Below are 115,343 nucleotides of genomic sequence, written 5' to 3' on the forward strand. Positions count from 1 at the left end.
CCACACACCACCCACGAAGATCAGCAGCAGGGTGATGATCTTGCCCCAGCGGCCGCCACCCGCCCACACAGGGTGCGAAATTGAGCAACAGAGTCGTTCAGGTGTGGGGGTGTGGATGTCGCTTGCGCGAGCGCTCGAAGGCCCGACGCAGTCCGCAGCTGGAATGCCAGGAACGCGATCAGTTGGGACAGCCGGACGATGTCGTCGGCGCTCCATCCGGCATCGACCAGAGCCTGCAGATCGGCCGGGCCCGACTCGCGGGGGCGATAGACCAGCAGGTGGGTGTGGGCCAGTGCTGCGGCGACCCGGCGACCGAGCGCCGCGGCGACGCGGCCATCGGGGCCCCAGGCCGGGCCGGGCACGCTTTCGTCGGCAAGGCCAGGCTCGCGGTAGCGACCGTACGGCCCGGTGCCCCGCGCGTCCGCGGCGGCCGCCGCCACGACATCGGCCAGCTCCGTCGCCTCGTCGGCGAGCAGATCGCGATAGAACGAGGTGGCCGGACCGAAGTCGTGCAGGTCGGCCTCGAACGCCGCGATGGCGTACCGCTCTTGCAGCGGGAAACTCCCAGGATCGGCAGGCTCGAACAGTGCGGTGAAGCTGCGTTGGGCTTGCTCCCGGGTTTGGGACCGCTGCTGTCTCAGCGTTGCCAGTGGACTGCTTGGGTCGATGCCCGACAACAGGTCAATGATGTCGGCCTGGTCAGTCATGCGTCTCCTTCGTCGGCGTTGTTCTCATGGCGATGGGCACGGTGCAGACTGCGCGAAGCCGCCGCACCGGTGATCCAGCCGAGCCGGGGCGCGACCTCGGTGGCCAACAGTTCGAGCGACCGCAGCGTCAGCTCGTGCGGTGCGTCGATGGAATGCACCTGGAAGGAGATGTCGGTCGCCCGATCCAAGGTCTTGTCGGCGGCCAGTGATGCGACCACCTCCTCGACCGTGCCGACGTGGGTGTCGGTGACCCGGATCAGGGTGTCGATGTCGAGCCCGGCCGCGTCGGTGCCGAGGAACGTTCCGGCGAGCCGGCGCAGCCCGTCCTCGGCCAGTTCGTAGGCCAGGTCCCGATTCTGCGGGTCGACGACGAGAGCTGTCCGGGACGCCAGCACCCGGACGGGAGCACCTGCTGGCAGCGCTGCCTGGTAAGCGTCGATGATGGGCAACTGCAGCGCGTCCAGCGACAGCTCGGGTGCGTCGGCTGGGCGCGGCTGGGTGCGGGACAGCATCAGACCGTCACCGCGTTCGCCGACACGACGACCGCCGTCGGCGGAGAAGGTCGCCTGCCAGATCCGCTGCGCCAGGTCGGTAGCCGATGGGTAGATCCGGGACTGGGTGCCCCGGACACCCCGGCCGGACAGGGCGTCGAGGAAGACCGCGAAGTGATCGGCGAACAACTCCCGCCGGTGATCGGAGTCCCGGCCGAACGGGGCGAAGGAGGACGGTGTGCCCCCGGCGGCAACGCCGAGCTGGACCCGGCCACCGCTGAGCGCGTCCAGCACGCTGGCATCCTCGGCTGCGCGCAGGGGGTCGTCGATCGGCAGCGTGACGACTCCCGTGGACAGCGCGATCTCCGAGGTCAGCTCCGCGGCCGCGGCGAGCAGCACGAACGGGGAAGGCAGTCCGCCCTCGTCCTCGTCGAAGTGATGCTGGGCGACCCAGGCCGAAGCGAAACCGAACCGTTCGGCGTGGCAGATCTGCTCCAGCGCATATCGATAGCGCTCGGCCGGAGCAGCTCGTTCGAGGAGCCGGGTGAAGAAGCCGATTCTGGGCGGCATGGGGGCCTTTCTCCGCGGTGTTCAGGTGGTCAGGTGTTGCCTACCCGGCACGGGCTCCGAGCCTTGCTCCCGGTATCGCCGCGATCAGCTGTTGGGTATAGGGATCCTCGGCGTTGTTGAAGACCTGATCGGTCGCGCCGTACTCGACCTGGCGGCCGTGTTGCAGCACCGAAACGGTGTCGGCGATCTGCCGTACCACCGAGAGGTCGTGGGAGATGAAGATGTAGGTCAGGGACAGCTCGGCCTGCAACGTGGCCAGCAGACGGAGGATCTGGGCCTGGACCGTGACATCGAGGGCGGACACCGCCTCGTCGAGAACGACCAACTCGGGTTCGATGATCAACGCCCGGGCGATGGCGATCCGCTGCCGTTGTCCACCGGAGAGTTCGTGGGGTCGGCGCTTGCCGATGTCGGGGGAGAGCGAGACCGTTTCGAGCTGGTGGGCAACCCGTTCGTTCTGCTCGCTCTTGTCGCCGATCTGGAAGTTGCGCAACGGCTCGGCGATGATGCTGGCCACCGGCTGTCGCGGGTCGAGTGACCCGAACGGGTTTTGATACACCAGCTGCGCGATCCGGCGGAACGATCGCTGCGAGCGCTGCGCGATCACGTCGGTGTCGCCGATCCGGATGCTGCCGGCCGTCGGCCGGTTGAACCCGGCGATGCTGCGGCCGGTCGTCGTCTTGCCCGAGCCCGATTCGCCGACCAAGGCATGGGTGGTGCCGCGGGCAACGGTGAAGGACACGTCGTCGACCGCGACCAGCGGCGGTCGGCCCGCCCGTCGAAACTCCTGCCGCAGGCCGGTGACTTCGACCAGTGGAACATCCCCATCGCGGACCGGCGGCTGGGGGCGTTCGACGATCTTGGTCAGCGACGGCGCATCGGTGAGCAGCGTCCGGGTGTAGTCGTCCGATGGGTTCGTCAGCACTTCTGTCGACGGCCCGGATTCCCGGACGGTGCCGTCGCGCATCACCACGATTGAGTCCGCCCGGTCTGCGGCGACCGCGAGATCGTGGGTGATGAGCAGAACGCCGGTGCCGGTTTCGGCGCGTAGTCGATCAAGTAGGTCGAGCACGCGACTCTGCACCGTCACGTCCAGCGCGCTGGTGGGTTCGTCGGCGATCACCAGCTGCGGCTCCAGCGCCAATGCCGCCGCGATCAGCACCCGTTGTCGCATGCCGCCGGACAGTTCGTGCGGATACTGCCGGGCTCGGGCTTCCGGATCATCGAGGTCGACCTGTTCGAGAAGTTCGATCACCCGTGCTCGAATCTTCCGCCGATCCCGCCAACCGTGGATTCGCAGAGCCTCGCCGACACTCGCTCCGATGGTGGCGACCGGGTTGAGCGAACTGCCCGGGTCCTGCGGGACGAGTCCGATCCTCGAGCCTCGGATGCTGCGCCACTGTCGATCGGACAGACCCATCAGATCGGTTCCCTGCAAGGTGATTCGGCCGCCGGTGACACGGCCGTTGGCCGGGAGCAGTCCGATGATCGACTGGGCCATGCTGGACTTTCCGGAACCGGACTCACCGACCAGGGCGGTTATCTGGCCAGCTTGGACGTCCAACGACACACCGTTCACCGCGGTCACCGAGCCGTCCGTCGTGCGGTACTGCACAGCAAGGTCACGAATCTCCAGCAGCGCTGGCGCCACCTGCACCGTGGTCATCGGGACTCCTCTCGCTGGATCGCTTGACTGAGCAGGTTGGTCGCCAGAACCACCAGGACGACAACCACACCCGGCAGCGCGGTCAGCCACCACGCGGTCGCCACGTAATTGCGGCCTTCGGCGACCAGCAGACCCCACTCCGGCGTCGGCGGCGGTGCCCCGTAGCCGAGGAACCCCAGCGTGGAGATCTGCAGGATGGCTGACCCGAACTGCAACGCGGCCAACGCGATTACCGGAGTGATCGAATTCGGCAGAATGTGCCGCCACAACACGCCGAAGAAGCTTCCACCTGAGCCGTAGCCGGCCTCGACGTACTCGGTCACTCGCACGCTGACCACGCTGGACCGGGCGAGCCGGGCGAACACGGCGACTGACGTCACGCCGACGGCGATCGCGGTATTGGTGGTGCCGAAGCCGAGCAGGATGACGACGCTGAGGGACAACAGCAACGTCGGTACGGCGAGAAGGACGTCGACGAGCCGCATCAGCACGTCGTCGACGATGCGGCCGACCGCGCCGGCAGTGACGCCGACGGCCGTGCCGATGGTCAGTCCGACCAGGACGGCGATCAGCGCGCCGCTGATCGAGTGCGAGGCGCCGTGCACCACGCGGGCGAACACGTCGCGACCGGTCGCATCGGTGCCGAACCAATGCTCGGCACTCGGCGGCCGCAGGGCTGGTGCCACTGTCTCGGTCGGGCTGACCCAGGTGAACAGTGACGGGACGATTGCCCACAGCAGCGCGATCGTCATCACCACGCACGAGATCACCGTGCCGAGCCGAAGCCGCGACCGTTGGGGCGCGCTCGGGCGAGACAACGCAGCAGTACTCATCAGTCTGTTCGCCTCCGCAGTCGCGGGTCGAGCACCGGATACAGCAGATCAACGCCCAGGTTGATGATCACGAATGCCGTGGTCGACAACACTACGACCGCCAGCAGCACCGGGGTGTCCCGGTTGGCGACGGCCTGAGCCGTGAGCTGACCGACCCCGCTTCGTCCGAAGACGGCTTCGGTGACCACCGCACCGCCGACGAGCTCGCCGAACAGCAACCCGGCCATGGTGAGCGTCGGCAGCAGGGCGTTGCGCGCCACCGTCCGCCAGAGCAGCCAGGCCGTGCTCGCGCCCCGGGCGCGGACGACCGCGACGAACGGCATCATCTTCACCTCGTCGATGCTGCGGATCAGCATCTGGGCCAGCGGTGCCGCGATCGGGACCGCGAGCGTCATGACCGGCAAGATCATCGACTGCGCGGGTCCGGCGCCTATCAGGGGCACCAGGCCGAGTTCGAAGGAGACGATCTGGATCAGGATGATCCCGATCCAGAACACCGGCAGCGACACGAACAAGGCCGGGATGTTGGTGAACGCCCCGCGCAGCCACCTTCCCCGGCCGTATGTCGCGGTGAAGGCGATAGCGACCGCGAGGACGATCGCCAGCGCCAGACCGAGGAAGGCCAGGACCAGCGTTGCCGGCAGCGCCGTGCTGATCAAGGTCGAGACCGCGGCACCGCTCTGCACGGAGAACCCGAAATCGCCCTGCAGGAAGGAAAACCCCGACTCCAAGTAGCGCTGGATCAGCGGCTTGTCCGCGCCGTAAGACGCACGGATTTCCTGCAACTGCTGGGCCGAGAGCCCCAGCTCCGGGCTACCGTACCGGGCCAGCACGGCATCGCCCGGTAGGGCGGCCAGCAGGAGGTAGGCCGCGGTGTAGGCGAGTACCAGGACGATGATCGCCTGGCCGGCACGTTGCAGCACATATCCCATCTCGACGACCTCCCCGCCCCCGCCTGCTCAGGCGTTCAGCCAGGTCGCGTAGAATGACGGCCGACCGACCGATTCCGTCACGAATCCCTGGACCTCGGCGCGCAGGCCGAACACCTGCGGCTCCTCGAAGATCGGCAAGATGTAGGCCTGGTCCGCGAGCCAATGCTGAGCCGCTGCCGAAGCCTCCTCCCGCTCCGCGGCGGTGGGCCGGGAGGCGATGGCGCTGAGCCGCGACTCGAGCTCGCCGTCGCCGATGCTGCCGTCGCCGGTGTCGAGGTTGAGCAGGGCGTTGCGGTTCTTGGAAAAGTATTGGGATTTGAGGACGTCGAAGTCGGCCCGGCCGACCATTGAGTGGTACACCTGGATCTGGTCAGGATCCAGCGCTGCCGCGGTCTGCGCCGTCTGGTCGCCGGGGAAGAGCTTGACCTCGATGCCGATCTTGGAGAGCTGCGCTTGGATCAAGGTCACCACTTCCTTCGAACGCGGCTGTGGCAACGCCTCGTTGAAGGTCAAGGTGAGCCGCTGACCGTCCTTCACCCGGATCTTGTCCGGTCCTGCTGCCCAGCCGGCTTGGTCGAGCAGGGTGGCCGCCTTCGCGGCGTCGTGGACGTAGTTCGTCGAAGTGTCGACGTAGCCGAGCGCGGTCCTCGCCAATGCGCCGGTCGCCAGCGGATAGCTCTTCGTGAACAACGTGTCGACGATGGCCTGCCGGTCGATGCCGGCGATGACCGCCTGCCGAACCCGGATGTCGGACAGCTGCGGGGTGCGGAACCGGAAACTCAGCCCGTTGTTGACGCCATTGGTCGCCGCCACGTGCAACGCAAGCCCTTCGGTGCTGAACTGGGGCTCGTCGGGAGCCTCGATCTGCCGGGCGACGTCGGCCTGACCAGCGACGACCGTCCCGACCCGAACGCTGTCCTCGCCAGCGACGACAACGGTGATCTCGTCGAGGAGAGGCCGGCCCTGATGCGGTGATGAGGGCGGTGCCCAGCCGTAGTCCTTCCGCGCGGCCAGCCGGAGCTCGGTTCCCACCTTCTCCTCCGTGATCACGAACGGGCCGCTGCCGATGATCGACTTCGCGTTGCCCGGCCCGAACCCCTTGTTCGACTTGGCCAGCGTGGCATTCGACAGCAGACCGGAGTTGATCGTCGACGTCGCCTGCGCAAAACCGGGCGCCGGAGCGCTGAAGTGGAACCGGACAGTGTGCTCGCCGACGACCTCGCCGCGGTCGTAGTTGTTGATCGCCTCCGACACGGTCAGCGCCTTGCCGGCATCGCCTCTGCCGTACAGATCGAAGTTCTTCACCACGTTGGCCGCATCGAGCGGCGTGCCGTCGGAGTACGTGACACCGCTGCGAAGCTTGAAGGTGTACTCGGTCGCGTCCTCGTTCACCGACGGCAGCTCGGCGGCGATCCACGGCTCGAGCGCGAGCGTCTTCGGATCCTGGTAGAGCAACCGGTCGGTGATGTTGTTGACGATGCCGCCGTTGGCGTAGAAGCCGGCCGACGGCGGGTACAGCGAGGTCCAAGTCTGCGGCTCGAGGTAGGTCAGCGTGCCGCCGATCTTCGGCTCGCCGAGCTGGTTGGCGTTGCCGGCCGCCCTGCTCGAGCATCCACCCGCCAGCGCCGCAACGGCGATCGACGTGGAAGCAGCCAGAAATGCGCGCCGTGAATGTGCCATGACTAGAACCTCTCGATGTGGGAACCCGGGGTCATCACCCAACCGGGTCTCGCCGATCACCGCGAAGGCTAGCAACCTCCACAGCCGCACCGAATCGCTCTCACAGCCTGAGAAACAACCTGCGCGAGAGATGGGAATTGGCTGATGTGAGCAGCGATCTCACGTTCACGCACCGGTTCTCGGTGCTGCGCAGACTGTCGTTAGAGGACAGTGCGAGGCATGCCATCTGTCCTTTTTGGACTTCATAACGAGGGTTTCCAGCTGCGCTGGAGTGGGGTGCGCATCGCAGGACTCCGCGATTTCTCGGTTATTTTCGCAGGATGTAACATTTCCCGCTTGGGATGGGGTCGTTGCGGCGTTTGTTCCCATCGATTGAGACGTTGTTCCGTTGCGCGGGCTTTCCGCCCTATTCTTGGCGCGTGGTCTCACCCAACACGTTCGTCGAACGACGCGCCGTTGATCTGATGCGCGTCACGTGTTGCGCGTGTCGTTGATCTGACGACGTTCTTGCCCGGCGGCCGGTTGGCCGCGCCATGACCTCAGCTCCGATTTTCGGTCACCCGGCCCGCGTCCGCGCTGGGGACCGTTGTCCTGCATCGAAGAAGTGCCGAAAAGTGGGTAACAGATGTCTTCGTGGACCCCTGCTGGGCGGACCCGCCCGGTACGACACCGCAAATCTCTCGTCAGGGCCATCGCGTCTTTCGCCGCCCTGCTCGCGCTCGCGGGCTGTGCCTCCGGCGGCGGCTCGGGTGGGCTGGCGGCGAACGCGCCGCTTCCCACCGAAATACCGCCGGGAACCAAACTCGTGGTAGCCGACCAGCAGGAACGACTGCAAACCCTGTTCCACGCCTCCGGCGAGTTCGACCAGATCCCGGTCAAACCGGAGTTCGCCAACTTCACCGGCGGTCCCGAGGTGCTGGAGGCGTTCCGCGCTGAGGCCGCCGATGTCGCGATCGTCGGCGATACCCCGCCCATCCACGCCCAGGCGTCCGGGGAAGACGTCCCGATCATCGCGGCCTTTCGCGTCGACCCCAATTCGATGAGCCTTGCGGTCACCCCGGGCGTGACCGTGCGTACGCTGCCGGAACTGCGGGGCAAGAAGATCGCCTACGCGGAAGGCACCGCACAGCAGTCGAGTGTGCTGCGGGCGTTGGAGAAGGCCGGGCTGACGACGAATGACGTGGAGCTCGTCCGATTGCAGCTGGCCGAGTTCAACGACGCGGTGCGCACCGGCGCGGTGGACGTCGCGCCGCTCAACGAGCCCCGGCTGACCCGTTTCCTCAGCCAGACCGGTGGGCAGGGCACCACCGTTCCGCTGGCCGAGAGCAACGGCATCAGCACCGGGCTGAGCTACCTCTACACGCGCCGGGCGGTGCTGGAAGATCCCGCCAAGGCGGCCGCGGTCAGGGCTTTCGTGGATCACTTCGTCGCGGCCAGGCAGTGGGCGGCGACCCATCCGAACGAGTGGATCGATGCCTACTACGTCAAGAACCAGGGAGTGAGCCGCGCTGATGGCGAGAAGATCCTGGCGTCCGAAGGCAATGTGACGTTTCCCCGGCTCGACTCGCTCATCGCCACGCAGCAGCACACGATCGACCTGCTCGCAGCCAGTGGCGGTCTGCCGAAGCCGTTGAACGCGAACGAGCACTTCGACCTGCGGTTCGACGCGGTGGTCGAGGAATCGGCACGCAGGGTCGGTGCGCCCAGGACGGTGGACCCCCATGGTGGCTGAGGTGAGACGGCTGGGACCAGGCCGGTCGATCCCGTTCCTCCGGCTCCTCGGCCCCATCGTGCTGCTGCTGGCGTGGCAGCTGACCTCGAGCGCGGGCCTGCTTTCCGAGCACACGCTCACGCCACCAGCGCAGGTGGCGTCGACGGCAGGGGAGTTGGTCGCCGATGGCCGACTCCAGTCGCACCTGCTCACGTCGTTGTGGCGGGCATCGGTGTCGCTGCTGCTGGGCGTGCTGATCGGCTTGGCGCTGGCGCTGGCGGCCGGGCTCAGCCGCATCGGGGAGGCGCTGCTGGACGGGCCGGTGCAGATCAAGCGGGCGATCCCCACGCTCGCGCTGATCCCGCTGGCGATCATCTGGCTGGGCATCGGCGAGGGCATGAAGATCACCGTGGTGACGTTGGCCGTGCTGGTGCCGATCTACATCAACACCCACGCGGCCCTTCGCAGCGTCGACGGGCGATTCGTCGAGCTGGCCGAAACCGTGCGCCTGACGCGGTGGCAGTTCGTGCGGCGGGTGGCGATTCCCGGATCGCTTCCCGGATTCTTCACCGGCCTGCGCCTGGCGGTCACCGTCTCCTGGCTGGCGCTGGTCGTGGTGGAGCAGATCAACGCCACCAGCGGAATCGGCTCGTTGATGACGCAGGCCCGCAACTACGCGCAGACCGACATCATCGTGGTGGGACTGGTCATCTACGCGTTGTTCGGGCTGTTGTCGGACGGTGTCGTGCGATTCGTAGAAGGGCGGGTGCTGTCATGGCGCCGAACACTGGCCAGCTGACCGAACGGCCCGTGGAGGCCGGCGGTCGTACCGGCGCTGCGGTCCGGGTGCGCGAGCTCGTCCGCCGATACGGCGATCGGATCGTGCTCGATGGAATCGATCTCGACATCCGGGTAGGCGAGTTCGTGGCCCTCCTCGGCCGCAGCGGCTCCGGCAAGAGCACGTTGTTGCGCGCGCTGGCCGGACTCGATCACGACGTGACCGGGGACGGGAGGGTGGTGGTTCCGGACAACCGTGCGGTCGTGTTCCAGGACTCCCGGCTGCTGCCGTGGTCCAGGGTGCTCGACAACGTCACGCTCGGCCTGACCGGCGCGGATGCGGCGGAGCGAGGACGCACCGTTCTGCGGGAAGTGGGGCTTGCCGGGCGCGAACGTGCTTGGCCGAACGCGTTGTCCGGAGGTGAACAGCAGCGCGCGGCTCTCGCGCGCTCGCTGGTGCGCGAACCCGAACTCCTGCTGGCCGACGAACCGTTCGGCGCTCTCGATGCCCTGACCCGGATCAAGATGCATCGCCTGCTGCAGGAACTGTGCTCCCGGCACCGGCCAGCGGTGCTGCTGGTGACGCATGACGTGGACGAGGCGATCACGCTGGCCGACCGGGTTCTGGTGCTGGACGGCGGAAGCATCGCGGTCAACCGGGAAGTTGACCTGCCCGCACCGCGATCGCACCGCGATCGGCGATTCATCGACCACCGGGACGCGTTGCTCTCGGCCCTCGGGGTGACCGAAGACGAGGAGGAACTCCAGTGAGCGACCGGAAACTTCACCTCAACGCGTTCCTGATGAACGTCGGTCACCACGAGGCGGCATGGCGGCTCCCTGGAAGCGACCCGGCCGCAGGCATCAGCGTGGACCACTACGCGAACCTGGCGCGGATCGCCGAGCGCGGCACGTTCGACTCCGTGTTCCTCGCCGACACCCCGGCCCTGCGAGCCGAAGTGGGCCAGCGCCCGGCGACGGTGCTGGAACCGACCGTGCTGCTGACCGCGCTGGCCACCGCCACTGAGCGGATCGGGCTGATCGCGACCGCCTCGACCACCTACAACGAGCCCTACAACTTGGCCCGCCGGTTCGCGTCGCTGGACCACGTCAGCGGCGGCCGGGCGGGCTGGAACATCGTCACCAACGCGGTCGTGGAGGCGGCGCACAATTTCAACCTGGACGAGCTGCCACCCCACAACTCCCGCTACCGGCGGGCCGAGGAGTTCGTCGAGGTGTCCCAAAAGCTCTGGGACAGCTGGGAAGACGACGCCGAGGTGCACGACAAGTCCGGGATCTGGGCGGACGAGCGCAAGGTGCACGCGATCGACCACCGGGGCGAGCACTTCTCGGTCCGCGGACCGCTGAACGTGCCGCGCTCGCCGCAGGGCTACCCGCTGCTGGTGCAGGCCGGGTCGTCGGAGGACGGCAAGGCGCTGGCCGGGCGGTCCGCCGAGGCCGTGTTCACCGCGCAGCAGACGCTGGAGGAGGGAAAGGCGTTCTACGCCGACCTGAAGGAACGCGCGCAGCAGTTCGGCCGTGCCCCGGAGGCGATCAAGATCCTGCCGGGCATCGTGCCGGTCATCGGATCCACCGAAGCCGACGCGCGCAGGCTGGAGTCGGACCTGCAGGACCACATCGTGCACAGCTACGCGCTGCACCGGCTGGCCACCCTGCTGGGCATCGCGCTGACCGAGGACGACCTCGACCGGCGGCTGCCGGACGAACTGCCCGGCGAGGACCGGATCGAAACGGCCAAGAGCCGCTACACGCTGGTGGTCGACCTGGCCAGGCGGGAGAAGCTGACGGTCCGGGAGATCATCCACCGGCTGGGCGGTGGTCGCGGCCACCGCACGTTCACCGGCACGCCCGAGCAGATCGCCGACACCATCGAGCACTGGTTCACCAGCGGCGCGGCCGACGGGTTCAACGTGATGCCGCCGGTGCTCCCGTCCGGGCTGGAGTCCTTCGTGGACCACGTGGTGCCGATCCTGCGCCGCCGCGGCCTGTTCCGCACCGAGTACACCGGCCGAACTCTCCGCGACCACTACGGCCTACCGCGCCCGACCAACCAGTTCGCCCAGCGACGGCACGTCACGACGTGATCGCGATCCCTTTCAAGATTCGCAGAGCGATTTTCGCCGTACTGGCGACGCTGGAGACCGCGGTCGACTCAGTGGGCCGAGCCCAGCAGGCCGCGCGGACGAGGCCGATGTGTCCAAAGCCAAGTTCGCCATCTCCGATGTGGTGCTGCGTGCCGTGACAGATTTCTTCGACGTGGGTGGGGCATCGGTCGTCAGCCAGGAAAGGCTGCTCGACAGACACAGGCGCAACGCGAGGACACTCACCGTCCACAACGCTGATCTACAGCCTCCCGATCTTGCCGGGGACCCCGGACCACCCAGCACGCGCAGAGCGTGATCCGGGATCGTGAGTGCGTAAGCGGGCTCTAGCCCGGTTGGGGACTCACGACCCCGCACGTCTCAGGTTCCAGGTGTTGGGACAGCAGGCGGTGGACGTTGACGTTCGAGATCTCGCTTGGCAATGCTTGGAAGACCGGATCTGCCGCGCAATCGGGTGCACGACCGGCGGATTCTAGTCCTATGAGGATTCTTTAGTCGATTCATCCCGAGTCTGGGATTTTAGGGGGGAAAGTTGATCGATCAGCGGGAAAGTGCGGCACTGCTCGACGGGCGTCCGGGCGAGCTTGGGTCGATCGACCTGGCGGTGGGCGAGATCGCATCCGGCCGGGCGGTGATCGTGCATGGTTGTGCAACAGGCGACGGCGGTGTCGTGTTCGCTGCTTCGCGGGCGAATGTCGAACTGACGGCTTTCGCGGTCCGCCACTCTTCCGGTTTCCTGTGCGTCGCGCTTCCGCGGGTGCGCTGCGATGAGCTCGTGCTGCCACCCATGTCGCCCCGGCTGCAGGAGCACCGCGGTGCGACGGTGTGCGTCACCGTGGACGCCAGTGCGGGCGTCAGCACTGGCATTTCCGCTTCGGACCGCGCCAGGACGGCTCGCGCGCTCGCCGACCCCGACGCCGTTCCCGCGGACTTCACCCGTCCCGGTCATGTCGTGCCGATCGCCGTCGACGGGGCGGGTGCGCTCGGTCACGCTGGCCTCGCCGAGTCGGCCTTCGACCTGGTCAGGCTCGCTGGGGTGGCGCCGGTCGCGGTGTTCGCCCACCTGGTCAGCCCGGCGGACCCGACTCGGATGGCCAGCGACGACGAACTGCGTGGGTTCGCGGCGGGCCAGCGCATAGCCGCCGTGTCGGTGGCCGCGATCGCGGCTCGCCGGTCCGTTGAGACGCGAGCTATCGGTTGACACCCCCCGCGGAGCGCTTTGCTGCGACTGATCTGTGATGGTCGCAGCGTTGTTCACAATGCGTCGCCGCGCGGGTTTCCACTGCGTGGCGACGCAGGCGTGTCGTTCCTGACCTCGTTCCCGGCCCGGACGAAACGGGGCGGCTCTTTCGACGGCGATGCGGCGCTTCCGCTGCGGTAATTGATCTTTCCGTCGATGGTGTCCATCCTGGTCCCGGTGTGATGGCGGGATAGGGAAGGATGGTTGTGGCTCGACCACCGGGAGTGTTTGTGCGGCCGTTGTCGATGGCTGAGGGGCAGCGGTTGCGGCGGATCAATCGCACTGCCAAGGACCGGGTGCGGTTGCGGCGGGCGATGATCGTGCTTGCCTCGGCACAGGGCTGGCCGGTACCCGACGTCGCTGACCTGGCACAGGTGTCGCAGCGCTATGTGCGGCAGGTCATCCATGACTTCAACAGACGGGGTTCGACGCGCTGGACCCAAAATGGAGCGGGGGCGCACCCAAGACGATCGATGACACCACGCGGACTAGGATCTGCGCGATCGCCGGGTGCGACCCCCATGCCCTGGGGCAACCCTTCTCGACCTGGTCGCTGACCAAGCTCTGTGACTACCTGATTGACCAGGAGATCGTCGCAGCGGTCAGCCGTGAGACGTTGCGCGGCATCCTGCACGACGGCGGTGTCTCCTGGCAGACCACCAAGACCTGGAAAGCCAGCTATGATCCGGAGTTCCTGCCCAAGATGCGGCGGGTACTCGACCTCTACGACAACCCACCCGAGGATGGCCGGGTCGTCTGCGTTGACGAGTTCGGACCGCTGAACCTGATGCCTCGCAGGGGAAAAGCATGGCGACCGGTGGGCAGACCCGTGCGGCAACGCGCGACCTACACTCGCACGCAGGGTTGTGCGGCACATGTTCGCCGCCCTGGATTTGGCCTGTGGGGTTCCAGAAGTCGGTCACGGAGGTTGACCAGCAACTTTACGCAACGCGCTCGTACTCGTTGATCAAGCTACCCAGCACAGGTCGAGTCTTGATCAGCTCATGGCTGAGGTTCGCGACGGGGTGGCTTGGTCGTGGTGGGCGGAGTTCGCGGGCGCGGTGCGGCCGGCGGCCGTTGTAGTGCCGGATGTACTCCGTAAGCACCGTACGCAGGTGCCGTTCACCGAAGATCAACAGGCGGTCGGTGAGTTCGGCTCGGACAGTGCGCACGAACCGTTCGGCGAAACAGTTCGCCCGCGGGCAGCGCGGGGGAGTCTTGACTACTCGGATGTCCACATCGGCGAGGACCGCATCGAACGACGCGGTGAACTGGCCGGCCCGGTCCCGTATGAGGAATCGGAATTGGGTGACGCGATCGCCGAGGTCCATCAGCAGGTTGCGGGCCTGCTGAGTGGTCCACGCCCCGTCCGGGTTCGTGGTCGTGCCCAGCAAGTGTACGCACCTGCTGCCGACTTCCAGTACGAAGAATACGTAGACCCGTTTGAGTGTGACTGCGCAGTCCACGTGGAAGAAGTCGCATGCCAGCATGGTCGAGGCTTGCATGTGTAGGAACTGCCGCCAGGTCGTATCCGTGCACCGGAGTGGCGCCGGTGGGATGCGCAATCGTTTGAGAACGCGGCGGATCGTCGAGGCGCCCACTCGGTAGTCGAGCTTGAGCAGTTCACCTTGGATCCGCTGATATCCCCACGTTGGGTTCTCATTGGCCATGCGCTCGATCAACACGGCGATAGCATCATCGACTGGCGGGCGCCCGGTGCGGTTCGGGTACGTCCACTTCTTGGTCACCAGGCGACGATGCCAGCGCAGGACCGTGCCTGGGGTGATCAATCGGTGCGCCTGCAGGGCCTTCGGCAGCAACCGGATCAGCGCGGCGAAGACGGCGCGGTCGGCCCAGTTTATTCGGGGTCTTGGGTTGGTTCTGCGCAGTACGGCCACCTCGTGACGCAGCACCAGGAGTTCGACGTCCTTGGACGCCGACGAACGGCCGAGCAGCCACAGCCAGCCCACAATGCGCACGAAGATCAGATACAGCAGACGTAGCGACACGGTTCGCGATCATGCCCTGTCTGCCGGGGACACCGAAAGATGCAGGTCGCAGTACATCGGCCGACTTGTGGAACCCCGCAGGGTCGGGCTGCAGCACGACCGCTCCCGAGATCACCCGGATGGTCAGGCTCTGACCCGGTTGCCACTCCAGGGCGTGCAAGACCGGTCTGGCCGAGACCCGGCCGGACGAGTCCATCCGGACCATGCCGTAGATCACCGGCAGTTCACGGTGACGGGTGATGACCGGCAGAGGCAGGCCACGACACTGCCCGCTCCCCACCTCGGCCGGAGAGCCATGGTCAGTGACCACGGGCGGCACCAAGCCCGTGACGATCTGCTCACTCATGGCCACCATCCCGGTGACCAGCGCACATCAGGGGAGAACGCCCCTGCAGACGCCGAAGATCGCGACGGCCGAAGGGCCGCCGCGATACGGTGTTCAAGCGTTCGCTGCGATGGGGAAATTTCACGCGATTTTGTGTCCGAGGGGGGACTTGAACCCCTGCCAGTGGGAGGAATCCCCGAACCGGGGATTCGTCTCCATGGCGGCGACGCTACTCCTCGGGTTGTCGAAAGATCCAGTGAGCTTCCTCAGAGCTCAGCCCGATCAGGTGCAGTTGCCGTGCCCGTTCGTGCTCCGGGGCTGGCTCGTACAGGATGCACACCGATTCCCGATCCGCTCGAACTCAGCGAATGACCTTGGGTGTGCTGGCGAACCGCTGGTCGTCGAGGCGATGGTGCCGTTGGTGATGGAACGTCGCGCGAAGCGGCCGGGGAGGTGAATCCCTGTCGTCGCAGGTCCGGGCAGTCCTCTCCAGAGCACTCCGCCAAAGGCCCTGGCTCTGACCGACGATCTTCTTCCGTGCGGCCGGTGATCGTCGATAGCTGCCGTCGATCAGAGTCCGGTAGGGGTCCTGGTGGACCCGTCTCGCGAGGCCGTTGAGCGATCGGTAACCGTGATCATGGGGACGGTCATCGCACTGACCTTCTTGTTCGGGTTTGGCAACGTACTGAGCCTCGCGTTGTGGTTGGGGTGCCGATGTATGTGGCGCCCTTGGTGGCTCCGGCAGTCGATCTTTCGGTACTCGGGCTACTTCTGGGCACTCGGTACCTCACCTTGCATGGTGCGCCGCCGGAACAGCTGAGGCAGGCCCGACGGTTGCTCCTGTTCGATGCGGTGGGGCCATTGCTGCTGATCCGGATGGTCAGAGGTGGGGCCTGGACTGCTGCAGGCGATCTTTGTAGCCGGTTCCCAGTGGTGTCGACGCTTCGGCTGCAGAAACGGCCAACGACGTTTCGCGAACCTGCCAGCGTTGAGCACCGCTGCGGACAACGCTCCTGGTCAGAGGTGTGATCAGAGCCAAGTGGTCGAGGGTAGGGCGGACGACGTGCTTTTGGCTCGTGCCGCCGAACTCGATGCTGACCATTGGCGGCTGCATCGTCGTCCCATCTCGGCCGAGACGCTTCGCTGAGAATTTCGGCTGGGCTCTGCGCGTGCCCGCGAGTTGGTAAGGCAGATCCGTATCCGAGTCACGCCTCCGTTGCTGAGCTACTCGTGGAATCCGCGTAGCGCCTGGCGGAATGGCTCTTACAGATGTTGGTACGCGGTCCGCTCGGTGACCTCTGCGTAAGAGCTGCATCGCGCTGCGGGAGCCAGCTTCGGGCGGTTAGCAGTGGCGCGCAGTCGACCGCTTCGTTGGCTTCGGTTGTGTTTGTGGTCGGGTTGGTGGCGTGTTCCTTGGGTGTGCAGCAGGCGGCGACGCCGCAACCGGACTGCGTCGGCTCTTCTGCGGTAGTTGACCCCTGTGGGGATCGGGGTGATCTCGATTTCGGCGAACGCGGCTGCCTCAAGGTCGGTGTGGTATTCGGCAATGGCGAGTGCACCGTGATGCAGTCGATGTAGGTGCGGAAGGTTGCGGCGAAGACGGCGGATTTGTCCGCGGAGAGGTTGATGACGCAGGGGGAGATCGCGACGTCGATGGTGCTCGGTCATGTCCAGGCCGTAGGCGTTGCCGGTGGGGCTGATTCGGAGGTCGAGCACTCGTTCGCCTTCGCGGTGCCTGGCGACTGCGGTGGGGTTGCCGGAGTCGCCGGAGCCGGCGATCGCTTCGGCCGGCAATTGAGCGCGGTCGGAGGCGGTGTAGAGGCTGGTACCGAAGTTGTCCTCGACTGCCCTGGCCAACGAGAAGATCAAGTGGCTGACCAACACAGGCAGTCACCGAGGTCGTCGGCGGCTACGGGCCTGGCTCGGCGCGCTAACAGGAGCGGGTGGGGTGCAGCCCTTGCCGATGAGGACGGTTCCCGGTCCGCTTGGTCTTCATCAGCGGAGTGGGCAGGCGATGCTGTTTCGCGTAGGGGGCGTGGGCCCGGCTTCCCGGGGGCGGGCCCACGTTTCTGGGTATTGTTAGCCTGCCTCCGATCCCGGTTTGGGTTTGCGTTTGGCCATTCCCAGGCGTCCGGCGACTCGGGGGCTGATCATTGCGTCTTCGGTGATCAGTCCGAGAAGGCTTATGGACAGCGCCTGATCGGTGCGCATCGCCTCGATGTCTTCGTTGGGAAGTTGGCCGCGAAATTGCTCGGAGTGCGCCACGCGTGAAATGATCGCTTCTTGGTATACGTTGATCACCTCGGTTCCGACTCTTTCTGCCGCGACGTCTGGGTAGAGGTCTTGCCAGTGTTTGACCTGTTGCATGATCACGGGATGGCTGATGAGCAGTGTGATGAGTCCATAGGGGTGCCCAGGGGCGTTCCCGGTCCAGGACGCCAGCCAGTAGTCGGTGTCGGCTGGTTCGCTCGTACAAATGCAGTCGGGCAGGGAAACCGCCCCCTTCGCTGATTCTGCTTCGTCGTGCCCTGGTGGCTTTCCGAGCGGTACCAACCTCTTGATCGGCTTGTGCTCTGCTGTTCCTTCGCCGCCTTGGCTCTGCGGGTTCGGGACCGGGATCGACAGCTTGTCGGTTGACACCTTGGTCGCCCGTTGCGCGCCGTCGTCCACGATCCTCAAGCGGACTTGCTTCCAGCGGTCGCCGAATCGTTCCGCGAGCTGGCGAAGCCGGGCCGTATCGGTGGTCACCGAACGATCCGCTCGAGCCGCGTTGATGGCGTCAACGATTTCCTGGGGCATGGTCTCCACGAACTCGGTTGCCCAGCGACCGGTGGGAAGACGTTGGGCGCCGCCCTCTCCGAGCCACTTCAGGTCAACGCGGCCCGTGGTCGGCGCGGTCCCAGGCCGTTGACTCTCCTCGGAGTACCAGGGGGGTTCGAAGATCAGCCAAAGACGGCTTCTGACGGCCGCTTCGGCGATGCCGAACTGGCGGTATCGGTACGAGGAGGAGTCCACATCGTAGAGCTCATTTCGGTAGAGAGTGGCGATGTAGCCGACGGTCGACCCGGCAGACGAGCCGCCTTCCCGGGGTGTGCTCCGAAGGAACCAGTGCAGAACCGTGCCGTCACGAAGCGTCTGGTCGCCATGCGCGTCAAGGGCGTCGGTGGAGCTGCCCGCCCGGACGATGAAATGCCGGGCGCCGCGAACCGACTCACGGAGCAGCAGCGGCCCCGACCCCGTGCGCTCAGCAGCCAAGCGGTGCCAGTGCCGGTGATCTTCTGGAAGCCGGGCTACCTGGACCTGCACCTCGGACGGTACTTCCCAGATGCGTGTGTTGAGATAGCGGAGAAGCTCATGGCCGATGGTGTTTTCTCCGCGTGCGGTGTCGCCTTGGACAGTGTTCTCCTTGGGGTCGCTTCCTAGCAGCACTACTGCAGTGCCATGGCCGGCCTTGTGCACCCAGTGAGGGAGAACGTGGCCCCAGTCGCAGCCATGTTGTTCGTCGCTGAACGGCGGATACACCGAGTCGAGCAGTTCCGGTTCCCCCTGTTGGTTGACCAGCTGGATGCGCCGGAGCCCGTAGTCATGATCCGATCGGCAGATCCAGATCATCGACAGCTCGCCGTCTTTCAGGCTGACGACGACCAGGCCGTAGCTGTTCCATGGGAGCAACGAGATCTTGGCGCCTGCGCCATAGTTCTCGTGTACCCCGCCGATGTTTTTCGCCCCCGCCCCTAAGGTCTGGAAAAAGGTTTGCAGCTCTGGCCGGCTCATGCCAGCGCCGTTGTCGATGACGGCCCTGCGGAATACTCTGGACCTCTGAGCTGCCTGCCATTCAACATCGAACCAGATGCGCGTCGCGCCCGCTTCCAGTGCATTCACTAGCAGCTCGCGGGACCACTGGCTCGCTGTCAGGTTACGGTATTCTCGTTCAAGCCAGGCGTCAGCCCGGGCCATTCTTAGAACATCAATGAGTGATCTCTCGAAGATCTGTCTTCCGGGCATTGTTTCCTCTTGTGATCATAGGTCCGCTAGACCATGGCCCGTTGTGCAACCAGGATCGGTCGCGGGTCGGCGGGGCCCCGGGAACGCCCGCCGGTTTAAAGAGATTCGTCCGCGCATCTGCGAGACGTCACGTTGATAGCAGCCAACCTGGCTCATGTCGAGTCGCTCGATCGGGGACATAACCTGGCTTACCTGGACGCGCTGCGTTACCTGAGCCGTCATCGTGCTTGAGGATTGCTGCGCGATCGTCATGGAAGATCGATTTTCGCGCAGACGTCGGATGGCCGTTGCCATGTCAAGGGCACGGCCGAGGTCTACTGTGGATCGTTGATAGAAAGTGAGACCCCTACGGTGACCGTCGCGTCCCTGCGGAACTCGGATAATCCGACGAGGCCAGGACTTCCTCGACGTGTGACAGCATGCGGGGCGGCGGCCCGTTGACCTGAGTGCGGAATGGCTCCGGCCGCACCTCGGTGACAGTAGCGGATCGACAGCGATACCGCGTTCCCTCCGGGCTGGTGCTGATGTCGATCGGCGGAGCTGCGCCGATTCGCAGGAAACTACGATCTGCCGAAGCCTCTGCCGCCCGTGGTGGAGCAGTTCGTCAACTGCGAGAACCGGGGAACCCCACTACGTCATACCAGGCGGCTGAGGCAGGTCGGAGAGGCCGGGGAGGAGGACGGACGGCCCGCTGGGCCGGCTGAGACCGGCTCGAGGAGCCGGCGACAGTCGACCTCGGCGACGGCATGCGCCTCGTCCACGAGGATGCAGGAAGGGAGACCGGCTCTGCGAGCCGGTGGCACCGAAAACCCCGAGCTGTACCAGGAGCTGCAGGAAGCGATGCCGCAATGGAGACCGGGTGCGCGAGCCGGTGGCAGCCGCCGGACCAGCCGGAGCACTCGACGCCGCGATACTGCTGGCCGCAATGGAGACCGGCTGCGCGAGCCGGTGGCAGTGACGACATCGGCGTGGCCATGAACAACGTCCTCGACGCCGCAATGGAGACCGGCTGCGCGAGCCGGTGGCAGGTAAGACGACGCTGGCCAAACATGCCGGCTGGCAGGTGCCGCAATGGAGACCGGCTGCGCGAGCCGGTGGCAGTGTACAAGGTCGCCCGAAGGCTCATCGCGCGGAACCCGCCGCAATGGAGACCGGCTGCGCGAGCCGGTGGCAGCCGAACCGGCCGCCCAGCCCGAGCAGGACCCCACCCCCGCCGCAATGGAGACCGGCTGCGTGAGCCGGTGGCAGACTCCGGCGTCCGGATCGGCCAGGAAGCGATCACGGCGCCGCAATGGAGACCGGCTGCGTGAGCCGGTGGCAGGGCTGATTGTAGTTGGTGCTGGCGACCTGGGGTTTTGGAGATCAAGGCGAGCGGCGCCCCGTTGTGGATCAGTCGTGATCTTTGTGATGCTCCTGGACATCGGCATATGGCTTCTGGCCTGCTGTTTTGCTCTGCGAGTGGTCGTGGGTGGCGGTGTCCGCATTGGGCCGTTCGCGTTTAAACGATCTGCGGGCCGGTGTGGGGGAGTCGACGGCGGAGGCCGATCTGGTGGATCGGTGCGGGCGCGTGGCAGGGGCCGAGGTCGATGCGGATGATGCTGTCTTCGGTGTGGTCGATGACGTCTGAGACTCGGTATTCGAGCAGGGCGAGCTCCGCGCCGGTGAGGTCGCAGAGGAATACGGAGTACTGGAGTCGGGTTCCGTGACCTTCGAAGAGGTCGCAGGTTCGTCGCAGCCGGTATGGGTTGGCTACGTCGTATGCGAAAAGGTAACGCCTACGTGCCATGACGTGCTACCTGGTGGTCATGGGGTGGTACTGGGGGAGCTCGCCGGTGAGGGTGGCGGCGAGAACGCGGGCCTGGACGTCGAGAGTGCGCCGATAGCTGATTTGGTAGCCGAAGAGCGGGTGGGTGACTTTGGTGTCGAGGCGGCGTTCATAGGCGTGTAGGACGCAGCGACGCGCATCCGGGTTGAGTGCGACTCCACTGGCTCTGGTGGTGAAGTCCTTCGTCGTGATCTCGCGGTTGTTGAGGACGGTGAGGACGGTGAGGACGGTGAGGACGACCGAGTCTGCGATCAGTGGCCGGAACTCTTCGGCGAGGTCGAGTGCCAATGCCGGTCGATTGTGTCGGGTCCGGTGGTACAGCCCGAGGAAGGGGTCGAGTCCAACGCCTAGCACGGTGGCTGCGAGGTCTTTTGTGAGGAGCGCGTAAGCGAGGGAGAGCAGTGCGTTGACCGGGTCGCGAGGTGGTCGGCGGTTTCGCCCGGCTGCTGCGAAAGTTGCGGCCAACTCCGCTTGGTCGAGCAGTAGCGGGAAGGCGTCGAAATACAGGCGTGCTGCGGTGCCCTCCAACCCGAGCAGAGTCGAAAATGATGTGCAGGACTGGGCTCTGCGGCCCAAGTTCCGCAGGGTGTCTTTCGGCTCAGTCAGGTCGGGCCGAGCACGGCGTAGCAGAGTCCGGCAGTTGCGGATCTTTCCTGCGATCATCTCCGCAGCGATACCGAGTCCACCTTGCGCGTGCGCCAACGTCTGGCGTCGGCGAAGCTCGGCGTAGGAGGTCGGTGGCGAATACGCCCACCCCTTCAGCCAGCCGCCATACGTGAACCAGAAGATCGGCACGTTGCGGTCGAATAGCTCGTGCAACGCGTGGACGGAGATCTGGACGCGTCCGAAGACCGCAAGTTGGGAGACGTCGATCAGGCGGAAATCTGCCAGTGTTTCCTTGCTTCGGCGAACAACAAGCTCCCCGTGGTCGATCCCGACGCTACTGCCGGCTTGGGTTACGTACACGGGGCGGGTGTCGGGATCTCGCGGGAGAATCCGCCGCGGACGCTCTAGGTGCCGACCGGTGAGGAAGTTGGTCTCGTCTGGCAGGCAGATGCCGGCGAGCGAACACCGGGTGCACTTGGGGCTGTCGATCAGAGATGGAGGTGGTTGAACCTGATCACTCGTTTGCCTCGCATCCTGGATGACGGTGTGGGCCCAGGAGATGGCTTCATCGGTCAAAGGAACTGGAACCCGTCGCCGCGGTGTCGCGTAGTACACCTCCGCGTGGTCACACGGGTAGCCGTGTTCCCGGAGCAGCAGTGCTTGGATGATCGATTGGATGCGGTCCGACGGCCAGGGCTGGCCATCGGGCTGCGGTGCACCTTTCTTGACGTCCAATGGGACAACAGCGTCATCCTGCCCTTCAAGGACGTCGATGCGTGCGGTTATCCCAAGCCGTTCGGAACTCAACCACACCGACCGCGCATTTCTGAGATCCTCCACGCCGTCCGGTGGTGGTGCGCGGCCGTGTGCTTCATCAACGGTACGATGCGTTGCGCGGCCAATGACAGTGTCGTCGGAGTCCTCGAACCGGCCCTGGACCCACTCCAGATAGAACAGCCGAGGCAGTACACGAATTCATTGAGCATCCGCGCAGGCATGAGGTCCGGTTCCATGGCCTTCTCCTCCGGCCGAACCTGGCCCGCAGGGGCGTTACGTCTCTCAGGCGCCACAAGCGGAGCGCCCGGAATCGTCCGAGAAGCAAGTACCCAAACGGGTGTTGAGTCAGTGCGGTGCGCACGATGCGTAGTTGCCAGGAGGGCTGGAGCGCGTGCAATGGAGCCGAGCTCGGTGAAGCTCGGAGTGTCCGGCACTGCTGCGAAATGGTGTTGTCAAGGAACAAGGCCGACCGGCTGGCTTCTCCGTCGCCTACTGGCAACCCTGCAGCACCCGACGACGAGGAGGCTGATGTGCGGTTGTTGCCGTCAATGGAGGACCGGCGGGTGGGGCTGGTCGCGAGCGCATCGCCACTTCTGGGGGCAACAACGACGTCCAATCCGCAAGGAGCTTTGTCGAAGCTGTCAGGCCTCTGATCGTACAAGTCGATGCTGACTCGCTTACTGCCCAAGGGAGTTCCATGAGTGAAGCAAGCGCGATCTGGAACGTGAGGTTGGAGCCGGTGGTGGGAAGCCGATTCCAACCGACCGGCTTTCCCGATCTGCGAGCGGCCGAGTTCGATCCGCCCGACGGCGTGGGAGATGCGCAGTCTGCTGGATGCCCTGGTCGGCCTGCGCCTGCGGACGGGATGCGACCTCACGGCCGTCGACACGATCGACCTACCGGAACCGGACGAGCTGATCACCCGCATCGACAAGTTGATCGATGTCACCGCCGATGAACATGGTGGCGCTACCCTCGACGTCACCTGGAGCCCGAAGTCGGCCAAGAAACAGATGAAGAGGGACAAGAAGAAGTGACCGGCACGCCAACCCTTTCCGTCCGCTTCCCGATGGGGCGTTACCACGCCACTGCCTGGGACATTGCCAACGAAGGCCGGATCGAATGGCCGCCCTCACCGTGGCGGCTGCTGCAGGCACTGGTGGCGGTGTGGTCCCAGCGTGCTCCCGAAATCGACGCCGATGTGGTCTCGGGTCTACTGCAGATCCTTGCGAGCACGCCGCCGCGATATGCATTGCCGCACGCCCCTCAGAGGCACACCCGGCACTACATGCCCGGCGTCGACCTCGACGAGGGGGAACGGGAGAAGCGGTTTCTCGCGTCCGGCAACTTTCTGGCCTTGCCAAAGGAAACCCGCGCCGACGGTCCCGGGGCACTCCTGATCACCTGGGACGTAGATCTCGCCAATGACCAGACCAAGGCTCTGACGGCCCTCGCGCAGCGCATGCCGCATATCGGCCGCGCTGACTCGGTCTGTGTCGCCGAACTCCTCGACGCTCCGCCGGCGCGCGACACTTGGATCGTGCCAGACGAAGCGGGGCCACTGCGCGTCCTGGCACCCGCGCCGGACGTCACGCTCGCTCAGTTGGAGATCGACATCCGTGCCGTGAGCAAGGACCGCATGGTCACCCCGCCCGGTGCCCGTTGGATCGGCTACACCGCCCCAGCCGACCAGGCTGCGAGACCCGATCGGCCCGCGCGGCGCCGAGCTCGGCCGACCGCAGTGCGGTTCGCCCTCGACAGCCCCGTGCCCGTGCACAGCACCGACACCCTGCTGGTCACCGACACGGTCCGTCGTGCTTGTCTGAGCCAGTACGGGCGACGCAACCCCAATCCCGACGGCACTCGAGGGCAATGCGCGCCGCTGTCAGGCAAGGACGACAACGCCACCGTCAGCCACAACCAGCACCAACACGCCCACTACCTCGCCTTCGGCGGAGATCCCGAATCGCAGTACCTCGACACCGCGGTCATCTGGCTGCCTGCTGGTTTCGAGCCCGACGTCCTTCAAGCGGTCACCGCCTTGCGCCGCCTCTCAATCCATGCCGGCAGCAAGGCTGACATCAGGGTCGTGCTCGAGCATGTCGGCCATATCGACGATGCCGCACCCGAATGGGCCGCCACCGCGCAGAGCACCAGGTGGCGTACCTACACCCCGGTTTGCTTCCGTCGCCACCGCAAGAAGGAAACCATCGAAGAATTCGTCACCAGTGAACTCCGAAAAGAACTCGCCGCAGAGCTCCGCCTAGGAACCGACGATGTCATCACGCGAGTCGGCCCCATGACAGGTGGCGACGGTGCGACCTGGCCCGCTCAGCTCCCCGACACCTGGGCACGCCGATATCGGCGCCACCGACCAGGCCAAACCATGAACCAGCGCCTACCTGGTATCGGACTCACCCTCGACCTCGCACCGGAGGCATCGCAAAAGCTCGCCGAAATCCCGCGTCCGCTGGTCCTCGGTGCCCACCGCCACTTCGGCCTCGGCCTGTTCCAACCTGCGTGACAGAGACTGCTGAGAAGACGATGGTTCCGCGCCCGATCTGGCCGCCGCAATGGAGACCGACGCGGTGAGCCCTCACCGTCAAACTCCGGCAGATCATCGCCAGCGTCTGTGTGGCCGCAATGGGGACCGACGCGGTGAGTCGGTGGCACGGTGACCGAAGTCGAAAACGGTCGACGCAAGCTCAGGCCGCAATGGAGAGCTCGGTGGAGCCGGTGGCACGCCGACGACGGTCTGCCGTTGCCGTGGACACCGCAGTCGCAATGGAGACCGGCTCGGTGAGCCGGTAGCACGCCTGATCTGCTTCGTTGGCGCGTGCATCGCCGTGAAGCCGCAATGGAGACCGGCTCGGTGAGCCGGTAGCACGACGTGAAACTCTGACCCAGCGCCGCGCCCGCCTGCAGGCCGCAATGGAGACCGGCTCGGTGAGCCGGTAGCACCGGCTCGAACAAGGACGGGCTGTAGCAGCATAAGGACGCCGCAATGGAGACCGGCTCGGTGAGCCGGTAGCACCTGCCCGCAACGGGTAGCAAAAACGGGCGTTTTGTGGGTGCCGCAATGGGACCGGCTCGGTGAGCCGGTAGCACGCCCGGTAAAGACCGAATGTCTCGCATGGGCACTGGCCGCAATGGAGACCGGCTCGGTGAGCCGGTAGCACGACCATGACTGCTGAGCTGCGACAGGCGATCACCCTGGCCGCAATGGAGACCGGCTCGGTGAGCCGGTAACACCGGCGTCGCGCTGCGCATGAGCAAGCAGGCCGCCTGGGCCGCAATGGAGACCGGCTCGGTGAGCCGGTAGCACTCGAAGATGTCGCACTCGATGAGTGGCTCGCGATGATGCCGCAATGGAGACCGGCTCGGTGAGCCGGTAGCACGGCTGAGTGTAATCGGGAGCTGTGACGTGGGTTTTGTAGATCAAGGCGAGCGGTGCCCCGTTGTGGATCAATAGCGATCTCTCCGATGCTGTCAGATGCTGCTACAGGGCTCTGAACTGCGGTTTTGTGGCGCGAGCAGTTACACGTGGGAGTGCTCGCGCTGGACCGCTCGCAGTTGGATGGCCCAAGGGCCGGTGCGAGGAGGCGGCGTCGTTGCTTGATCCGATTGATATCGGCGTGTCTGGGGAACACGTGCGTCGGAGGCGGCGCCGCGAGCGGATCTGACGGGGATTTGGCTAGGTCGTGGCGAGTGAGCGGAGCTCGTCTGGAAGGGAGTCTGCTTTCCCGATGAATGGTGTCGTGGCGGATCGTTGAGGGAGTAGTTGGACGGTGTCGGTGGTTCCGAGGACGCTCTCGGAGCCGCGGTATTGGCCGATGCGGCCGCTCTTGGAAGGCCAGTGCAGTACGGGGAGAATGTCGACCTCTCCGATCGTCTGGGTGACCCACCTGTCGGCCGTTGTGAGTGGTTCGGTTGTGAGGAGGGCGGCCCACCAGTGCGGTGTGTCGAGGCGGGCGCGGAGCCATTGCCCGGTTGTCCATGCCCAGAGGTGTGTGGTGTTCGGGGGCTCGGTGGGCATGGTTTCGAGGTGGAAGCCGTTGTTGTCCGCCCAGGCAGCCGCCCAGCCTTCGGCGTGTTGGTAGAGCTGTGACCAAGCGTTGTTGTGGCGTTGGCGGCTGCCGTGCAGAGTCCAGTTGACGCTCATGCTGTTGCTTCCGTGACGAGGAGCCTGGCCAGGTTTTTGAGGTTCTCGGGGCGTTTCCAGCCAGAGCTCTTGACGCGGACAGTTCCGAGGCCGGCGGTTGAGCGGGCACCGATCCCGATGAGTCCGTCGTCGAGATCGGTGACGATTGCTTCGAGGAGGAGAAGCTCGGCGGGGCTGAGCTTCGACTTCGGTAGAAGTGGGTCGATGCGGAGCTGGAAGGACCCACTGGTGATGACTTCGTCGGTGTAGAGCAGCCCTTCCGCGTAGCCGCCGGTGAATCTGTCGAGGGCAACGTGTTGGCGCAGTTCGAGTACCGGGTCGATGATGGTGGCGTCGTGGATGGCGATCTTCGCGCGTTGCGCTGTGCGTTCCGTCCCGGTGTAACCGAACAGCTTGCATGGTGTGCACTCGCCGCAGGTTTGGTTCTTACAGGCTGGAGCCCCGACGGTGCGGCAGATGTATTCGGCTCGGGAGCGGAGGATGCCTTTGAGTGTCGAGCTGGGCACGACATAGTTGTCGCCGCTGCGTAGGACCATGTTGATGTCAGGACCCGAGGGGTCGATCTTGTCGGACTCGCCGGTGCCGATGTGGATGCCGTCGACGATTTCTAGGTCGACTTGCAGCAGTGTTTCGGGGCGCGGCGTCTGCTCTGTGGATTGTTCCGGTTCGGGGTAGTCGTCGGTGGAGGTGATTGCGAGCCAGGCGAGCAGGTCGTCTGGAGCGGCGAGGTCGTAGATCTGGTGACCGAGTCCGGTGACTGTGCAGAATCCGGCGCCGATGCTGCCGCCGCGGCCGAGTTGCGGGCGCCAGGCGCGTAGCGCTTCGATGAAAGCCCGGTAGCGTTCGTCGGGGTTGTCCCAGCGCAGGACGACGTCGAATTCTGTTCCTGCGGGCAGCATTTCGACCGTGTGGAGCTTGTGGTTGTCCGCGCTGCCGCGCTCCCGGTTGATGGCGGTCCGTCGGCGGAAGTCGGTGTGCCCGTCACCGCGGTAGATCGTGCCGAGCACCTGCACGGGGGAGGCCGTGCGCTGCTTCGATTTCAGCTGGCCTCCGAAGAGGCCGGGGCGCTGCTCGGTCGGTTTGAGGGCTTCATGCGTGGCAGAGTAGGCCCGGAGGCTTCCGGCGACGGTCGTTCCGGGAAGATGGGGTTTCCCGGCAGTGTCGGTGCGCAGCAGCAGGGTTTGCTCTGGTGTTTCCAACGCTTCGGGCGCGGTAACGCCGCCGGCGGTGTCCATGCGTAGCCGGAGCCTGATCAGTGCGCTCTTCATCCCTGCTCCAGGAAATCCAGGAGTTTCTCGTACAGGTCGGCGTCGGTGATGTCGAGCATCGTCCGGAACGCCTGAACGTAGTTGTCAGGCGCATCGTGCATGTTCTCCAACGCACGGTGGAAGACAGCATCGTCGACGTTGCCTCTGCGCAGGCCGTCGAGGCGCTTGCGGAATGCAGGCAGCAGTTGCGGGCGCTGTCGAAGCGGCGCAACGGCGCCAGTCCAGCTGCGGAACGCGCGGGGTGCTTCGGTGCGGAAGAGGGCGCCGAAGCCTTCCCGGCGCCGCAGCCCGATTCCGCGGGCCATCAGAGTGCGCAGAGCGGTTTCTGATGGTCGCTCAGCACAGCGCACTCGGTAGGTGGAGCCGGCGGACACCGCCCTCTCGGCTGATTTGGGCAGGCCGCTGGCAGCGTGCCAGCCGCCCACCTCGTCCCACCGGGCCCAAGGTGACTTGATTTCGATAGCTTCCACTCCGAGAACGTCGGAGAGCTCGGCGAGGTGCGGAACCCGGTTCGGCAAACCGAAGTCGTCGACGAACACCGCGGGTGAAACCAGCCGCAGGATGATGTCGTTGCCGATGCATTCAACAGGCTCCGGGACGGCTTCGTGATCGAGCTCAACCGTCGCGCTACCGCGCAGGCTTCGGCGCGAGCCCAGCAGGAGCGAGGTGATGAGCGTGTCGTTCAGTTTCAGTGCATCGGCGGCTTTACCGTAGAGCCATCCGTGCATGCGTTGGTCTTGACGCAGTGCCTTCTGGGTGAACAGACTGCCGTCCTTGGCCACTCCGTCGGCGGACAAGGCGGTCATGGTGCGCGTCGTGAAATCCACCGACCCGCGAGGCTGTCCTTTGCTGAATTCGAGCGGATACCCGCAATCAGGGCAGTCCTCGGCGATCTCGCCGAGTGCGGCGTCCCACCACAGCTTCCGGCAGTGCCGCGTCGGCTCGTACTTGTGGACCTGCACGGACAGCGGGATCGGTTGGCTTGCAAGGGTGTGCAGCGGACCGAAGCTGCCTTCGCCGTCGAAGATCCCCGCGAACTCCGGTGTGGTGGCGGTCTCGCTGCCCAGCTGCCGAATCCAGATCGCTGCGACAGCGCCGCGGAGGACGGAACCCGGGATGTGGTTGTGGATGTCCAGCCGGAAGTCTGACCGCGCGTTCTTGGTCGCTGCGACAGTCTCGGTCAAGGTGACGGTGACTCGCGCGTGTTGGTTCATGCTGACCTCAGTTTGAGGAACTCGTCGATGGCGGCGCGATCGAAGGAGACATTGGTGCAGGTGATGGTGACCCAGCCCAGCCCGCGACGCCGGTTCGCGCCCAGGGACCTGGTGGCTTGACCTGCAATGGCGAGCACCAGGCGATGTGTGCGCAGCGTGTCCTCGTCCAGCGGGTACCGCTGGGTGACCGTGAAGCTCGCGCGCGTGGCGCTGGTTTGCTCACTGATCCCCAGCATGTCCTGAGCTGCGGTGTGCGTGTCTGCGTCGATCGCCAGTCGTGCGGCAGGCTTTGGGGTGTGCCAACTGGATTCGTCGGGTGTGGCGTGGCCCCATCGCCACGGTGTCTCGTGTTTGCCTGAGCCGAAGACCTGCTTCACGACTGACGATTCCTCGCCGAGCAGCTGGGTGGCGGTGGCGCGCATGACACCCTTGAGGCTGGTGTTGGGCAGCGGGCTGTCCATGTCGATGGCTGAGTCAAGCCCCGCGCGGGCATAACCGGTGGACACCCGGAACGGTCCGTTGAACGTGATATCGAAATCCACTGTAGACATTGAGATCATGCTGTTCTCCACCAACGAACCATGCCCAGGGCATCGGTGAGCTTTAGAGGGCCGGATGTGACGCGCTGCACGATGTCGTCCACCTTCACCCGCGCGGCGTACTCGCGGAGCCGCTTGACATCACCCTCCCGTGCCAATCCGGCCAGGTTGGCGAGCCTGGACGCGCTGCACCCGGCCAGCGCTTTCAGTACAGGCCAGGAGGTCTGCAACGTGTCCAAGCGGAGGCTTTCGCGGTCACGCAACCGCTGGGGGCCGTCATGTGTGATGTCCTGCCAGGCCAACGCCGCTGCTTCTCCCCGGTAGTGCTTTTTGGCGGACTTGAGGAGCTCAGCGGCCAGGTCGGCTGCTTCCGACAGCGGGCTCTGCCGGTGGTGGAAGACCACCGCAGAGGAGATCGTCGGTGCTGCGATCTGCGGCAAGCCGGCGTCGGCAAGGCTCTGCGCCAAGTAGACGGTGAATTGGCTCTGCATGGTGCGCACGAACTCCCACGCGCGGTGTGCGGGAAGGCTGACGAGAACGTCGTCGCCTCCAACCAGGTGTGCGATGACGGGCAACGTCGCGGCGTCCGGATGGGTGATGGTGTCGAGGGTGTCGAGCAGCGCAGACCAGGTCGCGTGCTCGATGGCCGCGGGCAGGTTGAACCCGGCTCCCCGGCCTTTGGCCAGGGCCTTGCTGATGTTCTTCCGCAGGGTTCCGATTGCGTTGCCGTCGGCGTGAATGGTCGCCAGGTGGGTGTTGTCGTGCGCCTCACCGAGCTTGGAGAGGGCTTCGACAGTGTCCGGCACGGCCATCGGGCGCCCCGGATGCCTCTTTTCCCACTGCTCCAGCAGGTCACGCTCGGTACCAGGGGCGAGGTCCTCGCGGCTGCTGGTGGCGTATCCGGCGTGTTCCTCGCGAAGCTGACAGTCCAGGCAGAGCGACCGGAGCTTCCGATCATCACTCGCGCCGACGACCAGCTGCTTGCTGGCGGGCCAGTTGAGGCACCAGTCGCAGAGCTTGCCCGGCGGCCATTCGGAAACCATCGGCGGCCACTCGTGTTCGGCCTGGATCGGCCCGGTTTGGGCCCCGAGCCACGTTGCGCCGCTCCGGTGCGTTGTGCGCAGTGCTGCCGCGGGCAACCGCTGTCGAAGTCCGCGGATGACGTGCTCTTCGACCCGGCTGATGACGTCGGTGTCGTCGGTGTGCAGCCGCAGTGGGATCACACCGTCGATGTGTCCTGCCTCTGTGCAGCGTTCCGCAACTTCTTCCCAGCCGGCCAACAGGCGCGCGACCTCGTCCGGGTCGGTGGCTTTGCGGATCATCGCGGATGCACCGCGGCGCCCGCGCAGCTGCGGCGCCCGGGTCAGCCACGACTGGATGCGCACCACCGCAACGTCCAGATAGGTGGTCACGAACGCTTGCCCTTCTTGTTGTCGTCGAGCGGGTGCCGATGCTGCTGCGGCAGTGGCACGGCCTCGTCCTTCGGGACGATGTCCATCGACTGGTCGTCCTCGGACGGCTCCGGCAGCGGCGTCAGCGGGAAGCCCATACGCCGGTTGGACTTCTTGTCGCGGGCCATTTCCGTCCCGCTGGTCTGCTGCCAGAAGCTGTAGCCGTCGTCGAACTCCTTGCTGCCACGGTGCTTCCAACCCGCGCCCGGTGGATACCAGACCCTGTTCGGATCGACCGTGTTCGGGGAAAGGATTTTCGCCACCAGCGGCCACTGTTTCCTGACTGCCGGCAACTCGGTCTGAACCCAGGCCTGGAACGAGGCGATGTACCCGTCGATATCCAGCGGGACGAGGTCTCCACCTGCGCCGTAGCGGTCACCGGAACGCCAAATCGTGCTGTGCTCGGCGTCGACCGACACTGTGCATGAGCCATATCCGAGAGGTCGACCGCCACCAATGTGCTGCCACACGCGCTGGCCGAACAGGCTACCGGGCTGTAGCACCGCCAAGAGCCCACCGAGCTGGATCTCGTCGAGATCGGTGAAGGTGATGGTCGTGGTGAACTGGGTTCCGTGCGGAAATACGACGGCCTTGCTGGTCATCGCGCTTTCGAGCTGATGCTGCCGCGCTTGCCCACGCGCCGGTAGCGGGGCGGCGCCGAGTGGCGTGTGCCAGTAGTACTTGCGGCCCCGCAGCCGCCGAGGCTGACGGTCCTTGTCGGCGACCGAACCCCACTCCCGCAGCGGCCGAGAGCTGGCGTTCCCGCGCGTGTTCGAGTCATTGACGAGGTAGAACTGACCAGCACCGGGGCGGGGACGGCCCATCGGCGGCAAGGTCACGTCCCGGCCCGAAACGTCGATCGCCAGAGCGTCACCGAAGCGCACGTGCCCCCGATAGGAGTGCTGCTCGGCGTGGTCGCCGTCGCGGCCGCTGGTGTCGGCGGAGCCGAACACCTGGCAGCTCGGACACAGCTGCCGTTCGTCTTCGCACGGCAACAGCTCACGATCGATGCGTTCCTCGGCCAGGTAGTCACCGCTGTGCCGCCAGATCATCGCGTGCCAGAGTGCGATGATCTGATCGCCCTGCATGCGGACCCACACCGGTTGCCCCGGGTGCAGCCGGTTGCCCACCAGCCACCGACGCCCCACGGCCAGTGTGGTTTCCGGCTCGCCTTGGGGCTTGTAAGCGAAGGTGACAGAAGCGTAGCGCTCGGTTTCGTCGCGGTCCCTGACGCGCCTGGTCCGAAGGTCGTCGGCACCCTCCAGTGCGGTGACATACGACCGCCACACGTCGCCGGGCACTTCGACGGTCCTGGGTTCCGGCGGCAATCTTCGAATGTGCGCTCGGTAGGGACTTTTCGGCTCACGAGCGTTGGCGTCGGTGATGAAGACGACCCACTCGCCGTCCTCGCTGCGGGTCGCGCCGGTCGGCTTCCCTGATTCAGCATCAAAGCTCACCTTCAGCCGGTCACCCGAGGTGAGTGGATTGTCCTCGCTGTGCAGACGGAGGAGATCCTTCTGGTGCAGCCGCAGTTTCCGCGGCTCACCGTCCTCGCACAGCATCAACACTGGCGGCGAGGTCTCGTCATCATGGTGCTTGACGACGGCCATCCGAACGTTGCCGATGTCCGACGGCTTGGCCGAATCCCGATATCCCGGCACGAAGTCGTTGTTGAACACGCGCAGGCACCCACCCACCAGCGTCTCGTGCAACGACCGCAGGGCGCCCTTGAGTGAGGACCCCGGAATCATCGGTGTGCCATCCGGGCGGCGCGGGAGCTGCGGCGGTGTGCCGTCCCGCTGTGCCGTGATGCCTCGGATCAGCAACGGCGTCTCGGCATTGATAGTCACCGTCAGCCGTCCCGACAGCAGGTCACCACGCCCGAGATGCCCATGCGGGGCACTCCGGTGCGGCGCCGAATCGGGAAATGGCACGAACGTATAGGGGTTGACGAAGCTTTCGGCCACGCACTGCCTCCCAGATGGCCTTCAACGACTCCATGATCACCATAGCGGTGATCGGATGCGGTAGGTTACCGGATGCGCACAGATCGTGAGAGGGAGTTCTAGTGAAAACGTTGCGCCGCCTCGTGCCGAGCCGCGGCCAAATGCCCGTCGTCGTCGCAAATGCGCTAGTCGTGATCTTCGCAGCAATCATCACCGCTGCGCTGGCCCTGGTCGTTGAGGACCTGGTCCCGAAGCAGCCTGAGGACGGGCTGGTTGTTCCGTTGCGAGCGGTGCTGCTACTGGCGGCTGTGGTGACCATTCTGGTGGTGCTGGGCGGGAGGACGATCGTGCATAGCAAGAAAGGCACCTTGTTCTACGTGCAGATCCTCGACGAATCGATGGCGAATCTGCACGACGAACCCCTCCAGGCCGCCCGAGACCGACGTATGTCGATGCGTTCGGTGACCCGATGGGTCGACCTGGCCAGCCGACGGCGTGGCGGTGTGATCGACCTGGTCGAACCGTGCAACGAGGTCGGCCGTGCACTGGAAGAGGCCATCGACACCGACCGCGACGACACCGGCTACACCGTTGCCCCGAACATGCTCTGGCCAATGTCGCTGGCCGTCGGCGCACATCTGTCGCATCCCGACAGCCTCAAGCTGCTCGAATTCCCGCCGACAGAGCAGCGCACGCCGGGCTCCGAGACCACGGCAGACAAGGCGGCTTCCCCGCGGCAAACCACAAGCAGGCGGGATATGGAGATCGAGTTCCAGCTTGGCGGCGCTGCAGCGGCCAAGCTCCGCCAGGAGCATTGCGAGATTTCGCAGCCCCAGGGCGATCGGGTTGGCGTCTGGCTGGCGTTGTCCGAGGCCGCGAAGCACTGCTCGGTGGAGAAGTTCGCCGACTTCGGAGTGAGCACCGTGCATGTCATCACCTACGACGGCAAATTCCCCGGCCGTGACGGTTGGGAACCGAAGTTCAACACGGGAGACCTCGAGTCCTTCGGGCCTGAGGTGGCCCAGATGCTGAAGACGATCAAGACCGAGGCCGCAGGGCGGGAACTGGTGGTCATGGCGATGATTCCCAAGACGACTGCACTCGCAGTCGGCTGGCGCCTTTCTCGCATCGGGCGCTTCTCCTTCTTCGCCGGTACGCACCTGATGCACTATGACGATTCCGAGCGCCGCTACATCCCGATGCGGGTGCGCGAGTCCCAGCCAACCGCGCCACCCGCGGCCACCGCGCCGGTTATTAGCAGCAACGGGCACAAGAAGGAGGTGACCGGGGCCGGCGACGATCCGGATCACCCATGATCTCACCAGGCACCCCAGATCTACCCTGCACGACTGCACGGTGCCGCCTGCGCCCTGCTGGAAAACCGACAGCGACCACTACCAGCAATACAAACCGGCTTGAAGCAGCGCGACACGGTCACCGGCGAGGACTCCGAGCGTCGGGTTCGGCGGCGCCCTTCGCCTCCCCGGAGCCTCGGTCTGGGAGGCGCGGTTCCGGGGGCAGCCGAAGATGCGGCGGCTGTAGCGGTCTGGGCTGTGGGTCAGTTGCTGGTGCCGCGGAAGATGGTGGTGCGGTGCCAGGCGAAGTAGGGTTCGGATTCTGGTCGGTGGGCGGTGCAGTGTCGTCCTTCGAGGTGCAGGAGCTGGTTTCGGAACCTGCCCTCGGGTGCGGTGTTTGGCGGGGCGGTTTGTATGTGTCCGTTGGGGTTGACGGTGATCCAGCCGGATTCGTAGAGGGCGTCGCAGCCGAAGCTGCATGCCAGCATCGCTACGTGACGCAGGTCTCGGCGTTCGGCGTCGTTGCACACCGCTCGTTTTTTGATGTGTGCGGCGACGAGGAACGACATGAGGTATTGGTGTCCGCAGAGCGCGCATTCCGCTGCGTCACGGTCTCCTGCAAGCAAGCTGCGCAGTTGTGCCTGTTCTGTTCGGACCTTGACCTGGGCGATGGTGTCCAGGTCGCCGAAATGCAGATCCTTGGCTACTTGGGTGCGTGTCGGGGCGTGCAGTGTCACCGTGGTCGGATTCTGGGTGAACCGCGTACCGGGCAGCGTGGCTAGGACGGCGCCGATGAAGGAGCTGCGGTGGCCCAGTTCGTCGATGTGTACTCGAACTGATCGATGGGTGGCGAGCAGGTCGAGGCCGTTCTGGACTTCGCTGATCCCGACGGGTTGTCCGGATGGTGAACGGTCGGTGCGTACCAGTGCCGTGTCCTCGTGTACGGCGAGGACGGTGTTCGGTTTCCCGGTTGCGGTTCGGATCTGCTCTCCGATGAGCGCTTGCAGCAGGGTTCGTGCATCGGGCAAGGCGATATGTGTGCCGCCGAGCCCGACCTGGTTCAGGAGCGCCTGGTGGTCAGTGATGCCGGGCAGATGCTGTTCTAGCAGCAGGTTGACGACGTCTGCCCTGGTGGTGTCATCGCGTAGGAGTTCGGCGGCCTGGTGGGTCAGTCCGGCGACTGCGGTGACGTCGTCGGTGGTCGGGACATCGGTGAGTCCGTGTACTTCCCACAACTGTGGGCTGGTGCGGAGGTGCCAGAACGGGTACTGGGGAGTGGTTTTGGAGTGCTCGAGGCCGAACTCGCTGAGTAGGGCGCCGACCTCGTCCCGGAACTCGGGCCAGGGCGCCAGCCGGGTCCTGCCGTTGGCTATGCGGCCGATCGTCCACAGTAGTGCCAAGGGTTTGTGCGGGCTCGGCCGTCCCTCGTGCCGGTGCAGGCTGAACTTCTTCACCGCTGAAAGTAGTTCGCCGTGATCGAGGGGCTTGGCCGTCGGCAAGTCGTGGGCGTCTTGTCCTGGTGGGGCTGCGAGATCTGTAGCCAGTCGGGTCGCGTCACCGGGGCCGTAGCCGGGTACTGCGAGCCGGAGCTGGACCCGTTTGCGGTTGTTGCCCTCTTTCGTTGCGCCCTCGAGTAGTCCGACGCGTCCTTGGGCGCTGGTGAGGTCCAGTCGCAGGCGGTCGATGTCGTCGACCGTGCCGAGATCCAACGGCCCGTTCACGAGGGAACGTTCATTCTCGGGGAGGCCGGCCACCCGTTTGGAGGCGACCGCGGCGGAGAGCAGCACAGCGTGCCGATCGCGGAGCCTGGTCAACAGCAGTGCCAGCACGGGAACGTACTGATCATTGCGCGGCCGTCCGTTGCCCGCGGTTCTACCTCCCGCGCTCTCCAGCACCAAGTTAAGGTGGACCCCATCGGTTTCCACGTCGAACTCGGCGTTCAGCTCCACACCGTCGTCACCTCGCGCACGCACACCAGAAGAGTCGCACACGTCACCGACAGCTCTCGGGGCCTGCAAGGGGAACTGGGCCGCCTGTGGTGGCCCCGCTCTCGCGGATGGTTGCTTGGAGCGGGCATGGCCAATTGATCGCAGCCGGGCACGTGGCCTTGGCGGGTGCGTGGGGCGAACCTGTCAGGAGATCGAAATGGCAGTCGGCAGGGTGAAGTTGATCCTCAGCCTGGGCAGGACCTTCCAGGAGCATCGTCGGTATTCGCTCGTTGTCATGCGGCCATTCGGGTCATGTTGTGAGGTGCTGCGTCATCGGAGTTGAGTGGCTGCGTTCCACCTCCGACCGTGGGATGACCTTTGATATAGGGGTGCGGTGTGGCCGGAGTTGCTGAAGCGAATGTGATCGGCTCAGGCTTGATCAAGGAGATGGCCGAGCGGCGGAATGGTAGGCCGAGGTGCAGCGATGAACGTCGCAGTGGGCGGGGCTTGCGATTTGCGTTTTATGGGCGGATGTCGACGACGGAGTTTCAGGATTCTGGGACGTCGTCGGGGTGGCAGCGGGAGGTGGCGGAGGAGACGATCGGCGGACGTAGGGTGATCGTGGCGGAATATTTCGATGCGGGTTGTTCGCGCCGGTTGTCCTGGTGGAAGCGGCCTTGTGCAGAGGCGCTATTGGCCGCGGTGCGGAGTCCTGATCGCGCGTTCGATGCAGCGGTCGTGGGGGAATATGAGCGGGCGTTTTACGGGGATCAGTTCCAGACCGTGATGACGTTCCTTCGCGAACACGGGGTCGAGGTCTGGTTGCCGGAGGTGGGTGGTCCGGTTGATCTGGAGGATCCGGCGCATCGGGCGTTGATGGTGTTGTTGGGGTCGCAGTCGCGGCGGGAGGTGGTGCGGGCGCGGCATCGGGTGGTGGCGGCGATGCGGGCGCAGGTGTGTGTGGAGGGGCGATTTCTGGGTGGTCGGCCGCCGTACGGGTATCGGTTGGTGGATGCTGGGGCGCATCCGAATCGGGCGCATGCGCGGTGGGGCCGGAGGGTGCACAGGTTGGAGCCTGACCCGGCGACGGCGCCGTGGGTGCGGTGGATCTTTGAACAGCGCGCCGCGGGGCGCAGTGTGGCGGGGATCGCGCGCGAGTTGAACGGGAGTGGTGTGCCGTGCCCTGCTAGTGCCGATCGGGCGCGGAATCCACATCGCTCTGGGCAGGCGTGGATTATGCGGACGGTGGCAGGGATCTTGGAGAACCCGCGCTACACAGGCCGGCAGGTGTGGAACCGGCACAGCACCGTCCACGGAGCTGGGCGTGCTCGACGCGCCGGCGGTACGGGGCGGCGGGCGGATGTGCAGGAGTGGGCGGTGTCGGAGAAGCTTGCGCATCCCGCGTTGGTTGATGAAGCGACGTTTCTGGCGGTCCAGGGGATGAGGGCGGCGCGGAAGACTCGGGATGGTGGAACCCGGACCTATGTACTGGCGGGATTGGTCGTGTGCGGTGCGTGTGAGTGGCGGTTGGACTCGCACTGGGTGAACAACCGGCCGGGCTACCGGTGCCGGCATGGTCACACCAGCGCACACAACCGGCCACCGGAGTTCGTGAAGAACATCTACGTCAGGGAAGACCGCCTACTCAATGGCCTCCGAAGCCAGCTGGCCGATGTCGTCGGCGGTGCGGACACGGCCCTGGTTGACTACCTTCGGTCCAATGGGCTGGTGATCGTGTATGTCGGACCGGGCTGGTCGCTCGAGGAAGCTCTGCCAGCACCAGTCTCAAGAACGCTCGGGTTCGGCGGCACGCAGCTGTTGCTGCCGATAAGCTGATCGAGCTCGACTAGCTGGCCTCGCACGGGCCATGATCGATCCGAAGTCCATGACTTCATGGGGTAATTGAGTGTCCGAGACTTGAACCCCTGCCAGTGGGAGGAATCCCCGAACCGGGGATTCAACTCCATGACGGCGATGCTAGCGCGGTCGGAATCCCGCTGTCCAAAGATCCAGGTTGGTTTGCTGATATTTGGCCCGATCGGTTTCAGCCGCTGTGTGCGTTCGTGCTCCCCGGCGGGGACGTGAGTTTCCCAGTGTGGCGCGGTCGTGTCTCGGCGCGCTGCGGAACCGCGCGGCTTACGCTGTGCGGCTGTTCGGGTGGTGCTGGGGGTGTCCGGCGTCATCAGGGCGATGCCCCGGCGTTCCAGAACTGCTTTATCGGCGGTTTGGGATGCGGGGTGCGTGATGGTGGCCGGGACAGTGAGACGGGACCAAGCAGGGCCAGCTGAGCATGGCAGGTGCAGACGGCGGGCTCGGGGAAGCGCCGACTGCGGGTCGCTGGTGCGGTTCGCCTTCTACGGCCGGATGTCGACCACGGAGTTCCAGGATCGTGCAACATCACGGGGCTGGCAGCTGGAAGTCGCGGAGGAGACCATCGCCGACCACGGGGTGATCGTGGCCGAGTACTTCGACGAGGGCTGTTCACGTCGGTGGTCCTGGACCAAGCGGCCCTCGGCCGCGGCCCTGCTGGCTGCCGCTGAGCGTGCCGACCGTGGTTTTGATGCCGTGGTCATCGGCGAGTACGAGCGCGCCTTCTACGGGGATCAATTCCGGACGGTGATGACTGCTCTGGCCGAGGTGGGCGTGCAGGTGTGGTTGCCGGAGGCCGGCGGGCGGCTGGATCTCGAGGATCCGGCGCATCAGGCGTTGATGTTGTTGCTGGATTCGCAGTCGCGGCGGGAGGTGCTGCGGGCGCGGCACCGGGTGCTGGCGGCGATGCGCACGCAGGTCTGCACCCAGGGCCGGTTTCTGGGCGGCCGACCACCGTACGGGTACCGGCTGGTGGATGCCGGACCACACCCCAACGCTGTGCACGCCCGGTGGGGCCGCCGACTCCACCAACTGGAGCCGGACCCGGCGAAAGCCCGATGGGTGCGGTGGATCTTCCAGCAGCGCGCCGCGGGACGCAGCATCGCCGGCATCGCACGCGAACTCAACGAGCGCGGAGTGCCCTGCCCGTCCGGCGCCGACCCGGCACGCAACCTGCACCGCTCAGGACAGGAATGGATCACGCGAACGGTCGGGGAAATTCTGGAGAATCCGCGCTACACAGGGCATCAGGTGTGGAACCGGCACAGCACCTCCCGTAGCCACCGCGATGCTCGCCGCGCCGGCGGTGCCGGAGGCCGGGTGGATGAGCGGGAGTGGGCGGTGTCGAAGGCACCCGCACATCCCGCACTGGTCGACGAGGCGACGTTCCGAGCCGTGCAGGGCATGCGTGCCGCCCGCCGAAGCCAGGACGGAGACACCCGGACCTACGTGTTGTCGGGGCTGATCAGGTGCGGGGTATGCGACCGGCGCTTCGCCTCGCACTGGGTGCACAACCGCCCCGGCTACCGGTGCCGCCACGGCCACACCAGCGCCCGCACCCAGGTATCGGGCATGAAGAGCACTTACGTCCGGGAAGACCACCTACTCGACGCTCTCCGGGTGCGTCTGGCTGGAGTCACCGGCGACGACGCGGACATGGCCGATTACCTCCGCAGGAACGGGTTGGTGATCGTTTGTCTTGGCCGGGACTGGACCATCGACTGCAGTCCGGCCGCTTGACATTGATGGCGTACGGGGCTGTGTAACGATGTCGGTTGTAAACGGGATCAACAAGCATGAGTTCCGTTGAGCCCAACGAAGTACCGGTACGCGTTGCTGATGAGGATCTGGCCTTCGGCCCGGTGGTCAACGGCGTCGACTTCCTGGATAGTGCGATTGCCCACTTGCTGGTCTCGCATGATCCTCAGAGCCTTAAGTACGCGGTGCTTCATCTGCAGGCGGCCATCGAAATCTTGGTGAAGGTGCGGCTTCAACGGGAGGGCATCGAGCACATCTTTGAGGACCCGTACAGCGCGGACGAGAATAAACTCCGCCAGGGAAATTTCCGGAGTGTGACGCTCAATGCCGCGCTCCAACGCCTCGACGCAGTGGCCGACATACGCCTGAGTAAGCCCGATAAGCAGGCACTCGAATCGCTGAACACTGAACGCAACAAGCTCCAGCACTTCGGGCCAACCAGCAAGCATGAGATCGTCAACACCAAAGCGGCCCGGGCGCTCGAGATCCTGTCTCAGTTCATCCTTAAGTATCTGGTGCCGGATGCTCCGGAGCACGAAGTTAATGCTCTCAAGAAAGCGGAAGACCTCGCGCGCCGTGCTCTCAACGAAATCGCCGCGGTCACGCAGGCCCGCCTTGCGCGACTGGCGCCAGAGCTGGATGCTTGGGAAAGCATCGTCATCCACTGCCCAGAGTGCCGACAACTGGCCTGGACGTTCGAGCCTGGATACGAGTCGTCGCGGTGTCGGTTCTGCGGTCGTTACTGGAACCAGGTGTCCGGATGGGCCACGGCGGAGGAGTATGTCTCGGAGATACTCGGCGAATCGCGGCATCTGGCAGTCCAGGGCAAAAGCGGGTGGTCCATCGCCTTGTGTCCAGACTGTGACACGGAATCCTTTGTTGATGTCGCCACCCGCGAAGACCCCAACAGCTACCTCACGCAGATCTGTTTCGACTGCGGATTCATCACCACCGAGCGAACCGGGTCTTGCGGCTATTGCGGGCGAACAACCCCAACCCCTGATGACATGATCTGCGCGCACTGCCTCGCCTACCGTGCAGCGAAAGACGACTGACCAGTTGCGACTGTCGCCCTCGGTAAGTGCGCTGGCGGAGCGGCCGTTACCGCCTGCGGCGCCGAGTGCGACATCTGCTACTTGGGTGTTGAAGGGCGCATCAGGCCTATGCCCCTGTGTTCCAGGGCTGCTGATGGGCGGTTGTGATATGGGGTGGGCGATGGCAGAGAAAGGGGGAAGAGATCAGGCAGGGGCAGCCGGTCATGGCTGTTGCATGCCGAGGTGTCTGACTCCGCGGGCCACCTCGCACTGCACCAGTGTGAGGTGGCCAGGTCTTTCGCGGACACAACGCACTGGGTTTGGTGTTCGGGGTTAAAGATGTTTCCGCGGACCTCGGCGGCCAGGAGGTTGCTTACTGAGCTGCCTTCGCGGTGAGTTCGGCCAGCAGTGCGCGGACTCGACGGTCGATGTCGTCGCGGATCAGACGGAAGTCATCGACGGACTTGCCTGCTGGGTCGGTGAGTTTCCAGTCGAGGTAGCGCTTTCCGGGGAAGACGGGGCAGGCGTCCCCGCAACCCATGGTGATTACCACGTCGGCAGCTTCGACGGCGTCGGTGGTGAGCTTCTTCGGGAACTCCTGGGACAGATCGATGCCGAGTTCGTCCATGGCCTCGATGACGGCGGGGTTGATCGTGGCGGCGGGTGCTGATCCGGCCGAGCGGACGGTCACCCGCCCCTGAGCGTGGTGGTGCAGCAAGGCGGCGGCCATCTGCGAGCGGCCAGCGTTGTGCACGCAGACGAACAGGGCCTCGGGAGTGGAAGACACGGTGGCTCCTTGGTTCAGCGCGTCGATCTCAGCGTTGGTCGGCCGGTAATCCGCTGCGTCGCGGTGGCTAGCTGGTGGTGCGGACATGACTGGCCTCCGATGTGGAGGAGCTGGCGTACCAGCGGCGCGCGGCCAGCGAGACGTAGACCAAGCCGACCAGTACCGGGACCTCGTTGAGGGGGCTGACGACACCGGCTAGGGCTTGGCCGTTGGTGACGCCGAAGGGGGCGATGGCCACGGCGATGGCGAGTTCGAAGTTGTTGCCCGCGGCCGTGAACGACAGCGTCGCGGAGCGTTCGCAGTTCAGGCCGATGGCCTTGCCCAGTGCGAACGACCCGGCCCACATGACGGCGAAGTAGACCAGCAGCGGCAGCGCGATCACCACCGACACCGTGCCGCTGGCCACCCGCGCGAAAACCCAAGGCGCGGTGGACGTCGCCGTCGCGATCTCCGGGGCCGATGGCGGTATAGCCTCGGGTCTCGTCGTTGCAGCCAGCAGCTACGCCACCCTGTCCTTCCTCGGCGGAATCCTCGCTGGCGATCATCCCGGCCGTCGCCTGCACCGCTTGAGCCGGCCGCACGTCTTCGCGGATGCGTCCGTAGCCTCGCTTGCCCGGCGGCCTTGTCAACGCGGTTGTGCGACTGGAGTGCCGAGTCGTCCGAGGCGGGGCAGGAACCGGCCGGCTCGAGCGGCGTAGTCGACCGCGCTGACCAGCGGTTCGATCGACGTCACCGTCGCTCGGGTGGTGGGCGAGCTCGATCCGAGCATCAAGCACCTTCCCGTCTATCTCGGTCCCCTCCACATCCTCGTCGGCCGCGCACACCCCCTCGCCGACCGGCGCTAGGTGCGGTTGCCGCACCTCCGGGACTCGATCGCCTGGATGCCGACCAACGAACCCGGCAGCGAATGGGCCGACATCAGAGGACCGCTTCACCTTCAGTGGCGAACTGCTGCAGGTCCCGTGGCACCCGAAGATCATCCAGATCCCCATCGTCGATCCGACACCCGTCTACCTGCACTCCGTGCTGTGGAAGCGGGACAACCGCCACCCCGTGCTGCCCCGGCTGATCGACCACGTCACCTCGCGCCTCCGGCCGTTCGACCCCGAACGCCAGTGGCTGCCACCGGCGGACATTCGCGCGATCAACCTCGCGGCGGCAGCCGACGAGCGCCCTGACCCGAACCAGCCCGGCTGAAACCCGGACCGTCAGACGGAGCGGCCGACCAGTCGATTGGGATCTTCGAGCAGATGGCCGCCGTCATGGCTTCACACCTCGGGGCTCGATGGGAGTCAGCGTGCCGTGGGCGTTCTCGACGGCCTGTGCCGCGTCGAATACCGCTTCCTCTCGGAACATCGGCCCGATCAATTGCACTCCGACCGGGCGTCCGTCGACGAGCCCGGTGGGGACGGTTGACCAACTGAGGTTCTTCGGGAAGCCTCTGAGGCTTCCAGACATGGTCCGATGCAGGACCCGTTCGGGCCGAGGACGTTATTAATAATGCGTTCGTCCAGTGTGATGGTGGTCGCCTCGGGACCGAACGACTGGAAGTTCTCGAGGCGGAGTCAGCTGATCTTGATCTCTTGTTCTCGTTCTCAGGACTGCGGTTCTGATTTCTCTGGTCAGACGAGGTCGGCGTGCCAGCTCTCCGTGCGACTCAGGCGCTGGTATCCAACCCACTCCTGGGCGATGCGGCGCCCCTGTGCGAGCAGACGTGCTGCGACTTCGTGGTGCTCTTCGGGTAGCCAGCCGGACAGCTCGACCGCGCGGTCCTCGCTCACGGCCTTGTCGCCGGCTCGCCAACTTTGCCCGACGGTGAACAGCTCGGCGTAGAGATGCTTCGCGGGCCAGACCGGGGGGAGTCCGAACGCGCGAGCCGTGCGCTTGGCTGACGTCGGGATCCGCAGGCCGGAAAGATCGACGTCTCCGAAATAGCGGATCCGACGGATCTCGCGGTTCTCGGTGATCGATCGGATCGACGAGATGAAGCTCCCGCCCAGCCCCCAGGCGACGTGGCCGACATTGTGCTGTGCCGGTAGGGCTTTCACGATCGACCACCACGTCGCGCTGTTCTCGACCACCAGCAGCAGATCACCGTCGCCGACGCGCTTCAGGTGGTTCTCGGTCAGTTCTTCCAGCAGCTGCTTGCTGAGCAGCGGCGGGGGTGTCGCCGTGGCGTGAAGCAAGTCGAGCAACCGTTCCTGGTCGCCGAACAACGGCCCCTTGCGCACTTCGTCCAGCGCTTTCTCCGGCGAAGGGAAGGACTCCTCGTCACCGGAGGCGCTGAAGATCTCCAGAGCGCGCTCCCGCAACGGAACGAGAGTCGTGCGGTCGGGGTTGCTCAGCAGCCATGTGTTGATCGCTATATAGCAGGCGCGCTGTCTGGGCCCTGCTGCTAGCCACACGTCCTCCAGGTCGTACAGCAGCCGATGCCATCGCGGCATCGCGGGAACGGCTTTCGACGTCGGAGAGATGGTGGGGATCAGCTTGATCTTGCGGGGAAGCGCGATCGTTTCGTGATCGGTCGCTTTCACCGGGACGATCCGCTCATGCTCGATCAGCACGGCCAGACTGTCCCGGATCATGACCGTGATGCCGCTGTCTTCTTCCCTGCGCTGGTAGACAGCGTGGAAGCATCGGCGTACGTCGTCGATCGGTACGTCCCTGCGTGTGGTGCCTGCCCAGTCCCTGGTCGTGGCCCACGCCACGAGCTCCTGGTAAAGATCGTCCGCGAGCCGCTCAATCCGTTTCGTCACGCCGCCGCCTCGGGAGAACTGTCCTGATGGAGGTGAGAACGCCGGTGTCGTCCGGCGGAGCAAGGGAATCGAGCTCCGCAACGATCCGGTCGTGCACCGACAGGTACTTCCGGTCGGCGCGCACCGCGGCGTCGTTGCGCAGCCGGACGATGAGTGGGAAGCCGCCGAGCGCTTCTTCCTCGTACAGGCCTGTGGTGTAGACAAGCTGGACGCCGAGGGCTGCGGCGACGCCGAGTTGCAGGTCGAGCAGGTAGGTCGCCGAGGCCCTGCCGATGGGGTTGTCCAGGAACAGAACTCCCGAGTGGTGATGGCGTGTCTTGCCCTGATCGTTCGAGCGCAGCGCGGCGAGCGTGCAGTAGAGGATGATCGCTGCGGTGAGGTGCTGGCCGCCGGAGAACACGTCGCGTACCTCGGAGATCCCGACCCGCTCGGCCCGTAGCACTGCGTCCGGCTTCAGCATCGTTACCTTGAAGCCTTTGGGCACGGCTGCCCGCACAGCCCGCAGCACCACCGCCAGCCCATCGACTTTCCCTGACGAAGACTTGTACCGCTCGACCGCGTCGTCGAGAACCTGGCCCAGTTGGTGGACGAGCAGGTCTCCCTCGACGGGCTTGCCGCCGATGCGCAGGAACTCCTTGGCGGTCCAGTCACCGAGTCCGGCAGGCAGCTTGGACAGCCGCTGAGCCGCACGCAGCCTCAGGAACGCTCCGTCCACAATGGCCTTCATCCGTTCGAGGATGGCGTCTCGGTGACGGCCGATCTGTTCCAGGTCATCGATCAGCGACCTCAAACGCGGGCGCAGCTGATCGATCCATTCCTCGGCGTGGGCGCCCAGGGCGGAGGACGCCACCCCGCGAATCTGGACGCGGATCGGGATCACCAGTGTCTCGAACCTGCTGTCCGCGACACAGAGTTCGAGTTGTTCAGCGCGCGAGATCAGCAGACGCTGCGCGGCCTGCGCGGCTTTGGACATCCTTGCCTCGGTACGACGAAGTTCGCCGTACCGCTCACGCGCCGACTCGACGTCGCCACCGAACGGCTCGACATCGGCGAGGTGCACGCCGGGCTGATCGTCCACGGAGGCGTTGTGGGTCTCCGCGATCGTCTTGAAGGAGTCGGCCAGCACCGTGGCCGCCGCCAGCTCGCCGCGTGCCCGGTCGAGGTCGGCAAGATGAGCTTGATGCGCCGCAGCCGCTTCTTCGGCCGACGCGGCTGCTTCGGCGGACAGCTGTGCGCCGTGTGGCACGTCTCGTGGTTGCTGTGACAGGTCGAGGGAAACAGGCAGTTTCGGCAGTTGCTCCAGTCGAACCTTGCAGGTCGTGTGCTCCTCATTCGCGGTATGAAGCGCCTGCACGGCCGACCGGAGATGGGAGCTTGCCAAGGTGGACGCAGCTGCTCTGGAGGCGGCGTCCGCACCATCCGTGGAACTGAGCAGGTGCTGCGCGGCCTGACGGACCTCGGGCGCTTCCTGTTCCCACGCCAGACGGGTCTCACCGGCCTTGGCTTCGGCCTGACGCAGGTCTTTGAGCTGATCGTCACCGACGGCAGCCTGGTCGTAGACGCGCTGTGCTTGCTGAAGTACCTTGCGCAGCACGGCGACCGGTTGATCGGGCACCGGATCCTCACGATCGGCAGCCGCGCCTCCGGGAAGCTCGTCGATCTCCTCGCTCGTCCTCGCGGCCAACGCCCGCTGGGAATCAGCCCTTCGCTGACCGGCCGCGATGTCCTCACGCAGCTGGGTGAGGACAAGGGCGAACGTCTCGGCCCGGGCCTTCTCCTCGTCAGCGCGGCCTCTCGCTTGCCTGGCTTCTTGCCGCCAGGTCATGGCATCGCGGACCTTGCCCGCCAGTTCGGTAAGGCGGCGGGAGCGTTCTCTGGCAGTGTCGAGTGCTTGACGCATGTCCGCGAGCCGAAGCTTGAGTTCGTCTCGCCCCTTGATCGCATTGCCGAGCACGACCTGCCTATGGGCGACGGACTTGCCTGCTTCTCGCAATGCCGTCTCGGCCGTGGCGACCACGTCCGCGAGCGCGGCCAAGGTGCCCGCGGGGTACTCGGCGCGCCAGGCGACCAGCCTGGCCGCGAGATTTCGGTCGGTGCTGTAGACAGCGTCCAGTTTGGAGAGTTGGACCGCGCGTTCCGCGTGCTCTTCAGTGATGCGAGCGCACTCCGCTTTCGCCGCCTCGCGGTCGTACAGCGCCGGACTGGGCGGCGCGATGAAGCCCGCGGCCGAGGACAGGGAGAGATCGAAGTCCGCGTCCACGGCCACATCGAACGAGTGGGGTGTGGCTACTACGACGGTCCCCGTGGGACGGTACTCATGCTCGACGAGCACCTCACGGGCACGGTCCAGGTGCTCGGGTTTGTTGACCAGCACCCCACCCGCCAGGTGGGGCAGGTGCCGCACGAGTTCGGCGCGGACCTCGTTGTCGGACCGGTCCGAGAGGTAGTCCCATCCGGTTCCGCACGCGATTCCATCCGACTCCAGCAGGTTCCGGATGTGCGTGACCTCGTGGTGAGGGAGGAGAAGGGCGTCGGGATCGTCCGCCCACAGCAGCCGTGCCGGTTCGTCTGCGGCGTCCGCGACTCTCAGCGCGGTACGCCGACGGTCGATGTCGTCCTGTGCCTTCGCCAGCTGTTCGAGCAGCGTCTCGGCGTCGTACTCGAGCATGACGTCATCCGTGTCGAGCAGTTCGACCAGACGCGGCTCGCCGGCAAGCGCGGCGGCAGCGGCTTCTGCTCTTTGCAGCGACGTCTGTGCGGTCTCGTAGCAGCCGCGTGCGTCTGTCTCGATCTGCCTCGCCTCGACCAGCTCCATCCTGGCACTCTCCACCTCGGTGTCGAGGCCAGCCAGACGGTTGTCGGTCTCCTCGATCGCGGCCGAGTCCGCCCTCACCTGGTCCGCGAGTGCCGCCGCTTCCTGCGGGAGAGAGGCTGCTGATCTGACCAAACCCGCCTTCACGGCAGTCTGGACTTCATTGTCCACACCGGACGCGGACTCTTCTCGCTGTGCCGCGAGCGCGGTGGCCTGTGCACTGCTGTCGACGGCCGATCGCCAGGATTCCTCGGTGGTGTCCACGGACTGCCGCAACCCCACGAGAGCGGCGTCCTCCTGCCGGGCCTCGTCGAGTGCGGTGTCCACGGTGACGAGGAGCGCTCTCGCCACCGCGCGCGCTTTCTCGTTGCGCGCCTCCAGCGCGACCTGCGCGGCGTCTTGTCGCTGGGCGACCACCCTCCGCAGCGTGGCAGCGTTCTCGTCCGCAGCGTCGTGGTCGAGGAGCTTGCGCGTGGCGGCCCATCCCTGAACCACGCGTTGAGCGGCGGCTTCTACCTCAGCCGCGTTCTCCTGTGCCGCATGCGCGGCGGCCACTCGCAGCTCAGCCGTACGATATTCGAGCGCGGTGCGGACGTCCTTGGCACGGTTGAGGGTGCGTTCCGCGTCCGACGTCGCCTCGGCCATGGCACTGATGTGCCTCCGCCGCTGCTTCAGCAGTGCAGTTTCATGCCTCACCCTCGAGACCAGTCTCGCGACGAATCCGGATAGCTCGTCCGCCGCGGAGGTAGCCTCGCTTTGTGCTCGCGTCGTGGCCGCTCGTTGCTCATGAAGTGGGCCGAGGTGCCCGAGCACCTCTTCGACGAACGTGCGCTCCTTCTCCAGATCGCTGCGCTTAGCCAGCTTCTCGGCGTGCCCCGCGATGGACTCGGCGAGGTCTTCCTGGTCTCCGGCGGGGAGCACCGCCTTGAGCAGGAAGTCGACGAACGCCTCGTCGGTCGTGAACGTGAACGCGTCGGCCGCTTCTCCCTCTCCGGCGTTCATGGCTCGCTGGTAGCGGAACAGCTCGGAGTCCAGCCCGAGATCGCCGAGCCGCGCCGTCCACTTCCACTGCTTGTCCGCCCAGTCCAGCTCCAGCGTCGGGTCGGCCTCCGCGAGATCATCGAGTCGCGAGCGAAACTCCTTCGCGACCAGGTTGGTGCCGTCCTCCGCGAACGGCAGCGAGGCGATGCCGACGGTGCTGTTCGGGCGCAGGCTGTACCAGAGTTCGACGAGACTGCTCTCGCCGGACTGGGGACTGCGACCGCGCCAGTCCGATACCTTGCCCGTGAGCAGCAGACGTCCTGTCCTGGTGTGCATCCACTCCAGTACGACGTGCGCCACGTCGTCGCGGCCGACGAAGTTCTCCAAGACCTTCGTGCTGGACGTGCCGACCACCTGACGCTTGCCCGGCAGCATCACCGAGAAGATCAGCTTGATCAGCACGGACTTCCCGCCGCCGTTCTCCAGGAATAGGATCGAGGCAGGAGACGGGCGTCGCAGTTCCTGGCCGCCGAGCACCAGTTGCTGGTCGCGGACCGGCAGGCCCACGTCGGACAGATCGATCGTGACGTCCTCGTAGCGGGCACCCGTGGGCCCCACGGAGTACAGCCTGATCTTCGAGAGTTCATACATGTGGAACAAGTTCCTCGGCTCAGATCGTCGGTGCGGCGGGGGCGGTGGTTTCGCGGTCAACGGCGATCCGCGGCACCACGCCGAGATCGAGCAGCTCGCGGAATGCTGCCTGCGAGGCGAGCTGACGGACCTGGATCTGATAGCGGCTGGTGGGCCGGAAGGTCTCGTCGGACTCCTCGCCGACAGCCTGCACGAGCCCGCGCTCGGCGAGCCATCTGAGGGCTCGCCGCACCATGCCCCGCGTGCTGTCACTGTTGTTCCTGTTGTCCTTCGTGGACGCCACCTCGTGACGCTTGTCGTAGGCACGCCAGGCTTGTTCAAGCTCCGGAGCCTCGGCGGAAGGATCGGTGTTGCCCGTCTCGGCCATGGCCCGTTCCTTCAGCACGCGGCACGTCTCCCGAACGACGAGGTCCACTGACTCGACCGACACACGTCCCACGTACTGGTCGTTGGCCAGGTCGTCCGGGCGGGGGAAGGCCAGCGCCGCGATGGCGAGGTGTGCGATGCCGTGCAGGACCTTCTCGGTGTCCCTCCGCTCCCGCAGCTTCGCCTGGCGTGCGTAGTCGTCCATCTTGATCTCGAAGACCGATCCGGTCTGGGCTGCCAGCACGATCCCGCTGACAGCGGTCACGTCCAGCACGACGAGCCCCAGACCCGTAGCGATCGCGTCGACCGCCGCAGCGAACAGGTCGTCGCGCTGGTACCGGTCGACCAGACTTCGATAGGCGGCGTCCCTACTGGGGACCTGCCTGGTTCGCAACCCCAGCGAGACCAACTGCGCCGCCTGCTCGGCGTCGGTAATGTCGATCTTGTTCACGCGGACTCCTCGTGCACGGCGTTCTGGTCTTCTGCGGGCACCACGATCTCGGCGGTGGTGAGGAGCAGGTCGTCGCCCGCTGCCCTGTCTGGCGACTCGATGAGACGGCTCGCCGGAACCGCGACCAGCACGTGGGACTTGTTCTTGAGCATCGCGGTACTGATCGCGGGGTTGTACGCGTTGGTTGCGCGCAACGCGACGAGCACCGGAAGGTCGTCGTCGAGGTCCGCGGCCTCCTGCAGGAGCGTGCTGAGCGTACGGACCTGACTCGGCAGATCCAGCAGAGCGTCCGCCAGCTTCTTGTGCTTGTCCGTGAACCTCGTGTCATCCCGGGTCTCGTCCAGGTCCAGGACGACCACCGGACCGGCGGTCCGGTCTCGGTCGATGGCCGGGCGGAGCAGCATGGACACCAGGGAAGGCAAGGTCGGTACATCCGGGTTCTCCACGCCCGAGGCAGCGCGGAAAAACTGCTCCAGCGGGACCGCCGCGTCCATGACCGGCAGCGCGAGCGCCGGCTTGAGCAGCTGCCCGTGCAGGTCCAGCGCGGCACGCTGCGGTGAACCAGAGAAGCGCTGGCGGTCCTGCTCCTCGCGGAAGACGGCGCGCGCGGACTGGATGCGGCTCTGCAGCTGGGTGTGCCGCCGGATGCAGTCTGCCACGATGGTCACGAGCTCGGCGGCCCTGCGCTTGTGGTCCGGATCGTCGGACTCGTCGCGTGCTCGGGTGATGTGGTGCAGGATGGCGTGCTCGACCTTGAAGCGTTCCTCGATGTGACTGAGCGCCTTGTCCAGCATGTCCGGCAATTCGTGTTCCCAGTCCACGACGCGGAGGTCGCGGCGGGTGGCGTCGAGCTTGTACCGCAACATCTCCCCGTACTGAACTGTGCGGTAGCGGGCCTGCTCAGCGGCTACCCGAGCGTCCGCCAGATGACCGCGGATGATCAGGTTCTCCAGCTTCACCTCGGCGGCTACCTGCGCGGACTCGACGTCAGTGTCGAGCGCGCCCACGAGGACGTTGATTGCCTCGTCGGTCGTCCGCAGGTAGATCGCGCCACGCGCCCCCGGGACCTCGCGCACGAGCTTGAAATCGAAGGTGAGACGCCGGTAGTCGCCGTCGACGCCGATCTCACCGTAGACGTGGTGGAACACCCGGCCGACCGTGCCGACGTTGATCAGCTTCTCCAGCACCCAGCGGGCGACGCGGCGATGTTCCTCGACGCCCCGGTCGGGCGCCTGGGCGGTGACAAACGGGGTCACCCGCTCCTGCACTGCGTCGTGCGCTGCCCCGGTGTCGAAGTCCATCGCGATGGTGACCTGGTCGATTGTGTGCATCGCGATCTCTGCCATCTGGTAGACGGATGCGTCGACCCAGTCCAGCTTCGCCTTGTGGTAGTCGAGTTCGTGCAGGGGGACCGTGCAGGCGAGGGCCTTGAGCCTGCGTGTCAGACCGAGGTCGGCGCTGGCGGTCGTGCCACTAACCCGGCCTGGGATCCTCTCCGGTGCGGGTTCCGCCGGAACGGGCTCGGGTGCTGAGGGGAGCGGCCTTGCGACCGCAGGGGCGGGCAGGCCCAGTGCAGCGCGACACCGGGCAGCCAGGTCAACAGCCTCGTCGAACCCCTCGCTGGCGGCGAGCTCGCACCACTCCAAAGCCCTGACGTACTGCCTCGTACGGGTCAGCGCACCCGCCAGAAGGAGCAGGGAGTCACCGACCCCCTGCTCTGCGGCCACCATGAACTGCGCGATGGCTTCATCAATGTCTCCAGACTTCTCCGCCGCTCGTCCCGCGACCAACGCGCGTTCGGCGTTCATGAAGAGTTCGAGCTCCGCGCGAGCCATGGCTCCTACGTCGGGAACCTCGGACCTGCGCCGGTACCCGGATTCGATCTGGGCCATCCAACGCCGTACGGCGAGGTCGTCGTCGGGTGGCGGAGCTGTGGCGTCACGGTGGTCGGAGAAGATCTTCTCGAGATTCACCGTTCGTCCTCTTTTCGCGCGGCCGTCAACGTGGCCTTGAGCCGCTGGGTGGCCCGGGACAGGTTGCTGCGCACGGTCGACTCCTTGATGTTGAGCTCCCCCGCGATCTCATCGATCTCCAGGTCGAACTCGAACCGCATCGTGACGATCTCGCGCTGCCGGGGAGGGAGTTCGCTCACCGCGGCCCAGACCTCCGTTTTTTCCGCCAGCTTCTCCGCAGAGTCCCGGACCGCGCCGTCGGCAACGGGCGCCGGGTCTTCGCGCTGCCGACGCAGGCCGTAGAGCTTGTGTCTGGTCACCCTGACCACCCATCCCCACGGGCAATCCATGATCGACACCTCGGGCCACTGCTCGTACGCGTCGATCATGGCCTCCTGCAGCGCGTCCTCTCCTTGCTGGGGGTTGTCCGCGTTGCGGCGCGCGAAGCCAGCCAGCCGGTTCTCGTACCTGCGAAAGTACTGCTCGTAGTCGAGCGGTTGCGCAGCAGGACTTTCTGGAGTGACCTCGGGTTTCGGGTCATCGCTCGCTCCGGGCACGCTGCTGCCTTTCCATCGTCGCTGTCATTGATAGATGTGCTCAACGATGCCGATTTGCTGCACGCGTACGACAATCCGTCCAAGAATCACCCAGATGGGGCAACTACGGGCATGATGCCTTGTTTTCTCCCCAGCTCTCCGAATGTGCGTTCGTGCCCCCCGGACCCAAATCCCCACCTTGTTCGCGCCAGCCGTTCTGCATCTATTGATCCATAACTCAAATGTGGCGTGGTCGTTGGTTATGGTGTGAAGGTGGCGGTGGTTGGTGCTCGGTGGCTTTCCCCGTCGTCGCAGGAGGATCTGCGGCGGCGGGTGGTCGCTGCGGTCGAGGCTGGGCAGAGTCAGGCCGAGGTCGCGGAGATCTTCGGTGTGGGGTTGCGGTCGGTGTCGCCGACCTCGCGACCGGGCGCACGACGACCGTCCATGTGGGGAACGAGATCGCGGATTCCCTGGGGGCCCAGGGAATCGAGGCACTCACCTGGAGTGCGGACGAATGCGTGGTCTACGTCTTGGCGCATCTGCAGGGCGATCGGACCGCTTCCCTGCTGGAGATCGACGTCGCCACCGGGGCCCGCCGCGTCGTGCTGACGGAGACCGACGAAGAGGTCTACGAGCCGAATACCTTCCAGTACGGGCTGCCGTTGGTGCGGGTTCTGCCGGAATCCGGCGAAGTGATCTGGTTCTCCCAGCGCGACGGCTGGGGCCACCTGTACCGGTACGACCTCGCGACCGGATCCTGCAGGAACCGCATCACCAGCGGAAACCTCGTCGTGCGCGACATTCTCCGGATCGACCGCGGGGGACGGCAGGTGTACTTCACCGCCTGCTGCGGCGACGACGGTGACAACCCGTACTGGCGGAAGGTCTACCGGGCAGCCCTCGACGGCAGCGGGCGGACTCTGCTCACCCCGGAGCGCGCAGACCACAGGCTGGCGGCGGCCGCCCCACAGTTCGCCGCCGTGATCTTCGACGACCTCCGCGGGCCGGTGGACCCGTTCAGCCCGAGCGGCCGGGTCTTCGTGGATCACCAGTCGACTGCGACCCAGCCGCCGCACATCCTGCTTCGGGACAGCAGCGACGGCCGGACCCTGCACATCCTGGAACAGACCGATGTCGCCGGCTTGCTGGCCGCCGGGTACCGGATACCGGAGGTCTTCCAGGTCAAGGGCGCCGACGGCGAGACCGACATCTGGGGTGCGATCACGCTCCCGGAGCAGCCGGCCGACCCCGGCAGCGTCCCGGTCATCGACCTGATCTACGCCGGTTTCCAGGTGTGCCGGAACCCCAGCGCGTTCCTGGGCAGCGAGATCGTGGCCCGCCCGACCGGTCCCACCAGTGCGTATGCGGCACTCGGCTTCGCCACCGTGGTGCTGGACGGCCGCGGCACCCCGGGGCGCGCCAAGTCCTTTCGGCAGTGGACGCGGCGGGGCACCGACCCCCCGGCGTGGACTGGCCGATCACGTCGCTGCCATCACGGCGTTGAAGGTGCGGTACCCGCAGCTGGATCTCGACCGGGTGGGGATCACCGGGCACTCCTACGGTGGCTACTTCACCGCACGAGCATTGTCCAGGCGGTCGGTTAGCTCAGCGCGAGCGCGGACTTCAGCAGCGCCTTGGTCAGATGCTGAAGCAGCCCATGCTCCGGGCCAGGCCCACCCCGCCAGCCTTGGCAGGGAAGGTGAGCTCGGCGATCAGCTGCTTATCCACCGCAACGACGGCGTTCTCACCTATAACGGTCGACGGCTCACGGGTTGTCCATGATGGAAGTGGTCATGATAATCACTGCTCGCTCTTCCATGGTCAAGACATACGACGTCCTGCGGACAGTCCCCACCACCTGGCGTAGCTGCCTTGTCCACTGTGGTGTTCTCGCTCAGTCCGGGATCCGGCTCTTGCTCCTCATCGCTGCACGGACGCGGTCCTCGGCGAGCTGCCTTCCGGCCTGGTGCGGGGTGAGCTGCTGGGCCGCCGCTTCATCGAGCACGGTGCGCGTGTTGGCCCGCAGCTTGTCCGCGATGGTGGTGAAGACTTTCTCGGTGGCGGGCCGGAAACCGGAATGGCGGGCGTCCATCGCGAAAGCAGCTGCGATGACCCCGCCTGCGTTGGCGACGAAGTCTGGGATCACGGTGATGCCGCGTGCCGCGAGCACTGCCTGTGCCGCCCGTGAAGTCGGCAGGTTCGCGCCTTCGACGACGAGCCCGGCCTTGAGCCGTTCGGCGACGTGCTCGTCGATCACGTCCTGCAGCGCGGCGGGCACCAGCACGTCGCAGTCGAGCAGCAGTTCCTGTCCAGAGGGCAGGTGGGTGCCGCTGCCGAAGCGGGTGACGAACGCATCGCTGTGCTCGTCGCGGGCGCGGCTCAGGTTGGCGACGTCGAAGCCGGCCGGGTTGTACCGGGCACCATGGGCCGTCGACACCGCCACGACAGTGGCTCCGAGCGCGGCGAATCGTTCCGCCGCGGCACGCCCGACCGCGCCATAGCCCTGGATCACGACCCGCGAACCGGACAGCGGGCGCCCGACGGCTTGGGCTCCGGCGTCGGCTGCCTCGGCGACGCCGAACCCGGTGACGCCGAGCTGGTCGTAGGCGATGCCACCGAGCTGCGCCGGGGTGCCGACGGCGGCGCCCCGGTCGCCGAGCTCGTCCTGGATGATCGCGGCGTCGTTCTCGGTCAAGCCCATGTCGAGCCCGAACACGTACTCCCGCGGAACCTCGTTGTGCAGGGCGCGGGCAAACGCACGCAGGATCGCCTCCTTGTCCGGTGCGTTCGGGTCGGCCACGATACCGGCTTTGGCGCCGCCGTAGAACAGGTCCACCGCGGCCCACTTCCAGGTCATGTTGCGGGCCAGGCGAGCAACCTCGGTGACGGACACGCCGGGGGCCATCCGGGTGCCGCCCTTGCCGACGCCCCGGGCGGTGTTGTCGACGACCAGCACCCCTTTCATCCCGGTGCGGCGGTGGGAAACGACGACGATCTTCTCCGGGCCCCACTCGTCGACGAGGTCCAGTGCGTTGGTCATGTCAGCTCTTCCTTCGGGACAGGGGTGGGCAGGTGGGCGGCGAGTAGTTCGGCGAGGTGTACGGCGCGTCGTGGAGTGGCCTGGGCGATTTGTGTGCGGCAGCTGAAGCCGTCGGCGAGCACCACGGTGTCCGAGGGAGCCCCTCGGACCGCGGGCAGCAGCACGGCTTCGCCCGTGGCGCGGGAGGCCTCGTAATGGCCCCGCTCGAAGCCGAAGTTCCCGGCCAGCCCGCAGCACCCGGAGTCGAGGACTTGGTTGTCGGCCCCGCCGCCTCCAGCAGCGCCGAATCCGCGTCGACCCCGGCGGTGGCGTGCTGGTGGCAGTGGGTTTGCGAGATCGACGCTATGGTGATCCGCGGCGGTTTCCAGCTCGGCGAACGTGCTGGTCAGTTCGGAGAGGCCGCGGGCGATCGGGTCGGCATCGAGCAGCTCGGGCAGGTCGGCCCGCAACGCGGCGGTACAGCTGGGTTCGAGCCCGACCATGCGGGTGCCGCGCTTCACGTGCTCCCGCAGCGCACGGGTGGTGCGTGCGGCGACCCGGCGCGCGACCCCGAGCTGGCCGGTCGTGAGCCAGGTCAGCCCGCAGCACTGAGTTCCCTCGGGCACTTCGACCCGGTACCCGGCATCCTCCAGCACGTGGACACCCGCCCGGAGCACCTCAAGGCTGAAGTGGTTGTTGAACGTGTCGACCCACAGCAGGACCGGCCCGCGGGACCCGTCGCCGCTCGGGATGCGGTCGGCGAACCACCGACGGAACGTCTGTTCGGCGAATTGCGGAATGGCCCGCTCTTCCGCGATCCCGCCGACGCGCTTGAGCAGCGGGGCGATCCGGGAGGCCGTGACGGCGTTGACCAGCCGTGGCATCCGTGCGGCGACCCGGGACAGCACGGGCAGCCAGCCCATCGAATAGTGGGACGCGGGACGCAGCCGACCCCGGTAGTGGTGGTGCAGGAACTCGGATTTGTAGGCGGCGACGTCGACCCCGACCGGGCAGTCGGAGCTGCATCCCTTGCAGGACAGGCACAGGTCCAGCGCATCCCGGACCTCGGTGGAACGCCAGCCGTCCGTGATGATCTCGCCCTGCGTCATCTCGTACAGCAACCGCGAGTGGGGGAGACGCGCAGGTCGGAGTCGAGCGGCCGCGGGTGCACGATGATCCCGGGATTGAGGCCGTTGTCGGGGGCCCTCGATGGCGAGTGGCGCGGATGCCGCCAGCAATGTCCATGAGGTAGAGGTTGGGTACGTCGTGCGCGCGGCCCCACGGGTCCACCACGAAGGTCGCCGGGTCGGCGCCCATGGTGGCCGTGCCGAGCAGGTGCCAGCCGCAGTCCCGCATCAGCGGGGTGTCCTGCGTGGCGATCGCGCCTGCCGCCAGGTGCGCCTCGCGCAAGCGGTCCAGGTGGAAGTCGAGTAGCCGCCGGGTGTTCTCGGAGGTGCGGTACACGATCTTGGGCGCGGCGAAACCGTCCCGATCGGTCAGGTCATCGCTGAGGGTGACCCGGTTCGCGGCATCGGGAAGGTCTTCCGCGATCACGCCCCACTCGAAGGACTGCCCGAACCGCCGGGCGGTTTCGGTGTGGAAAGCCGTGCCCCACGGCGCGAGTGGATCGGTGTCGTCGCCGGCGTCGTCCGGCCGCCCGGTGTAGCCGGACCGGTGTCCCAGCGGCCCGCCGGCAGGCATCACCTGCCATTTCCCGCCGCGGACGAATCCGCGAGCCGGGTCGGTCTCGTAGAACTGCATCGACACGATCGACTGCCCGGCCGGTCCGAGCCAGCTTTCCAGTTCCTCGTCATAGGTGCCGTTGACCGCCGCGTAGGGATGGATCATCAGCCGTCTGCCGACGAGGCCAGAGGAGTTGGCCAGCCCGCCCGGGAACCGGGCGGACGTGGACATTTCCAGCAGCCGCGGCGTGCCGACACCGTTCGCGGCGAGGATGACCACTTCGGCCCGCTGCCGGCGTGGGGTTCCGTTCCGATCCAGGTACACCGCGCCGTCGGCGAGGCCGCGTTCGTCCACGGTGATCTCGGCGACCCGGGCTCCGGTCACCAGGTGCACCCCCGCGGCCACGGCGGGCCGCCAGTGCGTGATGTCGAAGCTGGCCTTGGCGCCCTCCGGGCACCCGGTCTGGCAGGTGCCCCGGCGCACGCACGCCTCCTGCCCGTTGCGCGGCCGGGACGCGATCGCGTTGGTTCCCGGCCACCAGTGCCAGCCGAGCCGGTTCATGCCCGCCGCCGCCCGGGCGCCGATCCGGCCCATCGGTAGCGGAGGCAGGGGATAGGGGGTCGTTTCGGGATAGGCGGGATCGCCTGCCAGCCCGGAGGCGCCGACGGCGAGGTCGACCCGATCGTAGTAAGGCTCCAGGTCCTCATAGGACAGTGGCCAGTCGTCGGCGACCCCGTCGAACGAGCGGACCCGGAAGTCGGACGGCAGCATCCGCATCCACTGGGCCCCGTAGAGGATCGTGCTGCCGCCGACGCCGTTGTACATCAACGGGTTCACGTCGGACTCCGCCACGTCGACCTGATAGTCGGCCGTGCCCTTGCGGACGTTGGGATTCGGATGCCACAGGCGCTGGCTGCCGAGTTCCCAGCTCGGGGTGGCGCCGAGGAAGTCGGCCCTGCGCGTCCAGTCTCCCCGCTCGAGGCAGACCACCGAGAAGCCGGCCCGGACGAGCTCCAGCGCGGCCACGCCGCCCGCGGCCCCGGCTCCGATGATCAGCACATCGGCCAGGTCGGGTGGAGCCGGTGAAGATTCTTCGGTCATCGTCATCCTTTCCCGATGCGGATGGAGTCCCGGAATGTCCGATATGGAGCTCAAAGAGTGGCAGTCGCCCGGGAAATTTCTTCGTCCTCGTCCAAGGTTCCGTCCGAGTCGCCGACCGCCCCGACGGCGGGGCTACCCAGCAACTGACCACCGGCGAAGCTGACCAGTGGCCGGCCCGCGACCGAGGTGTTCAAGCCGTAGAACGGCTCGCCGGGCAGAACCAGATCGGCGAGCGACGCGGTCGAGGTCCGCACTGCCAGCGCCGTGTAGGCCTTGGCCTGGCGAGGTCCCCGGCCGCGAGCAGGCCGCCTCGTGCGCCAGGAAGGCCAGCAAGTTGCCGCCCGCGTCCACCACAGCCACACAGCAGGCTACGGATCGTACTTCGGCGCAAGCCATTCCGCGGCGCACCACCTCGTCGAGCGCCTGGGCGTGAAGCAGAGTGCCCATCACGACACCCCGTCCGCCGCGAGTGACTGGCACTGCAAGCACAACGGACGGCCGGTGGAGTCCAGATCCGTCTCGAAGGCCACATAGGACAGTCGGCAGCTCTCGCACCGGATGCGCACCTGCCAGGGGTCCTGCACCGCGGAACGGACGTCAGTGGTGGCCCGTGGCCGTCGCGCGGTCGGGCCTGCAGCGTGCACCATGCCGTAGAGCAACGACGAGACCACCAACGACACGAGCGGCGCGAGAGGGGATAGCACCGGGAACTGCTCAGGCATCTCCAGCAGCGCGATGCCGGTCCCGGCGGAGACCATCCAGATCGCGAAGGCAGGGGCGACCGCCCTGAGCCGTGCCGGACGGAACTCCGGGGTCCGTCCGCGGTGGAACACCCAGTGCACTGCGGTGATCCCCATGAAGGACACCATCAGCACCGCCTGCCACGCCAGGGCCAGCGCGATGTAGCTGAACACGTCGGTGAACATGAGCGCCAGCACGAGCGCGGCCAGTACTAGCACCCAGATTCGCCGGGAAAGGTTGTGCCGGGAGAAATGCGCCACGAACCGCTCGAAGTTGATGCTGGCGAAGTAGAAGTTCGCTGAGTTGATCCGGACCTGGCTGACGACGATCACCAGCAGCCCGACGAGGCCGAGCGACAGCGTGATGCCGGTGACCACGCCGGCCTCGCTGATGTTCTCCTTCGCCGCGGTCAGGCCGACCACCAGGATTCCCACGATCCCGCTGAAGAGATACGCGACCAGGTAGAACACCCACCCGAAGGTGACGTGCACGTGGAACCTGCTGTCCTGCGGTCGGCCGAACCGGGCCGCGTCCTGGGTTTCAGGGAAGAGGATGAAAATTCCCAAGTACAGCACCACAACGGTAAGCCAGCCCGGGACCGCGCCGCCAGCATGGGCACCCGCTTCGAACGTCGACCAGTCGCCCTGCCACCCGAACCGCAGCCCGGCCACCACCACGGCGGCGATGAGCCCGAAGAAGTACACGGGCAGTGAGAGCACGTTGAGCTTGCTCAGCCAGGTCTGCATCCCGCCGAGCATCAGGGGAAGCATGCCCGCCACCACGATCGCGTACCAGACGCGGATATCCCAGAACCGGAAGTACGACTGCAAGGCGACGGCGAGCATGCTGCTCTCGAACACGGCGTAGTAGACGGCGCCAAGCCCTACCAGCAGCGGGGTGATCGCCGCCGCCTTGTGCCCGAAGATCTCCCGGGAGAGCAAGGTCGAGTTCAGTCCCCACTTGATGGCGACCGAACTGCTCAGCCCGCCGAACAGGCCGAAGATCGCCACCGCGACCACCAGCCCGACGACGGCTTGCCCGACTCCGGCCATGCTGGCGGCCAGTGCTCCGTAGTAGACGAAGGCCATCGCGCTGATGATCGAGGACCAGCTTCCGAACACCTTCCGCCGGACGATCCGCGCACTGGGCGGGACCACGTGGTTGGTGTACTCCTCGAGGACCTGCTGCTCGACGACCTGGGGATCGTCGGCGTCCGTGGTCACCAGCTCGGGCGTGCGTGACGGCAGCGCGTCGGGGGAGTGATTCATCCGATTTCCTTCACAGGTCGGCTGATCGAGCAGACTTCGTCGCCGAGATCGCCTACACCGGCGAGCCAGAGGCGTTGGTCCGGCCGCCTGCGTCCTACGTCGTCCGTACGTGCCGTCCACAGAGGACGTCCATGGTGCGCGCACGAGTGGGCGGGCGCCAGGTATGATTCCCGTCCACTCGTGCTGATCAGCTTGTCGAGCTTGGGTGTTCGCTGTGCACGGTATGGTCGAACTCGGCGCGAACCGCGGCCCGAAGGTCGGCGTCGCAGAGGAAGTCGGCGGCGGTCGCGGCGAGGCCCACGGCTCCGTCGATCACGCCGCGGTCTCCGCGTTCACTCCGGGCCCAACCGGCGAACTCTTCGGTGTGCAGTGCCACCCCCGGCGGTGCTACCGCCAGCATGGGATGAATGGCAGGAAGCCGGTGACTGAGGTTCCCGAGATCGGTGGAACCGGTCAGCGTCTCCGGGACGACCCCTTCGGGCAGGACGGTCCGCCCACGCCGGCCCAGGTGGTGGGCCCACCTGGCGGCGAGGGTGTGGTTGTGGTTGATTGGCTGGTAGGGGAGCACCGGATCCCAGGTCACCTCGACCTGGGTCCCCGCCGCTCGCGCAGCCCCGGTGAACACATCGTCCATGCGGGCACAGAGATCATCCAGCGTCTCCGGGTGCGCGGAGCGCGCATAGAACCGCAAAGCTGCTTGTGCGGGAACCACATTCGGCCGGCCACCGCCGTCGGTGAATACGCCGTGGATGCGGTCCGTCGGCGGCAGGTGCTGGCGTAGTGCGGCTACGCCTTGGTATGCCGACACTGCGGCGTCCAGCGCGTTTCGCCCCATGAACGGCATCACCGCCGCGTGGGCGGCGACACCGCGGAAGGTGACGTCTACGACGCGGCGTCCGATGAAGGGGTGGGTGGCGACGTCGTAGCTGAACGGGTGCAGCATCACCACCGCGTCGATCCCGTCGAATCCGCCTGCCCGTGCGATTAGTTCCTTACCGCCGCCGCCCTCCTCGGCCGGGGTGCCGATCAGATCGGCCGTCCCGCCGAGCGCGTCGATCTGCTCGGCCACTGCGAGCCAGGCTCCCACTGCGCTGGCGCAGATGATGTTGTGCCCGCAGGCATGTCCGAGCTCCGGCAGCGCGTCGTACTCGGCGAGGATCGCAATCCGCGTGCCCGTGGTGCCCACGCGTGCGTGCACGGCGGTCGGCAGGCCGAAGGCACCGGTTTCGACGTCGTGGCCGTTCTTGCGCAGGAGACCGGCGACCTCGGCAGCAGCCCGGTGTTCCTGGTTCATGATCTCCGGATGGTCGTGGACGGCATGGCTGAGCTCCACAAGGGACTCGGCACGGTGCTCGACGGATTTCGTCAGCGCGTCCACGATCTCTGGTGCGGCACCTCGATGCGGTGACGAGTGCGGAACCGCCGACGCCATCCGCCGGCGCGTTTCCGCGTATAGCCGGCTGAGGTAGGCGTTGTCCGGTTCGATTCCGGCGGTCATGCCTCGACCTCCGCCGGAAGGCCGGTCCGGAGGGATTCTTCGATGGCGAAGGCGACCCTTGCCGCCGCCAGACCGTCGTCGATCGTGGCGGCTACTTCCCCGTTCCCGCCGGTTGCGTCGACCCATTGTTCGACCTGGTTTCGCAACGATCCGACGACCCGGCGCCCGACCGACGGCCAATGCAGCGCGTCGACCGCGTTGAGCCCGCTGGAATCGGCGATCACCACCTCGTCGCCGCCGCGGATCTCCACGGTCGCATTGCCGCCGACGACGATCGTGCGGGTTTCGAGAGCGCTGGGCCGGCTGTTGGCGGCCGCCCAGGTCAGTTCCAGCTGGCCGATCGCGCCGCTGGCGAACTCGAGGATCACCAGGATGGTCGCGTCGACGTCCAGCGGCCACCCTTCCGGCTGCCGTGCCGCGGCATACACCTTGCGGACCGGACTCCCGGCAAGCCAGGCCATCGCGTCGAGATCGTGGACACCCAGGTAGTAGAGCAGCGACGTGCGGCCAGCCACCCGAAGCGACGTCTGGGCCCTGCTCCGGCGCGTGGCGCTGAGGTGGACCACCGGGCCAAAATCGGGCTGACGGGTCCTGGAAACGGCGGCAAGGTAGCGAGGGTCCGCGCGCAGCAGGTGCGCGCTGGCGTGCGTGCCCGCAGTGCCGGACAGCCCGTCGATCAGCCGAGCGGCATCGGCAGCGGTACTGGCCACCGGCTTTTCAAGGAACACGTGGAGTCCTGCGCGCGCCGCGTCGACCGCGGGCGCGACCTGTGCCCACTCGGGCAGGGCAAGGATGACGGCATCGGCGACGTCGGCTTCGAGCAGGGCCCGGTAGTCGGAGAAGGCGGTCACTCCGGCCTCGCGAGCCACCTTTTCGGCGCGGTCGCCGTCGGTGTCGCACACCGCGGTGAGGCGTGCTCCCGCCAGGTCACCGGCGATCGCCACATAGCGTTGCCCCATGAATCCGAGGCCGAGAACTGCGATACGAAGGAGGTCGGACATCGATTTCCTCTGGTTGTCGGGTGGAAGCAGGGCCCTCAGTTCGGTGCTTTCTCCAGCAACCGCGAAGAGGGGGAGTGCAAGGTGTTCCGCCGGGCCCACAGCCCGGCAGACAAGGTGATCAGCCCGGAAACCGTCGCGAGAACGGCAGCCGGCCAGTAGGCTCCGCCCGCCGCTCGGACGAGGTAGCTGGTGAGGATCGGCAGCAGGCCGCCGCCGAGGATGGCGGAGATCTGGTAGCAGAGCGAGATGCCGGTGTAGCGGACATTGCTCGGGAACAGGTCGTTCAAAGTGGACGACAAGGCGCCGTAGTAGGGCATGATCAGCGCATAGCTGACGGTGACACTCAAGATCAGTCCCGCAGGACCCCAGGCGACAGCACCGGCGAAGGTCGGGACCGCGGTCAGGGAGAATAGGAGACCGCCGAGTGCGACCACCTTCCGCCGGTCCCGGCGGTCCAGGCTGAACGAAGCGCCGGCCAGGACGACCACCGCGCAGGCCGATGCGATGACCAGGCTCAGTGATGCGTAGACCTTCGGCACTCCCATCGTCCCCGACACGTAACTCGGCAAGAAGGAAGTGACGAGATACGAGGCGTGGGTGACGAAGGTTATGCCCACCCCGATCAGGACGGGACCCCGGTGGTCGCGCAGCACGCTGATCAACGGCACCCGAGCCGTCTCCCCGCGCGACTGGACGGCGGTGAACTGCGGTGATTCGTCGATCCGCAGGCGGATCACGATGCCGGTCACGAGCAGGAGCACCGAGAGCAGGAAGGGCACTCGCCATCCCCACGAGTTGTAGGCGTCCGCAGGCATCAACTGGGAAAGCGCGATGACTCCGGCCGACGACAGCATTCCGAGCGGGCTTCCGAATTGGGGGAACGAGCCGAAGAACGCGCGCCGGTGTGCCGGTGCGTGCTCCACGGACAGCGCGACCGCGCCGCCCCATTCTCCGCCGACGGCGAGTCCCTGGACGAACCGCAGCGCGACCAGCAGCACGGGCGCCCAGATGCCGATCTGCTGGTACGTGGGGAGAAGCCCGACAACCGTCGTGGCGATCCCCATCATCAGCAGCGAGACGACCAAGGTGTTCTTCCGGCCTGCACGGTCGCCGAAGTGGGCGAAGACCAGACCGCCGATCGGCCGTGCGACGAATCCCACGCCCAGCGTGGAGAACGCCAGGAGATTGCTCGTCAGCGGATCGTCGGTGGGGAAGAACATCGGCCCCAGTACCAGTGCCACCGTCGTGGCGTAGACGTAGAAGTCGTACCACTCGATGGTGGTCCCGACGAGTGCGGCAATGGCGGCGGCGGTACCTTTTCCGGCTGGCTTGCGCGTCCGTGGGTTGGTTTGTGCAGTCAAGGAGTCCTCCCAGTCCCGCGTCGGTCAGCGGACAGCGAGTTTCAGCAAGGTGACGACTTCTTCGGCGGCCTCGTGCAGCACTGTCGCCAGGTGATCCCGCTCCCGGCGGATCCGCAGCACGGGGCCAACTGCGCTCAGGGCGCCGAAAACGTCGGTCCCCGAACCGATGCGCACTGAGACGGCGCCGACGTCGGGATCGAGTTCCCCGTCGGTGAAAGAAACCTCGGTGGCGCGGATGGCGGCGAACTCATCGAGGAGGGTATCCAGGTCGGTGGTGGTCGAATCGGTGTAGCGCGCCAGAATGCGGCCCCCGAACATGCGTCGTTGCTCTTGTTCCGTGCGCCAGGCGAACAGTACTTTCGCTCCTGCCCCGGCATGGCCGGGGACGCGGACACCCGCCCGCGTCGAGTACCGGACCGGCGACGGCCCTTCGGCCACGGCGAGGCAGTTGGCCTCGTTGCCGTCCGGAACCGTGAAGAGGATGGTCTCCCCGGTCTGACGCGCGAGCTTGCGCAGAACCGGGCGGACCACGACGACGTGCGGATTGTCCCGTGCGGCGAGCTTTCCCAGCTCGTGGACGACCGCGCCGAGCCGGTAGGTCCGGGTGGTGGGGTCGGCGAACAGGAATCCCCGCCGATCGAGCGTCACCAGCACGCGGTGGGTGACGGACTTGTCCCACCCGAGGTGGCGGGTGAGGTCACTGGCCCGCCATTGCGGATGGTCCGCGTCGAATGCGAGCAGCAACTCCAGCGCCCGGTCGACGGTCTGGAGTGTGGCGCCGTTCTGCCCCGTCACGCTGCCCATGGGGACCGCCACGCATCGTCGCCCTGCCACACGGTCTTCAGCTGCATGTATTCGTGCTGTGCTTCGGTTCCGTGCTCGATCCCGATACCGGATTGCCGGCGGCCGCTGAACGGGACGCCTGGGTCGAGCCGGTGCACGGTGTTGACCCAGACGATGCCGGCGTTCACCTGCTGCACTGCGCGGCGCAGTTCGGTCGGCTTGGTTCCCCAGACGTTGGCCGCCAGGCCGTACTCGGAGTCGTTGACCAGGGCGATCGCCTCGTCCAGGTCGCGGTAGCTCGTGACGGTGAGGATCGGGCCGAAAATCTCTTCGCGGAACAGCCGCGAGTCGGGCGCAACTGCGTCGACGACGGTCGGGGCGAACCACCAGCCGTCTTCGAAGCCTTTCGGGCGTAGCCGTTCACCACCGACGACGACCTCACCGTCCTTTTCGGCCAACGCGGCATAGCCTTCGATCCGGTTCAGTTGCTCGGCGGAGATGATCGAACCGATCTGCGTATCGGGATCCTCCGGATCACCGATCCGCAGGCCCTTGGTCCGGTGCACGATCCGGGCCACGAGATCCTGGTGGACATCACGGTGCACGATCACGCGATTGCCCGCAGTGCACGTTTGCCCGCTGTTGGCGAAAGCGGTGTGCACGACGGCGTCGGCGGCAGCGTCGAGATTCGCCGACGGAAGAACCAGGGACGCCGACTTTCCCCCGAGTTCTAGAGTGAAGGACTTGATCGAATCCGCACCCTGTGCCATGAGGCGCCGACCGGTGGCAGTGCTTCCGGTGAAGGTCACCTTCTTGACGCGCGGGTGACCGGCCAGTGCCGCCCCGGTGATCGGTCCATCTCCGGTGACCACGTTCACCACGCCCGGGGGAAGGCCCGCCGCCTGCGCGAGCTCCGCCAGTCGAAGCGGGACCAGCGGTGCCTGTTCCGCGGGTTTGACCACCACGGCGTTCCCGCAGGCGAGAACCGGGGCGACCTTCGTGACGAAGTTCGACGCGGGGTAGTTCCAGGGAATGATCGCCGCGACCACTCCATACGGTTCGTACGTGGTGTAGGTCAGCTCGTCCGCTCCGACGGGAATCGTCGCACCGCGCACCGTCTGACCCCAGCCGGCATACCACCGCAGCATGTCCGCGGCGCGCGCTGCGGACCCGACGGCCACCGAAATGGGCTTCCCGGTGTCGGCGACGTCGAGCTTCGCCAGTTCCTCGCGGTGGTCCTCGATGATGTCCGCCCAGCAGTGGAGCAGCTGACCACGCCTGGCAGCGCCCATCTGCCACCATTCACCAGACGCCCGTTCCGCTGCGGCGACGGCTGTTTCGACGTCGTCACTGCTTCCCGTGGCGACTCGCGCCAGCAAGGCACCCGTTGCGGGGTTGTACACGGCGTAGGTCCGGCTGCTCGCTGATTCCTGACCGACTCCACCGAAGTCGTGGCCGGAGAATTTCATCGCGTCACCGCTTTCTCTATTTGCGCAACTTCTTCTCTCTGCGCGGCCCGCACATGTTGAGCGCGGCGAACGTCCTTGTCAACACAGCACATTCCGCGGCCGCAGCCGGCGGTCAACGCGGGTCGGAAGACGAGAAAGCGGTCCGGGTGGAACAGCGGCTGAGGTTTCCCGCTGCAGCGCGCTTCAAGAGCGCGTCTTATGTCTGGGTGGGCTGCGGATTGTCCGTGCGGGGCTCGGTCGAGCACACAATCGCACCCCGCCGCGCCGACCATCCGCATTCGACCCGATCGACTACCCTGAGGTGTGTCAAGGATCTTGGACGGTCCTTGGTGGGTTTCCTCATGCCGCGATTGCGGGTGAGGTGGTCTCGAGCCTCTGCTGGGGTACCGGTAGCCGAGGCTGCTGTGGAGTCGTTTCCGGTTGTAGAACCCTTCGATGTAGTCGGCGACGACGAAGCGGGCTCGGGCCCGGGTGGGGAACGTTTCGCGTTGCTACATCTCATTTTTCAGTGAAGCGAAGAACGATTCGGTGGCAGCGTCATCCCAACGCACACCGGTTCGCCCGACGCTCGTGCGACGCGATTTTCGTTGCAGAAACGGGAAAAATCAGCGGAGATGCATTGCGTGCCACGGTCGGAGTGGAATACCGTATCCGGGTCGACTTGCCCGTGGGTGATCGCCATGTCCCGGCCTCGACGATCAACGATGTGCGCATGTGTTCGGCCAGTTGCCAGCCGACGACCATGCGGGTGGCCAGGTCGATCACGGTCGAAAGGTACAGCCAGCCCTCACCTGTTCTGAGGTAAGTAGACCTGAACTCCGGTGTCGGCGGTGAAGCGGGCGTGCTGGGACATTTCCTTGCCCTGGTCCCACGTCACCGATTTCCACATGTCCTGTATGGACAAGTGTGGTGGGAGGCCGGCTGCGGATGTCCGGGGTGCGGCGGGGTTGAGCCGGGGGTGGTGACGCAGGTCGTGGTCGAGGAGGCCGGGTAGTCGGGTGATGCCGTGGGTGAGGGCGTCGCGGACGGCCTCGGCGGTCTTGCCGTTCGGTAGGGCGATCAGCAGTAGGTAGCGGGAGTGGCGTTCGGCCAGGGTGACCACGGCACTGTTGTGGGAGCCGAGGATGAGGTCGCCTTCTCAGTGGCCGGGCACGGCCCGGTCTGTGGCCTCCGGCGGGCGTGCCGAGATCGGCACCCGGTCGGGGATCTGCCCACGCCCGCTTGTGTTGTTCGCGGCCCGGGCCGTGGCCGCGCGGGGCCGCCGCAGGCGCTGCTTGCGACGCAGGTACTGGGCCAGTTCCGCTTTCAAAGTGCCTTTGGCCTGGACGAACAGGCTCCGGTAGATCGTTTCGTGGGACACCTGCATCTCCGGGTCATTCGGGTAGTCCCGGCGGAGTGTGGCAGCGATCTGCTGCGGAGCCCACCGCTGCTCCAGTCCGTCGGCCACCACTGCGGCCAGCTGCGGGTTGCGGGCCAGCTTCGGCGTCTTCGGCCGCCTTGCCCGCTGCCACGCGGCCTGGTCGGCCTCGGCGGCCCGATACGCCTGGCGCCCGCCGTTGCGGTTGATCTCCCGCGAGATCACCGACACGTCCCGGCCCAGCTCGCGGGCGATCTCCCGCAGGAACTTCCCCGCCGAAAGCCCCCGGGAGATCTCCTCCCGCTCGGCGAAACTCAACGCCCTCACCGCCCGCCGACGCGGCACCGGCGCGATCCCGCCCGCCGGCGCCACGATCCTGCTCACGGACGTGTGTGAAATCCCCAGCCGGCGGCCGATCTCCCGCTGCCCGAGCCCCTCCTGCCACAGCCGCCACACCTCATCGGCACACTGCCGCACGACCGACACCGCAACACCTCCACCAAGATCATTCCAAAGGTGTTGCACCGACCCCCTGAGACAAGTACGCCGACGAACGGCCGAGCAGCAACAGCCAGCCCGCAATCCGCACCAAGATCAGATACAGCAGGCGTAGTGACATGGCTCGCGATCACGTCCTGTTGCCGAGCGTGCCGTAGCCACAGTTCGGAGGACACGGGCCAGCCTTTGGAACCCCGCAGGGCGGCGGGTCAGGCGTGGGTGCATCCGGTTCCGCGAGGTCGCAGTCGCGGTGCCGTGGCGGCCGGTAGGCGTGGTGGGGTCACCGACCGCTGGTTAGGTGGTGGAGTCGGAACGGGAAGAGCCCGCATCTGGGGGGGCAGGTGCGTACTGCCGGTACAGATCGAGGTCAGGTGCACCATCGATGAGACGTGACCAGACGCCCATGAACCGATCGCGGACGCGACGTGGGGGCCAGTCCGCCGGGAGCAGCGCAGCGGGCAGTAGCGGGTCCGCCGCGAGGGCCTGCGTGAACGGCTCCGAGATCATCAGCGCGGCGACGGCTCGCTCCACGGGATCGTTGGGGACGGCTGCCTGCTCAACGGGGTTGAGTACGCAATTCGCAATCTCGTAGCCGACGATCACAGGCGGCAGATCCCAGTATCGCGTGATGATGTCTGCAGGCTCATCGAGGCCTGCGATGTCGATGCTGGTCACGTCGGCGACGATGAGCTGGTCGATGACGCTCGGATCGGGCAGGGAGCCGTAGTGCCGGAGCGGGGGGCGAGGGTCGTTCGTCGATAGGTAGAGCGCCGGCGCGATAGTCACACAGCCGAACCGGGTGAGTGACGAACGCAGTGCATCGCGATCCGCGCGGCGGCTCTCCGGCAGGGAGAAGGCGGTTAGCCGCCATAGCCCGTCCCAGGGGGCCGTTCCGTCCTCTAGCGCGCGAGCGCGACGTAGCCGGCCAGCCGTCACGGGGTCGGGGCGCGGACCCTGGGCCGTGCGGACCAGCACACCCGCGCGTCCCCGTCCCTCCTGCCGTGCAAGACCAGCGGCCTCGACCCGGCGGATTGCCAAGCGCACCGGCTGATCTTCGATCCCGAGTGCGAACGCGATGTCGTACACCAGGCGCAGCGACGCGCGCCCGCGGCTGTCAAAACAGGCCTCGACGATCGTACGCGGAGTGGGCATCGGTGCCAGGGTCGTCAAGGTTGCCACGTCCTCCAGCTTACCGCTCGGGGTATTCCCCTAAGAACGAAACTATCTCTAGACTCACGATGGTGAAGCATGAGATAGTATGAGGCGGCGATCAGCACCGACGACTGCCGTCCACTCAATGATGAGGAGAGTTCTTTCTAGTGACCAGTACTGTTCAACCGGCCGCTCGAAGTCGAATCCACGGACCGATCAGGCACAGCAGTCGATGGCTGATCGACGCCACCGGGCGGGCCGTCCAGTTTCGCGGGATCAATCTCATGCGTCGACTGCCGCCGTTCTTTCCTGAACCCTTCGGCGAGGGGGATGTCCGATGGCTGTCCGACCAGGGCTTCAACAGCGCGCGCCTGGGTATCATTTACTCAGCAGTCGAGCCGGAGCTCGATGGCTACGACGATGAGTACATTCGACGTATGGTTGCTTACCACAAGCTCCTTACTGGCTACGGCTTCTTCAACACCATCGATTTCCATCAGGACGCCTTCGGGCGACGGTTCGGTGGCGACGGATTCCCCTCATGGGCGATTCCGGATACGCCCGACCTCGACGCAAAATGGGCCCCGATCTCCAAGGCGCTAGAGGAAATCGACTGCACACTGCAGCGGTTCGTGCTCACCGTGGAGCACAACCCAGCCCTACGGCGCGCATGGGACGACTTCTGGACGAACGCGGTGCAGAAAAACGGCCGAGGACTACAGGACCAGTTCATTCGTGCCTGCGTTCGTGTCATCGAATCGTTTTATGGCGAGCAGGATATGCTAATCGGCTACTCTCCGCTGAACGAGCCACTCGTCGGCAATCTCACGGCGCCGCTCGGCGACCACATCGCAGCCCAGCGTGCGCCCTTCTACCGGCGTTGGCTGGATGCAGTGCGTACGGTCGACTCGGACAACCTTGTCTACATGTTCAGTAACATTCTATGGTCAGCCGGAAACGGAAAATCTGACATGGATAACGTGCGAACGCTCGCAGGTGCGGTCGTCGACGACCATCTAGCGTTCGAACGACATCACTACACTGGCTCACTTTCCGAACACGACGTTTCCGCCCAACGTGCCATTTACGACGAGGATGATGTGCTCGCGCGGGAAACCGGCATGCCGTTCGTCGTCAACGAGTTCTCTGCGTGTGACGATGACGTAAATAATGCGCGTGACGTCGACTTCGCGGGCGAGCGGTTCCTCTCGTGGATGATGTGGTCCTACTATGCTGAGGCAGAGATCTGCTGCCCGGACTCGGGCCTCCTGCGGGACGAATCCCTGCCAGCGTCCGACGATAATGTGAAGCCCGGCAAGGCCGATGCTCTGATCACACCCTATCCGCAGGCAATTGCCGGAACGCCCCTCAGTTACCATTTCGACCGCGCAAGCAAGACGATGACAATGGAGTATTCGACGCGGCCAGTCGGTGAATCCCTTGATTCCGATGCGCCGACGGTGGTCTTCGTCCCTCGCCGTGTCTACCCGACTGGTTATCGGGTCGAGGCGGAGGGCGCGCGGGTCGTTTCCGATCCGACGTCACCTTGGGTGGACATCGTTACCGACGGCCGCGCCTCTCCCGTCAAAGTGCGGATTACTGCGGCGTCGAATTCCACTGTCGCCCTTCCGAGCGAGCTGGAGCACGCTCGTTAACAGCGGCGAGGACTGTGCTGCGAATGGTGCATCCGGCCCGACACTCGCATCGACATAGTTCTCTCCCCATGCGGGGGTTGAGGTCCGGCGAGATGGACACTGAGAGTGATTCCCAATGTTTTTGTCAAAGCATCAGGGAGGGTGCAGTGCCAGCAGAAAAGGGAACCCCGCCTGCGCATGACCGCCGCAGGCTGTCGGGCGATGCGCAGTTGGCACTCTTCGTCCCACGTGCCTGTACCGAGGTCACCAGTCTGCTGGCCCCGGCGACAGCCGCCGGTGAACGTGGCAGGTGATGCGCCCGTGAGTCGAAATCTCCTCGCGCTCATCCGCCGCATCCTCGAGGATCAAGGTATCTGCAAGGCGCCGGTCACGGAGGTCCGTGTAGCGCTCGCCGTACCGCCAGTACGTCCGTCCGCGGCGCTCGGCCTGGTAATTCGGTGGCACGCCATGGTGCGGGTCACTACCGTCCCGCGCGTGAGCTACGAACATCCATCGGCACGACGAGGGGCCGTGCCGACGATTGGTCGATGGCACCGTGGCTTGGCGCTGTTGTGTGCATTCACCGGAGAGTCCGACCGTGCCTTCCTGGAGGCGCGAATCAGCGAGTCCCGCAACGTGCTCGACGACCCCGATCCAGGCGCAACCAACGTCATCCGCCTGACCGCGGCGGCCAGGCGCAGGCTCATCTGAGCCCCGGCATGACCACCCAACGTCAGCGCGACCACGCACAACGCCCGCTCCAGCACTGTTTGGTATTTCGGCCATAGCGAGCCGCCAACTCGGGCACCTCTTCGGCGAAGGTCTTCCTAGGCGTTCCGACCGGGGACCCCCGAGGCTCCGCGATCCGCACCCGCAGCACAGGTCATACCTGCAGGCATCGGCACAGTCTGCGTGAGCCGGGGCCGGGCATTCGTCGACGCGCGCTGCCAAATGCCTTTGGTCGACGATCCCTGTACGTGGGCCCGTGACGTACGACGCTCAAGCCGATCGAGACCACGCAGCCCCGAGGGCCCCAACTTCACCGTCGACGACCACGAGGTGCGCTCGCAGGCTGGAACACGCGGGTCGGTTCAACAATGCAAGGGGTGGCCCTGCACCAGATCGCGTTCGTCGACCGACCGGTGCTCTACCGGGCTCCATCGCCGACTCATCCCCAGTGCGGCTCTGGCGGAACTAATTCGACTGCGGCGAGTACACGTTCGCCCGCTACACCAATCCGCTGGAGCGTGGCTGCGACTGCCTCGGCGAGATCCACTACTTCAATGCCACGGTCGCCGACGACCTCGGCCGGCCGCGAACCATCCGCAAACGCGATCTGCATGCATGAGGACGACAACGGGTCCTGTGGAGGAAGCACAGCGCCCTGTTCACCGGCCCGAACGAGCCCTGCCGCCAGCAGTGTCTGGTGATCTCGTTCTTCACCGCGAAAGATGGCATCCCGATTACCAGGGTGGTTGGCATCCTTGACGATCTCAATTTAGCTAGATACTATAGCAAAATCGCTGGACGGCGCTTCTTCCGGCCACGGTTGGAGGAGGTGGGCGCGAGGCATCGTGGGTACACCCGCGATCCGGCACGCCAAATCACTCACCGAAGAGGAGTGTCGTGACTTCGCAACTACCCGAATCTGCTGCAGGCCTGAGTCCGGCCCCGAAGCCGGCTGGTATCGACACCGCTAACTCCGATGACGCCAGCGGTACCCTCAGCCCGCCCGCCCGTGGCGTCCTGCTGCCATCGCTGGGGATCACTTGGTTGGTTCTTTTTTCCGCCTACTCTGGACTTACGGCGATTTTGCTGCCGAACCAGCTCACTGCGATTGACTCCGCGAATAAGGTTGAAAACTTCGCCATCGTCACAACGGTGGCATCGATCAGCGCAATGTTCGCGCAGCCGGTCATTGGTGCGTTCAGTGACCGGACGCGTTCTCGGTTGGGGCGCCGCGCTCCGTGGATGATGACGGGCGCCGCAGCAGCGGCCGTTTTCCTCGCGGGAATCGGTGGGCTGGAGTCAATCGTAGGGATCACCGTTTTTTGGACAGTAATCCTGGTCTCCCTCAACGCCTTGCAGGGGCCACTGAGTGCCATCACGCCTGACCGTTTTCCGCGCGGCCGTCGCGGTGTTGCATCGGCAATGGTTGGCTTGGGAACCAAAGCGGGAGGTGTCTTGGGTGTTTTCCTTGCGGCGAGGCTTGCTGCACATTACGGTGTTGCGTACTCGGTTTTTGGGGGCGCGGTTCTGCTCGTGACACTTTTGTTTGTCATGCTGAATCGTGATAACTCAAGCAAGGATGTGGAATTTCCGCGTTTTAGCTGGGCGGGATTCGCCCGTGGCTTCTACGTTAGCCCGCGCCGTTACCCGGATTTCGCACTTGCTTTCGGTGCCCGATTCCTCTTTATTCTTGGCTACTGGCTAATTCTTGTCTATCAGCTGTTCATTCTCACTGACTACATCGGGATGGCGCTTGGAGACGCGAACACACAGGCTGCGATCCTCAGTATGGCTTCGATGGTGCCCGCGTTTGTCTCGGTCCCCCTTGCGGGATGGCTGAGTGACAGATTCGGCCGCCGCAAGCCTTTCATTTATGTGGCATCAGTCCTGATGATGGCCGGGATGGCTATGCCACTCTTCATGTCAAACCTTACAGGCATGATTTTGATGTCAGTTCTAAACGGATTCGGATACGGGCTCTACATGTCCTGTGACACCGCCCTGATGACCGAGGTTCTACCGGCCGGTGGTGCATTGGCCGGAAAAGATCTTGGCATCCTCAACATGGCGACCAATATTCCGCAGGCGCTGAGCGCCACGGTTGCCGCGCTATTGATCGGCGTATTCGGCGGATATGTGGCGATGTTCATCTTTGCGATCGCATGCATTGCGGTTGCTGGAATCGCGATCATGCCGATTAAGAGTGTGCGCTAGCTCATCGACGAATTTCACACAGTGCGGCCCCATGGGGACAAAGAAAAGAATTATATTGTCATGTCGAATCTCCGAACCATTCGGGTAGGGATCGTAGGACTCGGTCGCGGACTGACTTTTCTCGAGCAGCTGTGCGGCGAATAGATACCGCGGGTATGATCGTCGTGACGATGGACAACGATGCACTCGTCAAACTGCTGCAGTACGACTTGAGAGGTGGCGGACACTGGGTTCGCATCCATGGGAACCATGGTTCCCATGGGGAACCTTCGGGCTGGCCACGTCGGCAGTGTTCGTGTCTGGCGGGAGCTTCGAAAAGGATGACGGCGTGCCCCAGGAGACTATTTAACGGCCGGATTTCCCTGAGTATCACGACGAAGCCTCCCGTACCTCGCGCGCGGGTGTGGACTTCTTCATGAACCTGCGCTCTGCGCAGGCTGTGCGCAGCGCAACGCGGCCGTACTTCGACGTCTATTGTGGCGTGGCGATGGGAATGGTCGGGATTCTTGCGTATCGTTCCGAGCTTGAGAACTCGGCCAGTATTGAGATCCGCGATCTCCATGATGAGGAAGTCCGCCGCCGCTATGAGAACGACCAATGGACCGCGACCCGGAGCGGAAGGCGCCCGGTAAACCGATGCCGAGTGTGGTTGGGCACGTCGAGCCCACCCCGGAGGGGAAGGCGTTCGCCGAGGAGGTCTGGGCCGATAAGGACGAGCTGTTGTACGGCGGTAAGGTCTACGGTTGGTGAAGGTGACTTGGGTTCTGGCTGAGAACGTCACGGGGCCGCTGGCGCACCACGCGGAGGGGCCGGTGTGGTCGGCAAGTTGGAACGGCTTGCGCTACGTCGACCTCGAAGCCGGCGCCCTCCTCACGATCCGCGGTGACAGGGTCGACCGACTTGAGGTCGGCCATTCTGTCGCCGCGTTCGTCCGGCCGCGGTCGTCGGGCGGTTATGTCGTCGCTGTGAATCGCGGTCTCGCTCTCGCCGATTCCGCGGACGCTCCGCCGTCTCGTGCAGTCGAGTTGTGGTCGGACCCGACGGTTCGCATGAACGACGGCACAACCGATCCGTCCGGCCGCCTGCTTGCTGGAGGGATGGCCTACGACGCCAGGCCGGGGGCTGCTGATGTCTACCTCGTGGACGGCGACCTCTCATGGCGGCGAGTCGTTTGCGGGGTAGCGGTGTCCAACGGCGTCGCGTTCTCTCCGGACGGGCGCCGCTGCTACTACACCGACACCATGACCCGCCGGATCGACGTTTTCGACGTCGTTGACGGCGAACTGACGGGGAGGCGGCCGTTCGTGGAGATCCGGTCTGACCTTGGTCTCCCGGACGGGATGACGGTGTCGGAGGACGGGTCAGTGTGGGTCGCGTTGTGGGGTGGTTCGGCCGTACACGGCTACGCAACCTCGGGTGAGCTGCACACGGTGGTCGAGCTTCCCGTCCGCCAGGTGAGTGCATGCACGTTCGGCGGCGATGATCTCGAAGTCCTTTACGTAACAACGTCGCGCCAAGGACTTGACGAGGGTGCGGAGCCAGACGCGGGATCGGTGTTCCGAGCGGTGACGGGACACCGGGGGCTGCCCGTCGTGCCGTTCGCCGGATAACGCCCGCACCACATAGGGGAAGGGTCCCTTGCTCGAGAGGCCCTTCCTCTACGTCAACCCCCACCCCAGTATCGGAGGCCCCACCGAGTGGCCCAGCGCTCGCCAGGGTCAAGCATCCGCGGCCCCCTGCCGGAGTTGAATGCGTTGGCCGGCGCGGCCATCGGTTCGATAGCGACGGCGAGCTCGCCCGGCGGTTTGGTAGGGAACCGCGAGATGAAGACTTGGACGTAGCCGAAGCTCTCGTCAGTCCAGAGGTCACCGAGCGACCATCTGGTGCCGCAAGGGTGTGCCCGTGGTCCGGCGTAATGCGGCCCCAGCTAGTAAGAACGGGTTATCCATCCTGAGGAAAGATCGTCGCGGCCACGGTGATCGCATCCGCAGTCTGCGCAACGGCTCGATACAGCGTGAACCGCAGCAGGCCGTGGAAGGCGTTGCCTCGGTCCGGCTCGGTAAGTGGCAGCTGATACGTCTCACCGTGGAGCGAACAACGCCCATCTCGCACCCGGTTTGGCCACGGCACGAGCACCATGCCGGCGCACAACGGGGCGGCGGAGCTCACCGGGAACGATTCGACCAGGTCGACTCCGCCGACGCTCAGCAGGCGAAGACCGGCGCCGACTTCGGTCGCGACGGCCTGGACGGCGCCATCACGGCATGGCAGAGGCAAGCTGAACTACTGCCCAGTCGGTGCGTGCATGTCTGCGGCCCTATCCCTCTGCAACGACGTGTTGCCGCTGCATGTCGAGACCGTCAATCAGCAACTCCATCCCATCCCCGGGCCGCAGAAATGGGGTGTGGCTAGAGTGCGCGAGGCCTGCCGCGGTCCCCGTGTTCGTGTTGATGACATAGCCCGGCTCGAGAATCATGTGCTGGCGCGTGCGGCCGAGAGCATTGCCCGGTAGGTCACGGTCGGTGATCAGAACAGTCTCCACAGACATGGATAGATGCTATAGTATCTAGCAGGAAATGTCATACGATATAGCCCTAGGACGCTGCTCATGCGCAAACGACGTGCACTGATAACCGGGGGAAGCTCCGGGATAGGCGCAGCCACCGCGGTGGCCCTTGCTGAGGATGGATACGACGTCTGGATCACCTATAGCTCTGGTGCCGCCCGGGGTGAGATGACCGCGGATCGCTGCCGCGAGTTGGGGACGGGCGCACTGGTGTCGCAGCTCGACTTGCGCTCGCCCGACTCGATCGCAGCGCTCGTTGCTGAAGTCGACGACCGGTGGGGTGGGCTCGACGTGCTCGTCAACAACGGTGGCGTGTGCCCTTATATCGGCTACGAGGACATCGACCCGGACGGTTGGGATGCCGTCATGGAAACAAACGCTCGCGGGACTTTCCTGCTCACTCGTGCCTCGCTACCGATGCTTCGCCGAGGGCGGCAGCCCGGGGAGGACCGCAGCATCGTCAACCTGACCTCCATCGCCGGGCAAGTCGGGGCGCTCAAGACCGGCATGCACTACGCGGCGAGCAAGGCCGCCATCCTCGCGATCACGCGGAGTTTCGCGCGGCTGCTGGCACCTGAGCGTATCCGGGTCAATGCCGTGAGCCCCGGCCCCGTGACTAGCGCGATCACTGACCAGCTCACGGCGGAGAACCGGATGTCGCTTGAGGGTTCTGTCCCGCTCGGGCGGTTCGGGACGCCAGAGGAGGTCGCCTGGGTCGTCGCGGGTCTCGCGTCCGCCCGCGCGGGATTCGTCACCGGTGCCACGTACGACGTGAATGGGGGCGTCCGCATTGACTGACCGGATTCGCTCCTCGATCGAGACCGTCCAGGCCCAGGTTGACGCGTTCAACGCCCATGACCTGGATGCCTTTCTGGCCTGCTACACGCGCGATGCGCGCGTGAGCGGGGTGACGCTGGCACCCCTCGCTGGGTACGAATCTCTGCGTGCGTTCTATACGCCCCGCATGCGCGACGTGAGCCTTCACTGTGGTGTGGAAAGCGTCGTGTCGTTCGGGGACCGGTGGGTCGTTGTCCGTGAGCTCGTCTCCTCCGCCGCGGGGGCGAGCGAGACGATCGCGACGTTCGACGTCGTGGACGGTCTGATCGCTAGAGCCTCGATGCTCAAGGCGTAGCGAAGGTGCCGACGGCGCGGGCGGGGCCAGCTCCGCCCGCGCACCGTCGAACAGGACTTAACCGATCGGCGATCCGTATCGGCGGTGCAGCTCCACATCGAGGGCGGGTGAGCCGAATGCGGCACTCCACGCGCCGGCGGCCGCGATCGATTGGCTGCTGATGTAGCTCGAATCTGGGGAGAGTAGGAAGGCGACCGCAGACGCGATCTCCTCCGGTTGCGCGATTCGGCGCATTGGTGGGGCCTTCGGCGAGGGCGCCAGCGTCGGCAGTTCCGATGCTCGTTGTCAATCCGCACTTCTTGTTACTATAGCATGTAGCAGAAAATTCGGTCTCAGGCGACGCCTGTATTGAATTACATATCATATAGCAGTTGGCGGTTTTGGTCGTGTTCGGCGATGCAGCTACCCGCACGTCAAGTCTTGCGGGGCATGCGGTGGAATGCGTGCCCCAGGATCATGATCGCGACTGTGGCGGGCACGAGGAGGAAGAAGCGGATGGCGCTGCGGAACTTGTCGGAGCAGAACATCTCGACGAAGGTGGCCGACGAGCTGCGGGAGGCGATTCAGAGTGGCGAGTTCGAGCCCGGCGAACGCCTCGTCGAGAGGAAGCTCGCCGAGCGGATGGGCGTGAGCCACATCCCGGTGCGTGAGGCGCTTGCCATCCTCACCGAGGAACGGCTCGTAGAGCGGCAGCCGCGGCGCGGAGCACGCGTCGCCGCCTTGACCGAGAAGGAGATCCAAGAGATCACGAGCCTGCGCATCGTGCTGGAGCAGTTCGTGGGGATCCGAGTGCAGGAACGATGGACCCCCAAGGCAGAGTCGCGCCTGCGTAAGATCGTTGATGCCATGGCGAAGGCTGCCGATGGCAACGCGATGTTCACCCTCGACCGCCAGTTCCATGATCTCATGTGGCAGCTGAGCGATCATGGGCTACTTGTCGAGGTGACCGCCACGCTTCGCAGCCGGGTCAATGGGTTTCTCCGCATCGCGAACAACCTCTTGGAAGCGGAGCAGCTGCGTGAGCACGCCCTTTCTCACGCTCAGATCGTCGATGCGCTGGCGAGCAACGATCCGGACAGGATCAGGGCAGCCGTCGCCGAGCACATCACGGCAGCGGCAGTTCGCATCGGTGCTGTCGCAGAAGAGGTGAAGCCGGCCTCCTGAGTAGGTCTCCTCCGCGAATGCACGATCCACTCATGAGGGGGCAGTGGCACTCGTCCAGCTGATCGCCGACCATCACCACGCCGAGGCGATGCTGGTGCTCGCGTCGACGGTCGCTTCGACCAAGCGGGGCGGCATCGGGTGCGCTGCAAGATGTGCCGGACAACGCCGCGTTGTTCGCGCCGCTGACGACGCTCAGCGAGACGGTGCTCGGTCCGGACCGCTTCGCCGAACTGGTTGGGGTGCCGTTAACGAACGGCGAACCAGGTGACAGGTAGCTGAGCGTGATGCTCAGGCCGTCGTCTCGATGATGTTGTCCTCGGCGACGATGCGGTAGACGGTGGCGACCGAGGGGTGCTCGCCCTTGTTCTTGCCCGAGGGGATGACGAGCTTGCGGGCGATCTCGGGGATGGGCACGCTCTGGCCGTGCAGGGCGCGGGCGTAGGCAGCCATGTCGTCGTCGACGACCTTGGGCCGTCTGCCGTGCCGGCCGCGCTCACGTGCGGAGGCTTGGCCTTCGAGGGACTTCTCCCGGATGTACTCGCGCTCGGACTCCGCCATGCCGGCGAAGAACGCGAACAGGGCGGCGCCGTGCCCGGACGGGTCGTAGACGCCCTGGAGCGGTCCGGTGAGGAGTTCGAGTTCGATGTCATGGTGGCTCAGGTCCTCGGCGATGGCGAGGAGTTCGGCCGCGCCGCGGCCCAGACGCTTCATCTCGTGGACGGTGAAGATCACCCGCTGGTGAGGGGCGGCCGTCTTGATCGTCCGGGCGAAGTCCATGGCCTTGGTGAACTCGGGCCGGACCTTGATGCGGGTGCTGATCTTCTCGGAGAAGACCGGATCACACTCGGCCTCGGCGAGGCGTCGAGCTGGCTCTGGAGCTCTTGCTGGGCGGTGCTGCACCTCGCGTACCCGACCCTCGTGGGCTTCGTGGCGGCCGTCGACACCGCGGCGTCGACGGCGGGGTCCATCTCCCACGCGCGGTCGGGGCCGCGGTCGGCGGGCGTCTTCACCTCCAGCTCGACGCGGAGCTGTGGCATGCCGCAGGACCTATCGCGAGGGGCATTGTGCAAAAGCGGTCGGGCAGCTTCTGGAGGCGGTGGAGGACGGGACGGACCGCGTGCTCCAACTCGGCAGGGGTTCTCGGGGCCGCGCTGGTGGAAGGGGCGCATTTGAGGTAGGTATTGAGGATTTCGTCCGGGTTGAGCTCGGGGCTGTATCCGGGCAGGAAGTGCATTTCGATCGCCTCGGCGCGCTCGGCGATCCACCGCTGGACGGTCTTGCCGCGATGGACGCCGTGTCCGTCGACGATCAGATGGAGCTTGCGGTCCAGATGCCGGGGCAGCCGGTCCAGAAACGGCAGGAACACGCCGGCGTTGAACGACCCGGTGTAGACGGTGAAGTACAACTCATCCCTGTTACCGATCGCGCGCATGGCGTTCACGCTGAACCGCTTGCCCACCACCGGCGTCTGGCTCGTCGGAGCTCCGGTGCGGCCCACGGCGGCGTCCGAGCGGATCCCGGTCTGGCCGAGCCACAGGATCAGCGCGCCCTCGCGGTGGGCGCGGGCGGCGATGGCCGGATAGTCCTCTCTTCCAGCCATCTGCGTACCGCTTCCGGGTCCTGCTCGTAGGCCCTGCGGCCCTTCGTATCGGCTTCTGCGGCGACATACCCCAGCCGCGCAGGTAGTTGCCGACAGTCGTCAGCTCAACACGATGCCGTGTCGCCCCCCGGATCAGCTCGGCCACGGCCTTGCGGGACCACGCCACCCTGACAAGCCTGAACGCGTCCGGGATGTGCCCGGCCGCCACATACCGCAACGTGCGCTGCCGCCGGGCAGCCAACGCTTTCTGCTTGCCGGCCTTACGACCCCGCCGACGCGAGGCAAGACCGGCGGCAGCGGGTCGTCCGCGAGGTAAGGAGGGTGGACAATCCCGTAAATTTGCTAGATACTATAGCAATGCATCTGTGACGAAGGAGTTGCCATGGCATCGACGCGGAACATGGCTTCCGCCGCGCGCTCGGCCGAGGAGATCGGCTCGAGCGCCATGATGAAGGCGATCTGGCGCTTGGGTCCCTTCCTGGGGCTCCTCTATCTCGTCGCGTACATCGACCGCAACAACGCGGGCTTCGCGAAGCTCGAGATGACCCAGGCGCTCCAGATCACGGAGGCCGCCTTCGGCTTCGCTGCCGGGATCTTCTTCATCGGTTACCTGCTGTTCGAGATCCCGAGCAACCTCCTCCTGGAGAGGTACGGGGCGCGCAAATGGATCGCGCGCATCATGATCTCGTGGGGGATTGTGGCGATCCTCACGGCCTTCGTGCAGGACGCCACACAGTTCGCGATCGCCCGCTTCGTCCTCGGAATCGCAGAGGCGGGCTTCTTCCCAGGGGTCCTCCTTTACCTGACGCTGTGGTTCCCGCGTCAGTACCGGACGCAGGTCCTCGCGATGTTCGCCCTCTCCAATCCCGTCGCGAACGCCGTGGCAGCCCCGCTGTCGGGATGGATCATGGACCTCCACGGGCTGTGGGGGCTCGCCGGATGGCAGCTCGTCTTCGTCCTCGAGGGCGTCCCCGCCGTGCTGCTCGCGTTCGTCGTGTTCTTCTGGCTTCCCGACCGCCCGCAGGACGCCCGCTGGCTCGCTCCCGAGGAGCAGGCGTGGATCACCGACACCATCGCCAAGGAGACTGCGGCCACTGAGAAGCGCCACGGACGCCTGCGCCTCCGGGAGGTCTTCAGCAACGGCCGCCTGTGGACGCTCATCGTCCTCTTCTTCGGCGTCGTCTTCGGGGCGTATGGGCTCGGACTCTGGCTGCCGACCATCGTCAGCAGCATGGGCGACTTCTCGAACGCGACCACCGGCTGGCTCGTCGCGCTGCCGAACCTCTGCGCGGCGCTGCTCATGCTGCCGTGGGAGCGGGCGGCGCGCCGTCAGGGCAACATCCCGCTGCAGATCGGCATCACGCTCTCGATCACGGCGCTCGCTCTCGTCGCGGCCGTCGCCGCGCAGGGTGTTCCCGCGCTCGCTCTCGTCGCCCTCTGCATCGGTGTGTCGGCGCTGTTCTCGACCACTCCGCTGTTCTGGAGCCTGCCGCCCATGGTCCTCACGGGAACCGCGGCCGCGGCGGGGCTCGCGTTCATCAACTCGGTGGGCAGCCTCGCGGGCTTCGCAGGTCCCTATGCGATCGGCTGGATCAGCGAGAGCACGGGATCGGCGACGTGGGGTCTTCTGCTCGTCGCGGGACTCACGGTGCTCGGAGCGGTCGTCGGCTTCGTCCTCAGCCGCCGCCCCGCGTTCACGATCCCCGCGCCCATCGAGTCGTCATCCGGCCGCGACTGACGGAAGGATCGGATCATGGTCTCGCTCCATGCACGCATCCCTCTCCCCGCGGCGGACCTCTCCGCCGCGGTCGCACGCCGCATCGTCGATCCGCCCGTCGGCATCCGCGCTCGCAACTGGGGGCCCGCCGACTGGAACGTCGCGGAGGGTCAGCATCGCAGCATGACGCTGACCGCGCTCGCCTTCCGCGGCGCGGATGAGCCCCTCGTGCTCATCGCGATCGACGCGACGTGGTGGCGCCGCGTCGACGACGAGTGGGCGCTGCGTAGCCGCGTCCTCGCGGCAACGGGCCTCGCACCAGGGCGACTCGTCATCGCGCTGTCGCACACGCACGCGGGCGCCGTGATGTGCGCGGCGGACGCGCACGAGGAGGGCGGCGACCTCATCCCCGGCTATCTCGACGCGCTCGCCGTCGCCGCCTCGGATGCGGCGACGGAGGCGCTCGCCGCACTGCGCCCCACTCGCCTGGAATGGGCAACGGGCCGCTGCGCACTCGCGGGGAACCGCGAGCTCGACGTCGACGGGCGGGCGCTCGTCGGCTACACGCCGCACCTCGCGGCGGACGACACCGTGCACGTCGGGCGGATCGCGGATGCCGAGGGAGCGATCATCGGCACGATCGTCAACTACGCGTGCCATCCGACCAGCCTCAGCTGGCAGAACCGGCTCCTCTCGCCTGACTACGTGGGTGCCATGCGCGACCTCGTCGAGGAGGCGACAGGGGCACCGTGTGCGTTCGTGCAGGGAGCGTCCGGCGAGCTGGCGCCCCGCGAGCAATACACGGGCGATCTCGCCGTGGCCGACCGGCACGGCGAGGCGCTCGGTCACGCGGTGCTCTCGGCGCTCGCGACGCTGCCGCCCCCACGCTCGTCGCTCGAACTGACGGGCATCGTCGAGTCCGGCGCGCCCCTGGCCATGTGGGAGGCGACGCCGGTCGCGGCCGATGAGACGGTCAGGGCCGTGACCGGGTCTGTGACGCTCGACCTCGTAGATCTGCCGTCGATCGAGGACTTCGAACGGCAGTGGGCCGGCATCGACCCGCGCAGCCGGGAGGAGCGCCTTGCCCGCGCCCGCAACCTGCGCGACGGCTACATCGCGGGGCCGACCGTCGAGCACCCGGTCTGGGTGTGGCGGCTCGGCGGAGCCGTGTTCGTCGGTCACCCAGGCGAGGCGTACTCGCGCTTCCAGATGACCCTGCGCGAGCGGTTCCCCGATCACGCGGTCGTCGTCGGCAACCTCTGCAACGGCCCCGGATTTGTGTACCTGCCGAGCGACGACGCCTACGAACGCGGGGCCTACCAGGCGTGGCAGACGCCGCTCGCGGCCGGATCGCTCGCGCGGCTGGAGGAACACGCGACCGCGCTCGTGCGGAGCGTGATCGAAGGATGACACCAGGGGAACGAGAACGAGGAGGCATGCACGTGATGGATGAACGACCCGTCGCCGTCGTCACAGGAGGCGCCGCAGGGATCGGCTGGGAGATCGGGCAGCGGCTGGCCGCGGACGGCTACCGGGTCGTCGCGGCCGATCGCGTCGCGGGCCTCACGGAGGGGGAGAACCCCGCCGGGATCCTCTGGCGCGAGCTCGACGTAACCGACCATGGCGCCGTCGATCGCGTCTTCTGCGAGATCGAGGCGGACGCCGGCCCGATCGAGGTCCTCGTCAACAACGCCGGAATCCAGCGGCACCGCGGACTGCAGGATCTCACGTGGGAGGAATGGTCGGCGGTCGTCGACGTCAACCTCCACGGCGTCTTTTCCTGCTTGCAGGCGGCAGGGAGACGGATGCTCGCGCGTGGCGGCGGGCGGATCGTCAACATCTCGTCGATCTCGTCCCGCGGCTCGGCCGGGCGAGCCCCCTATGCGACGACGAAGGCGGCCGTCATCGGCCTCACCGCGACGGCAGGCGCCGAATGGGCGGCCCGCGGCGTGCGCGTCAACGCCGTCGCCCCGGGCTACGTCGACACGGGAGTGTTCCGGCAGGGCGTCGAGGCCGGGACGCTCGACCTCGACACGATCCTCGCGCGCATCCCGGCCAGGCGCCTCGCCGACGCCTCCGAGATCGCGGCCGCGGTCGGCTTCCTCGTGTCGTCGGAGGCCCGCTATATGAACGGGCAGACCCTCTACGTCGACGGAGGGTTCATGGTCGACTACGGCATCCCGCTCGCGAAGAAGCCCGAATGACCGCCATCGAGCGCGTCGACAGCGCGACCGCCGTTCTCCCGCTGCCCGCGCCGCTCCAGCTCGGAGCGATGACGGTCACCCGGCGCGAATACAGCGCCGTGCGCGTCGCCGACGCCGACGGCGTCACCGGGGTCGCGTACTGCCTGTCCCGTGAGGCTCCCATGACCGAGATCGTCGACCGGCTCGTTGCTGCGCACGCCCTCGGCGCCGACGCCGACGACCCGGAGGCGGCGTGGGAGCGCATGCTGCGGGGCAGCGCCATCGTCGGCCGCGTGGGGCTCGTACGGCGGGCCATCGGACTCGTCGACATCGCGCTGTGGGACATCGCGGCGCGTCGTGCGGCAATGCCGCTGTGGCGGATGCTCGGCACGGGCGACGGCCCGCGCGACGCCATGCTCGTCGCGGCGTACCCGACCCCCGGCCGGTCGCCGCGCGAGGTGGCCGACGAGGTCCTCGTCCAGGCGCCCGGCTGGACTCTCGTGAAGATCTCCCGCGTGGCCGATCCCGCCTACATGCGCGAACTCATCGCCCTCCTCACGGCGGAGCTCCCCGACGGGACGGGCCTCGTCGTCGACGTCGGCTTCGGGTGGCGCGACGCCGACGCGGCCCTCGCCGAGATCGCACAGTGGGGGGATCCCCGGCTCGCGTGGCTGGAGGACCCGCTGCTCCCCGAGGACGCGACCGGCTGCGCGCGCATCCGCCGCGAGAGCGGACTCCCCGTGTCGGTGGGGGACGAGGTCACCGACCCGGCTGTGCTCCGCGCACTCGTCGATGGAGGCGCCGTCGACGTGCTCCGGCTCGACGTCGTGGCCATCGGCGGCATCACGCCCGCCCGCGAGATGATCGGGTGGGCGGGCGAGCGCGACATCCCCGTCTCGGGGCACGTCTACCCCGAGGTGACCGCACATCTCGGCATCGGCGTCGAGACCTTCGCACGAGGGAGGAACCCGTACGACCCTGCGCCATCGTTCATCGTCGGCGGCCCCGAGTTCGCCGGAGGCGTGCGGCCGCCTGGTGGTCCTGGGGTGGGGTTCGGGCTGGATCCCGCGGTCTTCGAATTCGAGGGAGGATGCCGATGACGGGACAGGACCCGGCAGGAGAGCGGGAACGCCGCCGCAGCGCGGTCGTCACCGGCAGCCGCAAGGGCATCGGCAGAGCGATCGCGGAGCGGCTCACGCGCGACGGATGGATCGTCGTCGGTCTCGAGCGCACGCACGGGTCAGAGTCGGTCGAGGCGGGAATCTGCGCGGAGGTCGTGGAGGGAGACTCCTCCGATCGCTCCGCGCACGAGCGCGCGGCCGCCGCGGCGATCGCCCGCGCGCCGATGGCCGGCTGGGTGAACAACGCGGGGATCACGCGCAGGACGCCCCTTCATGCGCTCGACGAGGCGGCCGTGCGTGAGATCGTCGACATCAACGGCCTCGGATACATGTGGGGGTGCGCGACGGCGGTGTCGTCCTTCCTGGATCAGGGCGTGTCGGGCGCGATCGTGAACGTCGGCTCGATCCACGGGCGCGCCGCGCACCCCGACCACGCGGCGTACGAGTTCACCAAGGGCGGGATCGATGCGCTCTCCCGCAGCGTTGCGGCGACGTACGGCGGCCTCGGCATCCGCGCGAACACCGTCGCTCCGGGAGGGGTGCGCACGCCTCATCTCGAGGCGCAGATCGCCGCGTCTCCGGATCCGCACGCGGCCGAGCGGGCGCTCGCCGAGGGGCCGCCCATGGGGCGCATCGCCCGAGCCGAGGAGGTCGCCGCCGTGGCCGCCTTCCTCCTCTCGGACGAGGCGCCGTATCTCACCGGCCAGTCGATCGCGGTGGACGGAGGATGGACGTCGTCGTTCGGAGACGTCTCCGTCGCTCGTGGGCTCCGGGAGCGGTTCGGCCGCGCGTAGGGCGCGGCGCTACGGCATCGGGCCTCGGACGCCTCGGACGGGGCTCCGCGAAGCGTCCGCGGCCTGACCGGTCAGGCCTTGAAATTCGACGCGCGGGAGACGGGCCCGTCGACGACGTCGAAGGTCGCGATCGTCGAGGGGAATGGATCCCTCGAGGGCCGCGTGGGCGTCCTCGGTGAGCTGGTTCGTGATGGCCTGGCGACCGGCCCCGGTGTGACGGCGTTGACCCGGATGCCCTCGGAGGCGAGGTGCCGGGCGAAGCTGCGGGTGGGGCCAGGAGCGCGCCCTTGCTCGCCGCGTAGTGCATGCCCGTCTGCAGTGCACCGACCTGGCCGGCGCTCGACGAGATGTTGACGACGGATCGGTCGCCGTCGGCGGCGCGCAGCAGCGGCAGCGCCGTGCGCGTGAGGAGGAATGTGCCGCGCACGTTGGTCTCCATGACTCCGTCCCACTCCTCGATCCCGATCTCGGGATAGGGCGTGTACGGGCAGACGCCGCCATTGTTCACGAGGACGTGCAGCGACCCCCAGGCGTCGTCGACCTCGGCGACGAGCGTCGTGATCGAAGCCGGGGCGCGCAGATCGAGATGCGAGACATGGGCCTTCGGTGCTCCGGCCGCCCGGCATTCGGCCGCGATCCGGGCGGCTTCGGCCTCGCGGCCGGCGTACGTGATCCACACGCCGATGCCTTCACGGGCGAGTTCGAGGGCGGCGGCGGTTCCGATTCCGGAACTGGCCCCGGTGACGAGCGCGGCGAACAGCCACACGGAAACGCTATGGCACATGAGGTTGAACGGGAATTGTTTGATCGACTGTTGCTAGATAATATAGCATTTGGAGCATGGCTGAGCCCTTCATTCTCGTCACCGACTGCGACCTGCCCGGCGATGCGGCCGAGCAGACCCTGCGAGGCGCGGGACTGCGCACCGAACGTGCGCCCGATACGGACGCGGACACCCTCGCCGCTCTGGGAGCCGAGGCGGAGGGGCTCATCGTGCAGTGGCGCAGGATTGACGGGGCGCTCATGGACCGCATGCCGTGTCTGCGGATCATCAGCCGCCTCGGCATCGGCTACGACATGATCGACGTGGTTGCCGCGACCGAGCGGGGGATCGTGGTGGCGAACACTCCGAGCTACTGCGTCGAGGAGGTCGCCTCCCACACGATCGCGATGATCATGGCGCAGTGCCGCGGCCTGCCCGCCTACGATCGCGCCGTCCGGGCCGGCCAGTGGCTGGCCGTCGCCGCGCAGCCCATGGCGGTGCGTCCTTCCCGTGCGACCGTCTCCGTGCTCGGCTTCGGCCGCACCGGCTCGCTCGTGGCGCGCGGCTGCCGGGCCCTCGGCTTCCGCGTGCTCGTGGCCGACCCGTACGCGCCGGACGAGGCGATCCGCGCCGCCGACTGCGTGCCGGTGTCGGTGGAGGAGGCCATCGCGGCGGCTGATGTCCTCACGCTCCACGTGCCGCTCACCGATGAGACGTGGCACCTCCTCGACGCCGCCGCGATCGCGACGATGAAGCCGGGCTCGATTGTCGTGAACACGTGCCGCGGGCCGCTGATCGACGAGTCCGCGCTCGTCGAGGCGCTCGAAGCGGGCCGGATCGGCGCCGCCGCCCTCGACGTCTTCGCGGTGGAACCGCTCCCTGCCGATACGACGCTGCGGCAGGCCCCGAACGTCCTGCTCGCCCCTCACGCCGCGTGGTATTCGCCGCAGGCGCTGGAGGATCTGCCGGTGCACGCCGCCCGCAACATCGTCGACTTCCTCGCGGGCGAGAACGTCCCCGCGATCGTCAACCCCGAAGCCGCATCGGCGCGCTGAGCCGGGCGGGAGGAGAACTCATGGAACTCATGCGACTCGGAGAGCCAGGCGAGGAGCGCCCCTTTGTGCGCGACGACCACGGAGTCGTGCGCGACCTCGCCCCGATCACCGGCGACATCGACGGCGCCTTCCTCGCTGCCGACGGGATCGCGCGCGTGCGTGCGGCCCTGGGACGGGGCGAGCTGGACGCGGCGGACGTCGACGGGCTGCGCGTCGGAGCGCCGATCGCGCGCCCGGCCGCGGTGATCTGCATCGGCCAGAACTACGCGGCGCACGCCGCAGAGTCGGGGTCGGAGCCGCCCGCACACCCCGTCGTCTTCTTCAAGCACCCCAACACGATCGTCGGCCCGGACGACGTCGTGCTCCTGCCGCCCGGCGCGGAGAAGGTTGACTGGGAGGTGGAGCTCGCCGTCGTCATCGGCAAGCCCGCCGGGTACCTCGCGTCCGTGGACGCGGCCCGCGGCGTGATTGCCGGATTCGCCGTCTCGAACGATGTCTCGGAGCGCGAGTACCAGCTCGACCTCTCCGGCGGGCAGTGGTCGAAGGGCAAGTGCGCGGAGACGTTCAACCCGCTCGGCCCCGTGCTCGTCCCCGCCGACGAGATCGACCCGCAGAGACTCCGTCTGCGCTCCTTCGTCAACGGCGAGCCGCGCCAGGACTCCACGACCGCGGACATGATCTTCCCCGTGCTTGAGATTGTCCGCGAGCTCAGTCAGTACATGGTCTTGGAACCGGGCGATGTCGTGAACACTGGCACACCGGAGGGGGTCGCGCTCTCGGGGCGCTTCCCCTACCTCCGCGACGGCGACGAGATGAGGATCGAGATCGACGGACTGGGCACGCAGCGGCAGCGTACCGTTCGGGCAAGCCTCTCTTGACACCTCAGCGAGTCGCCGGGGGATTCCGGCCGCACGCCGTGCAGCTGTGCGCGTCGCCACGACCGTTCGATGTCCGGGCGCATCGGCCACCTCCCGTGAAGTGTCGTCAGGCCACCAACGGCCCGAGTTGCCGGCCGTGTTGCTGCAGCATCGTGAGCAGGTCGGCGTGGAGTTCGCCGTGCTGGTGCGTTGGTGAACGAGCGCAGGTCGCGTACCAGCGCACGCCAGTCGGGCTGTTCGGCGAGCAACAGCTTGCCCACCGCCGACGCGTACGGGTACTGGGCCAGCAGGGCTTCCTCGGCCGGCGGGTGGTCCGGGTCGACGTCGACGAGCAGCACGCGGCCGCTGGTGTAGGAGGCGAGGTGCACACCCCAGCGCAACTGCTGGCGCACGAGGTTGACCACCGCGCGGGCGGCGGCGCAGGGCCTGGGCGTGAGCGGAAGCGACAGGCGTCGCGCCCGGCGGCCGAGCGCGAACCCCCGCAGGTCCGGCAGCCGCGCCAGGTACTCCTCGCCGACGAGGAGGTTGAGTAGCCGGTAGGTCGTCGCGGGCGGCATCTTCAGGGCCACGGAGATCTCCTTGGCCGTCACACCCGGCCCGCCGCGACGACCTCCTCCAGGACCGCGAGCGCGTTGCGCACGGCCTTGGGCTGTCTGCCGGACAAAGGCGCGGGATCGACCACGGCTCACTACCGTGTGGGGCTCGAATATTCATCCTTGCTGTTCAAGCGGCGTATCGGTACTCGTTGGTGACGCCGCCGAGGATGCGGGTGCGTAGGACGTGGCGGGTGCGCGATTCCTGTACCGGGGGCGGTTGCTCCTGGGCTTCGGGTGGGAGCTGGTTCCGGCCTGGTGGGGGCGGTGCCTGTTGTAGTGCCGCCGGTACTCGGCAAGAACGCGGCGCGCGTGGGCCTCACCGAGGATGAGGACGTGGTCGAGGACTTCTCGACGGAGGCTGCCGATCACTCTCTCGCAGTGCGCATTCGCTCGCGGCGCTCGCACCGGCGTCTTGATGATCTCGATTTCCTCCGCTTGAAACACCGCGTCGAAGGCGTCGGTGTACTTGCTGTCGCGGTCTCGGATGAGGAAGCGCAGTGAGTCCATGTGTGTGCCGAGGTTGGCGGCGATGTTGCGTGCTTGCTGAGTAGCCCGGGTGGCGGTCGGGTGTGCGGTGACGCCGGTGATGTGCAGGCGCCGCGTGCGGTGTTCTAGGAAGGCCGGGGCGTACAGGCGTTGTGGGCCGATGGTGTCGATGCTTGAGAAGTCGCAGGCGATCATGTCGGTGGCTTGTGCGGACAGGAATTCGCGCCAGGTCGGGTCACTGCGGTGCGGGGCCGGATCGATGTCGGTTGCGTGCAGGGTTTCCCCGACGGTGGAGGTGGTGGTCGGGTGTCCAAGCCGGGCCGGTTCATCCTGAATCCGGTGGTGTCCCCATCCGCTGTTTTCGCGGGCGAGACGTAGCACGAGCTTCTTGATGGCCGGCTTCGTGGGCGGTCGTCCAGGTCGGCGCCGATCGGAATGGTCCCACCCGTCGGGCCACCAGCTTGCGGTGCCAGGCCGTCAGAGTGCTCGGCGTGGCTGGGAAGACCTGCGCCCAGCGGCGGAGGGGGATCAGCGAGGACAGGGCGGAAGGCCACAGCCGGTCGGCGGGTTCGTACCGCAGGGGTGCTTGGAGTTGGCGTCGGAGCACCGCATTCTCGTGCCGTAGGACGAGCAGTTCGGCGTCCTTCGTGGTGTCCCGGCGCAGTAGTACTGCGGGAACGGAGAGCAGTCGTCGGGTGACCTTGTACAGCAGCGACACGATCACCCGAGCATGGTCGCAGATCTACTTCTGGAGCTGGGGCTCGTTTCGAATAAACGAGCCCCACAGAATCAGACGCGATCGGCGCGGCCGGCGGGCCCGCTTCCGGGCGCGTGCGCCAGGTCGTCGTCGTAGACGCCCCGGTCGTGCGAGAGGGTGTTGCGGCGCAGCTCACGGCCGACCGTGGACGGCGCGCGTCCCGGGCGAGCTGCGATCGCCCGAACGCCCAGACCCTGACCGTGCAAAGTGGCGATGCCCTGTCGCTCCAGCAACGACAGGTACCTGTTCGACCAGGCGTCCTCGGCCAGTAGTGCGGGCGGAGCCCGCCGTTCTCCGCCCGCCACCGGTAGCCGGTCTTGCGGCCGATTCCCAAACACACGACACGCCTCGACGGTCCCCGCCCCGGAAGCCAGCAACAGCCAATACTCCGACTCCAGATCCAACCTGCGCTTAGGTCCACGCCTCGCCATCAACACGCCCTTCATGATCAGGTGTGTTGCGACAAGCACTCGAACCCAGGCGGAACCAAGAGGTCAGTATTCAGCCGGAAGCGACACAAGTCAGCGCCTGTGTTGACACCTCTTGACGCTCTTCGCCACCACCTCACGCTAGAGGCTCGCCGACGGCGCCGAACGGGAGGCGGGTTCGGTGTTCTCCGTGGATATGCGGCACACCGGGTTGCGGACCAGAGGCTTCGAGGGTCAGCCGCTCGGTGCCTGGGTCGTTGGAAAGCCGCCGGTTCAGACCTTCTCACCCGGTCGATTCTGCGCCGGAAGCAAGAACGAAGCGGCGAAGGCGAGGCAGGTGATCACGACCGCGGCGGCGAAGGCAGCGGTGTATCCCGCCGTTGAGGAGCTCCCGGCGGGGCTGCCGACGGTGACCATCGGCGCTAGCAAGGCGACCCCGAGGGAGGCGCCGACGTTGAAGGCGGCCGAGTTCAGGCCGGGCAGCACGCCCTGGTTGTCCTTGGCGGCGAGCACTACGCCGAGGCCGGCGAGCATGATGTTGGTCGTGCCGGCGTAGGTGATCCCGAGCAGGACAGCGCAGGCCATGAGCACTAACGGGGAGGTGTGCACCAGGTACATCAGCACCACGGTGACCGTCCCGCCGAGCAGGCCGATGCGGAGCATGAGCCGGTATCCCAGTCGCGGGGCCAGCCGGCCCACGAACGGTGCCACCAGCCAGCCCACCAGTGCGTACGGCGTCAGGTACAGCAGGGAGGTGGTGCTGGCGTTCATTCCGAACCCGGCGTCCGGATTCTGGGCGAGGGCTGGGACGACGAAGTTGATGGCTGCGAACACACCGGCCAGGGTCAGCGTGGTGGTCAGCAGCAGACCCCACGTGCCGCGGTCGCGCATCTGGTCGAGAGGGACCAGGGGCATCGCGGTGCGTCGCTCCACGACGGCGAAGATCGCGAAACACACCGTTGCGGCGCCGATGATCGACAGCGTCCGCGGCGAGAGCCAGCCGTGGGTTCCGCCGTCGGAGACGCCCACCGTGAGCAATCCGATGGCGGCGCACAGCCAGCCGACTCCCCACCAGTCCATCCTCGCCTCCGGCGACGGACGGCTGTCCTGCAGCCAGACCCAGACCAGCCCGGAGCAGACCAGCGCGACGATCAGCATCGCGACGAAGACGCCGCGATAGCCCATGCGGTCGACGATCACGCCGCCTAGGATCGCGTCGACTCCCGAGACGCCTCCGTTCACCCCTGTGATGATGCCCATGTACAGCCCGTACCGCTCCGGCGGCACGGCGTCGCGCATGATGATCAGCGCGAGCGGGACCAGCACGCCGCTGATCCCCTGCAGCCCGCGGGCGACGTAGAGCCAGGGCATCGAGGGGGCCAGCAGCGCGAGCACGGTGCCCGCGATCGTCACCAGGAGCACGCCGAGCACCAGCGGCCGCCGGCCGATGATGTCGGAGAGCCTCGGGAGGAACAGGCCGAAGAGTGCGGCCGCCATGAAGAAGACGGTGGCCTGCGTGCCCACTTCCGCCGCCGTGGCGTTCAGCCGGGTCTGCATGTCGCCCACCGCCGGGTTGAGCATCGTGGCGGCGAGCTGGAAGGTGATGGTGGCGGCGAGCATCGCAGCCAGCAGTTTGCCCACCCGCACAGGAGTCGGCGTGGAGGTCGGTACGTTCGTCATTGAACGTTCTCTCTCGTGGGGGATCGGTCAGGAGGTGATGGCGCCGGGGTTCGCGAGCACGCGAGCGGCGTTCGCGTGACCCGCCTCGGTCGCCGCCGGGAGGGCGGCGCCCGCGCAGGTCGCGGCGAGGAAGCCGGCGGCGAAGGCGTCGCCCGCGCCGGTGAGGTCGCGCACGACGGGCACCGGCGGCACCGGCACCTGGAGGGGGGCCGCGTCGGGGGCGAGCACGACGGTGTGGCCCGGACCGTTCTTGGCGACGACGACTGTGTCGGGCACCAGGGATCTGCCGGAACCGAAGAGATCCAGCGCCCGCGCCTCGTCTCGGTTCGCGAACAGGTAGCGCACCCGCATCGCGGCCAGCAGTCTCAGCAGCTCGGCGGCACCGTAGTCGTGGATCAGCGCCGTCGAGGACGCGTCCACCGACACGGTGCCGCCCGCCGCGCGCACCTGGTCGGCGACCGCCAGGGCGGAGCCGCCGAGTGGCTCCACCACGAGCGTGTACGCGGGCATGTGCACGTGCGTCAGATCGGCGGTCCAGTCCGGGTCCACCGCTCGCAGGTCCACGGCGGCTCCGCGATCCGGGAGCATGGTCCGCTCTCCCTGCTCGTCGACTAGCACCACGATCGTCCCGGTGCGCCCGCGCCGCTGCACCCGCACGGCCACCCCGGCGTTCTCGAGGTCGGCGACCAGGCCGTCCCCGGTGGGGTCGGCGCCCACGCACCCGAGGAAGACCGTGGGGTAGTGCGGGGCGGCCAGCGCGGCGACATTAGCGGCGCTGCCGCCGCGCGTCCGGTGCACCTGCACACGCGTGTCGCTGCCGTGCCGGAGCGGCTCGGCCTGCCAGACCACGACGTCCTCGACGAGATCGCCGATGACACCCAGCTTTCGCCTGCTTCCGGTCGCGTTCAGCATGTCATCGCGGTGGCGATCTGGGCGCCGAGGTCGACGTTGTTGCGGTAGATGGCGATGTTCACCTCGAGGCTGCGCCCGCCAGTCGCGGTGTGGAGGAAGTCGAGCAGGAACGGAGTGGTGTCGTGCCCGGCGATCCCCTGCTCGCGGGCGGCCACCCACGCGCGGGCGATGACGTCGTCGTGCACCTCCTTTGGGAGCTGCTCGTCGGCTGGAACCGGGTTGGCCACCAGCAGTGCCGCAGGCAGGCCGAGCGCGGTCTGGGCGGCCGCGATCGTGGCGACTTCGAACGGCGAGTCGGCGGAGAAGTCCACGGTGTGGCCGGAGTCCACCACGTAGAAGCCGGGGTAGCCCGTGGTGCGGTAGCCCACCACCGGGATCGAGAGTGTCTCCAGCCGCTCCAGCGTGGCGGGGATGTCGAGGATCGACTTCGCTCCCGCGCTCACGACCACCATCGGCACCCCGGCGAGGCTGACCAGGTCGGCCGACTCGTCGAAGGTCTGCGCCGCTCCCTCGTGAACACCCCCGATGCCGCCTGTGGAGAACACCCGCACCCCGGCCCGGTGAGCCAGCAGCGCGGTCGCCGCCACGGTCGAGCCGCCGTTGAGGCCCTTCGCAGCCGCGATCGACAGGTCCCTGACGCTCACCTTCACGGCGTCGTCATCGAGCGACAGCCGCTCGATCTGGGCCGCGGTCAGGCCCACGGTCGGCACACCGTCGACGATCCCGATCGTCGCGGGCACCACGCCAGCGTCGCGGAGCCGCTGCTCGGCCTCGAGTGCGACCTCGAGATTGCGCGGGCGGGGAAGACCGTGCGTGAAGATCGTCGACTCTAGGGCGACCACCGGACGGCCGCGCTCCACAGCCTCCCGGACGGCTGCGGAGACGGCGATGGACTCGGTGTGCAGATGGCGCAACATAGTTGAAAGGACTCCCTTGTGCTTCGCCCGGCGGACCTCGCCTGTGCCGCAAGACTAAGAGCGCCAATTCATTCCATTCAAGCATTAATTTGGACATGCTTGATAGCCTCACGCTATGAATATTTCGCTGCGTCAGCTGGAGGCGTTCGTCGCTGTCGCGGCCGAGGCGCACTTCGGAAAAGCGGCCGCCCGGATCCACGTCACCCAGCCCGTGATCAGCCAGGAGATCAAGCGCCTCGAACGCCTGGTCGGCACTTCCCTGTTCGACCGTTCCACGCGCAGCGTCGCGCTCACGGCGGTGGGCGCCGAGCTGCTCACCCACGCCAAGGACACCCTCTCGGCCGCGCGCGCCTTCACCGAACGCGCGCGCCAGCTCGCTCGCGAGCCGCACGGCGAAGTCCGCGTCGCCGCCAGCCCGAGCGTCGTAGACCGGTTGCTCCCGGCATTGCTGCGCCGGGCGGAAACGGAGCTGCCGCAGGTGTCCGTCGTCGAGGTCCCGGTGCAGACCGGCGATGTGGTGAACGCCCTCCTCAACGGAACCGCCGATCTCGGCATCGGCCGCTTTCTCGAGGCCCCTGATGGCTACCACACCCAGGCCATCGGGGTCGAGGACGTCTACGCCCTGCTCTCCGACACTCATCCGCTCGCCGACCGGGACGTGATCGACCTCGCCGAACTCGGCGACCTCCCCGTCCTCCTCTGGCCGCGCGATCGACACGCGACCTACTTCGACCACCTCGTCGGCATCTGCACCGACCGCGGACTCACCCCGCTCCTCCTCGCCGGCCCACCCCAGCTCGTCGGCGCCCGCTCATACTTGATCGCCGACGGCCGAGCCTTCGCCCTGATACCGGAGTCCACGGCCCGACGCCCCATCCCCGGTACTCGCGCCATCCCCCTCACCCGCGCCGCGCATGTCCCGCTGGAGCTCGCTGTGCTCAACAGCCATCCCCGCCCCGAAGTCCGCCGCGTCGCCGAGCTGGCGGTCGCCGTAGGAGGGAAGGGTGGAGGCTCGTAGTTGGAACAGTCGAGGTGTGGCGCAGAGCGCTCGTGCCCTACTGCTTGACACAGTGGGAGCCGTCGGTCGATGGCCTCGGCGCTCGGTGAGGAGCCCGCGGTGGAAGTGGAGAGAAAGCCTCGCGGGCTCATCCTGGCATCGCGATTCTTCTCGGCTCTGCTGTGCTGGCATTCCTCCCCACCGCGGTGACAGCCGTCGAGGTCCGGAACCTGCAGGGGTATGACTCGATCGGACCCCTACGTAGCCAGATCGTGCGACTGTACGCGGACGAGGCCCTCGGAATGGCGATCCTCGGCGGCTTTCCCGCTGTCATGCTGATGGTCGCCAGCGTGCTTGCCGCAGTGTTTATTCGCTTCGCCGCAATGCTCCTGGTGCTTGTCTCGGCGATGGCTCTGCTACCGGTGTGACACGGCGCCGATGCGCCTGTCGCGACGCTCGGCCGTGCTCAGTGCGCGGAGTCCGGTGAGGTCACTTCCCACTTGCCGAAAAGCTTCAGGCTCGCCGCCTTTGCCAGCGACGTCGACGCGTGGTTGTCGAGCTGGCAGCGGTACTAGGGGTTCGTAGCCCCGTTCGCTGGCGTGCTTGCTGATCGGCCGCACGACCCGGCGGGCGTGGCCCTTCCCGCGGAAGGGCGTCAGCGTGAGGATGCCGACGTCTGCGATCGGGGCGTTCTCCCGCGGATAGGTGCTGGCAGCGCTGACGAGGCGGTCCTGATCGAGGGCGCCGAACACCGTCCAGTGGTCGAAATCTACGTACGCGTCGTCCAGGTCCTGCTCCGACGAGGAGGACTCGAATTCGGAGAAGACGGCGGCGTCGTGCTCGGTCAGCTGGCGCACGCCGTCCGCGGTGTCCTCCCACAGCAGGGTGTCCTTCTCGGCGTCGGTGAAGTAGAACAGGTAGTCCGCGTTGTGAAGGGTTACCCCGGCCTCCGTCAACTTCTGGCGGAAGCTCGGCTCGGACAGCTCTTGACCCTGTGAAAGCCTGGCCTCTCGGCTAGCGTCGGTGTCTGAACCGCGTCGACCTTCCCGTCGGACGTCTCCAGCACCATGACCCGGTGGTTCTCGCTCAGCTAGGGGTTGCTGACGACGCAGAAGACGTTGTCGCTGTAGATGACCTCGCCGCTCAGGAAGGTCGCCCGCCAGAAATTAGTGATCTTCTGCGAATACAAGGGCATAGTCCTTCCTGCTGAACCGGTGCGGCGGCAGCGATCGGCCGCTCGGACCCTGGGGATGTTGCCGTTGCCGCTCATCAGCCCGCTTGTCTCAGGCTGAGACAGCCGAGGACTCCTCGACGTGCGCCGGTCTCCTTAGCGTTCCGACCCGACGTGCCACAGCTGCCACGTATGCGGAGGGTGCACATGTACAGCAAGGACGGCGAGAACGTGAGGCAGGCGTGGCGATCGCCCCGAGCACCTACTGCGCCACCACGACCCGGCCGCCTTCGGTGCGGGCGGCACGCGACGAAGGACTCAAGGCCGAGATCACCCTGGTGTGGAAGCAATTACGAGGTGTACGGGGCCTGTAAACTCTGGAATGCGTTACACGGCAAGGTAATCAATGTGGCCCGGTGTACCGTGGAGTGGTTGATGCGTGAACTGGGCATCACCGGCGTCGTGCGCAGCAAGACCAAACGAACCACGATCCCAGGCGACGACGGCGTACGGGCCGGTGGTCTGGTTAACCGGGACTTCGCCGCAGCGGGACGGAATGCGCTGTGGGTAGCGGATTTTACCGACATACCGATGTGGAAACGCGGAGGGATGCGCTCACGCCCGATCCTGAGCGGGACAGGCATGGTGTCCAGCACGGCGACGCACGCGAGAGGAGCGGACGCGGGGATGCCCGGGAGAACAGGCCACCGCTACTTCCTCGGTCCGTTGCTCATCGCGGTGGGCACGATCAGACCGGTCTCGTAAGCCACGACGACAGCCTGCGCCCGGCTGGCCAGGCCAAGCTTGCCCATCATCCGCTTCACATGGGTCTTGACCGTCGCTTCGCTGAGCACCAGCCGCTGCGCGATCTGCGCGTTGGTCAGTCCGTTGCCGACCAGGCCCAGCACCTCGGTCTCCCGCGCGGTGAGTTCCGTCAACTGCCGGTTCCCGGCAGCCGGCGTCTGGTGGTGCTGGGCGTAGGTCTCGATCAACCGCTGGGTGATGCGCGGCGCGATCAGCATGTCCCCCGCCGCGACCGTGTGCACCGCGGAGATGATCCTGTCCGGCGGGGTGTCCTTGAGGAGGAAACCCGCGGCGCCCTCGCCGAGTGCGGTGTAGACGTACTCGGCGATGTCGAACGTGGTCAGCACGACGACGCGCGGGGGGTTCTCGCTAGGTGCCGCCAGGATCTGCCGGGTGGCGGCGATCCCGTCCAGCACGGGCATCTTGATGTCCATCAGGATCACCTCCGGGCTGGTTTTGGCGGCCTGTGTCACGGCCTGGGCACCGTCGGCGGCCTCTCCCACGACCTCAAGTCCTGGCGCAGCGTTGAACAGTGCGACGAGCCCGGCTCTAAACAGGGTCTGGTCGTCGGCGACGAGCACGCGGATTGTCATCAGACCTCGCTTATCGGCAACCGGAGGACCACGGCGAACCCGCCCTCCTCCGAAGGCTCCGCGGTGAGGACACCACCGTAGAGCTCGGCGCGTTCCCTCATTCCGCGGATACCGTGGGAGCGAGAAGAATCGTTGTGCGCTCGGGACGGGGTGCCGTCGTTGGTCACCTTGAGGGTGAACGTTCGTTTACCGTAGTCGAGGTGGATTCGCGCCGTCGTCTGGCCCGCGTGCTTGAGAACATTGGTCAGCGACTCCTGAGCCACCCGGTAGGCGCACAGGTCCTGTCCCGAAGACAGCGTGCGGACCTGGCCCGTGACGACCTTCTCGATCGGCAGACCCGCGTTGCGCGTCCGCTCCACCACATCGTCGAGAGATCCCAGTCCCAGTTGCGGGCCGTAGTCCAATTCCTCGGAGTCGTCGACACGCAGCACGTCAAGCAGGCGACGCATCTCCACCAGCGCCTCACGGCTGGTTTCGCCTACGGTGGAGATCGCGTTCCGGGCCGTGGGCAGGTCGCTTTTGAGTACGTACTCGGCCAGCCCCGCCTGCATCGAGATGACCGACATGTGGTGCGCGACGATGTCGTGCAGTTCCCTGGCAATGCGCACCCGTTCGTTGGCTGCCGCCTGTGTCGCTTCCTCGGCAAGCCGCTCCGCGCGTTGGGTCCAACGTCTGGTGCTCTCACCCAGCGCCCACGCCCCGAGTGTCTGGAATATTGCCGATGGGATCTCCGACCAGGCGACCGTTGTCGTGGTCTTGAGGTAGGTGATCGCCATGACGGCGATCGCCACCAGGCACATTCCGGCTGCAACGAGCCGGGGCCGGAGAGTGGCCACTGTGAAGATCCCGACAAGCAGGCATACCCCGCCGTTGGGAGGTTCGCCGTAGCCCAGTATGTACGCCGCCAACGCACCGGAGATCACCATCATCGTGATCACCGGCGCCCGTTGGCGTAGTGCGAGGGGCGCTGCGGTGAGCACCGCGAGCACGTAGGCCGTCTCGTCGAGACCAACGCCGCGAATGGCGACGCTGTTCACCGTCAACACGGTCAGCACTGCAGCCAGAAGCACGTCCACCAGGATTGGCCTGAGACTCACCCGCACGGCCACACGCTAACCGTCTCGTGGTGGGGTTTCGTCAGGTGTTGGTGGTATTCGTGCCTACCCCTGTGGGGGTAGGCGAAATTGCCGTCGCGGGGCGATGACGGACCTCGATCATCTACCTACGGTTTTGGCCATGAATCGAGCCCTGACAGCGTTGACTGTCATGATCGCGGTGCTGGGCACCACCGCCACCACCGCCACCGTCGCGACCGCCGCGAGCAACACCCACCCCGATACCACCACCCTGCAACGCGACGCCGACGCACTCCTCAAGCAAGGTGCCCCCGGAGTCCTCGCCGAACTCGACACCCCCCAAGGCGAAGTCAAGGTCCGCAGCGGCTACGCCAACGTCGACACTCGCACCCCCATCCCATGGGACGCGAAATTCCGCGTCGGTAGCTACACCAAAACCTTCGTCGCCACAACCATCCTGCAGCTTGTCGGAGAAGGCGAACTCTCTCTCGACGACACCGTCGAAGACTGGCTCCCCGGCGTCGTCACCGGCAACGGCAACGACGGCAGCAAGATCACCATCCGCCAACTCCTCCAACACACCAGTGGTATTCCCGAATACCTCCAGGAAATGGAATACCTCTTCTCCCGAGAAGGCTTCGAGAACAACCGCTTCAAGACCTTCCGCCCCGACGAACTCGTCGCCATGGCCATGAAGCACAAGCCCGACTTCGCCCCCGGCACCCAATGGATGTACTCCAACACCAACTACATCCTCGCCGGAATGATCATCGAAGCCGTCACCGGCAACCCCTGGCAACACGAAGCCAACCAACGCATCATCCAGCCCCTAGGACTCCACGACACCTACACCCCCGACACCTTCCCGCTCATCCCCGACCCACACGCCATCGGCTACCAACGATTCCCCGAGAACATCGACGACCCCAACACCACCTACGGACCCGCCATCGACGCCACCCTTCTCAGCCCTTCCTGGGGCGGCGCCGCCGGCGAAATCATCAGCTCCACCGAAGACGCCAACACCTTCCTCAAGGCCCTCATCAACGGCAAGCTCCTGCGCCCCACGGAACTCGCCGCGATGCAGAAAACAGTCGACGCCACCGCCTTCGAACCCGCCTGGCCGGGCGTCCGATACGGGCTCGGCATCATGTGGGTCCCGAACTCCTGCGGCGGCTCCTGGTCCCACGGCGGCGACATCCAAGGCTTCAAAACCCGCAACGGCATCAGCGCAGACGGCACCCGCAGCATCGTCATCACCATCAACACCGACTCCATGATCCCCGAACCTGGTACGCCAGCCCCCACCAAGGACGTCACAGCCGACCTCATCGACCACGCACTCTGCGGCGCCAACTAACCAACACACCGCGAGGCCCGGGTGAACCGCCCCGGGTGATGGAGGCTCCCCGGGTCTCGCCGCGCTCTCGGTCACCCACAATTCAACGGGAGCCCGGGGGTCTGTAGCGGGAACGACGCCTCTGCGTGTCAAGTTGATTTTGTTTTCGGGCGCACGATGGTCGTTGGCGGGTATGGGAAGTGGCTCGTCCGAAGAGCTGATGTTCGGGTGTCAGTCAGCCGCACTGGACGATGGAGTCGTCCCCGAGTGTCCTCCCAGGCCCGCGGTGGCTGTTCGGCATCGTGGAGAAGCCGACCGTAGACCACATCGGACAGTCGCCTTTTCAAGTAACGCATGGCTTCTTTGTGGCTCTTTCCCGTCGCGCGCTTGCGCTGATAGTAGGCGCGGCCTTCGGTGTCGTGGCGGATCTGGGACAGGGCCATCATGTGCAGGGCATGGTTGAGTTGACGGTCCCCGGCTCGAGAGAGCCGATGCCGTTGCGCCTCGCCGGAGGAGCCTTCGATCCCGAGGGAAATCGAGGAGGCCGCGCGCGTCGACGGAGCGGGCTTCTGGCGGCGGATGTTCGAGGTGACGGTTCCGCTGGTGCTGCCGATCGTCGCGGTGGCGGCGCTGTTCGGCGCCATTTTCACCTTCACGGACATGGCGGTGGTCCGGGTGCTCACCCGCGGCGGACCGAACGACTCCACCCAGGTGCTGGCTAGCTGGGCGTTCTACCGGGGTATCGAGGGCGGCGACGTTGCACAGGGACCATCTTCCGCCGCGCCTTCGAGGAAGGGCTGCTCGTGGAGGACCGCTCGATGCCTCTCGGGATCCGCGGCCCCATATACGACTAGCTCGATCTCGACAACGACAGTCCTTATCCGAGCGCTCTGCTCCCACGACCGGCTGATTGAGCCGCTGCACCGGTGCGCCGCCAGGATCGAACAGCGCGGCCGGTTCGTAGCTGCGCAGCCAGAGCTGGCGCAGGTGCTCCTGGTCCGATCTTGTAGCCGTTTAGGTGACGGATCGGCAGCACCGCGCCGTCGGTGGCCGGGTCCAGGAACTTATTGGAATGCCAACAGGGGGATCGTCTTGGTGCTGGTGTCCCTGTTCATACCCGGCTCTTCAAGCGCGTCGCCTCGTCATTCAGCGTGGTCCGCACCAGCGGATCGCAACTCGGCGGTGAAAATCGCTTTGCGGAACTGGAAAAAACATTTCCGCGTAATCCCGCCGCGCCTATAGCATTCCGCCGCGTGACCGGACAATTGATCAACACACCGCGCCGGGTCGTGGCCGCGATCGCGAGTGCGATGGCGGTGCTCGTCGTCGTCACGGTGGCCGTGCTGGCCGAGGGGAGCACACCGCAGCCCGTCGCGGTCTCGGCGCCGGCGGGTGAATTCAGCGCCGGGCGCGCACAGGTGGATCTGCGTGAAATCGCCACCGCGCCGCGCCCGCTGGGCAGTTCGGAGAGCGACCGCATCAGGGCCCACCTCGTGGAACGCTTGCGCGCCGAAGGCTTCCACGTCGAGGTCCAGCACGCGGTCGGCGCACTCTCGGACAGCGGGCTGGCGACCTTCGGCCGGGTGGACAACGTAGTGGCCACGCTGCCCGGTGCCGATTCGACCGGAACGGTGCTGCTCGCGGCGCACTACGACTCAGCCGCGATGGGTCCGGGCGCGGCCGATGACGGTGCTTCCGTCGCCGCGATGCTGGAGACGGCGCGCGCGCTACGCACCGGAGCGCCACTGCGCAACGACCTCGTCATGCTCATCACCGACGGCGAAGAGGATGGCACGCTGGGTGCCGAGGCGTTCACCCGCGAACATCCACTTGCCCGCCGCGGTGGTGTGGTCCTCAACTGGGAGGCTCGCGGCGTCGGCGGGCCGTCCCTGATGTTCGAGACCACGCCCGGCAACGAACGCCTGGTCGAGACCTTCACAGCTGCGGTGCCATACCCTCGCGGTGATTCCGCGATGGTCACGATGTACCGGATGTTGCCGAACTACACCGATTTCTCCACCCTCGCCGCTGTCGGATTCGTCGGTCTGAACTCCGCGTTCATCGAGGGCGCGTCGTGGTACCACTCCGCCGGCGACTCGATCGAGAACCTCCAACCGGGCAGCCTGCAACACCACGGCGAGAACATGCTCGCGCTCGCCCAATCGTTCGGGAGTACCGATCTGCGCGGAATCGCGTCCGACCACGACCTGATCTACTTCCGAGTCCTGGGTGTGCCGATCGCCTACTCGGACGCGCTGGTGTGGCCATTGGCCGTGCTGTCCGCGCTGGTGCTGATCGGGGCCGTGGCGCTGGCCAGGTGGCGGCGGGTCGCCTCGCTGCCGAGAGTCGTGTTGAGCGTGCTGGCCGCTGCGGTTCCGCTCATCGCCTCGGTGCTGTTGGCGCAGATGCTGTGGCCCTTGCTGGTAGCGGTACGTCCCGGTTACGAGCTGATGGAGGGCCTGCTGCATCGGCCGCTGCTCTTCCAGGCGGCGCTCGTCGTGCTCAGCGGCTCGGTGCTGCTCGGCTGGTACCTGCCGCTGCGCAACCGGCTCGGCCGGGCGGCGTTGGCGCTTGGCGCCCTGGTGTGGCCGACAACGCTCGGGATCCTGTGCGCGGTGTTCGCACCAGGATTGTCGTTCCTGTTCACTGTGCCCGCCTTGGCCTGCGCGCTCGGCGGGATGGTCGCGTTGTTGCGGCCGCGCTGGTCGATCGTGCCGGTGACCGCTGGGGCCGTGGTCGCGGCGGCGGTGCTTCCGGCGATGACCCGCAACGTCCTCAACGGCATGGGGCTCGCACTCAGCGGCGCGAGCGCGGTGTTGATCGTCATGTTCGGACTTCTGCTGCTTCCGCTCATCGAGCTCTCCTTCCCGGACCGCCCACTGCGCCCGCGATCGGCCGCGCTGATGGTGGCTTCCGCGCTGGCAGTCGTCGTCGCACTCGTCGCCGGCGGACTGGCGGTGGACCGCTTCGACGCACGTTATCCACAGCGCTCCCACCTCGCGTACGTGTTCAATGCGGATACCAGGACAGCGAGCTGGGTCAGCGCCGAATCCGACCCCACCGAGTGGACGAGGCGCCACGTGAGAGGCCGCAACGCCACCTCGCTCCCCGACGGCTACGCGAGCGGCGAACTGTGGACCGGCCCGGCGCAGCCGATCGACGTCGACGGTCCGCACGTCGTCGGAACTCGCCAGGGCGACGCGCTGGACCTGCACGTATCCTCCCGTCGAGGCGCAGTATCGGTGGTGCTGCGCCTCGACCGCCCGATTAGTGCGGTCACCGCGCACGTACCGGGCAACCGCCCGGTGTCGGTGCAGGTGGCGGATGTGAGCAGCGAGACCTGGCCGAGCGAGATCGTGTTCCGCGACCTGCCTCCCGCAGGTGTGAACATCAACCTGCGCGTGGCGGACGGCCCGGTGCGCGTCATGGCGATCGATGAAACGCACGGCCTGGCCGACGCCCCGGGTTTCCACCCGCGGCCGCCTGAAGTCCTGGCGGGCATGAGCGAAGACGGCGACATCATCGCCGTCACCCGCACCTACCGGTTCTGATCATCGGGCAGCCACGTTCCATACTCGTCTGCTGACCGTCAAGCCCGGCCGTTCGGGCAATGAGGTCGTGAGTGCGTAACCGGGCTCCAGCCCGGTGTCCTGTCTCAGGACCTCACGGACAGTTATGTCTCATGACGTCGTGGACAGTTTTGGTGTGAGTCGTTGGTAGCGGACGCTGCGGTCCAGTGTCAGCGTCCGCACGACCGTGTCGCCGATCATGATGCTGACGCGGTCGCCTTGCCAGTGCAGGGTAGCGGCCTGGCGGGCCCAGCGGCGGCCGATGACGATCGAGCAGCCGGAGAAGGCGATGACGCCGGTGCTGGTGACCGGGCGGTGGGCGACACCGGCGAGCTGGACCGGTCCGGAGGCAGCGGCTTTGGGGGCGGCGTCGTAGCGCTGCTGGGGTGTCCGACCCTCGATGCCTTGATGCCGGCGGTTGTTGTACATCTCCCGGTATTCCTCCAGAAGAAGTTGCAGTTCATCGAGAGTCGCTGGGGTGGGCTGCTTGTCAAGCCACTTGCGCAGGGTTTGGTGGCTGCGTTCGTCTTTGCCGCAGGTTTGGGGGTGATACGGCGACGAGGCGATCGTGTGCACCCCGGTCTCGGCCAGGCGGCGTTCCAGGTCGACCATGCCCCCGCGGTGCTTACCGGAGAACGCCAGACCGTTGTCGGTGAGCACCTTCACCGGCACCCCGTAGCCGGCGAAGGCCTGCTGCAACGCCGCCCAGGTCTCTTCGCCGTTCTCGCTGGAGGCGGCATACGTTCCCACGTCCAGCCGGGAATGATCATCCAGGATCTGCAGAATGCACACCTTCTCACCACCGGCGAGGTAGAACTCCAACCCGTCGACCTGCCACAACCCGTTAGGCTCGGCGTACTCGAACCGGCGCCTCGTGCGAGGGCGTTTGCGGGGTTGCGGGGTCACATGCCCCTCATCGACCAGGATCCGGTGGATCGTGGCCCGGGAGGGCACCCGCACGTCCCCGAGCTCCTCCAGCCGCCATCCGATCGAGATGGCCCCGTTGTCCCGCCCTTCGTCAGCCAGCTGCTTGCGGGCGCGCACTACCGCCTCACGCACCTGCGCTGAGGTCGACGTGGGCCGACGATGCGGGGCAGAGGAACGGCGGATGAACCCCGCCGCTCCTTCCTGCCGGAACCGGTTGACGTACTTGTAGAACACCGTGCGCGAGATCTCGTGCTCAGCACAGAACCTCGACACGTTGATCTTGTCCCCACCAGCCACCGCGGCAACCGCCGCGACCAGGTCCGGATCCATCGAAAACCCTGTTCCGCCCACCACTGATGATCACAGACAGCAGGCCAGCCAGTGTTCACGAGGTCCTGAGACACAAACTGTTCACGAGGTCCTGAGCGAGGACACCGGGCTCCAGCCCGGTTACGCACTCACGACCTCATTGCGGTTGATGGCGGATGGTTGTGCCACGCTCCGCATTCCACCTGCATTTCCCGGAAATAGCAACAAAGGTTGCCCCGTGCTCCACGAACTCTGCAGGCTTGGACGCGACCGCCGGTGATCGGTGGGGCCGGCCGTTGCGATGCGAGGAGAACGGAACTTTTGATGACCAACACCGTGAAAGTCACTGACGCCACCTTCGACGCGGAGTTGGCGGGGGACAAGCCGACAGTGGTCAGCTTCTGGGCGACCTGGTGCGGCCCGTGCCGGATGCTCGCACCGATCCTGGAGGAGATCGCCGGGGAGAACGCGGAGAAGTTCAAGGTCGGCAAGGTGAACATCGACGAGAACCCGCGACTGGCGATGCGCTACAAGGTCATGGGCGTGCCTACGACGATTGTGTTCCGCAACGGCGTGGAGGTCACCCGAGTGGTGGGTGCCAAGCCGAAGGCGGCGTTGCTCGCCGATTTCACCCCGCACATCGGCTGATCCGAACTGCGAGCAGCGGCGTGCGAACGAACGCCGGAGGCTTTCGGCCGGGCCGCTTTGTGGGGAGCCAAGAGCTGATCGACGAGAGGGTGAGGCATGTCCTGGCGTGCTCGCGACGGGCAGGAAACGAACATAGTTATGCCGTTGGGTGGTGCCGGGTACGACCGCGCGGATGCGCTCAAGTGCCACGAGGTCCTGACCGAGCTCTGGCTTTTCCGGGACCACGAGTGCAGCCGGTCCCGCAAGCACCTGCTGCGCGGACATTTGGCGTGCTGCGAATCCTGCAGTGCCGAATACGGGATCGCGAAGGAGTTCAAGGAGCGGCTGGCTCGCGCATGCGGGGGAGAGCGAGCTCCTACCTCGTTGCACGCGCAGTTGCAGGAGAAGATCCGTGCGGCCTGCCGGAGCACTGGAACTCTCGCTGACTGCGGGTCGCGTCGAGAAGGTCCTGCCGAGGAGTCGAGGATCGAGCGCGCGGGGTAGATCGGGCTGGTCTTGCGCGGGCCGCCGCCCCAGGGATCCCGGTCACGGCGGTCTCCCAAAAAGGGCAACAAAAATTGTTACCTAGGCAGCGCGGTCCAAAAGGCCGCTGTGGAGGTTTGACATGAGTGAAGCGACGAATAGTGCAGCGAAATCCGCCGAGTACGACGTGGTGATCGTTGGTGGGGGAGCGGCCGGGCTGAGTTCGGCTTTGGTGCTGGGCAGGGCGCGCCGCCGCGTGGCGGTGGTCGACGGAGGGGAGCCGCGCAATGCCCCGGCCGAGCACATGCAGGGCTTCCTGTCCCGGGACGGGTTTCCGCCGTCCGGGTTGCTGGAGATCGGTTGCGCGGAGGCCGCCGAGTACGGGGTGGAGTTGGTCGACGGTCAGGTGGTGAGCGTCGAGCGTGGTGGGACCGGTTTTGCGGTGCGGCTGGCCGGTGGCGCGGTGCTGTCGGCTCGTCGGCTGGTGGTGGCGACGGGATTGCGCGACGAGTTGCCGGAGATCCCGGGCGTGGCCGAGCGCTGGGGCAGGGATCTGCTGCACTGCCCGTACTGCCACGGCTACGAGGTCAGGGACCAGGCGATCGGCGTGCTGGGCACCGGACCGGCCGCAGTGCACCAGGCCTTGCTGCTGAGGCAGTGGTCCGAGGACGTCGTGCTCTTCCCACAAGCTTTGGCGTTGACCAACGACGAGCGCGAACAGTTGGCCGCCCGTGGCGTGCGCCTGATCGAGGGCCAGGTCAAGCAGCTGGTGGTTGCCGGTGACAGGCTGCGCGGGATCGAGCTGGCCGAGGGGCACGTCGCACCCCGTGATGTCGCCTTCGTCTTCCCGCGCATGATGCCCCGAGACGCCCTGTTGACGGAACTGGGCTGCGAGAAGGACGAAATGGGCTGGGTGGTCACCGACCGCACAGGGCGTACCAACGTCCCGGGAGTCTGGGCGGTGGGCAACGTCGTCGACCCGCGCGCGCTGGTGATCACCGCAGCCGGCATGGGCGCGGCGGCTGCTTTCGCCATCAACAACGACTTGCTGGACGAGGACGTCGCCCGGGCCGTCGACCACCAGCGGGGTTTGGAAGCCGAATCCCTCACTGCTGCGCGCTAGTTCGACAAGCTGATCGCAGTGCCGCTGCCCCAGATTGGTCGTGATTTCGACCTCGGCGCAGTGGACCTGGTGCTGGCCAGCGCCGCTTACGGGCTGCCTCACAGCGGGTCGCTGTCCTCCGTAGCTGCCGACCCGTCGACCGCTACGGAGGACAGCGCGCGCTTTCTCAATATCGGCAGCGTTCGGAAAAGCGATGGCCGGGGCCAGTATCCGTACGACGCTTGCTCGACTCAAGCCTTGACGGCGTGCTCTTGGAGATCCCGGTGGCTCTGCCAGCGCTGTCAGGGTCACGCCGCGCTGGGTGCGGATGCGCCAGAGACGGGAGCCGAGCGAAGGGGGCTATGGATGTCACGCTCTGCCCACAACCAGCTCCGCATTCACGTCGACGGCGCACAGACCCGGCGCGTAGCGCGACGATCGGATACCCCCACCGGCTGACCCGGTACTTGCCAGGTGATCTTTCCACGACGTGTTGACTCGCTCGCTGAGCGGGGTCCACAGTGCCGGCGGAGGGGTGGGTGGAAGCGAAGTTCGCTTCGTTCCCTTCCCTCCCCGCAGGAAACGAGTCGAGACTTCGGCGACCGTGGTCGATCGTTGGTTATTGGATAAGGCCTTGCCTGATCAAAGCTGCGTAATCTGCTAGCGTCACCTGATGTCTCTTCCTTCGTCGGTAGCTGTTTTTGCGGACGGTGACCCTGATGAAAATTCCTGGGTTCGAGGGTGTCCCGTCGCGGAGGCGCTTGTCGTGGTTCCTTCCGATCCGGAGTGGCCTAGGCGATTCGCGCAGCTCGCCACCCGGCTCGGAGAAGCGCTCGAGCAGCGGGCGCTAGATATCCGCCATGTTGGCTCGACTGCTGTTCCCGGTCTGCCGGCGAAGGACGTTGTCGACATCGACCTCATTGTGGCGGATCCAGCCAACGAAGCGGATTACATCCCCTCGCTGGAGAGTCTTGGGTATGTGCACACGGTTCGGGAGCCGTCGTGGTACCAGCACCGGATGCTTCGCCTGGAGCGTCCGCGGGTGAACCTCCATGTCTTCGGTCCCGACGCCGATGAGGCTGTCCGGCACATCCTGTTTCGCGACTGGCTCCGTTCTCACCCGCATGATCGAGACCGGTACGCGGAGGCGAAGGTGCTCGCTGTTGCGGGACGGCCTGAGGATGTCACCGAGTACAACTCCCACAAGCAGGCGGTCGTTCGTGAGATTTACGCTGCGATCTTCCGCGCGAACGGGTTGTCGACCTGAAGATCGAACTCGTGGTCCGTCGCACATGGAGCCCGCGAACGGAGGGTGTCGCTATGCCGGCAGCTTGTTGATCCGGTGGTCATGGCGTCTCACGGGTCCAGCGCGAGATGAGTGGCGTCGGTCTTGCGCACGGCGAGTATCGCGGCCCGGCACGCGTGCACACTGCCGCGACGGTCTCCGGACCGATGGCGCGGGTGATCAGGAGGTGGGCGAGCTGGTCGGCAGCGGTGTCCGCGTAGGTGATCTCGCCGTCGGTGTCGCGGATCGTGACAGCCGTTGGAACGCCGACAACGTGGTCCCGGATGCGGTCGAGAACGAGTGTGACCGGCAATGGCAGGTACTCGAATGGTGCTGGAGCCGCGGCGAGCGCGGACAGGCGCTTGTTTCGGCCCCAGGCAAGCGGTCACCGTGCTCAGCCCCCGGAAGGGGAGAACCCAGTGTGCTGCGGCAGGACACGTTCCGCCAGACCGGCCGTGGGTGACAGCTGTCCCCAGTTCGCCGAGGCACCGGCTGCTCCGCGAGTTTGTGGTACGCCCCAGGGGTTGGCTTCCTGCAGCGGCGGGGGGAGCAGGTGTTCAGGCACGCCTTGGTAGGTCACCGAACGCAGGAATCTGCTGATCGCCGCTGTGCCGACTGAGGTTCCGGCATCGTTCGTCGTGGCTGGCCAGGGGCCGCCGTGTTGCATGGCGGGGGTGACTGCGACCCCTGTCGGCCAACCACCGAAAAGTACGCGCCCGGTGGCGGTTGCCAGCCACGTGAGCAGGTCCGAGAGGTCGCTCGACGGGTCGCCCGGGGCGGCGTGCACGGTACCGGTGAGGTTGCCTTCGAAGAGCTCGGCGGCCAGGTTCGCCAGGCCGTCTCCCGGCTTGTACTCGACCACGACGGACAGCGGGCCGAAGCACTCCTCCAGAAATATGTCCCGCTGTTCGCGGACGGCCTCGATCGGGACAGACACGATCGTCGGAGTGACCCAGACCTGGTCCTGCTCGTCGGCCCGCGCCAGGCCCTCGGCCAGCACCGTGACACCCCGAGCAGCAAGAATCGCGTTGCGCCGGGCGGTGAACGCCGAACCTGTGCCTAGGTTGAGCAAACGGTGCTCACCGATCTTCGCCGCCGCGTCGGCGATGGCGCGTGCCAGACCATGTCCTGTTGGCAGGAACAGGAATCCCGGCTTGGTGCACAGCTGTCCGGCGGAACCCGACACGCTGGCGACATAGCCCTCGGCAAGCCCGATCCCGTCTGCCGCAACCGCGGCTTCGGTGACGAATACCGGGTTCAGGCTGCCTAGCTCCCCGAAGAACGGAATCGGTTTGCGCCGAGCGGCCGCGACGTCGGCCAGCAGGCGACCAGCACGTAGCGAACCTGTGAAACTTCCGGCTGCGATCCGCTCATCTTGCAACGCTGTAACCCCAATCTCCTGTCCGAAGATCACCTGGAGCGCGTTGGGGGACAGCCCGGCGCTTGTGAGTCCTTCGCGGGCGACTTCGGCTGTGCGCGATGACAGGCCGGGATGGCCTGGATGCGCCTTGACCACGACGGGGCAGCCTGCTGCCAAGGCCGCGGCAGTGTCACCACCGACGACCGAGAAGGCGAACGGGAAATTGCCCGCCGCGAAGTTGAGCACTGGCCCGACCGGGACCAGGTAACGGCGAAGGTCCGGGCGCGGGCCGAGGACGAAAGCAGGGTCTTCGGCATCAATGCGCACGTCCAGATAGCCGCCATCGACGAGCACTTCTCCGAACAGCGAGAGCTGAACTGCTGTCCGCTTGATCTCGCCACGCAACCGCGCCTCGGACAAGCCCGTCTCGGCGGCCGCGATGTCGACCAGTTCGTCGGTCGCCTTGGTCAGTTCCTGCGCCACGGCCGCTAGGCCTTCGGCACGCTGCCGCGGTGTCGTGGCACCGAGGCTCGGGGCGAGTGCCGCAGCGTCGGCGAGGATACGTTCCAACTCTTCGGCGGGGATGCGATCGCTGGGGCGGGGACTGTGGTGGGGAGCCACGGCGGCCTCCTGGGATGTCGTTAGAACACGAAGCCAGCGGGAAAGGCATCTATCGGGTTGAGCAGGCACTGTCCGATCCCGGTGCCCCAGGCCCGACCGGCAGTGGTGGGCACCTCGGCCTGGATCCTGGCCAAGGAAGGCTTCCAAGCGCTAAGTAATATGTCACATTGCACAGGTGAATGCAATGCGATCTTTGGCTCGTATGGATCGGCGTCAGTTGTCGGGTTATCAGTCCGTGGCGTCGCGCTCCGGATACCCGGCCCACCAGCCAAGAACGTGCCCGATGTGCAGCATGGTGAGGTTCTCGACGCCGTCGCTGTCGCCAGCCTCCAGAAGGTCGAGCAGCTGATTGTGCTCAGCGGCCGACTTGCTGAGCTCCCGGGTACCCACCATCTCGGCTAGACCTACCATGCGCGTCTGCGCCCGGAGCTCGGACACGATCCGCACGAGCTGTCGGTTGCCCAGCTGCTCCAGCAGCGCCAAATGGAACGCCACGTCAGCTTCCAGGTACTTGGTCAGATCGCCCGCTCGCGCACCTTCGACGATGTCGTTCGCCATTCCTCGCAGCCGGGGTACGTCCTCGGGTGGAATGCGGCCCGCGAGCTTACGCATGGCCGGTGGCTCGAGCATCCGTCGAGCCTCGACGATCTCCTCCAGCTCGCGCTCGCTGACGCCGGTGATGCGGAAGCCCTTGTTCCGGACCGCCTCCACGAACCCGCGCTTCTCCAGATTGAGCATTGCCTCGCGCACAGGTGTTGCCGAAACGCCGAAGCGGGCAGCCAGTGTCGGGGCGGAGAACAACTGCCCAGGCGCCATCTCCCCAGAAACGATCGCTGCTGCGATCGCACTCTCCACGCGGTCCCGCAGGCTGGCCATCGGCTTGATCGGCCGAACTCCACTGGCGGACCTCTCCACAACCAGCTCCTCTCGTCGACACCCCAGCATGGGCGCAATGTGACATATCATCTCAACCCACACGCGGCAAGGTACTCCTGGGATTCTGGTCGGTCCGAAGACGCTGATGGTGGTGGTTTGCTAGCCCAGCGGGGGAGCCGACCTACCTCGCGCCGCTCACGACAAGTTCGCCGGAGACGAGGGCACGGGTGCGGAAGATCGGCCGGCGTGCCTCTCTCGCAGGTCAGGGAGCCACGCCGGCCAGCACACATGATGCTGCTACCGAGTCTGCGGATAAACCGCTGCTACTGGTCCCGCGGAGTGGCGATCGCATCGGAAGACACCCCGGTAAGAACGTCGGTGCCGCTGTCGCCGTTCCGTGCCGCCGTTCTTGGCGCGGTTTCCGGCATCGACCGCACCGCGATGAACGCAAGAACCGCCGTGGCGACGATGAGCACCGACGGCGCGATCGGTGATCCGGTCAGATCGATGAGCAGGGTCGCCACGTAGGCAAGGGATCCGCCGAACACGGCGCCGGCGACATTAAACCCAATTGAGAAGCCCGAGTACCGTACGCGTGCCGGGAAGATCTCCACCAGCGCCGCACCCGAGGCCGCCATGAACATCGACATCGGGATTGCCAGCAGCAAATGCCCCAGGATTGCTAGGCCCACCACGTTGCTGTTGATCACGAAGAAGGCCGGTAGCGGGGTGACGATGGCCAAGACCACGGCCACCGTCAGCACCGGCTTGCGGCCGACGCGATCGCACACCCTCGCGAAAGCGAAGATCGTCACACAGGCTACTCCGAGGCTCGCCGCGGTCGATATCGACGCGGTCGTATTGGACAAATTCAGCTGGGACTTGATATAGGTCTCCATGTAAATGTTGACGAAATAGTAGATCGCGTACTGGAACGCCGAGCAGCCGATCACCTGGAAGATCTGTCGCCGGTACCGGGTGAGCACCTCCCGCAACGGAGATTCGCTGAGCTGCCCCTTCTCTTTCAGGTTCTGGAATTCTGGGGTATCGCTCAAGCGAAGCCGGATGAAGAGGCCGATCAGCCCGATTGGAGCCGCGATCAGGAACGGGATTCGCCAGCCCCAGGAGTACATTTGATCGTGGGTAAGCACCGTGAAGAGCAGCAGCACGAGCAATGAGGCCGAGATATTGGCGAAGTAGCTCGACGCGTGCCAGAAGCTGACCGTCCTGGCGCGCCTGGCCTCTGGTGCTGATTCGATGAGGAAGGTGGCGGCGCCGCCCGGTTCGCCCCCGCCGGCCACGCCTTGGATGAGCCGCGCGAGAAGAAGCAGGATGGGGGCGAGGATTCCGACGGACTCATAGGTGGGCAGCAGCCCGACGGACGCCGTGGCGGCGGACATCGCGATCACAACCGTCGCCAGGATCGTCTTTCGTCCCAGCTTGTCGCCCAGCTGCCCGAATATAAATGCCCCGACGGGCTGCATCAGTAGTGCCACACCGAATACCGCAAAGGAGGAAAGTAGGCTCGCCGTAGGATTCCCGGAGGGGAAGAACAGATCGCCGATAACGATCGCCAGGAATCCGTAGGTCGCGTAGTCGAACCAGGTGACGAAGTTGCCGATCGCGGCGGCGACGATGGACGCCCCGAGACGGACCTGCTTTCGCTCGGCAGCGAGGCCAGGATTGGTCATGGAGTCCAACTTTCAACAGAAACCGGCGCGACCCGGTTCATTCGGAATTTACTGGACAAGTTCGAATTGGAAGTCGATCTCCACGGGAACATCCAGGGGAAGCTTCTTCGCCCCTATCGCGGTTCTGGCGTGCTTGCCGCGGTCGCCGAGTATGTCTACCAGCAACTCGCTGGCGCCATTTCCGACCAAGGGAAGATCGAGGAAGTCATCCGCGCAGGCTATGTAGGCCGTCAACTTGACCACAGACCTAATGTCGTCCAGGGATTCGATTACCGTGCCAGCCGCCGCTAGTGCGTTAAGGGCGCACTGGCGAGCGCAGGCGGCGGCGACCTCGGCCGAAACCTCGACACCGACCTTTCCGGTCGCGATCGGGGATCCGTTGCGCAACGGAATCTGCCCTGCGGTGTAGAGGAAAGGGCCCGAGCGCGTGGCCGGAACGTATGCCGCGAGCGGCGGTACAACCTGGGGCAACGACAGTCCTAGTTGCCTGATCCGATTTTCGATTTCTGACATCATTTCACTCAGTTTCGGTTGAATTCCGTCATGAGGGTCTTCCCTCGATGTTCAGCAGGAATAGTTCGGTAGATCACCATTCCGGCCAGGATGACCGCGCCCATGCCGAGTCCGACATTGATCCAGTCGGACCAGATCAGGATCACGCACAACACGATCGACCAGACAACAGCCACTACGAACACCGGTACCGAGGCCGCCTTCAGGTCGAAAGGATGGTCCGGCAGCCGTCGCTTCACCACGGCGGGCAGTGCGGCGATGACCACGCTCCCGTAAGCCATGGCCCAGGCCAGTGCGGTCATGGCCGACAGCACGCTGAGCAACGCGGACCAAAAGCAGACCGCGATGGACATCGCCGCGACAACAATGGTCGCGTTGATCGGGACTTTCTGGCCGTTGAGCTTGTGGAACCAGCCGGCCGCCGGTAGCTGCTTATCCCGGGCCTGGGACCACACCACCCGGACCGCGGTCAGCTGGAGCATGGCCACGCACGCCAGCAACGCGACGATCGCGATTGCCTCGAAGACCGTGGCAACGGTGGCGCCGACCGATGAATCCAAGATGTATTTCACCGGCGCTTCGGACTTCATCACACCATCGACGCTTGGAATCGCGCGAATGAGGAGGTAGAAGACCACGCTTCCCGCCACAAGGGCCAGTACATTGGCCAACACCGTGCCCAGCGCCGCGTTTCGGGCGGCATTCTTGGTCTCCTCGGCCGCATTGCCGGTGGCATCGAAACTGGAAATCGCATAGGCCGGCAAGATCATCGCGAACAGGAAAGGAACCACAGCCCAACCTCCTCCGGACACGGTCCCGGCGGTATCGAATGCGATCGAGGCGGGCGCCCGATCGTACCGGAACGCCACCAGGGCGCCGATGATGAGCAGGATGACCGCGAGTTCCGCCCATACCCCGATGTTGTTCAAAAACGCCGATGCCTTGACCCCGGCGATGTTCACGATCGTGACGACCAGGATGATGCCGACGGCCCACAATGCGGTCTGCCCCGGCGTCGGCGTGGGATTGCCGAACCATCCGGCGACAATCGGCACCATGCCGACTGAAACCGACGACACCGCAACGATGTGGGCGACGACCAGCCACCAGCCGCTCTGCCAGGCGAGCCCCGGAAACCGGGGAGCTACCCTCCCGACAATCTGATAGACGCCGCCGGACAACGGGAAAGCCGATACGAGCTGGGCCACCGCCAGGCCGACGAACACCGTCTGCAACATGCCACCGACGACAAACGGCCAGAACGAGGCCGGCCCGAAGAAATGGAGCCCCACGACTAGGGTCGTGAAGATGACCGACCCGATGGAGATGGAGGTGAACTGAACTCCGAAGGAGGAGAACAGTCCCAGCGCACGGTTCAATTCCTGTTTGTAGCCGAATTTGGCCAGGCCGCCGTCGTCGCTGTCCGAATGTGCTGGGGCACCGGAAGTCGCGGGAGATGTGGCGCGGTCAAACTCATCGGGGAGATCAAGACGTGTCATATTTCTGTCCGTTGTTGATCGCGAGCAGCGATGTGCTCAATGTTGGTGATCGTATGGCCAGAGACAAGTAGCCACCCGGACGTCCAGGCCCGGGCGTGATCCTGCCGAGCGACGCGTTACCCGGCGGGTTCGACTGCCAGGTGGTGGGTATTCGATGTCATCGAATGACCCTGTGCGTGGTGTCACTGGTGGCGGGTAGCATGTCACACAT

The 115,343-nt window shown here is 66.3% G+C and carries 98 protein-coding genes, 10 pseudogenes and 1 CRISPR repeat array; of the genes and pseudogenes, 44 read left to right on the forward strand and 64 right to left on the reverse strand.

The genetic code is table 11. The annotated features are described in order from the left end of the window. Positions 1–20: 20 nt before the first annotated feature. Genes AC07FN_RS13445 through AC07FN_RS13470 form a run of 6 tightly spaced genes read right to left on the reverse strand, consistent with a single transcriptional unit; the run spans position 21 to position 6,879 of the window. The gene (locus AC07FN_RS13445; protein ID WP_478395869.1) at positions 21–707 is read right to left on the reverse strand and encodes a CMD domain protein; all 687 of its coding nucleotides are present in this window, start codon (positions 705–707) and stop codon (positions 21–23) included. Then, complete coding sequence (locus AC07FN_RS13450; RefSeq protein WP_478395870.1) at positions 704–1,768, reverse strand: putative FMN-dependent luciferase-like monooxygenase; 1,065 nt, start codon at positions 1,766–1,768, stop codon at positions 704–706. The genes AC07FN_RS13445 and AC07FN_RS13450 overlap by 4 nt, the downstream gene beginning before the upstream one ends. Before the next feature lie 40 nt (positions 1,769–1,808). Continuing rightward, the gene (locus AC07FN_RS13455; RefSeq protein WP_478395871.1) at positions 1,809–3,434 is read right to left on the reverse strand and encodes a dipeptide ABC transporter ATP-binding protein; all 1,626 of its coding nucleotides are present in this window, start codon (positions 3,432–3,434) and stop codon (positions 1,809–1,811) included. Next, a complete protein-coding gene (locus AC07FN_RS13460) occupies positions 3,431–4,267 on the reverse strand; it encodes an ABC transporter permease (RefSeq protein WP_478395872.1) in 837 nt (278 codons plus the stop codon). The genes AC07FN_RS13455 and AC07FN_RS13460 overlap by 4 nt, the downstream gene beginning before the upstream one ends. Further along, a complete protein-coding gene (locus AC07FN_RS13465) occupies positions 4,267–5,199 on the reverse strand; it encodes an ABC transporter permease (RefSeq protein ID WP_478395873.1) in 933 nt (310 codons plus the stop codon). Before AC07FN_RS13465 ends, AC07FN_RS13460 begins: the two co-directional genes overlap by 1 nt. A 27-nt stretch (positions 5,200–5,226) precedes the next feature. Beyond that, positions 5,227–6,879, reverse strand: coding sequence for a TIGR04028 family ABC transporter substrate-binding protein (locus AC07FN_RS13470; RefSeq protein WP_478395874.1), 1,653 nt, complete (start codon positions 6,877–6,879; stop codon positions 5,227–5,229). 625 nt (positions 6,880–7,504) lie between these two features. Here AC07FN_RS13470 and AC07FN_RS13475 point away from each other — a divergent pair. From AC07FN_RS13475 to AC07FN_RS13510, 8 genes and pseudogenes are all read left to right on the forward strand, one after another. Beyond that, on the forward strand, positions 7,505–8,611 hold the full coding sequence (locus AC07FN_RS13475; protein WP_478395875.1) for an ABC transporter substrate-binding protein: 1,107 nt from the start codon (positions 7,505–7,507) through the stop codon (positions 8,609–8,611). Position 8,612: 1 nt separating this feature from the next. Then, positions 8,613–9,389 (forward strand): ABC transporter permease, encoded by a 777-nt coding sequence (locus tag AC07FN_RS13480; RefSeq protein ID WP_478395876.1) that lies wholly within the window; start codon positions 8,613–8,615, stop codon positions 9,387–9,389. After that, positions 9,365–10,138 (forward strand): ABC transporter ATP-binding protein, encoded by a 774-nt coding sequence (locus AC07FN_RS13485; RefSeq protein ID WP_478395877.1) that lies wholly within the window; start codon positions 9,365–9,367, stop codon positions 10,136–10,138. The genes AC07FN_RS13480 and AC07FN_RS13485 overlap by 25 nt, the downstream gene beginning before the upstream one ends. After that, entirely contained in the window at positions 10,135–11,472 is a 1,338-nt protein-coding gene (locus tag AC07FN_RS13490; RefSeq protein WP_478395878.1) for an LLM class flavin-dependent oxidoreductase, read from the forward strand. The genes AC07FN_RS13485 and AC07FN_RS13490 overlap by 4 nt, the downstream gene beginning before the upstream one ends. 103 nt (positions 11,473–11,575) lie before the next feature. Beyond that, positions 11,576–11,788, forward strand: a pseudogene (locus AC07FN_RS13495) (hypothetical protein); the annotation flags it as partial. 234 nt (positions 11,789–12,022) lie between these two features. Beyond that, positions 12,023–12,691, forward strand: a complete 669-nt coding sequence (locus tag AC07FN_RS13500) for a 3,4-dihydroxy-2-butanone-4-phosphate synthase (RefSeq protein ID WP_478395879.1) — start codon at positions 12,023–12,025, stop codon at positions 12,689–12,691. Positions 12,692–12,975: 284 nt separating this feature from the next. Beyond that, positions 12,976–13,143 (forward strand): annotated as a pseudogene (locus tag AC07FN_RS13505) (helix-turn-helix domain-containing protein); the annotation flags it as partial. 11 nt (positions 13,144–13,154) lie between these two features. Beyond that, positions 13,155–13,697 (forward strand): annotated as a pseudogene (locus tag AC07FN_RS13510) (helix-turn-helix domain-containing protein); the annotation flags it as partial. Here AC07FN_RS13510 and AC07FN_RS13515 read toward each other — a convergent pair. Further along, entirely contained in the window at positions 13,672–14,739 is a 1,068-nt protein-coding gene (locus AC07FN_RS13515) for an integrase core domain-containing protein (protein ID WP_478395880.1), read from the reverse strand. The pseudogene AC07FN_RS13510 and the gene AC07FN_RS13515 overlap by 26 nt on opposite strands. A gap of 344 nt (positions 14,740–15,083) precedes the next feature. Here AC07FN_RS13515 and AC07FN_RS13520 point away from each other — a divergent pair, with 344 nt between their 5' ends. After that, entirely contained in the window at positions 15,084–15,521 is a 438-nt protein-coding gene (locus AC07FN_RS13520; RefSeq protein ID WP_478395881.1) for a hypothetical protein, read from the forward strand. Between the two features lie 423 nt (positions 15,522–15,944). Here AC07FN_RS13520 and AC07FN_RS13525 read toward each other — a convergent pair whose 3' ends face one another. From AC07FN_RS13525 to cas4g/cas1g, 5 genes are all read right to left on the reverse strand, one after another. Continuing rightward, positions 15,945–16,166, reverse strand: coding sequence for a hypothetical protein (locus AC07FN_RS13525; protein WP_478395882.1), 222 nt, complete (start codon positions 16,164–16,166; stop codon positions 15,945–15,947). Positions 16,167–16,327: 161 nt separating this feature from the next. Next, positions 16,328–16,933 (reverse strand): hypothetical protein, encoded by a 606-nt coding sequence (locus AC07FN_RS13530; RefSeq protein ID WP_478395883.1) that lies wholly within the window; start codon positions 16,931–16,933, stop codon positions 16,328–16,330. 210 nt (positions 16,934–17,143) lie between these two features. Then, complete coding sequence (locus AC07FN_RS13535; protein ID WP_478395884.1) at positions 17,144–19,021, reverse strand: ATP-binding protein; 1,878 nt, start codon at positions 19,019–19,021, stop codon at positions 17,144–17,146. An 815-nt stretch (positions 19,022–19,836) separates the two neighbouring features. Next, a CRISPR array of direct repeats spans positions 19,837–20,390; the repeat unit is 36 nt; unit sequence GCCGCAATGGAGACCGGCTGCGCGAGCCGGTGGCAG. A gap of 177 nt (positions 20,391–20,567) precedes the next feature. Next, the gene (cas2, locus tag AC07FN_RS13540; RefSeq protein ID WP_478395885.1) at positions 20,568–20,855 is read right to left on the reverse strand and encodes a CRISPR-associated endonuclease Cas2; all 288 of its coding nucleotides are present in this window, start codon (positions 20,853–20,855) and stop codon (positions 20,568–20,570) included. A 6-nt stretch (positions 20,856–20,861) separates the two neighbouring features. Then, positions 20,862–22,475 carry a CRISPR-associated endonuclease Cas4g/Cas1g gene (cas4g/cas1g, locus tag AC07FN_RS13545; RefSeq protein WP_478396011.1) on the reverse strand — a complete coding sequence of 538 codons (1,614 nt, stop codon included), beginning with the start codon at positions 22,473–22,475 and terminating at the stop codon, positions 20,862–20,864. Positions 22,476–23,095: 620 nt separating this feature from the next. On the opposite strand from cas4g/cas1g, the gene AC07FN_RS13550 reads away from it, so the two are divergent. Both AC07FN_RS13550 and csb2 read left to right on the forward strand, forming a co-directional pair. Continuing rightward, positions 23,096–23,314 (forward strand): hypothetical protein, encoded by a 219-nt coding sequence (locus tag AC07FN_RS13550; protein ID WP_478395886.1) that lies wholly within the window; start codon positions 23,096–23,098, stop codon positions 23,312–23,314. After that, positions 23,311–24,801, forward strand: coding sequence for a type I-G CRISPR-associated protein Csb2 (csb2, locus tag AC07FN_RS13555; RefSeq protein ID WP_478395887.1), 1,491 nt, complete (start codon positions 23,311–23,313; stop codon positions 24,799–24,801). Before AC07FN_RS13550 ends, csb2 begins: the two co-directional genes overlap by 4 nt. A 1,170-nt stretch (positions 24,802–25,971) precedes the next feature. Here csb2 and AC07FN_RS13560 read toward each other — a convergent pair. From AC07FN_RS13560 to AC07FN_RS13585, 6 genes are read right to left on the reverse strand one after another with little or no spacing between them, the layout of a single operon-like run. Further along, positions 25,972–26,439: a hypothetical protein gene (locus AC07FN_RS13560; RefSeq protein WP_478395888.1), complete on the reverse strand. Its 468-nt coding sequence runs from the start codon at positions 26,437–26,439 to the stop codon at positions 25,972–25,974. Then, positions 26,436–27,707, reverse strand: a complete 1,272-nt coding sequence (locus AC07FN_RS13565) for an RAMP superfamily CRISPR-associated protein (protein ID WP_478395889.1) — start codon at positions 27,705–27,707, stop codon at positions 26,436–26,438. The genes AC07FN_RS13560 and AC07FN_RS13565 overlap by 4 nt, the downstream gene beginning before the upstream one ends. Continuing rightward, complete coding sequence (locus AC07FN_RS13570; RefSeq protein WP_478395890.1) at positions 27,704–28,921, reverse strand: type III-B CRISPR module-associated Cmr3 family protein; 1,218 nt, start codon at positions 28,919–28,921, stop codon at positions 27,704–27,706. The genes AC07FN_RS13565 and AC07FN_RS13570 overlap by 4 nt, the downstream gene beginning before the upstream one ends. Then, positions 28,918–29,493: an RAMP superfamily CRISPR-associated protein gene (locus tag AC07FN_RS13575; RefSeq protein WP_478395891.1), complete on the reverse strand. Its 576-nt coding sequence runs from the start codon at positions 29,491–29,493 to the stop codon at positions 28,918–28,920. The genes AC07FN_RS13570 and AC07FN_RS13575 overlap by 4 nt, the downstream gene beginning before the upstream one ends. Then, positions 29,478–30,872 (reverse strand): Cas10/Cmr2 second palm domain-containing protein, encoded by a 1,395-nt coding sequence (locus AC07FN_RS13580; RefSeq protein ID WP_478395892.1) that lies wholly within the window; start codon positions 30,870–30,872, stop codon positions 29,478–29,480. The genes AC07FN_RS13575 and AC07FN_RS13580 overlap by 16 nt, the downstream gene beginning before the upstream one ends. Then, positions 30,869–32,878, reverse strand: a complete 2,010-nt coding sequence (locus AC07FN_RS13585) for a TIGR03986 family type III CRISPR-associated RAMP protein (protein WP_478395893.1) — start codon at positions 32,876–32,878, stop codon at positions 30,869–30,871. The genes AC07FN_RS13580 and AC07FN_RS13585 overlap by 4 nt, the downstream gene beginning before the upstream one ends. Before the next feature lie 101 nt (positions 32,879–32,979). On the opposite strand from AC07FN_RS13585, the gene AC07FN_RS13590 reads away from it, so the two are divergent. After that, a complete protein-coding gene (locus AC07FN_RS13590) occupies positions 32,980–34,173 on the forward strand; it encodes a hypothetical protein (RefSeq protein WP_478395894.1) in 1,194 nt (397 codons plus the stop codon). A gap of 242 nt (positions 34,174–34,415) precedes the next feature. On the opposite strand, the gene AC07FN_RS13595 is transcribed toward AC07FN_RS13590, so the two are convergent. Then, entirely contained in the window at positions 34,416–36,101 is a 1,686-nt protein-coding gene (locus AC07FN_RS13595) for a phosphorothioated DNA-binding restriction endonuclease family protein (protein ID WP_478395895.1), read from the reverse strand. A 564-nt stretch (positions 36,102–36,665) separates the two neighbouring features. Here AC07FN_RS13595 and AC07FN_RS13600 point away from each other — a divergent pair. The 3 genes from AC07FN_RS13600 to AC07FN_RS13610 all read left to right on the forward strand — a co-directional run bounded on the left by AC07FN_RS13600 (position 36,666) and on the right by AC07FN_RS13610 (position 40,762). Next, a complete protein-coding gene (locus AC07FN_RS13600) occupies positions 36,666–37,916 on the forward strand; it encodes a recombinase family protein (protein ID WP_478395896.1) in 1,251 nt (416 codons plus the stop codon). A 504-nt stretch (positions 37,917–38,420) separates the two neighbouring features. Beyond that, positions 38,421–39,689, forward strand: coding sequence for a recombinase family protein (locus AC07FN_RS13605; protein WP_478395897.1), 1,269 nt, complete (start codon positions 38,421–38,423; stop codon positions 39,687–39,689). A 56-nt stretch (positions 39,690–39,745) separates the two neighbouring features. After that, positions 39,746–40,762: a hypothetical protein gene (locus tag AC07FN_RS13610; protein WP_478395898.1), complete on the forward strand. Its 1,017-nt coding sequence runs from the start codon at positions 39,746–39,748 to the stop codon at positions 40,760–40,762. 352 nt (positions 40,763–41,114) lie between these two features. On the opposite strand, the gene AC07FN_RS13615 is transcribed toward AC07FN_RS13610, so the two are convergent. Together AC07FN_RS13615 and AC07FN_RS13620 are read right to left on the reverse strand one after the other, a co-directional pair. Then, entirely contained in the window at positions 41,115–41,528 is a 414-nt protein-coding gene (locus tag AC07FN_RS13615; protein ID WP_478395899.1) for an arsenate reductase ArsC, read from the reverse strand. Between the two features lie 67 nt (positions 41,529–41,595). Continuing rightward, positions 41,596–41,907, reverse strand: a pseudogene (locus AC07FN_RS13620) (arsenic resistance protein); the annotation flags it as partial. Between the two features lie 644 nt (positions 41,908–42,551). On the opposite strand from AC07FN_RS13620, the gene AC07FN_RS13625 reads away from it, so the two are divergent. Then, complete coding sequence (locus tag AC07FN_RS13625) at positions 42,552–42,725, forward strand: hypothetical protein (protein ID WP_478395900.1); 174 nt, start codon at positions 42,552–42,554, stop codon at positions 42,723–42,725. A 425-nt stretch (positions 42,726–43,150) separates the two neighbouring features. Here AC07FN_RS13625 and AC07FN_RS13630 read toward each other — a convergent pair whose 3' ends face one another. From AC07FN_RS13630 to AC07FN_RS13650, 5 genes are all read right to left on the reverse strand, one after another. After that, the gene (locus tag AC07FN_RS13630; RefSeq protein ID WP_478395901.1) at positions 43,151–44,284 is read right to left on the reverse strand and encodes a Wadjet anti-phage system protein JetD domain-containing protein; all 1,134 of its coding nucleotides are present in this window, start codon (positions 44,282–44,284) and stop codon (positions 43,151–43,153) included. Beyond that, entirely contained in the window at positions 44,268–48,728 is a 4,461-nt protein-coding gene (locus tag AC07FN_RS13635; RefSeq protein ID WP_478395902.1) for a coiled-coil domain-containing protein, read from the reverse strand. The genes AC07FN_RS13630 and AC07FN_RS13635 overlap by 17 nt, the downstream gene beginning before the upstream one ends. 19 nt (positions 48,729–48,747) lie before the next feature. Beyond that, positions 48,748–49,545 (reverse strand): hypothetical protein, encoded by a 798-nt coding sequence (locus tag AC07FN_RS13640; RefSeq protein ID WP_478395903.1) that lies wholly within the window; start codon positions 49,543–49,545, stop codon positions 48,748–48,750. Beyond that, entirely contained in the window at positions 49,542–51,035 is a 1,494-nt protein-coding gene (locus AC07FN_RS13645; protein ID WP_478396012.1) for a hypothetical protein, read from the reverse strand. The genes AC07FN_RS13640 and AC07FN_RS13645 overlap by 4 nt, the downstream gene beginning before the upstream one ends. A 479-nt stretch (positions 51,036–51,514) precedes the next feature. Next, entirely contained in the window at positions 51,515–52,054 is a 540-nt protein-coding gene (locus AC07FN_RS13650; RefSeq protein ID WP_478395904.1) for an RNA polymerase sigma factor, read from the reverse strand. Positions 52,055–52,275: 221 nt separating this feature from the next. Here AC07FN_RS13650 and AC07FN_RS13655 point away from each other — a divergent pair. Together AC07FN_RS13655 and AC07FN_RS13660 are read left to right on the forward strand one after the other, a co-directional pair. After that, a pseudogene (locus tag AC07FN_RS13655) lies at positions 52,276–53,028 on the forward strand (DPP IV N-terminal domain-containing protein); the annotation flags it as partial. A gap of 367 nt (positions 53,029–53,395) precedes the next feature. Beyond that, a pseudogene (locus tag AC07FN_RS13660) lies at positions 53,396–53,569 on the forward strand (hypothetical protein); the annotation flags it as partial. A 358-nt stretch (positions 53,570–53,927) separates the two neighbouring features. Here AC07FN_RS13660 and AC07FN_RS13665 read toward each other — a convergent pair. From AC07FN_RS13665 to AC07FN_RS13730, 14 genes and pseudogenes are all read right to left on the reverse strand, one after another. Beyond that, positions 53,928–55,073 (reverse strand): Glu/Leu/Phe/Val family dehydrogenase, encoded by a 1,146-nt coding sequence (locus AC07FN_RS13665; RefSeq protein ID WP_478395905.1) that lies wholly within the window; start codon positions 55,071–55,073, stop codon positions 53,928–53,930. Next, on the reverse strand, positions 55,070–55,708 hold the full coding sequence (locus tag AC07FN_RS13670) for a heterodisulfide reductase-related iron-sulfur binding cluster (protein WP_478395906.1): 639 nt from the start codon (positions 55,706–55,708) through the stop codon (positions 55,070–55,072). The genes AC07FN_RS13665 and AC07FN_RS13670 overlap by 4 nt, the downstream gene beginning before the upstream one ends. Before the next feature lie 22 nt (positions 55,709–55,730). After that, positions 55,731–57,836, reverse strand: a complete 2,106-nt coding sequence (locus AC07FN_RS13675) for a GMC family oxidoreductase N-terminal domain-containing protein (RefSeq protein WP_478395907.1) — start codon at positions 57,834–57,836, stop codon at positions 55,731–55,733. A gap of 50 nt (positions 57,837–57,886) precedes the next feature. Beyond that, a complete protein-coding gene (locus AC07FN_RS13680) occupies positions 57,887–58,198 on the reverse strand; it encodes a GlcG/HbpS family heme-binding protein (protein ID WP_478395908.1) in 312 nt (103 codons plus the stop codon). Positions 58,199–58,282: 84 nt separating this feature from the next. Continuing rightward, positions 58,283–59,845: a purine-cytosine permease family protein gene (locus tag AC07FN_RS13685; protein ID WP_478395909.1), complete on the reverse strand. Its 1,563-nt coding sequence runs from the start codon at positions 59,843–59,845 to the stop codon at positions 58,283–58,285. Positions 59,846–60,032: 187 nt separating this feature from the next. Continuing rightward, entirely contained in the window at positions 60,033–61,343 is a 1,311-nt protein-coding gene (locus AC07FN_RS13690) for a M20 family metallopeptidase (protein ID WP_478395910.1), read from the reverse strand. Continuing rightward, positions 61,340–62,443 carry a Gfo/Idh/MocA family protein gene (locus AC07FN_RS13695; RefSeq protein ID WP_478395911.1) on the reverse strand — a complete coding sequence of 368 codons (1,104 nt, stop codon included), beginning with the start codon at positions 62,441–62,443 and terminating at the stop codon, positions 61,340–61,342. The genes AC07FN_RS13690 and AC07FN_RS13695 overlap by 4 nt, the downstream gene beginning before the upstream one ends. Next, positions 62,380–63,705 carry an MFS transporter gene (locus tag AC07FN_RS13700; RefSeq protein ID WP_478395912.1) on the reverse strand — a complete coding sequence of 442 codons (1,326 nt, stop codon included), beginning with the start codon at positions 63,703–63,705 and terminating at the stop codon, positions 62,380–62,382. Before AC07FN_RS13700 ends, AC07FN_RS13695 begins: the two co-directional genes overlap by 64 nt. A gap of 24 nt (positions 63,706–63,729) precedes the next feature. Continuing rightward, on the reverse strand, positions 63,730–64,509 hold the full coding sequence (locus AC07FN_RS13705; RefSeq protein WP_478395913.1) for an IclR family transcriptional regulator: 780 nt from the start codon (positions 64,507–64,509) through the stop codon (positions 63,730–63,732). Further along, on the reverse strand, positions 64,497–65,957 hold the full coding sequence (locus tag AC07FN_RS13710; RefSeq protein WP_478395914.1) for an aldehyde dehydrogenase family protein: 1,461 nt from the start codon (positions 65,955–65,957) through the stop codon (positions 64,497–64,499). The genes AC07FN_RS13705 and AC07FN_RS13710 overlap by 13 nt, the downstream gene beginning before the upstream one ends. Positions 65,958–66,337: 380 nt before the next feature. Then, positions 66,338–66,764 (reverse strand): annotated as a pseudogene (locus tag AC07FN_RS13715) (IS3 family transposase); the annotation flags it as partial. Next, the gene (locus tag AC07FN_RS13720; RefSeq protein WP_478395915.1) at positions 66,745–67,059 is read right to left on the reverse strand and encodes a hypothetical protein; all 315 of its coding nucleotides are present in this window, start codon (positions 67,057–67,059) and stop codon (positions 66,745–66,747) included. The pseudogene AC07FN_RS13715 and the gene AC07FN_RS13720, both read right to left, overlap by 20 nt. Before the next feature lie 36 nt (positions 67,060–67,095). Then, positions 67,096–67,800: an IS30 family transposase gene (locus AC07FN_RS13725; protein ID WP_478395916.1), complete on the reverse strand. Its 705-nt coding sequence runs from the start codon at positions 67,798–67,800 to the stop codon at positions 67,096–67,098. 306 nt (positions 67,801–68,106) lie between these two features. After that, entirely contained in the window at positions 68,107–68,991 is an 885-nt protein-coding gene (locus tag AC07FN_RS13730) for a PaaX family transcriptional regulator C-terminal domain-containing protein (protein ID WP_478395917.1), read from the reverse strand. Between the two features lie 140 nt (positions 68,992–69,131). Here AC07FN_RS13730 and AC07FN_RS13735 point away from each other — a divergent pair, with 140 nt between their 5' ends. From AC07FN_RS13735 to AC07FN_RS13755, 5 genes are all read left to right on the forward strand, one after another. Continuing rightward, positions 69,132–70,619, forward strand: a complete 1,488-nt coding sequence (locus tag AC07FN_RS13735) for a glycoside hydrolase family 5 protein (RefSeq protein ID WP_478395918.1) — start codon at positions 69,132–69,134, stop codon at positions 70,617–70,619. A 300-nt stretch (positions 70,620–70,919) separates the two neighbouring features. After that, positions 70,920–71,309 (forward strand): hypothetical protein, encoded by a 390-nt coding sequence (locus AC07FN_RS13740; RefSeq protein ID WP_478395919.1) that lies wholly within the window; start codon positions 70,920–70,922, stop codon positions 71,307–71,309. 529 nt (positions 71,310–71,838) lie between these two features. Next, entirely contained in the window at positions 71,839–71,946 is a 108-nt protein-coding gene (locus AC07FN_RS13745) for a hypothetical protein (RefSeq protein ID WP_478396013.1), read from the forward strand. A 278-nt stretch (positions 71,947–72,224) separates the two neighbouring features. Continuing rightward, entirely contained in the window at positions 72,225–73,541 is a 1,317-nt protein-coding gene (locus AC07FN_RS13750) for an MFS transporter (protein ID WP_478395920.1), read from the forward strand. 812 nt (positions 73,542–74,353) lie between these two features. Further along, positions 74,354–75,151, forward strand: a complete 798-nt coding sequence (locus AC07FN_RS13755; protein ID WP_478396014.1) for an SMP-30/gluconolactonase/LRE family protein — start codon at positions 74,354–74,356, stop codon at positions 75,149–75,151. 331 nt (positions 75,152–75,482) lie between these two features. Here the strand turns inward: AC07FN_RS13755 and AC07FN_RS13760 are convergent, their stop codons facing one another. Both AC07FN_RS13760 and AC07FN_RS13765 read right to left on the reverse strand, forming a co-directional pair. Next, positions 75,483–75,818, reverse strand: coding sequence for an aldose epimerase family protein (locus AC07FN_RS13760; RefSeq protein ID WP_478395921.1), 336 nt, complete (start codon positions 75,816–75,818; stop codon positions 75,483–75,485). A gap of 40 nt (positions 75,819–75,858) precedes the next feature. Further along, positions 75,859–76,089, reverse strand: coding sequence for a hypothetical protein (locus AC07FN_RS13765; RefSeq protein ID WP_478395922.1), 231 nt, complete (start codon positions 76,087–76,089; stop codon positions 75,859–75,861). Positions 76,090–76,149: 60 nt separating this feature from the next. On the opposite strand from AC07FN_RS13765, the gene AC07FN_RS13770 reads away from it, so the two are divergent. Both AC07FN_RS13770 and AC07FN_RS13775 read left to right on the forward strand, forming a co-directional pair. Beyond that, a complete protein-coding gene (locus AC07FN_RS13770) occupies positions 76,150–76,905 on the forward strand; it encodes an SDR family NAD(P)-dependent oxidoreductase (protein ID WP_478395923.1) in 756 nt (251 codons plus the stop codon). Continuing rightward, positions 76,898–77,239, forward strand: a complete 342-nt coding sequence (locus AC07FN_RS13775; RefSeq protein WP_478395924.1) for a nuclear transport factor 2 family protein — start codon at positions 76,898–76,900, stop codon at positions 77,237–77,239. Before AC07FN_RS13770 ends, AC07FN_RS13775 begins: the two co-directional genes overlap by 8 nt. Before the next feature lie 57 nt (positions 77,240–77,296). Here AC07FN_RS13775 and AC07FN_RS13780 read toward each other — a convergent pair whose 3' ends face one another. Then, positions 77,297–77,473, reverse strand: coding sequence for a hypothetical protein (locus AC07FN_RS13780; protein ID WP_478395925.1), 177 nt, complete (start codon positions 77,471–77,473; stop codon positions 77,297–77,299). A 261-nt stretch (positions 77,474–77,734) separates the two neighbouring features. Between AC07FN_RS13780 and AC07FN_RS13785 the strand changes: the two genes are divergently transcribed. Further along, a complete protein-coding gene (locus tag AC07FN_RS13785; protein WP_478395926.1) occupies positions 77,735–78,403 on the forward strand; it encodes a GntR family transcriptional regulator in 669 nt (222 codons plus the stop codon). 152 nt (positions 78,404–78,555) lie between these two features. After that, positions 78,556–78,678, forward strand: a complete 123-nt coding sequence (locus AC07FN_RS13790) for a hypothetical protein (protein WP_478395927.1) — start codon at positions 78,556–78,558, stop codon at positions 78,676–78,678. 13 nt (positions 78,679–78,691) lie between these two features. Here the strand turns inward: AC07FN_RS13790 and AC07FN_RS13795 are convergent, their stop codons facing one another. From AC07FN_RS13795 to AC07FN_RS13805, 3 genes and pseudogenes are all read right to left on the reverse strand, one after another. Then, complete coding sequence (locus tag AC07FN_RS13795; protein WP_478395928.1) at positions 78,692–79,303, reverse strand: recombinase family protein; 612 nt, start codon at positions 79,301–79,303, stop codon at positions 78,692–78,694. A 106-nt stretch (positions 79,304–79,409) separates the two neighbouring features. Continuing rightward, entirely contained in the window at positions 79,410–80,003 is a 594-nt protein-coding gene (locus AC07FN_RS13800) for an IS630 family transposase (protein ID WP_478395929.1), read from the reverse strand. A gap of 46 nt (positions 80,004–80,049) precedes the next feature. Then, positions 80,050–80,211: pseudogene (locus tag AC07FN_RS13805) on the reverse strand (winged helix-turn-helix domain-containing protein); the annotation flags it as partial. Between the two features lie 192 nt (positions 80,212–80,403). Between AC07FN_RS13805 and AC07FN_RS13810 the strand changes: the two are divergent. From AC07FN_RS13810 to AC07FN_RS13830, 5 genes are all read left to right on the forward strand, one after another. Continuing rightward, positions 80,404–81,741, forward strand: a complete 1,338-nt coding sequence (locus AC07FN_RS13810; RefSeq protein WP_478395930.1) for an MFS transporter — start codon at positions 80,404–80,406, stop codon at positions 81,739–81,741. Positions 81,742–81,903: 162 nt separating this feature from the next. After that, positions 81,904–83,130, forward strand: a complete 1,227-nt coding sequence (locus AC07FN_RS13815; protein WP_478395931.1) for a hypothetical protein — start codon at positions 81,904–81,906, stop codon at positions 83,128–83,130. Between the two features lie 35 nt (positions 83,131–83,165). Further along, on the forward strand, positions 83,166–83,924 hold the full coding sequence (locus AC07FN_RS13820) for an SDR family NAD(P)-dependent oxidoreductase (RefSeq protein WP_478395932.1): 759 nt from the start codon (positions 83,166–83,168) through the stop codon (positions 83,922–83,924). Then, positions 83,921–85,003: an enolase C-terminal domain-like protein gene (locus AC07FN_RS13825; protein ID WP_478395933.1), complete on the forward strand. Its 1,083-nt coding sequence runs from the start codon at positions 83,921–83,923 to the stop codon at positions 85,001–85,003. The genes AC07FN_RS13820 and AC07FN_RS13825 overlap by 4 nt, the downstream gene beginning before the upstream one ends. After that, positions 85,000–85,818, forward strand: a complete 819-nt coding sequence (locus tag AC07FN_RS13830; RefSeq protein WP_478395934.1) for an SDR family NAD(P)-dependent oxidoreductase — start codon at positions 85,000–85,002, stop codon at positions 85,816–85,818. The genes AC07FN_RS13825 and AC07FN_RS13830 overlap by 4 nt, the downstream gene beginning before the upstream one ends. On the opposite strand, the gene AC07FN_RS13835 is transcribed toward AC07FN_RS13830, so the two are convergent. Further along, positions 85,721–86,602 (reverse strand): SDR family NAD(P)-dependent oxidoreductase, encoded by an 882-nt coding sequence (locus AC07FN_RS13835; protein WP_478395935.1) that lies wholly within the window; start codon positions 86,600–86,602, stop codon positions 85,721–85,723. The genes AC07FN_RS13830 and AC07FN_RS13835 overlap by 98 nt on opposite strands. Before the next feature lie 56 nt (positions 86,603–86,658). Between AC07FN_RS13835 and AC07FN_RS13840 the strand changes: the two genes are divergently transcribed. Then, a complete protein-coding gene (locus AC07FN_RS13840) occupies positions 86,659–87,636 on the forward strand; it encodes a C-terminal binding protein (RefSeq protein ID WP_478395936.1) in 978 nt (325 codons plus the stop codon). 20 nt (positions 87,637–87,656) lie between these two features. Next, on the forward strand, positions 87,657–88,514 hold the full coding sequence (locus tag AC07FN_RS13845; RefSeq protein WP_478395937.1) for a fumarylacetoacetate hydrolase family protein: 858 nt from the start codon (positions 87,657–87,659) through the stop codon (positions 88,512–88,514). On the opposite strand, the gene AC07FN_RS13850 is transcribed toward AC07FN_RS13845, so the two are convergent. The 6 genes from AC07FN_RS13850 to AC07FN_RS13875 all read right to left on the reverse strand — a co-directional run bounded on the left by AC07FN_RS13850 (position 88,427) and on the right by AC07FN_RS13875 (position 94,290). Continuing rightward, positions 88,427–89,083, reverse strand: a complete 657-nt coding sequence (locus AC07FN_RS13850; protein WP_478395938.1) for an IclR family transcriptional regulator — start codon at positions 89,081–89,083, stop codon at positions 88,427–88,429. The genes AC07FN_RS13845 and AC07FN_RS13850 overlap by 88 nt on opposite strands. Before the next feature lie 141 nt (positions 89,084–89,224). Continuing rightward, the gene (locus AC07FN_RS13855; protein ID WP_478395939.1) at positions 89,225–89,977 is read right to left on the reverse strand and encodes an integrase core domain-containing protein; all 753 of its coding nucleotides are present in this window, start codon (positions 89,975–89,977) and stop codon (positions 89,225–89,227) included. A 408-nt stretch (positions 89,978–90,385) separates the two neighbouring features. Further along, positions 90,386–90,658, reverse strand: a complete 273-nt coding sequence (locus AC07FN_RS13860; protein ID WP_478395940.1) for a helix-turn-helix domain-containing protein — start codon at positions 90,656–90,658, stop codon at positions 90,386–90,388. Positions 90,659–91,054: 396 nt separating this feature from the next. Then, positions 91,055–92,461: an MFS transporter gene (locus tag AC07FN_RS13865; protein ID WP_478395941.1), complete on the reverse strand. Its 1,407-nt coding sequence runs from the start codon at positions 92,459–92,461 to the stop codon at positions 91,055–91,057. Positions 92,462–92,488: 27 nt separating this feature from the next. After that, positions 92,489–93,373, reverse strand: a complete 885-nt coding sequence (locus AC07FN_RS13870) for a PfkB family carbohydrate kinase (RefSeq protein ID WP_478395942.1) — start codon at positions 93,371–93,373, stop codon at positions 92,489–92,491. Beyond that, a complete protein-coding gene (locus AC07FN_RS13875) occupies positions 93,367–94,290 on the reverse strand; it encodes a pseudouridine-5'-phosphate glycosidase (protein ID WP_478395943.1) in 924 nt (307 codons plus the stop codon). The genes AC07FN_RS13870 and AC07FN_RS13875 overlap by 7 nt, the downstream gene beginning before the upstream one ends. Before the next feature lie 115 nt (positions 94,291–94,405). On the opposite strand from AC07FN_RS13875, the gene AC07FN_RS13880 reads away from it, so the two are divergent. Together AC07FN_RS13880 and AC07FN_RS13885 are read left to right on the forward strand one after the other, a co-directional pair. Then, positions 94,406–95,308 (forward strand): LysR family transcriptional regulator, encoded by a 903-nt coding sequence (locus AC07FN_RS13880; protein ID WP_478395944.1) that lies wholly within the window; start codon positions 94,406–94,408, stop codon positions 95,306–95,308. Between the two features lie 161 nt (positions 95,309–95,469). Continuing rightward, positions 95,470–95,715 carry a hypothetical protein gene (locus AC07FN_RS13885; RefSeq protein WP_478395945.1) on the forward strand — a complete coding sequence of 82 codons (246 nt, stop codon included), beginning with the start codon at positions 95,470–95,472 and terminating at the stop codon, positions 95,713–95,715. Here the strand turns inward: AC07FN_RS13885 and AC07FN_RS13890 are convergent. After that, positions 95,704–96,243 (reverse strand): GNAT family N-acetyltransferase, encoded by a 540-nt coding sequence (locus AC07FN_RS13890; RefSeq protein ID WP_478395946.1) that lies wholly within the window; start codon positions 96,241–96,243, stop codon positions 95,704–95,706. The two genes, AC07FN_RS13885 and AC07FN_RS13890, sit on opposite strands and share 12 nt — an antisense overlap. Positions 96,244–96,665: 422 nt before the next feature. Here AC07FN_RS13890 and AC07FN_RS13895 point away from each other — a divergent pair, with 422 nt between their 5' ends. Then, complete coding sequence (locus AC07FN_RS13895; protein ID WP_478395947.1) at positions 96,666–97,223, forward strand: IS3 family transposase; 558 nt, start codon at positions 96,666–96,668, stop codon at positions 97,221–97,223. On the opposite strand, the gene AC07FN_RS13900 is transcribed toward AC07FN_RS13895, so the two are convergent. Together AC07FN_RS13900 and AC07FN_RS13905 are read right to left on the reverse strand one after the other, a co-directional pair. Then, a complete protein-coding gene (locus tag AC07FN_RS13900; RefSeq protein WP_478395948.1) occupies positions 97,169–97,855 on the reverse strand; it encodes a response regulator in 687 nt (228 codons plus the stop codon). The two genes, AC07FN_RS13895 and AC07FN_RS13900, sit on opposite strands and share 55 nt — an antisense overlap. Further along, positions 97,855–98,931 (reverse strand): sensor histidine kinase, encoded by a 1,077-nt coding sequence (locus AC07FN_RS13905; RefSeq protein ID WP_478395949.1) that lies wholly within the window; start codon positions 98,929–98,931, stop codon positions 97,855–97,857. Before AC07FN_RS13905 ends, AC07FN_RS13900 begins: the two co-directional genes overlap by 1 nt. A 160-nt stretch (positions 98,932–99,091) precedes the next feature. Between AC07FN_RS13905 and AC07FN_RS13910 the strand changes: the two genes are divergently transcribed. Further along, entirely contained in the window at positions 99,092–100,291 is a 1,200-nt protein-coding gene (locus AC07FN_RS13910) for a serine hydrolase domain-containing protein (RefSeq protein WP_478395950.1), read from the forward strand. 128 nt (positions 100,292–100,419) lie between these two features. On the opposite strand, the gene AC07FN_RS13915 is transcribed toward AC07FN_RS13910, so the two are convergent. Then, a complete protein-coding gene (locus tag AC07FN_RS13915; protein ID WP_478396015.1) occupies positions 100,420–100,884 on the reverse strand; it encodes a transposase in 465 nt (154 codons plus the stop codon). Between AC07FN_RS13915 and AC07FN_RS13920 the strand changes: the two are divergent. Beyond that, positions 100,850–100,939: pseudogene (locus tag AC07FN_RS13920) on the forward strand (hypothetical protein); the annotation flags it as partial. The gene AC07FN_RS13915 and the pseudogene AC07FN_RS13920 overlap by 35 nt on opposite strands. A 331-nt stretch (positions 100,940–101,270) precedes the next feature. On the opposite strand, the pseudogene AC07FN_RS13925 reads toward AC07FN_RS13920, so the two are convergent. Further along, positions 101,271–101,348, reverse strand: a pseudogene (locus AC07FN_RS13925) (phosphoketolase family protein); the annotation flags it as partial. 73 nt (positions 101,349–101,421) lie between these two features. On the opposite strand from AC07FN_RS13925, the gene AC07FN_RS13930 reads away from it, so the two are divergent. After that, on the forward strand, positions 101,422–103,821 hold the full coding sequence (locus AC07FN_RS13930) for a M28 family peptidase (RefSeq protein WP_478395951.1): 2,400 nt from the start codon (positions 101,422–101,424) through the stop codon (positions 103,819–103,821). 129 nt (positions 103,822–103,950) lie between these two features. Here the strand turns inward: AC07FN_RS13930 and AC07FN_RS13935 are convergent, their stop codons facing one another. Next, on the reverse strand, positions 103,951–105,096 hold the full coding sequence (locus tag AC07FN_RS13935; protein ID WP_478395952.1) for an IS481 family transposase: 1,146 nt from the start codon (positions 105,094–105,096) through the stop codon (positions 103,951–103,953). A 303-nt stretch (positions 105,097–105,399) separates the two neighbouring features. On the opposite strand from AC07FN_RS13935, the gene trxA reads away from it, so the two are divergent. The 4 genes from trxA to AC07FN_RS13955 all read left to right on the forward strand — a co-directional run bounded on the left by trxA (position 105,400) and on the right by AC07FN_RS13955 (position 108,554). Then, positions 105,400–105,723, forward strand: a complete 324-nt coding sequence (gene trxA / locus AC07FN_RS13940; protein WP_478395953.1) for a thioredoxin — start codon at positions 105,400–105,402, stop codon at positions 105,721–105,723. Positions 105,724–105,861: 138 nt separating this feature from the next. Next, positions 105,862–106,206, forward strand: a complete 345-nt coding sequence (rsrA, locus tag AC07FN_RS13945) for a mycothiol system anti-sigma-R factor (protein WP_478396016.1) — start codon at positions 105,862–105,864, stop codon at positions 106,204–106,206. A 121-nt stretch (positions 106,207–106,327) separates the two neighbouring features. Further along, complete coding sequence (locus tag AC07FN_RS13950; RefSeq protein ID WP_478395954.1) at positions 106,328–107,308, forward strand: NAD(P)/FAD-dependent oxidoreductase; 981 nt, start codon at positions 106,328–106,330, stop codon at positions 107,306–107,308. 652 nt (positions 107,309–107,960) lie between these two features. Beyond that, a complete protein-coding gene (locus tag AC07FN_RS13955) occupies positions 107,961–108,554 on the forward strand; it encodes a GrpB family protein (RefSeq protein ID WP_478395955.1) in 594 nt (197 codons plus the stop codon). A 412-nt stretch (positions 108,555–108,966) separates the two neighbouring features. Here AC07FN_RS13955 and AC07FN_RS13960 read toward each other — a convergent pair whose 3' ends face one another. The 5 genes from AC07FN_RS13960 to AC07FN_RS13980 all read right to left on the reverse strand — a co-directional run bounded on the left by AC07FN_RS13960 (position 108,967) and on the right by AC07FN_RS13980 (position 115,132). Next, complete coding sequence (locus AC07FN_RS13960; protein ID WP_478395956.1) at positions 108,967–110,553, reverse strand: aldehyde dehydrogenase (NADP(+)); 1,587 nt, start codon at positions 110,551–110,553, stop codon at positions 108,967–108,969. A gap of 228 nt (positions 110,554–110,781) precedes the next feature. Beyond that, positions 110,782–111,429: a GntR family transcriptional regulator gene (locus tag AC07FN_RS13965; RefSeq protein ID WP_478395957.1), complete on the reverse strand. Its 648-nt coding sequence runs from the start codon at positions 111,427–111,429 to the stop codon at positions 110,782–110,784. Positions 111,430–111,752: 323 nt separating this feature from the next. Further along, a complete protein-coding gene (locus AC07FN_RS13970) occupies positions 111,753–113,120 on the reverse strand; it encodes an MFS transporter (protein WP_478395958.1) in 1,368 nt (455 codons plus the stop codon). Positions 113,121–113,168: 48 nt separating this feature from the next. Beyond that, on the reverse strand, positions 113,169–113,636 hold the full coding sequence (locus AC07FN_RS13975) for a RidA family protein (RefSeq protein WP_478395959.1): 468 nt from the start codon (positions 113,634–113,636) through the stop codon (positions 113,169–113,171). Positions 113,637–113,641: 5 nt separating this feature from the next. After that, positions 113,642–115,132 (reverse strand): APC family permease, encoded by a 1,491-nt coding sequence (locus tag AC07FN_RS13980; protein ID WP_478395960.1) that lies wholly within the window; start codon positions 115,130–115,132, stop codon positions 113,642–113,644. Positions 115,133–115,343: the final 211 nt, after the last annotated feature.

This window comes from Saccharopolyspora sp. NPDC045941, from assembly GCF_056431445.1.

Coding starts and splice junctions, on each gene's coding strand:
- AC07FN_RS13460 (WP_478395872.1), bottom strand. CDS start 4,267: ATGAGTACTGCTGCGTTGTCTCGCCCGAGCGCGCCCCAACGGTCGCGG.
- rsrA (WP_478396016.1), top strand. CDS start 105,862: ATGCCGTTGGGTGGTGCCGGGTACGACCGCGCGGATGCGCTCAAGTGC.
- AC07FN_RS13685 (WP_478395909.1), bottom strand. CDS start 59,845: ATGAATCACTCCCCCGACGCGCTGCCGTCACGCACGCCCGAGCTGGTG.
- AC07FN_RS13465 (WP_478395873.1), bottom strand. CDS start 5,199: ATGGGATATGTGCTGCAACGTGCCGGCCAGGCGATCATCGTCCTGGTA.
- AC07FN_RS13690 (WP_478395910.1), bottom strand. CDS start 61,343: ATGACCGCCGGAATCGAACCGGACAACGCCTACCTCAGCCGGCTATAC.
- AC07FN_RS13560 (WP_478395888.1), bottom strand. CDS start 26,439: ATGAGCGTCAACTGGACTCTGCACGGCAGCCGCCAACGCCACAACAAC.
- AC07FN_RS13765 (WP_478395922.1), bottom strand. CDS start 76,089: ATGTCTGTGGAGACTGTTCTGATCACCGACCGTGACCTACCGGGCAAT.
- AC07FN_RS13825 (WP_478395933.1), top strand. CDS start 83,921: ATGACCGCCATCGAGCGCGTCGACAGCGCGACCGCCGTTCTCCCGCTG.
- AC07FN_RS13550 (WP_478395886.1), top strand. CDS start 23,096: ATGCGCAGTCTGCTGGATGCCCTGGTCGGCCTGCGCCTGCGGACGGGA.
- trxA (WP_478395953.1), top strand. CDS start 105,400: ATGACCAACACCGTGAAAGTCACTGACGCCACCTTCGACGCGGAGTTG.
- AC07FN_RS13565 (WP_478395889.1), bottom strand. CDS start 27,707: ATGAAGAGCGCACTGATCAGGCTCCGGCTACGCATGGACACCGCCGGC.
- AC07FN_RS13610 (WP_478395898.1), top strand. CDS start 39,746: ATGAGTTCCGTTGAGCCCAACGAAGTACCGGTACGCGTTGCTGATGAG.
- AC07FN_RS13570 (WP_478395890.1), bottom strand. CDS start 28,921: ATGAACCAACACGCGCGAGTCACCGTCACCTTGACCGAGACTGTCGCA.
- AC07FN_RS13785 (WP_478395926.1), top strand. CDS start 77,735: ATGGCGCTGCGGAACTTGTCGGAGCAGAACATCTCGACGAAGGTGGCC.
- AC07FN_RS13865 (WP_478395941.1), bottom strand. CDS start 92,461: ATGACGAACGTACCGACCTCCACGCCGACTCCTGTGCGGGTGGGCAAA.
- cas2 (WP_478395885.1), bottom strand. CDS start 20,855: ATGGCACGTAGGCGTTACCTTTTCGCATACGACGTAGCCAACCCATAC.
- AC07FN_RS13820 (WP_478395932.1), top strand. CDS start 83,166: ATGGATGAACGACCCGTCGCCGTCGTCACAGGAGGCGCCGCAGGGATC.
- AC07FN_RS13525 (WP_478395882.1), bottom strand. CDS start 16,166: ATGGTCAGCATCGAGTTCGGCGGCACGAGCCAAAAGCACGTCGTCCGC.
- AC07FN_RS13900 (WP_478395948.1), bottom strand. CDS start 97,855: ATGACAATCCGCGTGCTCGTCGCCGACGACCAGACCCTGTTTAGAGCC.
- AC07FN_RS13475 (WP_478395875.1), top strand. CDS start 7,505: ATGTCTTCGTGGACCCCTGCTGGGCGGACCCGCCCGGTACGACACCGC.
- AC07FN_RS13535 (WP_478395884.1), bottom strand. CDS start 19,021: ATGGCCCGGGCTGACGCCTGGCTTGAACGAGAATACCGTAACCTGACA.
- AC07FN_RS13870 (WP_478395942.1), bottom strand. CDS start 93,373: ATGCTGAACGCGACCGGAAGCAGGCGAAAGCTGGGTGTCATCGGCGAT.
- AC07FN_RS13830 (WP_478395934.1), top strand. CDS start 85,000: ATGACGGGACAGGACCCGGCAGGAGAGCGGGAACGCCGCCGCAGCGCG.
- AC07FN_RS13895 (WP_478395947.1), top strand. CDS start 96,666: ATGTACAGCAAGGACGGCGAGAACGTGAGGCAGGCGTGGCGATCGCCC.
- AC07FN_RS13815 (WP_478395931.1), top strand. CDS start 81,904: ATGACGCTGACCGCGCTCGCCTTCCGCGGCGCGGATGAGCCCCTCGTG.
- AC07FN_RS13470 (WP_478395874.1), bottom strand. CDS start 6,879: ATGGCACATTCACGGCGCGCATTTCTGGCTGCTTCCACGTCGATCGCC.
- AC07FN_RS13780 (WP_478395925.1), bottom strand. CDS start 77,473: ATGCGCCGAATCGCGCAACCGGAGGAGATCGCGTCTGCGGTCGCCTTC.
- AC07FN_RS13935 (WP_478395952.1), bottom strand. CDS start 105,096: ATGGATCCGGACCTGGTCGCGGCGGTTGCCGCGGTGGCTGGTGGGGAC.
- AC07FN_RS13880 (WP_478395944.1), top strand. CDS start 94,406: ATGAATATTTCGCTGCGTCAGCTGGAGGCGTTCGTCGCTGTCGCGGCC.
- AC07FN_RS13705 (WP_478395913.1), bottom strand. CDS start 64,509: ATGGGCAGCGTGACGGGGCAGAACGGCGCCACACTCCAGACCGTCGAC.
- AC07FN_RS13875 (WP_478395943.1), bottom strand. CDS start 94,290: ATGTTGCGCCATCTGCACACCGAGTCCATCGCCGTCTCCGCAGCCGTC.
- AC07FN_RS13810 (WP_478395930.1), top strand. CDS start 80,404: ATGGCTTCCGCCGCGCGCTCGGCCGAGGAGATCGGCTCGAGCGCCATG.
- AC07FN_RS13665 (WP_478395905.1), bottom strand. CDS start 55,073: ATGACCAACGCACTGGACCTCGTCGACGAGTGGGGCCCGGAGAAGATC.
- AC07FN_RS13520 (WP_478395881.1), top strand. CDS start 15,084: ATGGCCACCATCCCGGTGACCAGCGCACATCAGGGGAGAACGCCCCTG.
- AC07FN_RS13845 (WP_478395937.1), top strand. CDS start 87,657: ATGGAACTCATGCGACTCGGAGAGCCAGGCGAGGAGCGCCCCTTTGTG.
- AC07FN_RS13710 (WP_478395914.1), bottom strand. CDS start 65,957: ATGAAATTCTCCGGCCACGACTTCGGTGGAGTCGGTCAGGAATCAGCG.
- AC07FN_RS13485 (WP_478395877.1), top strand. CDS start 9,365: ATGGCGCCGAACACTGGCCAGCTGACCGAACGGCCCGTGGAGGCCGGC.
- AC07FN_RS13840 (WP_478395936.1), top strand. CDS start 86,659: ATGGCTGAGCCCTTCATTCTCGTCACCGACTGCGACCTGCCCGGCGAT.
- AC07FN_RS13635 (WP_478395902.1), bottom strand. CDS start 48,728: ATGTATGAACTCTCGAAGATCAGGCTGTACTCCGTGGGGCCCACGGGT.
- AC07FN_RS13955 (WP_478395955.1), top strand. CDS start 107,961: ATGTCTCTTCCTTCGTCGGTAGCTGTTTTTGCGGACGGTGACCCTGAT.
- AC07FN_RS13450 (WP_478395870.1), bottom strand. CDS start 1,768: ATGCCGCCCAGAATCGGCTTCTTCACCCGGCTCCTCGAACGAGCTGCT.
- AC07FN_RS13445 (WP_478395869.1), bottom strand. CDS start 707: ATGACTGACCAGGCCGACATCATTGACCTGTTGTCGGGCATCGACCCA.
- AC07FN_RS13835 (WP_478395935.1), bottom strand. CDS start 86,602: ATGTGCCATAGCGTTTCCGTGTGGCTGTTCGCCGCGCTCGTCACCGGG.
- AC07FN_RS13675 (WP_478395907.1), bottom strand. CDS start 57,836: ATGACCGAAGAATCTTCACCGGCTCCACCCGACCTGGCCGATGTGCTG.
- AC07FN_RS13455 (WP_478395871.1), bottom strand. CDS start 3,434: ATGACCACGGTGCAGGTGGCGCCAGCGCTGCTGGAGATTCGTGACCTT.
- AC07FN_RS13910 (WP_478395950.1), top strand. CDS start 99,092: ATGAATCGAGCCCTGACAGCGTTGACTGTCATGATCGCGGTGCTGGGC.
- AC07FN_RS13970 (WP_478395958.1), bottom strand. CDS start 113,120: ATGACCAATCCTGGCCTCGCTGCCGAGCGAAAGCAGGTCCGTCTCGGG.
- AC07FN_RS13980 (WP_478395960.1), bottom strand. CDS start 115,132: ATGACACGTCTTGATCTCCCCGATGAGTTTGACCGCGCCACATCTCCC.
- AC07FN_RS13965 (WP_478395957.1), bottom strand. CDS start 111,429: ATGGCCAGCCTGCGGGACCGCGTGGAGAGTGCGATCGCAGCAGCGATC.
- AC07FN_RS13770 (WP_478395923.1), top strand. CDS start 76,150: ATGCGCAAACGACGTGCACTGATAACCGGGGGAAGCTCCGGGATAGGC.
- AC07FN_RS13800 (WP_478395929.1), bottom strand. CDS start 80,003: ATGGCTGGAAGAGAGGACTATCCGGCCATCGCCGCCCGCGCCCACCGC.
- AC07FN_RS13950 (WP_478395954.1), top strand. CDS start 106,328: ATGAGTGAAGCGACGAATAGTGCAGCGAAATCCGCCGAGTACGACGTG.
- AC07FN_RS13975 (WP_478395959.1), bottom strand. CDS start 113,636: ATGATGTCAGAAATCGAAAATCGGATCAGGCAACTAGGACTGTCGTTG.